Source organism: Streptomyces sp. NPDC021080 (assembly GCF_044333225.1).
Taxonomy (GTDB): domain Bacteria; phylum Actinomycetota; class Actinomycetes; order Streptomycetales; family Streptomycetaceae; genus Streptomyces.
This window is the reverse complement of the sequence record NZ_JBIRQM010000010.1, coordinates 233446-348788: the sequence shown is the minus strand read 5'-3', so window position 1 is coordinate 348788 and position 115343 is coordinate 233446. Positions and strand designations below refer to the sequence as shown.

Below are 115343 nucleotides of genomic sequence, written 5' to 3'. Positions count from 1 at the left end.
CGTGGTGAGCGCGATGTCGGGGACGACGGGCAGACTGCAGCAGACCCTGGACGCCCTGGCCGCCGACCCGCCCGCACGGGCCGCCGCGATGCTCCTGACCGCGGGCGAGACGGTGAGCGTCGCCCTGCTCGCGGCCGCGCTCGACGCCGAGGGCGTGCCCGGGTGCCCGGTGCCGGCGGCGGCCACCGGGCTCCTCGCCGCGGGGCCGGGCGACCGGGCGGAGCTGATCTCGGCCAGTCCCGAGGCCCTGTCCAGGGCTCTGGCCGACTGTCCGATCGCGGTCGTCCCCGGCGGGCAGGCCGTCGACGCGGCCGGGCGGACCGTCATGCTGGGCCGCAACAGCTCGGACCTGTCCGCGGTGGCGACGGCCGCGACGCTGGGCGCGGACACCTGCGAGCTGTTCTCCGACGTGCCCGGGGTGTGCACCGCCGATCCCTACCTCGTGCCCCAGGCGCGCACGCTGTCCCGGATCAGCTACGAGGGGGTGCGCCGGATGTCCCGTCACGGCGCCAAGGTCGTCCACGAGGGCGCCGTGGACTGGGCGGAGCGCGAGAAGGTGCGGCTGCTGTGCCGTCCCTTTCCCTGGAGCGAGGCTCCTCAGTCCGGGACGGCCGTGGGGACGGGTCCGGCGGCGGCCGCGGTCGTCGTGCGGGGGGACAGCGACGTGTGGTGCTTCCGCTCCGGCCCGGAACGCCGGTCGGCGGGCGGACGGCTGCGGGCCGAGGGCCTGACGGTCACCGAGTTCGACACCGCGGGCGAGGTGTGTCTGGCGGTGCCGGCCGGAGCGCGGGGTGCGGCCCGGCACGTACGGAACGCGCGCCTGCTGGGCGGCCTGTGCCTGGTCACCACCCTGCGGGCGGACGGCCGGGCGGAACACACCGTGGTGCCGCGGGCGGAGGCCGCGGCCGAGGCTCGCAGACACCACGCCCTGCTGTACCCGGACGCCGGGGCCGCTCCGGGGCCGGCCGTCACCGCGCCGGTCAAGGCCCGCTCCGCGCACAGCGACGTCCTGGCCGGCCCGGGCCCGGCGCCCGCCGCCGGGGCGGAACGGCCGGACTGACCGGCCCGGGGCCGGCACGGTCCGCACGGGGATCGGGTCCCCCGGCGGTGCCGGCCGTGCCGGCGGGGGACCGGTGCGCGGACCTGAAGAAGGTCGTCGCCGCGGAGCGGTGACCGCGGGGTCCGCCGGGGCCCCGGTGCCGATCGGTCCGGCGGGCCTCGCCGGTGGTGGCGCTCGCCTGTTCCCGGTCCCTGCCGCTCGGGGCGGCCCGAGCGGCGGAGGGCCCGCTCCTCAGCACTCGATGATGTTGACCGCCAGCCCGCCCCGGGCCGTCTCCTTGTACTTGACGCTCATGTCGGCGCCGGTCTCCTTCATGGTCTTGATGACCTTGTCGAGGGAGACCATGTGCGAGCCGTCGCCGCGCATGGCCATCCTGGCGGCCGTCACGGCCTTCACGGCGGCCATGCCGTTGCGCTCGATGCAGGGGATCTGGACCAGTCCGCCGACCGGGTCGCAGGTCAGGCCGAGGTTGTGCTCCATGCCGATCTCGGCGGCGTTCTCGACCTGCTCGGGGCTGCCGCCCAGCACCTCCGCGAGCGCGCCGGCCGCCATGGAGCAGGCCGAGCCGACCTCGCCCTGGCAGCCGACCTCGGCGCCCGAGATGGAGGCGTTCTCCTTGAAGAGCATGCCGATGGCCCCGGCCGCGAGCAGGAACCGTACGACCCCGTCCTCGTCGGCGCCCGGCACGAAGTTGATGTAGTAGTGCAGCACCGCCGGGATGATGCCCGCCGCGCCGTTGGTGGGGGCGGTGACCACCCGGCCGCCCGCCGCGTTCTCCTCGTTGACCGCCATCGCGTAGAGGGTGATCCACTCCATCGCGTGCGCCAGCGGGTCGCCCTCGGCGCGCAGCTGGCGGGCCGAGAGGGCGGCACGGCGGCGGACCCTGAGGCCGCCCGGCAGGATGCCCTCGCGGGTGATGCCGCGCGAGACGCAGGCCTGCATCACGCGCCAGATCCCGAGGAGCCCCTCGCGGATCTCCTCCTCGGTGCGCCAGGCCCGCTCGTTCTCCAGCATCAGGGCGGAGATCGACAGACCGGTCTCCTTGGCGAGCCGCAGCAGCTCGTCACCCGTGCGGAACGGGTACTTCAGGACCGTGTCGTCGAGCTTGATGCGGTCCTCGCCGACCGCGTCCTCGTCGACCACGAAGCCGCCGCCCACCGAGTAGTACGTCTTCTCCAGGAGGAGCCCGCCCGACGCGTCGTACGCGAAGATCGTCATGCCGTTGGCGTGGTACGGCAGGGCCTTGCGGCGGTGCAGGACCAGGTCCTCGTCGAAGTCGAAGCCGATCTCGTGCTCGCCGAGCAGCCGGAGCCGGCCCGAGGCCTTGATCTGCTCGACCCGCTCGTCGGCGCCCTCCACGTCCACCGTCCGGGGCGAGGCGCCCTCCAGGCCGAGCAGCACCGCCTTCGGGGTGCCGTGGCCGTGGCCGGTCGCGCCCAGGGAGCCGTACAGCTCGGCGCGTATCGACGCGACCGGGGCCAGCAGCTCCTCGTTGCGCAGCCGCAGGGCGAACAGGCGCGCGGCGCGCATCGGACCCACCGTGTGGGAGCTGGACGGGCCGATGCCGATCGAGAACAGGTCGAAGACCGAGATGGCCACGGGAACTCCTTGCTGGTTTCGCCGGACGCCGTTGTCCGGCCGAGGTGGTGCGGGACTGCATGGAACGGGGCACCGCGCTCTGCTTCCAGTGTGCGCGGTGCCCCGGATGTCCGTACGAATACAGACCGTACGGGTGAAAAGGAAATGAAGGAAATCCTACGAAGCTACTTCAGGCCGGGGTACAACGGGTGCTTGTCGGCCAGAGCGGACACACGGGCCTTCAGGGCCTGGGTGTCGTAGGACGGCTTCAGCGTCTCGGCGATGATGTCCGCGACCTCGGTGAAGTCCTCGGCCGTGAAGCCGCGGGTGGCGAGGGCGGGCGTGCCGATGCGCAGGCCGGAGGTGACCATCGGCGGGCGCGGGTCGTTCGGGATGGCGTTGCGGTTGACCGTGATGCCGACCTCGTGGAGGCGGTCCTCGGCCTGCTGCCCGTCCAGCTCGGAGTTGCGCAGGTCGACCAGGACCAGGTGCACGTCCGTGCCCCCGGACAGGACGTCCACGCCGACGGACTTCACGTCGCCCTGGACCAGACGCTCGGCCAGGATGCGCGCGCCGTCCAGCGTGCGCTGCTGGCGCTCCTTGAAGTCGTCCGAGGCGGCGACCTTGAAGGAGACGGCCTTGGCCGCGATCACGTGCTCCAGGGGGCCGCCCTGGAAACCGGGGAAGACCGAGGAGTTCAGCTTCTTGGCGAAGCTCTGCTTCGCCAGGATGATCCCGCCGCGGGGGCCGCCGAGGGTCTTGTGGGTGGTGGAGGTGACCACGTCCGCGAACGGGACCGGGTTCGGGTGCAGACCCGCCGCGACCAGACCCGCGAAGTGGGCCATGTCGACCCACAGGAACGCCTCGACCTCGTCCGCGATCCGGCGGAACTCGGCGAAGTCCAGCTGACGCGGGTACGCCGACCAGCCCGCGATGATCACCTTCGGGCGGTGCTCCTTGGCGAGCCGCTCGACCTCGGCCATGTCGACCAGGCCGCGCTCGTCCACGTGGTACGCGACCACGTCGAACTGCTTGCCCGAGAAGTTCAGGCGCATGCCGTGGGTCAGGTGGCCGCCGTGGGCCAGGTCCAGGCCGAGGATGGTGTCGCCGGGCTGGGCCAGCGCGAACAGCGCGGCCTGGTTGGCGGAGGCGCCCGAGTGGGGCTGCACGTTGGCGTACTCGGCGCCGAACAGGTCCTTGACCCGGTCGATGGCGATCTGCTCGGCCACGTCGACGTGCTCGCAGCCGCCGTAGTAGCGGCGGCCCGGGTAGCCCTCGGCGTACTTGTTGGTCAGGACCGAGCCCTGGGCCTCCATGACCGCGACCGGAGCGAAGTTCTCCGAGGCGATCATCTCCAGGGTCGACTGCTGGCGGTGCAGCTCGGCGTCGACGGCGGCCGCGACGTCCGGGTCGAGCTCGTGGAGGGGGGTGTTCATGAGCGACATACGGGTGACTCCTCAGCCGGCCGTGAAGGCGGTGTACTCGTCGGCGGACATCAGGTCCTCGGGCTCGTCCGTGACGCGCACCTTGAACAGCCAACCGCCCTCGAAGGGGGCGGAGTTGACCAGGGCCGGGTCGTCCACGACGTCCTGGTTGGCCTCGACGACCTCACCGTTCACCGGGGAGTAGAGGTCGCTGACCGACTTGGTCGACTCCAGTTCGCCGCAGGACTCGCCCGCGGTCACCGTGTCACCGACGGCCGGGAGCTGGGCGTAGACCACATCGCCGAGCGCGCTGGCCGCGAACTCGGTGATGCCGACCGTCGCGACGCCGTCCTCGGCGACGGACAGCCACTCGTGCTCCTTGCTGTAACGCAGCTGCTGGGGGTTGCTCATGAGCTGAATTCTCCTGTACGCGGTGGAGTGCTGATGGAGGGAAGCGTGGGTGACCGGGCGGATGTGCCCAGGTTCACGTCCGGGGCCCGGCGAGGGGCGCCCGTCCGTACCGGCGCCCGAAGGGCATCCGTGTCATGTCCGGCTCGTGCGGACCGGTGTCACTTCCGGCGCTTGTAGAACGGCAGCGCCACGACCTCGTACGGCTCGTGGCTGCCCCGGATGTCCACGCCCACACCGGCCGTGCCCGGCGCGGCGTGCGCGGCGTCGACGTACGCCATGGCGATCGGCTTGCCCAGCGTGGGGGAGGGGGCGCCGGAGGTGATCTCGCCGACGACCTCGCCGCCGGCGACGACCGCGTAGCCGGCGCGCGGCACCCGGCGGCCCTCGGCGATCAGGCCGACGAGGACCCGCGGCGGGTTCTGCTCGGCACGGGCGGCGGCCTCCTCGAGCGCCGCGCGCCCCACGAAGTCACCGTCCTTCTCGAACTTCACGACCCGGCCGAGGCCGGCGTCGAAGGGGGTCAGCGAGGTGGTCAGCTCGTGCCCGTACAGCGGCATGCCGGCCTCCAGGCGCAGCGTGTCGCGGCAGGACAGGCCGCAGGGGACGAGACCGGCCGGGGTGCCCGCGTCGGTGAGCGCCTGCCAGACCTTCTCGGCGTCGGCGGGGGCGACGAACAGCTCGAAGCCGTCCTCACCGGTGTAGCCCGTGCGGGCGATCAGGGCCGGGACGCCGGCCACCGTGCCCGGCAGGCCCGCGTAGTACTTCAGGCCGTCGAGGTCCGCGTCGGTGACCGCCTTGAGGATGCCGGGGGACTCGGGGCCCTGCACGGCGATCAGCGCGTACGCGTCACGGTCGTCGCGCACCTCGGCGTCGAAACCGGCGGCGCGAGCGGTCAGCGCGTCCAGCACCACCTGGGCGTTGGAGGCGTTGGCGACGACCATGTATTCGTGGTCGGCCAGGCGGTAGACGATCAGGTCGTCCAGGATGCCGCCGTCCTCCTGGCAGATCATGGTGTAGCGGGCGCGGCCGACGCCGACGGTGGCGATGTTGCCGACCAGCGCGTGGTTCAGGAGGGCCGCGGCCTCGGGGCCGGTGACGGTGATCTCGCCCATGTGGGAGAGGTCGAAGAGGCCGGCCTTCGTGCGGACGGCGATGTGCTCGTCGCGCTCCGAGCCGTAGCGCAGGGGCATGTCCCAGCCCGCGAAGTCGGTCATGGTCGCGCCGAGCGAACGATGCAGGGCATCGAGCGCGGTGTGACGGGGTGCGTTGCTGCTCATCGGTCTGGCTCCCAAGGCATGACGGCGAGGTCGTTCCTCCCCATCTGTCATCGGAACCTGAGAGGTTCATCACGACCACACGAAACGGTGGTCCTGACTTGCACCTTGGGTGGAGCCACCGGTGAGCGGCCCGCTTTTCAGATGTGCCTCGCCCGCGCGGTAACGGTGCCTGAGAGATTCAAGGGAGGGACTTGCTCCTTCGGCGCCCGGATACACGTACCCAGGACTCTCCCGCGCGGATTCAAGCGGCCGGTATGCAGTTGGCGCGGCCATCATCGCACGCGTTCCCGGATCACGGCAGCCCGGCGTCTGTGACACGGCTGTGGCAGTCCGTGCACGGAAAAGGGAAGCGCCGGGCATTACCTTCTCTTTACACTCGACGGGGATGGGACTCCACGTCCAAGGGGAGGACGGTCACGGTGAACAGGACCACGGCGTACGCGACGACCTCGGGTCTCGCACTGTCCGAGCAGCCCGGCGCACCGGCCCGCAAGGCCCGCGGACCGCGTCCGGAGGCCGTCGTGCGGGATCTGCGCCGGCGGGTCGGGCACAGCCCGCACGGGCTCCGTTTCGGGGCGAGCGACCTCGTCGTGGTCACCGGACTGCCCGGCAGCGGAAAGTCGACGCTGATGCGCAGGGCGGTGCGGGGCGCGCGCATCGACTCGCAGGACACCCGGGAGCGCTGGGACGGCCGGATGGCCCGGCTGCTGCCCTACGCGGCCTACCGCCCCCTGGTCCGCCTCGCCCACTACGCCGGCCTGCGCCGCGCCCTGCGCGAGGGCGGCGGACTCGTCGTGCACGACTGCGGCACGCAGGCCTGGGTGCGCCGCTGGCTCGCCCGCGAGGCCCGGCGCCGCGGCGGTGTGCTGCATCTGCTGCTGCTCGACGTCACGCCCGGCACCGCGCTGGACGGCCAGTGCCGGCGCGGCCGGGGCGTCTCGCGCTACGCCTTCGCCCGCCATCGCGGCGCGGTCGCCCGGCTGCTGCGCTCCGCCGAGAGGGGAGACCTGCCCGAGGGCTGCGGCTCGGCGGTCCTCATCGACCGGGACGCGGCGGACGTGCTGACCAGGATCGACTTCGGCCACTGACCCGGCGGCGGTGGCCCACTAACCTTTCCAGCCGGAACAGTGGTTCGAAGCGGGCGGTAGACAGATGGACTTTCCGGCACAGGCGCATCCCCATCCGCACGGCGGTTGGCCCGGCAACGAGCTGGAGGAGGTGTTGTCCTCCTCCCTCGGCGTGCCCGGGCCCTCGGTGGCCGCTCGCATCGTCGAGGTGCTCGGCCGCAGCTTCCTGTGGGTGCCGCTGCCCAACGGCGGCGGCCCGCAGAGCGGTCCGCTCGATCTGCCCACGATGGACATCGGGGGCGTGGTGTACGTCCCCGTGTTCAGCTCCGAGGAGCAGTTCCGCCAGGTCGTCGGCAGCCACATGTCGTTCACGATCGCGCCCGCCGTGGAGTTCGCCCGCGGGCTTCCGCCGCAGGCCGGCATCGTGGTGAACCCGGACGGTGTGGTCGGCGTACCGCTGCCGCCGCCGGCCGTCGCCGAGCTGTGCCGGGCCGGGCGGAGCGAGCTGGACGGGGCGGCCAGCGGGGGCCGGGTGCGGCTCTTCGAGCCCGACTGGCAGGACGATCCGATGGACTTCCTCGCCGCGGCCTCGGCGGAGTTCGCCGCGGCCGGTGTCGTCCTGAGCGCCCGCCGCTGTCTGGCCAGCATCGAGGGCGACGAGCCGGTGATGTTCATCGGCGTCGAGCTCTCGGTGTGGGAGGGCGACGCCCGGGCGCTGCCCCTGGACGCCCTGGGCCGCGCCCTCGGCCGTGTCCCGGTGAACATCCCGGTGAACCTGGTTCTCCTCGACGTGGCGCAGGACCCGGTCGGCGACTGGATGCGGGACCGGGTGCGCCCGTTCTACCAGCACGGTCACTGAACGGCGCCCGTCCCGGGAGGGCCCCCGCGGGGCCGTACGTCCGCCGCGCGGGGCCCTCGGCCGCCCCGCGCGGCGCATCCCGGCTCTCGACTGCTTCCCCCGGCGGAGCGCGAACGCCGCATAAGCTGGTTTCATGGCCTGGTCGAGGTGTTGACGTATGTCGGTGACCGGTGCCTCGGGCGTAAGGGATGAGTTCGTCGTGAATTGTTCGCGAAGGGGCGGTTGAGGGTGAGCGCGTCGGGCACGGCCGCGGCCGGGCAGGTCGAGCACATGCTGCGCCAGGTGGCTCCCGGGCGTTACGACGCCTACGAGGCGCTCCTTCGCGCGCTCGCGACCCCGTCGTCCGGCCAGGTGTGGATGCTGCTGTGGCACGGCCAGGCCGGCTCCCCGGACGCCCAGTACGGGAACATGCAGGTGGACGGCCACGGGTACGCGCCCTGCGTCACGTCGGCCCAGGAGCTCTCGGCCAGCGGCTGGAACCGCAGTTACGAGGTCGTGGACGCCCTCGACGTCGCCCGGACCCTGTATCCCGACCAGTTCGGACTCTGGCTGAATCCGCACGCCCCCGGCGGCGGCCTCGGCATTCCCTGGCTGGATCTGCGCCGTATCGCCACGGGCCTGGAGCGCCAGCCCGCGGGCCCGCTCCGGCTGTCCGAGCCCGCCATCGAGATCCCGCAGTTCTACGCCCTGATCACGCAGAACGCCCATCTCACCCCGGCCGTACGCTCGTTGCGCCGCGCCTGGGTGCAACCCACCCTCGGGGCACCGTATTTGGCCATCGGCCTCGATGTGTACGACACCTCGCCGCCCGCCGTCGACTCGGTCCGGGCGATGATGCAGCAGTCGATCGCCGCCGTCCCGGACGGACTGCCCGTCTCCACCGTCGCGATGTCGGACGAGTTCGACCCGGTGGCGATGTGGCTGCGTGCCAACGCACGCCCGTTCTACGACCGTGAGGCGCACGCGGCCCCCGCGCAGGCGCCGACGGCGGGCGGTTACGGCTATCCGCCGGCCCGCGGCGGCTACTGAGAGCGTCCCGAATCCCGGACCTGTCGCATGCCCGTGCGAGAACGGCTGGCATCATGAGTCTGCACACGGCCTTCACGTGGCGTGCGCTCCATGCTGCTGACCTGCGGGGAAGCGGATGCATGTGCCGATTGTCCCGTTTTGGCGGTACTTCCGACCAAAAAGACCCTCATGAGTCCTTCACGGTCAATTGGCATTCGTCCGACTCCCGTTACCCGCTGTTCGGATAACGGAATCCCTCAACAAGCATCACGGTTGCGCATACTTTCTCCATGAGGCCTGGCACCTGATCGTGGCAGCACTGAAGACTCCCCCAACAAGCACGGGTCTTCGATCCTGTGAACGAGTGCAAGTCGAACCATCAGCCGGACCATCGGGCCGCACCATCTGCGGTCAACTTCCCCGGCAGGCAAGTGAACCAAGCCGCACACAGCGGCAGTCGTAGGCCGGTCACCACCGGCGAGAGGGGTCGGGTCACTGTGACCGCACCGATCGAGACCACCGCGGCGGCATCGGACGCGCAGCCAGAGGCTGTGCTCGCCGGAGCCGGCAAGGGGCAGATCGAGGGCCGTTCCCTGGGACAGATCGCCTGGACGCGCTTCAAGCGTGACAAGGTGGCGGTCGCCGGCGGTGTCATCGTCGTACTGCTCATCCTGATGGCGATCCTCGCCCGGCCCCTCCAGTCGCTGCTGGGGCTGGACCCGAACGCCTTCCACCAGGACCTGATCGACCCGAACACCTCGCTGCCCAAGGGCGGCATGGGTGGCATGAGCGGAGACCACCCGCTCGGCGTGGACCCGAAGTTCGGGCGTGACCTCGCCACCCGCGTCCTGGAGGGCTCCTGGGTGTCGCTGGTGGTCGCCTTCGGCGCCACCATCCTGTCGAACGTGATCGGCGCCATCCTCGGTGTCGTCGCCGGTTTCTACGGCGGACGCGTCGACTCGATCATCAGCCGCCTGATGGACACCTTCCTCGCCTTCCCTCTCCTGCTCTTCGCGATCGCCATCTCGGCGACGCTGCAGGGCGGCGCGTTCGGCCTGGAAGGACTTCCGCTCCACCTGAGCGTGCTGATCTTCGTCATCGGCTTCTTCAACTGGCCCTACCTGGGCCGTATCGTCCGGGGCCAGACGCTCGCCCTGCGTGAGCGGGAATTCGTGGACGCCTCCCGGGGCATGGGCGCCAAGGGCCCGTACATCGTGTTCCGGGAGCTGCTCCCCAACCTGGTCGGCCCGATCATCGTCTACTCGACGCTGCTCATCCCGACCAACATCCTCTTCGAGGCGTCCCTCAGCTTCCTCGGGGTCGGCATCCAGCCCCCGCAGGCATCCTGGGGCGGCATGCTCCGTGAAGCGGTCACCTACTACCAGGTCGACCCGCAGTTCATGATCGTGCCCGGCCTTGCCATCTTCGTGACCGTCCTCGCCTTCAATCTGCTCGGCGACGGTCTCCGCGACGCTCTCGACCCGCGCAGCCGCTGATGCCTGACGCACACCGAGAGACCATCAAGTTTCCGACAATGGAGGGGAACCCGCCCATCATGCGTAGGTCAACGCTGGCCGCCATTGCGGCCATCGGCTCCGCGAGTCTGCTCGTTGCAGGCTGCAGCAAGGCCGATGACAACAAGAACACCGACACCACGAAGTCAGCTGGGGCCAACGCAGCGACCACGGACGTCGTCAACGCCTCCACGAAGAAGGGGGGCACGGTCACGTACGAGTACTCGGACGTGCCGGACTCCTTCGACCCGGGCAACACGTACTACGCGTTCATGTACAACCTCTCCCGGCTGTACGCCCGTCCGCTGATGACGTTCCAGCCCGGCGCCGGCGAGAAGGGCAACACCCTTGTCCCGGACCTCGCGGCCGGCAAGGGCGTCCCGAGCGACGGCGGCAAGACCTGGACGTACAAGCTGCGTACGGGTGTGAAGTACCAGGACGGCACCGCGATCACGGCGAAGGACGTCAAGTACGCGGTCGAGCGCTCCAACTTCGCGCGTGACGTGCTCTCCCTCGGCCCGAACTACTTCCAGCAGTTCCTCGTGGGCGGCGACAAGTACAAGGGTCCCTACAAGGACAAGAGCGGCAAGGGTCTCTCCTCCATCGAGACCCCGGACGACTCGACGGTCGTCTTCCACCTGAAGACGGCTTTCCAGGAGTTCGACTACCTCGTCGCCTCGCCGCAGACCGCTCCGGTCCCGCAGGCCAAGGACAACGGCGTCGACTACGTCAAGAACATCGTGTCCTCGGGCTCGTACAAGTTCCAGAGCTACTCCGACGGCAAGCAGGCCGTCCTCGTGCGCAACGAGAACTGGGACGCGAAGACCGACCCGCTGCGCAAGCAGTACCCGGACAAGATCGTCGTCAACCTGAAGGTCAACGCCGAGACGATCGACAAGGACGTCCTCGCGGGCGACGCGATCGACCTCGGTGGTGGCGGTGTCCAGGCCGCGACCCAGGCGCAGCTGCTCACCTCCGCCGACAAGAAGGCGAACACGGACAACACCTACGGTGGCCGTCTCGTCTACATGGCGATCAACACCAAGGTGAAGCCGTTCGACAACGTGGCGTGCCGCAAGGCCGTCCAGTTCGCGATCGACAAGGTCTCGGTGCAGACCGCCGAGGGCGGCCCGATCCGCGGCGACATCGCCTCCACGGTTCTCCCGCCGGACATCCCGGGCTACGCCAAGTCGGACGTCTACGCGTCCGCCGGCAACAAGGGTGACGCGGCCAAGGCCAAGGACCAGCTCAAGGCCTGCGGCAAGTCGACCATCAGCACCAACATCTCCGCGCGCAGCGACCGCCCGCAGGAGATCGACGCCGCCACGGCGATCATCAACTCGCTGAAGGCTGCCGGCATCAACGCCACCCTGAAGCAGTACCCGTCGGGCAAGTACTTCACCGACTACGCGGGTGTCCCGAAGTTCACCGAGAAGCAGAACATCGGCCTGATCATGATGCAGTGGGGTGCCGACTGGCCCTCCGGCTACGGCTTCCTGCAGCAGATCCTGAACGGCTCCGCGATCGGCGCCTCGGGTAACACCAACCTGTCGCAGTACAACAACAAGGACGTCAACTCCCTCCTGGAGAAGGCGATCGGTACGCAGGACGACGCCGCGCGCAACGCCCTGTACACCGAGATCGACAAGAAGACCATGGACGACGCCGTCCTCGTGCCGCTGACCTACTTCAAGGTTCTGCTGGCCCGCCCGCAGTACGCGACCAACCTGGTCTCCACGGCGGCCTTCAGCGGTCAGTACGACTACCTCAACATCGGCACCACGAAGAAGTAGCCCCGGAAGGCAGGTGAAGGCATTGGTGCCCGCGGGCTCAGCCCGCGGGCACCAGCGCCGATCCCCGTGATCTCGTACATCCTCCGTCGGACGGCAGCGGCAGCGATCCTGCTCCTGGTCGTCTCCGCGGTCACCTTCGCCATCTTCTTCCTGCTGCCCAGACTGGCCGGCCAGACCGCCGACCAGCTCGCGCAGCAGTACATCGGGAAGAGCCCGACGAAGGCCGACATCATCGCGGTCAAGCACAATCTCGGTCTGGACCAGCCCGTCTACGTCCAGTACTGGCACTTCATCAAGGGGATCGTCAGCGGCGCCACCTATGACCTGGGTCCCACCACGGCGCACTGTGACGCACCGTGCTTCGGGTACTCCTTCAAGACCCACCAGGCCGTCTGGCCGCAGCTCACCTCGCGCCTGCCGATCACCCTGTCGCTCGCCGCGGGTGCCGCGGTGCTGTGGCTGGTCTCCGGCGTGGCCATCGGCGTTATCTCCGCCCTCAAGCCGCGTTCGGTCTTCGACCGCACCTTCATGGGCGTCGCGCTCGCCGGTGTCTCGCTGCCCATGTTCTTCACGGGCAACCTGGCTCTGCTGCTCTTCACCTACAAGTGGCCGATCTTCGGCCGCACCTACGTCCCGTTCATGGAGAACCCCGCGCAGTGGGCCAACACGCTCTTCCCGGCGTGGTGTTCGCTCGCGCTCCTGTACTCCGCCATCTACGCGCGGCTCACCCGCTCGGGCATGCTGGAGACGATGAACGAGGACTTCATCCGCACGGCCCGCGCCAAGGGCCTGCGTGAGCGGAAGGTCGTGGTCCGTCACGGACTGCGTGCCGCTCTCACCCCGATCATCACCGTCTTCGGCATGGACCTCGGTCTGCTGCTCGGTGGCGCCGTGATCACGGAGAGCGTGTTCTCTCTGCACGGTGTCGGTGAGTACGCGGTGGACGGCATCACGGACAACGACCTGCCGCAGATCCTCGGCGTGACCCTTCTCGCCGCCTTCTTCGTTGTCATCGCAAATCTTCTGGTGGACATGCTCTACGCGGCCGCCGACCCGCGGGTGAGGCTCTCATGACCGAACTGTCCAAGACCGGCGCCGCGGTCGGCGAGCCCGTCTCCTCGCCCTCGAACACCCCGAACGCCTTCCTCGAAGTGCGTGACCTCAAGGTGCACTTCCCGACCGACGACGGTCTGGTCAAGTCCGTCGACGGGCTCACCTTCTCGGTGGAGAAGGGCAAGACCCTCTGCGTCGTGGGCGAGTCGGGTTCCGGCAAGTCCGTCACCTCGCTGGCGATCATGGGCCTGCACCGCCTCGGCGCGCGCGGCAAGAACGTCCAGATGTCGGGCGAGATCTGGCTCGGCGGCAAGGAACTGGTCAACGCAGACCCGGACGAGGTGCGCAAGCTCCGCGGCCGCGAGATGGCGATGATCTTCCAGGACCCGCTGTCGGCGATGCACCCGTACTACACGATCGGCAACCAGATCGTGGAGGCGTACCGCAACCACCACAAGGTCAGCAAGAAGGTCGCCCGCACCCGGGCGATCGAGATGCTCGACCGCGTGGGCATCCCGGAGCCGGGCAAGCGCGTCGACAGCTACCCGCACGAGTTCTCGGGCGGTATGCGCCAGCGCGCGATGATCGCGATGGCGCTCGTCAACAACCCCGAGCTGCTCATCGCGGACGAGCCGACGACCGCCCTCGACGTCACCGTCCAGGCGCAGATCCTCGACCTCATCCGCGACCTGCAGAAGGAGTTCGGCTCCGCGGTCGTCCTCATCACCCACGACCTGGGTGTGGTGGCCGAGATCGCCGACGACGTCCTCGTGATGTACGGCGGCCGGTGCGTGGAGCGCGGCTCCGTCGAGCGGGTCTTCGAGCAGCCGCAGCACCCCTACACCTGGGGTCTGCTCGGTTCGATGCCCCGGATCGACCGTGAGACGTCCGAGCGGCTCATCCCCGTCAAGGGCCAGCCGCCGAGCCTCATCAACGTCCCCTCGGGCTGCGCCTTCCACCCGCGCTGCCCGTACGCGGACCTGCCCAAGGGCAATGTCACCCGCACCGTGCGCCCCGAACTGCAGCTCGTTGGCAGCGATCACTACACCGCCTGCCACCTCTCGCAGGAGGACCGCACGCGGATCTGGACCGAAGAGATTGCGCCGAAGCTGTGAGTGAGAACAACAAGACGGACGGCGCCGGCGCGGTGATCCCGCAGCAGGCCGCGGCTCCCGCGCACCGCGCGAAGTCCTCGGAGGGCCGCGAGGTCCTCCTGAGGGTCCAGGGGCTGCAGAAGCACTTCCCCATCCGGAAGGGCGTTCTCCAGCGTCAGGTCGGCGCGGTCAAGGCGGTCGACGGCATCGACTTCGAGGTCCGCAAGGGCGAGACGCTCGGCGTCGTCGGCGAGTCAGGCTGCGGAAAGTCGACCATGGGCCGGGTCATCACCCGTCTCCAGGACCCGACCGGCGGCAGCATCGAGTTCGAGGGCCGGGACATCACCACCCTCAGCGCCTCGAAGATGCGTCCGCTGCGCCGTGACATCCAGATGATCTTCCAGGACCCGTACGGGTCGCTGAACCCCCGTCACACCATCGGCTCGATCGTCTCGGCGCCGTTCCGGCTCCAGAACGTCGAGCCCGAGGGCGGTGTGAAGCGGGAGGTCCAGCGGCTCCTGGAGCTGGTGGGTCTGAGCCCCGAGCACTACAACCGCTACCCGCACGAGTTCTCCGGCGGTCAGCGCCAGCGCATCGGCATCGCCCGCGCGCTCGCCCTGAAGCCGAAGCTGGTCGTGGCGGACGAGCCGGTCTCGGCGCTCGACGTGTCGATCCAGGCGCAGGTCGTGAACCTGATGGACGACCTGCAGTCCGAGCTCGGCCTGACGTACGTGATCATCGCCCACGACCTCTCCGTCGTGCGCCACGTCTCGGACCGCATCGCGGTGATGTACCTCGGCAAGATCGTCGAGCTCGCGGACCGCTCCTCGCTGTACGAGGCGCCGATGCACCCGTACACCAAGGCCCTGATGTCGGCCGTGCCGGTGCCGGACCCCAAGCGCCGGGGCGCCAAGAGCGAGCGGATCCTGCTGCGCGGCGACGTTCCCTCGCCGATCGCGCCGCCGAGCGGCTGCCGGTTCCACACCCGGTGCTGGAAGGCCACGCAGGTCTGCAAGACGACCGAGCCGCCGCTCATCGAGCTGAGGCCCGGTCAGCGCGTCGCCTGTCACCACCCGGAGAACGCCCCGGACCAGGCTCCGCAGGACGTCGTCCTGCTCTCGGCCGCCCGGGAAGCGGTCGAGCTGGTGTCCGGCGTGGAATCCGCCGAGGTCTCGGGCAAGGCTCCGGCCGAGCTCGCCGCCACGGAGGAGGCTGTCACCACGGAGGCTGCCGCTACTGAGGAGGCCACCACGGAGGAGGCCACCACGGAGGCTGTCGCCACGGAGGAGGCCGGCTCCGCGTCGGACTCCGAGGCCGCGGAAGCCGATCGTCAGGAGTCAACCGACAAGTAGGCCATGACGACTTGGCAAAGTCATGAACATGCCCGAGCGGGAGAGTGCAGAGTCCTGCGTGTCCGTCTGATCGGAAACGATCGGCACACGTACGAAAGGGACGCGAAATGGCACTCTCCCGTTCGGCACGTTTAGGCGCGCTCGCCACAGCGGCGGCCTCCTTCTTCCTCGTCGCCGCCTCCTCCGCCCCCACCCCCGGCGCGGACGGCATCGGTGACACGTACTTCCCCCAGCTCGGCAACGGCGGCTTCGACGCCCGCCACTACGCCCTGGACGTGGCGTACAACCCCGACACCGACCGTCTCGACGGCGTCACCACCCTCACCGCCCGCGCCACCCAGAACCTCTCCTCCTTCGACCTGGACCTCCAGAAGCTGGATGTCACGAAGATCGAGGTGAACGGCAGAGCGGCCCGCTTCACGCGGGAGGGCGACGAGATCCACATCACCCCGCGCGGCCCGCTGGCCAAGGGCAAGGACTTCACGGTGACCGTCACCTACGGCGGCGTCCCCGAGGCACTCAACGGCCCGATCGTGTTCGGCTCCGACTACGGGTGGATGAAGACGACGGACGGCGTGTTCGTCGCCTGCGAGCCCAACGCCGCCTCCACCTGGTTCCCCTCCAGCGACCACCCCTCCGACAAGGCGACCTACGACATCCGCATCACGGCCCCCAAGGGCCTGACGGGGGTTTCCAACGGACGCCTGGTATCGACCCGCGACCGTGGCGCCGTCACCGTCACGCACTGGCGCGAGAGCCGGCCCATGGCCACCTATCTCGCGACGGCGACCATCGGGAAGTTCGACGTGAAGACCGGCACGACCCCGGCCGGGACGCCGATCTACGTCGCCGTCGACCCGGTGCTCGCCAACAGCAACAGCGTCGACGTGTACGCCGTCACCGCCGAGGCGACCGACTACTGGTCGCAGGTGTTCGGGCCGTACCCGTTCGAGGAGACCGGCGCCATCGTCGACGACATGCCCGAGGCGGGCTTCTCGCTGGAGGTCCAGTCGAAGCCCGCGTACTCGGCGGTGCGGTCGGAGTCGACCATCGTGCACGAGCTGGCCCACCAGTGGTTCGGCGACTCCGTCTCGGTCGCGCACTGGAAGGACATCTGGCTGAACGAGGGCTTCGCGACCTACGCCCAGTGGCTGTGGGCCGAGCACAAGGGCACCCGCTCGGCGCACGACTCGTTCCTCGCCGGGTACAACCAGCGGCCCGCGGACTCCGCCTTCTGGCAGACCGAGGTCGCCGACCCGCAGCGGGACACCATGTTCGCCTCGGCGGTCTACCAGCGGGGCGCGATGACGCTCCAGATGCTGCGCGAGCGCATCGGCGACACCGCCTTCTTCAAACTGCTGCCCGCATGGACGAAGCTGCACCGGTACGGCAACGCGAGCACCGCCCAGTTCATCGCCCTGGCCGAGAAGATCTCCGGGCAGCAGCTCGACGATCTCTTCCAGACCTGGCTGCTCACCACAGGCAAGCCTGCCCTCTAGACCTTCCTTCGTAAGGTGCACACCCCGCGACAGGTGAGAATGTGGGGGTGCTCCAGCAATTGTTCAGCCCCTCCGTCCAGCACACGCTCGACCTGATCGGCATCTTCGTCTTCGCGATCTCCGGCGCCCTGCTGGCCGTCCGCAAGAACTTCGACGTCTTCGGCATCGCCGTTCTCGCGGAGATCACCGCGCTGGGCGGAGGGCTGCTGCGCGACATCGTCATCGGTGCCGTACCCCCGGCGGCCTTCACCGACCTGGGGTACTTCACCACCCCGCTCGTCGCCGCCCTGCTCGTGTTCTTCCTGCACCCGCAGGTGGAACGCATCCAGGTCGGCGTGAACGTCTTCGACGCGGCCGGGCTCGGACTGTTCTGTGTCACCGGCACCGTCAAGGCGTACGACTACGGGCTCGGCCTCACCGCCTCCGCCGCCCTCGGCCTCGCGACCGCCGTGGGCGGCGGTGTGCTGCGGGACATGCTCGCCAACGAGGTCCCCTCCCTGCTGCGCTGGGACCGTGACCTCTACGCGGTCCCGGCGATCGTCGGCGCCACGATGGTCGTGCTCTGCATCCGCTACGACGCGCTCACCCCGTTCACCAGCGGCCTCGCCATCGTCACGGCCTTCGTGCTGCGCCTGTTCGCGATGCGCTACCACTGGCGAGCTCCGCGCGCGTGGAACCGCCGCTCGACGGTGCGTGAGGAAGAGAGTTCCTGATCCGGTCGGTGCCGGCCGCTCCGGCCGTACCCCCGGGGCCGCCGTCCGCGCCGCCGGTCCGGGCCCTGCCCGCCCCGCCTACGGTGCCTCCCGAGCCCGCCGTGCCCCTCCTTCCGGAGTCGAACTGCACGGTCAGCCAGCGGAACACCTCCGGCAGCTGCGGCCGCCACAGCCCCATGTCGTGGCCGCCCGCGCTGCGCGGCAGCAGCACCACGTCCACGCGCGTCGGCGGCTTCGCGACCGCCTGGATCGCCGCGCCCGCCTGGTAGCCGTCCCCGGACTCGCCGGAGAAGTAGAGGGAGATCCGGGGCGGGACGCGGTCGGCGCGCAGCAGCAGGTAGGGATTGTTGCGCCGGCGCAGTTCGAGGGTCCGCGCGGCGAGGGAACCGCGTTCGCCCCGGGGGTCGTTGTAGCCGGACATGCTCACCGCGGCCCGGTAGCGGTCGGGGTGGGCGACGGCCAGCTTGGTGGCGCAGTGCGCCCCGGCCGAGTATCCGGCCGTGGCCCAGCCGTCCGGGGCGGACTCGGCCCGGAAGTTGTCCATGACCATCCGCGGCACGTCGATGCTGAGCCAGCTCTCCGCGTTCACCGTTCCCGGGATGTTCGCGCAGCCGGTGTCCGCGCGGGCCAGCAGGTTGGTGCGGGGCGCGACCAGGATGAACGGCGCGACCCGTCCGTCGAGCATCATCGGCCGCAGCTGCTCGTGCACCCGGAGGGACCCGAACCAGGCCTTGGCGGAGCCGGGATAGCCCGGCAGCAGTTCCACGACGGGGAATCTCCGGTGCCGGTAGGCGGGTTCGTCGTACTGCGGCGGCAGCCAGACGTAGACCTCGGCGTTCACCCCCGACACCCGTCCCTTCAGGTCGGTGACGCGCACCCCTCCCGCCGACCCCATGCGCGGCCCCTGGGCCGGTGTGAACGTCTGCCGCACCCTGGGCAGGGTCTTCAGCGAGATCCCCCCGGTGCCGTCCACGCCGAGGTCGGCGGCCTGCTGGACATGGTTCCCGGTGCCGAGGAGGTCGGCCCAGTTGTCGTACAGGTTGTTGGCGTTGTTCACGAGGACGAACACCAGGCTGATCGCCGTGCCCTGGGCGAACAGCAGCATCAGGAGCCGGCTCGCCGCGCGCACCGGCGCCGGTCCGGGCACCCGGGACCACAGGACCAGGGGCAGCAGAAGGGCGAAGGCGCACAGCACGAAGCAGGTCAGGAGGAACGTTGTCCCGGTGAGGCTCATGTCCCATCAGAGGAGAACCACGGCCGATTGGTCACGGATGATTGCGGACACTTAACAAGAAATTGCCGAATCCTCACCTGGATGGTCGGAAGCGGCGGGTGTCCCCGCATCCGGGACAATGAAAGCTACCGCTTAGTAATTTCCTGTTGTACGGTTCACGCATGTCAGAAGCAGCTTCGGTACAGGCCGTACGGGCCACGATCGGCGACAGCGAGTTCGACCGGGACACAGCCGTCACCCCGCGCGGGGCCGGCGTCTACGACGTCGACCTCTCCGCCGGGTGGACGATCATCAACGCCGTCAACGGCGGCTATCTGCTGGCCGTCCTCGGCCGCGCGCTCGCCGACGCCCTCCCGCACTCCGACCCGTTCACGGTCTCCGCGCACTATCTGACCGCGTCCCAGCCGGGCCCCGCGGTCATCCGCACGGACGTCGTACGCACTGGCCGGACACTGTCGACCGGACAGGCATCCCTCTTCCAGTACGACGACGAGGGCCGCGAGGTCGAGCGCATCCGCGTGCTCGCCTCGTACGGCGACCTCGACGCCCTGCCCGACGACGTCCGCACGACCGCGCTGCCGCCCGCGATCCCGCCCATGGACCAGTGCTTCGGTCCGCAGGACGCCCCCGCCCCCATCCCCGGCAGCTCGGCCATCACCGACCGGCTGTTCCTCAAGCTCGACCCCGCGACCCTCGGCTGGGCGCTCGGCGCGCCGTCCGGCAAGGGCGAGATGCGGTCGTGGTTCGGGCTCGCCGACGGCCGGGACGCGGACCCGCTCTCGCTGCTCCTCGCGGTCGACGCGCTGCCGCCGACGGCCTTCGAGATCGGCCTCTCCGGCTGGGTGCCGACCGTCGAGCTGACCGTGCACGTGCGGTCCCGTCCGGCGCCCGGCCCGCTGCGGGTCTCGATCACCACCCGCAACCTCGCCGGGGGCTTCCTGGAGGAGGACGCGGAGGTCTGGGACAGTGCCGACCGCCTGGTCGCCCAGTCCCGCCAACTGGCCCGGGCCCGCCTGAGCTGACCCGTCGACGCCCTCCCCGCCCGCCCACCGGGCTCGCCTCGGCCGGCCTGCCCCGGGTCCCGCCGTTTGCCCGCCGTGCCCGCCGCGGACCACCCGCGAGGGGAATCCTCGGCCGGCCCGCCCCGGGGCCTGTCGGGCCCGCTCGTACGGCCCGGGTTCCGGACCTGACCCGGAACCCGGGCCGCACGAGCGGCACAGGTCCGCCTGTGCCGCTCCCGTGGGTCGGGGGGCACCCTCTTGCGTCGGCACCCCCGTCCCGTCCGCGGATGCCGCGCCCTGTGCCGTCAGGCGGTCACCAGCGGGCGGCGGCCCGTCCAGGCCGCCAGTCGCTCGTAGGCGTCGGCGCCCTCGGACACCGGCTCCACCGCGCCGAAGGGCAGCCCGGGGTCCTCGCGGCCCTCGTCGGGCAGTACGCGGGCGGCGATCGTGAGCGCGAACTCGGCCAGTTCCGGGTCGAGTTCGAGAGGCCGGCCCAGCGCCTCCGAGAGGTCCCAGGTGTGGGTCACCGCCTCCATGACGTACCCGGCCAGCGCGACGCGGCCGAGAGCCTCGCCCCAGGGCACCCGCACCGGCGCGTCCAGCCGGGCGTCGTCCGCCCATCCCGCGCGGACCTGTTCCCTGACCTCGTCGTACGCGGCGTCCCAGCCGTCGTCCGGCACGCCGTCGGCGAACGGCCGCACCGCGAGCCCGTCGCCGCCCGCCCCGATCACGGCGATCCGCCGGGTGCCGCCGACCATGTGCGACAGCAGCAGGCGCACGTCGAACTCGGTGCACGGAGTGGGGCCCTCCAGCTGCTCCGGCCGCACGGTCGCGATCAGCGACGCGATCTGGGCGGCGGCGCGGGCGTACAGGGGGCGGGGGTCCATGGCGTTCATGACTACCTCTTCCGTGGCTCGGTGTGCCCTCACTCTCGACGCATAACCTGACAGTTTCCGTCAACATTTGCGGACGGCTCCGGGCGGGCGCGATCCTGGGCGCGTGAAGTCCGACCGCCTGCTCTCGATCCTGCTGCTGCTCCAGACCCGAGGCCGTGTCCCGGCGCACGAACTGGCCGACCGGCTGGAGGTGTCGGTGCGCACGATCTACCGGGACATCGAGGCCCTGTCCGCCTCCGGCGTCCCCGTCTACGCCGAGCGTGGGCGGCACGGCGGCATCGAACTGCTCGCCGGGTTCCGTACGGACGTCACGGGACTGACCGCGGACGAGTCCCGCTCGCTGTTCATCCTGGCGGCGCAGGGCGCGCACGCCGCCCTCGGCCTGGACGCGGCGCTCGGCTCGGCGCTGCGCAAGGTGATGGCAGCGCTGCCCGCGCCCTTCCGGCCGGCCGCCGAGGTCACCAGCCGGCGGGTCCTCGTCGACGCCACCCGCTGGAAGGGCGGCCCGCAGCGGGCCGCGGATCTCGACGTGCTGCAGGACGCCGTCTTCTCCGACCGCCGGCTGCAGTTGCGCTACCGGCACGGCGGGGACGCCGAACCGCGCACCTACACCGTCGACCCGTACGGCCTCGTCTCCAAGGCCGGTGTCTGGTACCTGGTCGCCGACCGGCGCGGTGCGCCACGGCTGTTCCGCGCCGACCGGGTCCGCTCGGCCGCCCTTCTGCCGGACCCGGTGCGGCGCCGCCCGGGCGTCGAACTCGCCGATGTCTGGGAGGTGTTGCGCCGCCAGGTCGAGGAGCGGCCGGGCGGCGTCGATGTCACGGTCCGGGTGCGGCGCGACCGGCTCGACATGTTCCTGCGCCTCCACGCGGCCTCCCTCGCGGAGCTGCCCGAGGACGACGGCGCCGACGAGTGGGTGACCGCGCGCCTGTGTCTCGGCTCGGTGCGCGAGACCCGCACGCTGCTGGCCTTCGGGGACGCGCTCGAGGTCCTCGCGCCGGCCGAGGCGCGCGCCGAGCTGGCGGCGACGGCGGCGGCCATCACGGCGGTGTACGAGGGGGGTTGAGCCCCGGCTCCGGACCCGTGCCGCACAGGAACGCACAGTCCCGGCACAGCGTGGCCCTACCTGGACCTGATCCTCTGTCTTCCGCTCGTCCGGCCATCGCCGACCGGCCCACGTGAATTGACTGGGAGTTGCCCCATGAACCGTCGTGCACGCCTCGTTCCGTTCGTCGCCCTTCTCGCGTTCTCGCCCCTCCTGGCGGCCTGCGGCTCCGGTGACGCGTCGTCCTCGGACGGCAAGACCTCCGGGGGGCAGAACTGCACGCGGCCGTCCGGGATGCCGGGCGGCGGCTCCGGACGCCCCGGCGGCGCGCCCTCGGGCCGGCCCTCGCGGTCGGGCGCTCCCTCGGGGATGCCCAGCGGCTTCCCCTCCGGGACGCCGAGCGGCTTCCCCTCGGGCATGCCGAGCGGCGCTCCCGGCGGCGGCGCGGGCGGCGGCCAGGGCGGCTGCGGCGGCCAGATGGGGCAGGGGCAGGGGCAGCCGGGTGCGGGCGCGCAGGGCTGACGCGGGGGAGGGCCCGCCGCCGTACGGGGTGGCGGGCGGTCAGCCGAGCCAGTGGCGGCGGCCGATGCTGATCAGCCGCATCTGACGGCTCGCCGTCCCGGCCACCCGTTCGCGTTCCGCCTCTGGGCCGTCCAGCGCCTCCAGGAACGCCGAGGCCGCCATCAGCATGTGGTCGACGTACAAGCCGGCCAGCATCAGCAGATCGCCGTCGCCCCACCCCGCCGACTCGGGGTGCTCGGCCAGCGCGTCCCTGACCTCCTCGGCGAACCGGGCCAGTTGCTCCCGGATCGCGTCCCGCACCGGCTGGACACCGCCGTGCCGCTCACGCGCGATGAAGCGGACGTGCGCCGGGTGCGTCCCGACGTGGTGGGCGATCAGTTCCACGGCACGGGCGATGCGTTCGTCGCCGTCGCCGGCCGTGGACACGATGTCCTCGATCATCGGGTGGAGGCTGCCGAGCGCCTCCTCGACCAGCGCCACGCCGAGATCCGCCGTCGAGCGGAAGTGCCGGTAGAAGGCCGTCGGGGCGACTCCGACGGCGCGGGTGACCTCGCGCAGCCCCAGGCTGCTCAGGCTCTGGTCCTCCAGAAGCCTGAGCGCCGCGTCCAGCAGCGCCTGCCGGGTCTTCTGCTTCTGCGCCTGGCGGATGCCGAGAGTGTGACTCATGCCATGCAGTTAACAACTGTTCTCTGGAATTTTAAAGCCATGGAGCGCGCTAGACTCAAGAGTCAGTGAACAACTGTTACTACAACCGTTCACTGGACCGTCAAGTCGCGGAAACACCGGGGGCTCACTGTTGAGGTCCCGGGACCCTCCGGGACCGGACTTCGAGACTTCTTCGAGAGGCATCCCATGCTGTTCCTCGTCGCCGCACTCCTGCTGCTCGGCGTCGTGATGGGCTCCGTGGCGCACGCGCCGCTGACCGTGAGCCTCGTCGCCGCGTCCGTCATCGGCGTCTGGCTGGTCGTCTTCGCGCTGCGCGAGCGCGGGGCCCGCCGGCGCCACCCCTCCGTCAACTGACCGTTGGTCCCGCACCTTTGCCGACCGGCCGCTGGTCCGACCCCTTCACCAACTGACCGTTGGGAGCTGACTCACGTCATGGAACTCACCGCGCGCACCACCGGCACGACCCGCACCACCGGCACGACCCGCACCACCGCCACGACCCGCACGACGGACATCGACCGCACCGCCGAAGCCGCCGCTTCCGCCACGCGCCGCACCGGCGTCAAGGACGCGGACGGCATGGCCGTGGCCTCCTTCGTCCTCGGCCTGCTCGGCCTTCTCGTGCTGAACGTCTTCCTCGGCCCCGTCGCCATCGTCCTGGCCTCCGTCGCCCTCTGGCGCGGCACGGCCCGCCGGGGCCGCGCCTTCCTCGGTCTCGGCCTGGGCATCGCCGACCTGGTCGTCCTGGTCGCCTTCATGCAGGTCGACAACACGGTGTCCTGGAGCTTCTGAGGCGCGCCGCGACGGACGGCCGGGGCTCCGGCCGCGAGCCGGGGCGGGCGGCATGCCGCGGGGGCCCTGGCACGGGGCAACGGGCCCGTAGAATCGAGCCCACCATGGCTTACCTCGACCACGCCGCGACCACGCCCATGCTTCCCGAGGCAGTAGAGGCCCTGACCGCCCGGCTGAGCGTCACGGGCAACGCCTCCTCCCTCCACGCCGCCGGCCGCACCGCGCGGCGGGCCGTCGAGGAGGCCCGCGAAACCCTCGCGGACGCCCTCGGCGCCCGTCCCAGCGAGGTGGTCCTCACCTCCGGCGGCACCGAGGCCGACAACCTCGCGGTGAAGGGCCTGTACTGGTCCCGCAGAGACGCCGATCCGGCCCGCACCCGCGTTCTGGCGAGCCCCGTCGAGCACCACGCCGTCCTCGACGCGGTCCACTGGCTCGGCGAGCACGAGGGCGCCACCGTCGAGTACCTGCCCGTCGACGCGTACGGCCGCGTCCACCCCGACGCCCTGCGCGAGGCCGTCGCCCGCAACCCCGCGGACGTCGCCCTCGCCACGGTCATGTGGGCCAACAACGAGATCGGCACCATCATGCCGGTCCGCGAACTGGCCGACGTCGCGGCCGAGTTCGACATCCCGCTGCACGCCGACGCGGTCCAGGCCTTCGGTCAGGTCCCCGTCGACTTCGCGGCCTCGGGCCTCGCCGCGATGACGGTGTCCGGCCACAAGGTCGGCGGTCCCTACGGGATCGGCGCGCTGCTCCTGGGCCGCGAGTACAGCCCCGTGCCCGTGCTGCACGGAGGCGGCCAGGAGCGCCACGTCCGCTCCGGCACCCTCGACGTGCCCGCCATCGTGTCCTTCGCGGTCGCCGGGCGGCTGGCCGCCGAACGGCGGGAGTGGTTCGCCACCGAGATCGGCGCCCTGCGCGACGACCTGGCCGACGCCGTCGTCAAGGCCGTGCCCGACGCGATCCTCGGCGGCGACCCGGCCCCCGGCGGCCGGCTGCCCGCCAACGCGCACTTCACGTTCCCGGGCTGCGAGGGCGACTCGCTGCTCCTGCTGCTCGACGCGCAGGGCATCGAGTGCTCCACCGGCTCGGCCTGCACGGCGGGGGTGGCCCAGCCCAGCCACGTCCTCCTCGCCACCGGCACCGACCCGGACCTCGCCCGGGGCACCCTGCGCTTCTCCCTCGGCCACACCTCCACACCGGCGGACGTCGCCGCGGTGGCACGCGCGATCGGCCCGGCGGTGGAGCGGGCGCGCAGGGCGGGCCTTACCTGACCCCGGCGCGGCGCGGCGCGGCGGGACCGGACCGGGGACCTGGGGCCCTCGTCAGGCCGCCGCCGACCGGGCCCGCCGTACGAGCCGTATGTACCGGTCCCAGTCCCAGTACCGGCCGGGATCCGTGTGGTCCGTGCCCGGGACCTCGACGTGCCCGATGATGTGCTCGCGGTCCACGGGTATGCCGTACCGCCCGCAGATCCCGGCCGTCAGCCGCGCGGACGCCTCGTACATCGCGTCGGTGAACGACGAGGGGCGGTCGACGAAGCCCTCGTGCTCGATGCCGACGCTGCGTTCGTTGTACGAGCGGTTGCCCGCGTGGAACGCCACGTCCAGTTCGCGGATCATCTGCGTGATCCGGCCGTCCCTGCGGACCACGTAGTGGGCGGCCGCTCCGTGCCGGGGGTCCTGGAAGACCTTCACCGCGCTCGCGAAGCTGCCCTGGGTGACATGGACGACCACGCGGTCTATCGCGTAGTCGTCGGGACGGTCGGCCCGCCGCCAGTTCGCCGCCGAGGCGGCCACCCACCGCGCGCCCCGGAAGTCCACCGCCCCCGCGACGCGTGCCTTCTCCACACCCGGCAGCCGCCACCACAGGTGCGACAGCTCCTCGCGGGCGAGCCCGGCCACGCTCGCGGCGGCCGCCAGGCCGCCGACGATCAGCGCCCGCCGCCCGACCGGCCGGTCCGCGTCCTTGCCGCCCGCCCCGGCCGCACGGCTCGGTGCCCTGCCCGGCTTCCCCTTTTTCGCCCCCATGCGATCTTCAACGGATACTCGCGGGCTCCGGTTCCCGCGGCCCCGTACCCTGGAGGGGTTATGACTGACACCTCGCAGCGCCCCCTCCGCGTCCTCGCCGCCATGTCGGGCGGAGTGGACTCCGCCGTAGCCGCCGCCCGTGCCGCCGAGGCCGGGCACGACGTGACGGGCGTCCACCTCGCCCTCTCGGCGAACCCGCAGTCGTTCCGGACCGGCGCGCGCGGCTGCTGCACCATCGAGGACTCGCGCGACGCCCGCCGGGCCGCCGACGTCATCGGCATCCCGTTCTACGTCTGGGACCTCGCCGAGCGCTTCCGCGAGGACGTCGTCGAGGACTTCATCGCCGAGTACGAGGCCGGCCGCACCCCGAACCCGTGCCTGCGCTGCAACGAGAAGATCAAGTTCGCCGCCCTGCTGGACAAGGCGCTCGCGCTCGGCTTCGACGCGGTCTGCACCGGCCACTACGCGCAGGTGATCGTCCGCGAGGACGGCACCCGCGAGCTGCACCGCGCCTCCGACATGGCCAAGGACCAGTCGTACGTCCTCGGGGTCCTGGACGACCGCCAGCTCGCCCACGCGCTGTTCCCGCTCGGCGACACGGTCACCACCAAGGACGAGATCCGCGCCGAGGCCGAGCGCCGGGGCCTGGCCGTCGCCAAGAAGCCGGACTCGCACGACATCTGCTTCATCGCCGACGGCGACACCCAGGGCTTCCTCGCGAGCCGGCTCGGCAAGGCCGAGGGCGACATCGTCGACGAGGCCGGCGCCAGGATCGGCACCCACGAGGGCGCGTACGGCTTCACGATCGGCCAGCGCAAGGGACTGCGCATCGGCACCCCGGCCGCCGACGGCAAGCCCCGCTACGTCCTCGACATCTCGCCGGTGAACAACACGGTCACGGTCGGCCCGGCCGCCTCCCTGGACGTGTCCGCGCTGACCGCGATCAAGCCCCGCTGGTGCGGCGCGGCCCCGACGGGCCCCGGCACCTACACCGCCCAGCTGCGTGCCCACGGGGGCGAGACCGAGGTGAACGCCCACCTGGCCGACGGCGAGCTGCGGGTCGCCTTCACCGAGCCGGTCCGCGGCGTCGCCCCCGGCCAGGCGATCGTGCTGTACGACGGCACCCGCGTGGTGGGCTCGGCGACGATCGCGACGACCACGCGCGCGACGGCGGACGTCTGAACCACGCCGGGCCGGTCGGCCTAGGCGTCCGTGCCGAAGAACTCCGCGAGCACCGGTGCCAGCGCCCCGGGATCCACCATGTGGGTCTGTCCCTCCAGCGTGCGGTACGAGCCGTTCGGCGCCGCCTCCGCGATGCTCCGCGCCGCCTCGCGCATCCACGCGGGGCTCGCGTCACCGGCGACCGACAGCAGGGGAACGGAGAGCGCGGCCAGCCGTTCACGGGGCACCCGGCTCTCGCCCGTCCCCAGCGCGGCGTCGTCGTACGCCAGGGTCGGCGCGATGGCCTCCATGCCGGGCCAGGCGTGGGACATGCGCACCCCGGCGATCATCTCCGGGGGCGTGCCCACGAGGGCCAGGAACAGTTCGACGGCGTCGCCGTGCCGGCCCTGGCCGAGCAGCTCGGTCAGCCGCTCGGTGTACTCCGCCCGCTGCTTGCCCGCCACCTCGTCGACGGCGAACGGCGTCTCGTAGACGGCGACCTCGCGGACGGGCAGTCCGCTCATGACCGCCTCCAGGGCCAGCGCGCCGCCCGACGAGATGCCGTAGAGCGCCGCGCTGCCCCCGAAGGTCTCGATCAGCGCCGCGATGTCCTCGACCTCCCGGGCCACTGCGAAGGGTGCCGTGTCACCGCTGTCACCGCGGCCCCGCCGGTCGTAGGTGACGGCGCCGAAGCGGTCCGAGAGGGCCTCGGCGAGAGGTGCCAGCGTGGCGCCCGTGCACATGGCGCCGCCGACCAGGACGACCGTCGGGCCGTCACCGTGGCGTTCGTACGCGATGGGGGTCCCGTCGCGCGAGATCGTCTTCTTGTCCATGCCTGTAGAGACTGCCGGTTCGGCGGGGACTCATCGCTCCACCACGCCCGCGTCCGCCCGGATCTCAGGACACGTCGACCTCGTAGAAGCACAGATGGTCCTTGATCCCGGCGACGTCGGGCTTGGGATCGGGGTAGGCCCACACCAGATCGGCCGCGCCGGGGCGCGACCAGTAGGACGCGGTGCCCTTGAACGGGCAGTACGTGTGGGTGTCGGAGGGCGTCAGCAGGTCCAGCCGGACGTCCTCGGGCGGGAGGTAGTAGCGCACCGGACAGCCCGTCTCGCGCAGCACCAGGGGGCGGTCGCTCTCCGCCAGGACCTGGCCGCCGTGCACGACGCGGACGTGGCGCGTGCCCTGCTCGATGGTGATCGTGTGTCCTTCAGCCATGTACGGAAAGCGCTCGCGGGCCCCGATTCGTTCCCGCGTACGGTGAAGTCATGAACATCTGCGTCTTCCTCTCCGCCGCCGACCTCGACGACCGCTACACACGCCCCGCGCGGGAGTTCGCCGAACTCCTCGGCAAGGGCGGCCACACGCTCGTGTGGGGCGGCTCCGACGTCGGACTGATGAAGGTCGTCGCCGACGGGGTGCAGGAGGCGGGAGGGCGGCTGGTGGGCGTCTCCGTGGACTTCCTGGCCGACAGGGCCCGTCCGGGCGCCGACGAGATGGTCGTCGCCCGCGACCTGGCCGAGCGCAAGGCCCTGCTCCTGGCGAAGGCCGACGCGGTGGTCGTCATGGTCGGCGGCACCGGCACCCTCGACGAGGCGACCGAGATCCTGGAGCTGAAGAAGCACGGGAAGACCGAGAAGCCGGTGGTCCTGCTCAACACGGCCGGCTTCTACGACGGCCTCAAGGAGCAGTTCCGGCGGATGGACGCCGAGGGCTTCCTGCCGCGCCCCCTCACCGAGCTGGTGTTCTTCGCCGAGGAGCCGGTGGGCGCGCTGGCCTACCTGGAGGAGAGCACCGGCACCCGCTGAGGCGCCGGCACCACGTCCCGGGCCGGGCCCGTCCCACCGGGGCGTCCGCGGTTCGAGACCGGTCCCCGGTGATGCGAGCATGGCGTCCATGCCTACACATGTGATCACCGGGGCCGGTTCCGGCATCGGCGCGGCCGTCGCCCGCCGCCTGCACGCGCGCGGGGACGAACTCGTGCTCCACGCGCGCGACGCCGGCCGCGCGAAGGAACTGGCCGCCGCGTTCCCCGGGGCGAAGACCCTGGTCGGCGACCTGGCGGACCCCGACAAGCTCTCCTGGGCGTTCTCGCACCAGTCGCTCCCCGGCCGCGTCGACTCCCTGCTGCACATCGCGGGCGTGGTCGACCTCGGCCCGGTCGGCGAGCTGACCCCGAAGTCCTGGCGCCATCAGCTCAACGTCAACCTCGTCGCCCCCGCCGAGCTGACCCGCCACTTCCTGCCCCAGCTGCGCGTCTCCCAGGGACACGTGGTCTTCGTGAACTCCGGCGCCGGCCTGAACGCCCACGCCGACTGGTCCGCCTACGCCGCCTCCAAGCACGGCCTGAAGGCCCTCGCCGACTCCCTGCGCCACGAGGAGCACGCGGCTGGGGTCCGGGTGACCTCCGTCTATCCCGGCCGCACGGCGAGCCCCATGCAGGCCAAGGTCCACCAGCAGGAGGGCAAGCAGTACGACGCCTCGAGGTGGATCGACCCCGAGTCGGTGGCGACGACGATCCTGATGGCGCTCGACCTGCCCCGTGACGCCGAGGTCAACGACCTGACGGTGCGCCCGGGAGGCTGACCCGCCCGCGGGATTCCGTAGGCTTCCGGGGTGAGCGAAAACAGCGAGTTCAGGTTCGGCTCCGCCACCGGGGTCGGGTCCATGCCGGGCGGTGACGCGCGGGAGGCCGCCAAGACCGTGACCGGCTCCTTCGAGGATTTCCCCTTCCTCGCCGAACTGCCCGCGCGCGGGCCCGGCGCGGACATGATCGGCCGGACCGCGGGGATGCTCGTCGAGCTGTACGCGCGCGTGGAGCCCAGCGGCTGGCGCTTCGGGGACCGGCCGGGCCGCGACACCAAGCGGGCGAGGTCGTGGCTGGGGGAGGACCTCGACGCCCTGGAGGAGTTCACCCAGGGGTACGAGGGACCTCTCAAGGTGCAGGCCGTCGGTCCCTGGACCCTGGCCGCCGCCCTGGAGCTGAGGAACGGCGAGTCCGCCCTCTCCGACCCCGGCGCCTGCCGCGACCTCGCCGGCTCGCTCGCCGAGGGCCTGCGCCTCCACCTCGACGAGGTACGCCGACGGATCCCCGGGGCCCGGATCGTCCTTCAACTCGACGAGCCCTCCCTGGTCGCCGTGCTCCGCGGCCAGGTACCCACCGCCAGCGGCTACCGCACCAACCGCGCGGTGGACCGCCAGATCGCCGAGGCCACCCTCCGGGACGTCGTCGGGGCGAACGGGGGCGGTCCCGTCGTGGTCCACACCTGCGCCCCGGACGTCCCCTTCGCCCTGCTGCGCCGGGCGGGCGCGGCGGCGATCTCGTTCGACTTCTCCCTCCTCACCGAGCGTGACGACGACGCGATCGGGGAAGCGGTCGAAGGCGGTACCCGGCTGTTCGCCGGTGTCGTCCCCGGCACGGACGTCCCGTTGTCGGACCCTGCCGGTAGCGTCATGGGTGTCAGGACGCTGTGGCGCAGGCTGGGGCTGCGGCCGGGTCTTCTCGCGGAGGCGGTCACGCTCACTCCGTCGTGCGGACTCGCGGGGGCCTCCCCCGACTTCGCGCGCAGGGCGCTGGCCCACTGCGTCCGGGCGGCGAGATCCCTCGCGGACAACCCAGAGTAACGGGAGGACACAACGGTGGCCGGCGAAGACCACGCAGAGCCCACATCGGTACCCGCCGAGGCACGAGAGCGGCACGCGCGGCTCGCCGAGGAGGTCGAGGAGCACCGCTTCCGGTACTACGTGAACGACGCCCCGGTCGTCAGCGACGCGGAGTTCGACACGCTGCTGCGTTCCCTGGAGGCGCTGGAGGAGGAGTACTCCGAGCTGCGGACACCCGACTCGCCGACCCAGAAGGTCGCGGGTTCGTACGCCACGGAGTTCACCTCCGTGCGGCACCACCAGCGCATGCTGTCGCTGGACAACGCCTTCACCGACCTGGAACTGGCCGCCTGGGCCGAGCGCGTGGCCAAGGACGTGGGCACCTCCGACCACCACTTCCTGTGCGAGCTGAAGGTCGACGGGCTCGCCGTCAACCTCACGTACGAGCACGGTCGTCTCACCCGCGCGGCCACCCGCGGCGACGGCCGCACCGGCGACGACATCACGCCCAACGTCCGTACGATCGCGGAGATCCCGGACCGGCTGACCGGCGATCACGTGCCCGACCTCGTGGAGATCCGCGGCGAGGTCTACTTCCCGATGGAGAAGTTCGACGAGCTCAACCGCCGGCTGGTGGCCGCGGGCGACAAGCCCTTCGCCAACCCCCGCAACGCGGCGGCCGGTTCGCTGCGGCAGAAGGACCCCCGCGTCACCGCGACCCGGCCGCTCCACATGGTCGTCCACGGCATCGGCGCCCTGGAGGGGTTCGAGGGCCTCGGCCGGCTCTCCGAGGCCTACGGGCTGCTGCACTCCTGGGGACTGCCGACCACGCGGTACGCCAGGGTGGTCGACGACCTCGACGGCGTAAGGGAGTTCATCGCGTACTACGGAGAGAACCGCCACTCCGTGGAGCACGAGATCGACGGCGTGGTCGTCAAGCTCGACGAGATCCCCCTCCAGGGGCGGCTCGGCTCCACCGCGCGCGCACCCCGCTGGGCGATCGCCTGGAAGTACGCGCCCGAGGAGGTCAACACCAAGCTCGTCAACATCCGTGTCGGTGTGGGCCGCACGGGCCGGGTCACGCCGTACGCGCAGGTCGAGCCGGTCACGGTCGCGGGCTCCGAGGTCGAGTTCGCCACCCTGCACAACCAGGAGGTGGTGAAGGCCAAGGGCGTCCTCATCGGGGACACGGTGGTGCTGCGCAAGGCCGGTGACGTCATCCCCGAGATCCTCGGACCGGTCGTCGACCTGCGCGACGGCAGCGAGCGGGAGTTCGTGATGCCGGCCGAGTGCCCCGAGTGCGGGACGCCGCTGCGCGCCATGAAGGAAGGCGACATCGACCTGCGCTGCCCCAACGGCCGTTCCTGTCCGGCGCAGTTGAGGGAGCGTGTCTCCTACCTCGCGGGCCGGGAGTGCCTCGACATCGACCACTTCGGGGACGTGGCCGCGGCGGCGCTGACCCGGCCGCTGGCACCCGTGGCCCCGCCGCTCGTCGACGAGGGCGACCTCTTCGACCTCACCGTCGAGCAGTTGCTCCCGATCAAGGCGTACGTCCTCGACCAGGACAGCGGCCTGCCCAAGCGGGACCCGAAGACCGGTGAGGAGAAGGTCGTCACGGTCTTCGCCAACCAGAAGGGCGAGCCGAAGAAGAACACGCTTGCCCTGCTGGAGAAGATCGCCGAGGCGAGGACCCGTCCGCTCGCCCGGTTCCTCAACGGACTCTCCATCCGGCACGTGGGCCCGGTGGCCGCCGAGGCGCTGGCCCGCGCGTTCCGTTCCATCGACCGCATCGAACAGGCCACCGAGGCGGAACTCGCCGCGGTCGACGGGGTCGGGGGGATCATCGCGACCTCGGTCAAGGAGTGGTTCGCCGAGGACTGGCACCGCGAGATCATCCGCAAGTGGAAGGCGGCCGGCGTCCGGATGGAGGACGAGGGCGCGGGCGAGGAGGAGGGGCCCCGTCCGCTCGAAGGCCTCACCGTCGTGGTCACGGGCACGCTCGAGCACCACACACGGGACGGGGCGAAGGAGGAACTGCAGAGCCGTGGAGCAAAGGTGACCGGTTCTGTTTCGAAGAAGACATCTTTCGTTGTGGTGGGCGACAATCCCGGCTCGAAGTATGACAAGGCGATGCAGTTGAAGGTTCCGGTCCTGAACGAGGAGGGCTTCGCCGTGCTGTTGGCGCAGGGGCCGGACGCGGCGGCGGAAGTCGCGCTTTCCATCGAGGAATAGCGGCTGAAGACCACCCGTTCGGCGCATATCGGATGTATGTGGGTGACCAGGTCGCATTCGGGCAACCGTCGACGACCGCTGCCCGTGGAAGCCTTCCGCGGCCTACTGTTGACGTGTGCGCCCACCGTGCCCGGCTGCGGTCGGCGCATTCCCCAGCTCCGCACGAGCCGGGGAAAGGGTTTTCCGACGCGGCACCGTTGGCAGTCGTCGCCGGCAACGGATCGTGTGGCGTGGGCACCGCCGGCAGTGAGAGGGACGGGAATGGAACCGACCGAGAGCGCCGCTCCCGACTCACGGCTGCGCCTGCGCCGGACGACCGGCGCGTGGCTGACGGGCCTGCGGGTGGGACGGGCTTCGGAGCGGTCCGCCCGGGGCGGACCCGGTGCCGCGCCGCTCGCCGTCCCCGGCGCTCTCACCGCCGAGCGCGGCACCGGCCTGCCGGGCCAGGATCCCGAACGACATCTGTCCTGGCCCGCACTGCCGTCGGCGGTCGTGGGCACCGCCGCGTTCGTCCTGGGCGCGGGCTTCTACCGCGCGTTCAGCGGCCATCACGCGCTCTTCCCGTGCCGCGCCGTCGGCTGGGCACTGGCGTTGCTCACCGGCATCATCGTCGGCCACCTGGTCGCGCTCGGCCGCGCCCGCTGGTGGGGCGGCACCGGTTCCGGCGCCGCCCTCACCCTCGCGGTCCTGCTGCTGTACGGCTGGGTCCCGGCCGGCATGGTCAGCCTCACCGTCGTCGTCCTGGTGGGCACGGCCCGCCGCAACCGCTGGCGCCAGGGCGTCCTGCACGGTGCCGCCGACATCCTCGGCATCGGCGCCGGAGCCCTGGTCCTCGCGTCGTTCGGACGGTTCCCGAGCGTCGAGACGCCCTGGGCCCCCGACACCTGGACGTTCTACGCCGTTCCCCAGGTGATCCTGGTCGCCGGCGCCTATCTCGTCGTCACCCGGACCCTGCTCTGGTACCTGAACACGCCGGGCGGCGGTCTGCCCACCGTCGCCCGCACGGCCCTGGTCAGACAAGGGCTCGTCGCCGTGGCGCTGCTCGGCATCGCGCCGCTGATCTGCGTCGTCGCGGTGGCCCAGCCGGCGCTGCTGCCGCTGTTCTCGATCCCGCTGATCGCCCTCGACTCCACCCTGTGGATAGCCCGCGCGCGGGCCGAGGAGCAGCTGCGCGACCCGCTGACCGGGCTGCCGAACCGGCAGTGGCTGCTGGAGCGCACCTGGACGGCGCTGGACGACGCCGAGCGCATCGGCGCCCGCTCCGCCCTGATGCTCATCGACCTGGACCGCTTCCGTTCGGTGAACGACACGCTGGGACACCTCGCCGGTGACCGGCTGCTCCTCCAGATAGCCGAGCGGCTGCGGCTGGCACTGCCGCGCGGGGCGGAGGCCGCGCGGCTCGGCGGTGACGAGTTCGCCGTGTTACTGCCGGTCGTGGACTCCACCACGTCGGCCACCCGGGTCGCCCGCAACCTGGTCGCCACCCTCGGCTCGCCGCTCGACCTGGACGGACTCACCCTCGTCCTGGAGGCCAGCGCCGGGCTTGCTGTTTTCCCCGACCACGCGCTCGACGCCGAGGGGCTGCTGCGCCTGGCCGACATCGCGATGTACCAGGCGAAGCGGGACCGCACGGGCGTGGAGGTGTACGAGTCCAAGCGGGACTCCAACACCCCCGACCGGCTGGGCCTGCTCGGCGATCTGCGCCGGGCCCTGGACACCGGTGACGTCGAACTGCACTACCAGCCCAAGGTCCGCTTCGACGGGCAGGTGGCCGGCCTCGAGGCCCTGGTGCGCTGGGTGCACCCCGAGCGCGGCAAGGTGCCGCCGGACGAGTTCATCGCCATCGCCGAGTCCTCCGGGCTGATGCCCCACCTCACCGAGTACGTCCTGGAGACGGCCCTCGGACAGGTCGCGCGCTGGCGGGCCCAGGGGCTGTACGTGCCGGTCGCGGTCAACGTGTCGCCGCGCGACGTCCACACGCCGGGGTTCGCCGGCGCCGTCGCCGCCCGTCTCGCGCGGCACGGAGTCCCCGCGGGAGCGCTCCAACTGGAGATAACGGAGCACGTGCTCCTGGAGGACCCGCAGCGTGCCGCGGACACCCTCGCGGCGCTCACCGGGCACGGCGTGAAGATGTCGCTGGACGACTTCGGCACCGGTTACTCCTCCCTGGTCCATCTGCGCCGGCTCCCGGTCAGCGAGCTGAAGATCGACCGCTCCTTCGTGGCACGGCTCGCCGTGGACGCCGAGGACGCCGAGATCGTGCGCTGCACCCTCGACCTCGCGCATTCACTGGGTCTGCTCGTCGTGGCGGAGGGCGTCGAGGACGACGAGACGTGGGAGCGGCTGCGGGACCTGGGCTGCGACGCCGTCCAGGGGTGGCTGGTCGCCGCGGCGATGCCGCCGGAGGAGGCCACGGCCTGGCTGCTGGCCCGGGGGGCCCGGGGGTGGCAGCGGCCGCGGGCTGCCCTGCCGGCGGCGGAGTAGTTCCGGCCTTCGGCCGGTTCGTCTCCCGCCCACGCACCACCCGTGCCCCTCTCCCGACAACCTCGGCCCCCTCGTGGTCCCTTCCCGCCGCAGGCGGCGTGATGGCCGCCGACGGCGGGACGGCCGAACGGGAGAGCTCGGCTTGTCGGCGGACGGTGAACGGGTGGTGCGTGGGCGGGAGACGTCCGGCCGGAGGCCGGGGAGTCGGCGTGCCCCGGCAAACCCGGGCGCGGGCATCGGCCCGAGCCCCATAGGATTGGGCGAAAACACACCGCACTCACCCCAGAGGATCGCTGCATGCCTGGCATCACGCGCGAGGAGGTCGCCCACCTCGCACGGCTGGCGCGTCTGGAGCTGAAGGGCGAAGAGCTCGACCACTTCGCAGGCCAGCTGGACGACATCATCGGCGCGGTCGCCCGCGTCAGCGAGGTCGCCGACCAAGACGTACCGCCGACCTCTCATCCGCTGCCGCTGACGAACGTCATGCGCGTGGACGAGGTCCGTCCGTCGCTCACCCCCGAGCAGGCGCTCTCCGGCGCCCCGGCCCAGGAGCAGCAGCGTTTCAAGGTGCCGCAGATCCTGGGGGAGGACTAATCACCATGACGGACACCAACGTCAACATCATCAAGCTCACCGCCGCCGAGATCGCCGGGAAGATCGCGGCGGGTGAACTGACCGCCGTCGAGGTCACCGAGGCCCACCTCGCCCGCATCGAGGCCGTCGACGAGAAGGTGCACGCCTTCCTGCACGTCGACCGCGAGGGCGCCCTCGCCCAGGCGCGTGCCGTGGACGCCAAGCGGGAGGCCGGCGAGAAGCTCGGCCCGCTCGCCGGTGTTCCGCTCGCGCTGAAGGACATCTTCACCACCGAGGGCATCCCGACCACCGTCGGCTCGAAGATCCTCGAAGGCTGGATCCCGCCGTACGACGCGACGCTCACCAAGCGGCTCAAGGCCGCCGACGTCGTCATCCTCGGCAAGACCAACATGGACGAGTTCGCCATGGGGTCCTCCACCGAGAACAGCGCGTACGGGCCGACCGGAAACCCCTGGGACCTCACCCGGATCCCCGGCGGCTCGGGCGGCGGCTCCTCCGCGGCCCTCGCCTCCTACCAGGCGCCGCTCGCCATCGGCACCGACACCGGCGGTTCCATCCGCCAGCCGGCCGCCGTCACCGGCACGGTCGGCGTCAAGCCGACGTACGGCGCGGTCTCCCGCTACGGCATGGTGGCGTTCTCCAGCTCCCTCGACCAGGGCGGCCCCTGCGCCCGTACGGTCCTGGACGCGGCCCTGCTCCACGAGGTCATCGCCGGGCACGACCCGCTCGACTCGACCTCCATCGACGCCCCGGTCCCGCCGGTCGTCGAAGCCGCCCGCAACGGCAGCGTGAGCGGCATGCGCGTCGGTGTCGTCAAGCAGTTCCGCGGCGAGGGCTACCAGGCCGGTGTCGTGCAGCGCTTCGACGAGGCCGTCGCGATGCTCAAGGAGCTCGGTGCCGAGATCGTCGAGCTGGACTGCCCGTCCTTCGACCTGGCGCTCTCCGCGTACTACCTGATCGCCCCGTCGGAGTGTTCGAGCAACCTCGCCCGCTTCGACGGCCTGCGCTACGGCCTGCGCACGGGCGACGACGGCACCCGCTCCGCCGAGGACGTCACCGCCCTCACCCGTGAGGCCGGCTTCGGCCCCGAGGTCAAGCGCCGCGTCATGCTCGGCACGTACGCGCTCAGCTCCGGCTACTACGACGCGTACTACGGCAGCGCCCAGAAGGTCCGTACGCTCATCACGCGCGACTTCGAGAAGGCGTTCGAGCAGGTCGACGTGATCGTCTCGCCGACCACGCCCACCACCGCCTTCCCGATCGGCGAGCGCGCCGACGACCCGATGGCGATGTACCTCGCGGACCTGTGCACCATCCCGACCAACCTGGCCGGCAACTCCGCCATGTCGCTGCCCTGCGGTCTCGCCCCGGAGGACAACCTCCCGGTCGGCCTGCAGATCATCGCCCCGGCGCTCAAGGACGACCGCCTGTACAAGGTGGGTGCCGCGGTCGAGGCCGCCTTCGTGGAAAAGTGGGGGCACCCGCTGCTTGAGGAGGCTCCGTCGCTGTGAGCAAGGCAATGTCCAAGGCCAAGGGCTTCAAGAAGTCGAAGTCGGGCACGTATCTGTCCATCGCCGGCACGGCGTTCGGTGCCTTCGGTGTCGCGAAGCAGGTCAAGAAGGCCCGCCAAGAACACGACACGCTGCGCCTCATCGACGCGGCCGTGTCCGCCGCTGCCATCGTCACAGGCCTCGCCATCCTCTACCGGGAGCTCAAGCGCCTGGGCGACGACGACGTCCTGCTGGGCTGAGAGGGAAGTTTTCACCGTGACCACCACGACCGACCTGGTGTCGTACGAGGACGCGCTCGCGTCGTACGACCCCGTCATGGGCCTCGAGGTCCATGTCGAACTCGGCACCAAGACGAAGATGTTCTGCGGCTGTTCGACCGAGCTGGGCGCCGAGCCCAACTCGCAGACCTGCCCGACCTGCCTCGGCATGCCCGGCGCTCTCCCGGTCGTCAACGCGACCGGTGTCGAGTCCGCCATCAAGATCGGTCTCGCGCTGCACTGCGAGATCGCCGAGTGGTGCCGCTTCGCCCGGAAGAACTACTTCTATCCGGACATGCCGAAGAACTTCCAGACCTCGCAGTACGACGAGCCGATCGCCTTCAACGGCTATCTGGACGTCCAGCTGGAGGACGGCGAGGTCTTCCGCGTGGAGATCGAGCGCGCCCACATGGAGGAGGACACCGGCAAGTCGCTGCACGTCGGCGGTGCCACCGGCCGCATCCACGGCGCCTCGCACTCGCTGCTCGACTACAACCGCGCGGGCATCCCGCTCATTGAGATCGTCACCAAGCCGATCGAGGGCGCGGGCGAGCGGGCCCCCGAGGTCGCCAAGGCGTACGTCGCCGAGCTGCGCGAGCTCATCAAGGCACTCGGTGTCTCCGAGGCCCGTATGGAGCAGGGCCAGATGCGCTGCGACGTGAACCTCTCGCTGCGCCCGCACGGGCGGGAGAAGTTCGGTACGCGCTCCGAGACGAAGAACGTGAACTCCCTGCGTTCCGTCGAGCGCGCCGCCCGCTTCGAGATCCAGCGCCACGCCGCGGTGCTGAACTCCGGCGGCACGATCATCCAGGAGACCCGCCACTTCCACGAGGACACGGGGTCCACCACCTCGGGCCGCGTGAAGGAGGAGGCCGAGGACTACCGGTACTTCCCGGAGCCCGACCTCGTTCCCGTCGCCCCGTCCCGTGAGTGGGTCGAGGAGCTGCGCGCCGGGCTGCCCGAGCAGCCGCTGGCCCGCCGCAACCGGCTGCGCGAGGAGTGGGACGTCAACGCCCACGACATGCAGTCGATGCTCAACGCCGGCGCGATCGACTCGATCGTCGCGACGATCGAGGCCGGTGCCGACTCCGCCTCCGCCCGCAAGTGGTGGATGGGCGAGCTGGCCCGCAGCGCCAACGAGTCGGGCAAGGCCCTGGAGGACCTGCCGATCACCCCGGCGCAGGTCGCCCGGGTGTCCGAGCTGGTCTCCGCCGGTGATCTGAACGACAAGCTGGCCCGTCAGGTCATCGAGGGCGTCCTCGCCGGCGAGGGCACCCCGGACGAGGTCGTCGACAAGCGCGGCCTGAAGGTCGTCTCGGACGAGGGCGCGCTGACCGCCGCCGTCGACGAGGCCATCGCCGGGAACGCGGGCATCGCCGACAAGATCCGCGGCGGCAAGGTCCAGGCCGTCGGCGCGCTCGTCGGCGCGGTCATGAAGGCCACCCGTGGCCAGGCCGACGCCGCCCGCGTCAAGGAGCTCATCCTGGAGAAGCTGGGCGTCTCCGAGGGCTGAGGTCCGGGTTTTCCCACATCCCAGGGGGTGCGTCGCGACCGGCGTACCCCCTGGGGTCTGTGTCGGCGTGCTCAGGTCAACGCGATACGCTCGCGCGCCATGAGTGGAAGCACCGACTCCGAGACGCACGACCGTACGACGCACGACCGTACGACGCAGGACCGCGAGACCCGCGACGGCAAGGTCCGGCACCTGGCGGAGCCCGACACCGAGAACCCGACACCGGCGGAGCCGGCCGCCGAGGCCCCGGGCCCGGCCGGGCCCGATGCCGAGGACCCGGCCCCGGCCGGATCGGACGTCGAGGAGCCGAGCCCGGCGGAGTCCGACGCCGAGGCCCCGAGCCCGGCGGAGCCGGACGTCGAGGAGCCGGTTCGGCCGGAGCAGGGTGCCGAGGAGCCGGCCCCGGCGGAGTCCGGCGTCGAAGACCCGAGCCCGGTCGATGCGGGTGACGAGGAACCGGGTGACGAGGATCGGGACCCGGAGGTGCGCCGGGCGCGCTGGACCGCGGTCGGGACGGGCGTCCTGCTGACCGTCGCCGGGCTCGCCGCGTCGGCGATGCGGACCACCGGCTCCGGGACCGCGCTCATACCCCTCTCCTACGCCGCGGGGGCCGTCCTGTGCGCCGGCGCGTCGGTGCTCGGGGCCAAGGGCCGCACCCGGCGGGCGCTGTGGCTGATGATCGTCGGAGTGATGGTCATGGCGGTGGGCGACCAGCTGGACTGAGAGGGGCCGACGGGGTGACACGGGCCACGGAAAGGCCCTGTGACCTCGGTCGCAGTCCTGTGAGTAAGCCCACGAACGGGACAAAGGATCATTTCGGGCTGAAAGAGTGATGACGCTTTAGTCATGTGTTCTTTGCGGGCAGTTCCCGATAAAGATCCACAAATCCCCCAGGGAGCTCGCTCGTGGCAGCCCTTGCACGGTGGTGCGTCCAGCATCGCCTCGTCGCCGTTCTGCTCTGGCTTCTGGCCTTCGGCGGTGTGACCGCCGCCGCCACCGTGACGGGCTCCGCGTACTCCAACGACTACGAGGTCCCCGGCACCGAGTCGGGCCACGCGACGCAGCTCCTGAACAAGGGCTTCCCCGGCCTCGGCGGTGACAGCGACACGATCGTCTGGCACACCGACCCGGGCACCGTGCGCTCGGCCGACGTCGAGCAGACCATGACCCAGGCCCTCGACAAGATCGAGAAGCTCCCCGGAGTGGCCTCCGTCGACAGCCCGTACACGCACCAGGGACCGGGCCGGGCCGACTCGGCCGGCCGGATCAGCCAGGACGGCCGGACGGCGTACGCGACCATCACCTTCGCCGACCGGGCCGAGGACCTCGACAAGGGTGAGGTCCAGGCCGTCGTCAGCACGGCGAAGGCCGCCGAGGCCAAGGGGCTCGACGTCGAGCTGGGCGGCACCGCCGTCGCCCTCACCAAGCCGTCCGGCGGGCACATGGCCGAGATCGTCGGCGTGGCCGTCGCCGCCGTGGTCCTCTTCCTCGCCTTCGGCTCCCTCGCCGCCTCCATGCTGCCCATCGCCACCGCCCTGGTCGGCGTCGGCACGGCGTACTTCGGCATCGTGCTCCTCGGGCACGCCATGACCGTCGCCGACTTCGCCCCCATGCTCGGCATGCTGGTGGGCCTCGGCGTCGGCATCGACTACGCGCTGTTCATCGTGACCAGGCACCGGCGCGGCCTCAAACGCGGACTGCCGGTGGCCGAGGCGGCGCAGAACGCCGTCGCCACCACCGGACGCGCGGTCGTCTTCGCCGGCGCCACCGTCTGCATCGCCCTGCTGGGCATGCTCATCCTCAGGCTCAGCTTCCTCAACGGCGTGGCGATCGCCGCCTCCCTGACCGTCGTCCTGACCGTCGCGGCCTCCGTGACCCTGCTGCCCGCGCTGCTCTCCTTCATCGGGCCGCGCGCGCTCAGCCGCCGCGAGCGCCGACGTCTGGAGGAGCACGGGCCCGAGCCGGAGATGGCCACCGGGTTCGCCGCCCGCTGGTCCGCCTTCGTCGAGCGCCACCCCAAGCTGCTCGGCGTCGTGGCCGTCGTCGTGATGGCCGTGCTCGCGCTCCCCACGCTCTCCCTCCACCTGGGCACGTCCGATCAGGGCAACGACCCGAGGACGACGACCACCCGGCAGGCGTACGACCGGATCTCCGAGGGCTTCGGTCCCGGGATGAACGGACCCCTGACCCTCGTCACCAAGGTCGGCGGCGCCGAGGACAGGCTCGCCCTGGACAACCTGGACGCCACGCTGCGCGCCACCGAGGGTGTCGCCTCGGCGACCCCGGTGACGTACAACAGCGCCGGTGACACCGCCTTCCTCACCGTCGTCCCGGCCTCCGCGCCGCAGTCCCAGAAGACCAGCGACCTCGTCGACCGGCTGCGCACCGACGTCCTGCCGCGCGCCGAGTCGGGCACCTCCCTCGACGTACAGGTCGGCGGTGTGACGGCGAGCTACGACGACTTCGCGGGCGTCATCATCGGCAAGCTCCCGCTCTTCGTCGGAGTCGTGATCAGCCTCGGCTGTGTCCTGCTGCTGCTCGCGTTCCGCTCGATCGGCATCCCCCTCAAGGCCGCGGCCATGAACATCGCCGCCGTCGCCGCCGCCTTCGGTGTCGTCGTCGCGATCTTCCAGTGGGGCTGGGGGAGCGAACTGCTCGGTCTCGGCCGCGCGGGCCCGATCGAGCCGTTCCTGCCCGTGATCATGGTCTCGGTGCTCTTCGGGCTCTCCATGGACTACCAGGTCTTCCTGGTCAGCCGGATGTACGAGGAGTGGCTGGAGACCGGTGACAACCGGCGTGCCGTCCGCGTCGGCCTCGCCGAGACCAGCCGGGTGATCAACTCCGCCGCCGTCATCATGATCTCGGTCTTCCTCGCCTTCGTGCTCAGCGGAGACCGCGTCATCGCGATGTTCGGCATCGCGCTGGCCTCCGCCGTCGCCCTGGACGCCTTCGTCCTGCGCACGCTCCTCGTCCCCGCCCTCATGCACCTGCTCGGCGACGCCAACTGGTGGCTGCCCCGCGCCCTCGACAAGAGGCTGCCGCGCATCAGCATCGAGCCGCCCGAGTGCCGTGCCGCGCACGAGAGGCTGGCCGAGGCCACGGACGCCGAGGCGGCGGACGTACTGGGCCGCGCCGCGAAGGACGCCGCCGTGCTGCCGAACCCCCGGCCGACGGGCGCCGAGACGCTGCCGGACGCCGGACCGGCGGACACCGGGCTCACGGACACCGGGCCGACGGACGTGGCGACGAAGGAGCGCTGACGGGGCCCGGCACGACCCAGAGGTGGGGTCCGTGCCCGCCCCCGAGTGGCGTGCCGCACGCGCGGGCACCGGCCACAAGGATCATTAAGGAACCTCTCAGAGAGCATCCGTACCGTGCCGCACATGGGAACCAAGACAGTTGACGAGGCCGGGGCCGAGACCGGCACCGAGGCGCAGCGCGACGAGCGGACCGTGGACGTCACCAAGGCCGGCGAGGCCGGGGCCACCACGGACGAGGAGACCGGGACGGCCGCCGTCGCCGAGGAACCGGACGAGGACGGCACGGACCTCGACGAGCACGACGAGGCGGACGAGAACCTCATGGGCGACGACACCGGCGCCGCGGGACAGAACGCCGGTGTCGGGCAGGGCGCCGCGGCCGTCGTCTCCGCCGGACTCGGCGTGGTGTCGCTGACCGGCAGCTGGGTCGCCACCGTGGCCGCCGCCCGCGAGACCCTGGTCGGCCAGCTCGAGACCTCGTCGACCGCGACCGTGGCCAAGCAGGTCAAGGAGGTCTACGGCGACGCCTGGGCGGCCACCGCGCTCGTCGGCGGCCTGTTCGCGCTGGCCGCGCTGATCGTCGGCGTGTTCGTGCTGGTGCGGCCCGCGTTCGGCGCCCCCGGCAAGCCGCAGGCCGCCTGGATCAAGTCCGTCGCCTGGGCGGGCGTGTCGCTCGGCGTCATCGGCCTGGTGCTCGCGGTCGCCAAGTACTCCGACATCATCCTCGGACTGCCGTCCACCAGCTGAACCCGGACAACCGGGACACCTCTGAGGGGCCTTAGGGCCGGCGCGGGAAACCGGCCGCCGCCCTAAGGCCCTTCGCGTTCCCAAGATGCGGAACTCTCCCGATGTGGCCCACCCCCCTGGGAGACGAAGGTTGAGGCATCGCGAACGAGCGATACCGAAACCGGCTCTTCACAAGGGGTACGAGATGTTCGAGTACGAGCTCCACCGCATCCGGTCCGCGGAACTGATCCGCGAGGCCCAGGCCCACCGGCTCGCCCGGGAGGCCGCGAGCATCCGCCGGGCCGCCCGCCGCTCCGCCGGCACCCGGTCCGCACACGGTGACTCCGACGAGCGGGCCCATAGCGACCGCCCCCGACGGCACCGGTTCGCCCGCGCCGTATGAGCACCGGGGCACCCGTGGACGGCAGGGCGCCGTCCGGCCGTCCACAGGGTGTGCGTGACGGCGGCCGTCCCGCGGTCGGCCGTCTCCCGCCGGGCGGCGGCCGGACGGCGGGCGGGGCGCTGCCCGCCGTCCCGACGACCGTTGCCGCCGTCCCGACAGTCCCTGCCGCCGTCCCGATAACCGCTGCCGCCCCGCCGGACCCCTGTGCCATGCTCGGGCCCGTGGAGACCAGGTCCGTCAGCCCGGTGTTCGTCGGACGCGCCGACGAACTGAGGACGTTGAACGACGCGCTCGCCCGCGCCGCCGCCGGGGGCGCCTCCCAGGCATCCGGCGCCGGGGGAGAGCCGCAGGCCTTCCTGCTCGGCGGCGAGGCCGGCGTCGGCAAGACCCGCTTCCTGGAGGAGTTCTCGGCCGCCGCCACCCGCGAGGGCGCCGTCGTCGCCTGCGGCGGCTGCGTCGAGATCGGCGCCGACGGCCTCCCCTTCGCGCCGTTCTCCACCGCCCTGCGTGCCCTGCGCCGCGCCCTGCCCGACGAGCTCGCCGCCGCGGCCGCCGGGCAGGAGGAGGAACTCGCCCGGCTGCTCCCCGAGCTCGCGCAGACGCCCACGGGACGGCCGTACGAGGAGGACGGCATGGCCCGCCTCTTCGAACTCACCGCCCGCCTCCTGGAACGGGTCGCCGCGGACCGTACGGTCGTCGTCGTCCTCGAGGACCTGCACTGGGCCGACGCCTCCACCCGCCATCTGCTGGCCTACCTCTTCCGCACCCTGCGCAGCGGCCGCCTCGTCGTGATCGCCACCTACCGCGCCGACGACATCCACCGCCGCCATCCGCTGCGCCCCCTGCTCGCCGAACTCGACCGCCTGCGCACGGTCCGCCGCATCGAGCTGGGCCGTTTCAACCGGACCGAGGTCGGCCGCCAGATCGCCGGAATCCTCGCCCGGGAACCCGACGCCGCCCAGGCCGACGAGATCTTCGCCCGCTCCGACGGCAACGCGTTCTTCGTCGAGGAACTCGCCGTGGCGGCCCGCGAGGGCTGCCGCACCGGACTCACGGACACCCTGCGCGACCTGCTCCTCGTCCGCGTCGAAGGCCTGCCCGAGAGCGCCCAGCGGGTCGCCCGGATCGTCGCCGAGGGCGGCAGCACCGTCGAGTACCCCCTGCTCGCCGCCGTGGCGGGACTCGCCGAGGACGACCTCATCGAGGCCCTGCGCGCCTGTGTCGGCGCCAACATCCTGATCGCCTCGCCCGGCGGTGACGGCTACCGCTTCCGCCACTCCCTGGTCCGCGAGGCCGTCAGCGACGACCTGCTGCCCGGAGAGCGCTCCCGCTTCAGCCGCCGCTACGCCGAGGCCCTGGAAGCCGACCCGGCGCTCGTGCCGGCCGACGAACGCGTCACCCGCCTGGCCAGTTACTGGTACCACGCCCATGACGCCGCCAAGGCCCTGCCCGCGGTCCTCGACGCCTCGGTCGAGGCCCGCCGCCGGCACGCCCACGCCGAGCAACTGCGGCTCCTGGAACGGGCGATGGAGCTGTGGGAGGCGGTCCCCGACACCGTACGGGCCGAACTGCGCCCCATCGGCTACGTGGAGGCCTATCCTCCCGTGCCGCCGGAAGGATCCGAGGAGGCCTTTGCCGGCCGTGACCTGGCGACCGCACCCTTGCGCTACCTCGACCTGATGGCCGAGGCCGCGGTCGCCGGCCGGCTGTGCGGGGAGCGCGAGCGCGCCCTGAAGACGACCAAGCGGGCGCTGCACCTGCTGGAGGACGAGGGCGACCCGTTGCGCGCCGCCTGGTTCTGGCTCCAGCGCTCCCGGCTCGTGCAGGCACTGGTCCGCGGCGACGGCTGGAAGGAACTCGCCACCGCCCAGGACCTGGTGCGCGGTCTGCCGCCCTCCCCGGTGCACGCCGAGGTCCTGTCCATGGTCGCCGCCTGGTGCATGGTGCACCAGCCGGGCCACGGCGCCCTCTCCGCGGCCGAACGCGCCGTGGAGTACGCGCACATGGTGGGCGCCCGGGACACCGAGCTGAACGCCCGGCTCACCCTCGGCGGCCTGATGGTCGACGCGGGGGACGTCGAGGCCGGGCTCGCGGAGATCTACCGGGTCAGGGAGCGGGTGAACCTCCAGGACACCGCCTATGTCGTGGGCCGGCTGCACATCAACCTGCCCTCCCATCTGGAGTCGGTCGGCCGTTCCCGCGAGGCCGTCGCCATCCTGCGCGAGGGCGTCGAACTCGCCTGCCGGAACGGTCTGCTGGACACCCAGGCCTGGGTCTGGGGCAATCTCTCCGAATCGCTGTACGCGCTCGGCCGCTGGGACGAGGCCACCGAGGCCGCGCACAACGCCCTGGCCGTCGGACTCGGCGGCAAGGCCTCCGGGGTGGGCGCGTCCCGACTGGTGCCCGTGGCCCTGGCCCGTGGCGACCTCGCCGAAGCGGGACGCCAACTGGCCGCCGCCCGCGGCCACTTCGGTACCCACGATCCGATGCCCCAGTACTCGCTGCCGCTGCTGTGCGCCACCGTCGGCCTCGCCGCGGGCGAGGGCCGCTACCTCGACGCCCGTACGGCCCTGGAGGAAGCCCTGGCCACGGGCTTCCCGCCCGGAACCCAGCGCTACGCCTGGCCGTTGCTGCTGGCCGCCGTCGCCGCGGAGGCCGACGCCCGCGGTCTGCCCGTCGCCGCCCCGGGCCGCGCCCCGGCCCTGGAGCGCATCCGCACGGCCGCGCGGAGCCTCGCCACCGGAGCGCCGGTCTGGCTCGCCCACGCCGCGTGGCTGCGCGCCGAACTCCTGCGGGCCGACGGCGTGAGCGTCCCGGACGAGTGGTCCGCGGTGGTCGCGGCCCTCGAACCCCTGGAGCGCCCCTACGACCTCGCCCGGGTCCGCCTCCGCCTCGCCGAGTCCCTGCTGCTCGCGGGCGCGGACGACGAGGGGCGCGACCGCGCCGCGGAACTCCTCCGGCTGGCCGGCGCCGTCGCGGAGCACCTGGGCGCCCGCCCGCTCGCCGACGCCGTCGCCCTGCTCGCCCAGCGCGCCCGCCTCACCCTGGACCACGCCCCCGAACGGCCCCGGACCGCTCCCGCCGACCCCGCGGCCGCGCTCGGCCTCACCAGCCGCGAGCGCGACGTCCTGCGCCTGGTCGCCGCCGGCCGCAGCAACCGCCAGATCGCCGAGGAACTCTTCATCTCCCCGAAGACGGCCAGCGTCCATGTCTCGAACATCCTGGCCAAGCTGGACGTCTCCGGGCGGGGGGAGGCGGCGGCACTGGCCCACCGCCTGCGGCTCTTCCCGCCGGACGCCCCCGACGCGCCGGGCACCCCGGCCGCCCGGGCGGCCGGGTAGGGCTGTGCCGAGGGGGTGCCCCGCCGGGTCCGGCGGGGTCCGGTCCCCGGGCCGCCGTCCCTACGACACCTCCAGCTCCAGGATCCGGTCGTCGCCCTTCACCGGGGTGCCGCGGCCGTCGGTCTCGCTCGTGGTCAGCCAGAGCCGGTCGCCGCCCGCGGAGACGACCGTGCGCAGACGGCCGTACCTGTCCTTCAGGAAGGCCTCGGGCGGCGCGGACGCCTTGGTGCCGTTCAACGGGATGCGCCACAGGCGCTGCCCCCTGAGAGCCGCCATCCAGACGGACCCCCCGGCGTAGGCGATCCCGCTCGGGGAGGCCTCGTCGGTGTGCCACTGGACGATCGGATCGTGGTACTTCGGGTTGTGGCCGATGCCCTCCACCACCGGCCAGCCGTAGTCGTCGCCCGGCTTGATCTGGTTCAGCTCGTCCCAGGTGTCCTGGCCGAACTCCGAGGCCCACAGCCGCTGCTTGTCGTCCCAGGCGAGACCCTGGACGTTGCGGTGCCCGTACGAGTACACGACCGAGCCGGGGAACGGATTGCCCGGCGCGGGCTCGCCCTCCGGCGTCATGCGCAGGATCTTGCCGCCGAGCGACTTCTTGTCCTGCGCCAGCCCCCGGTCACCCGTCTCGCCCGTGCCCGCGTACAGCATGCGGTCCGGGCCGAAGGCGATCCGGCCGCCGTTGTGGATCATGCCTTTGGGAATGCCCTTGAAGATCGTGTCCGGCGCGCCCAGCTGGTCTCCGGGCGGCCTCCGCCCGTCGTACAGCATGCGGACGATGCGGTTGTCGGAGGCCGTCGTCAGATAGGCGTAGACCATGTGGTCGGAGGCGTAGTCCGGTGACAGCGCGATGCCCAGGAGGCCGCCCTCGCCGGCCGGGGCCACTCCGGGCACCTCGCCCAGCAGCGTCTTCGCGCCGGTCTTCTCGTCGATCCGGGTGATCGTCCCCTTGTCCCGCGAGGACACCAGCAGACCGCCGCCGGGCAGTGGCGCGAGGCCCCAGGGCGTGTCGAGGTTCTCGGTGACCGTGCGCAGGACCTTCACCGAGCCCTTCGCGGGCGGCGTCCGTCCGCCGGTGGCGCTCGGGGTGGCCGACGCCCGCGGCGTGCTGCTGCCGACACTCGCGGACCCGCCGGGGCCCGCCGGCCCCGGACCGCCGCCGGAGGAACAGCCGGCCGTCACCAGGAGCGCGGTCGCGGCCAACACGACTGTCACTGCTCGAACTTGCACCATCAGTGTCCCTTCGACGCGGTGGTCCTCCTGTTCATACACCGCTCGCGTTCCACCGGTTCCCGGTTCAGGACGGGCGGTCCGCGCCGGGCCGCCACCACGCCGGCCGGGCCCGGCGGCCGGCGCCTCAGTCCCAGGATCCCAGCGCCCCCGGCAGCCCCGCCACCTCGGCGAGATCCTCGGCCGTCAGCCGCAGTCCGGCCGCCCCCGCGTTCTCGGCGACCCAGCGCTCCCGCTTGGCCCCCGGCACCGGGACGACGTGCGGACCCTGCGCCAGGACCCACGCCAGCGCCACCTGCGCGGGCGTGACGGGCAGCGCGCCGCTCCCGTGCCGCCGCGCGACGCGCCGCAGACCGACGACGATGGGCTGGTTCGCGGCCATCATCTCGGCGGTGAAGCGGGGATGGCGGGCCCGCGGGTCGTCGGGCTCGAAGCCCTCGCCGGGGGTCAGCGTGCCGGTCAGGAAGCCGTTGCCGAGCGGCATCGCGGCGAGGAACCCGACACCGCGCGCCGCGCACCACGGCAGCAGCGCGTCCAGTGCCTCCGTCGACCACACCGACAGTTCGGCCTGCACGGTGCTCACCGGGAAGACCTGCTGCACCCGCTCCAGCAGCCGGATCGTTCCGTCGTGCAACCGCGCCCCCGACCGGCGGCCGGACCCGGCACCCACCGCGCACAGCCCGAGCGAGCGGACCTTTCCGGCCGCGACGAGCTCGGCCATCGCGCCCCAGGTCTCCTCGACCGGCACTTCCGGGTCCGCGCGGTGCAGCTGGTAGAGATCGATCACGTCCGTCTGGAGCCGGCGCAGCGACGCGTCGCAGGCCCGTTTCACATAGCCGGGACGGCCGTTGGCCACGAGGTGCTGATCACCCACCAGCAGGCCGACCTTGGTCGACACGAAGGCCTCGGAGCGCCGCTCCTTCAGGACGCGCCCGATGAGCAGCTCATTGGTGAAGGGCCCGTACATGTCGGCCGTGTCGAGCAGCGTCGACCCCCGGTCCAGTGCCGCGTTCACCGCGCGCAGCGACTCCTCGCCACGCTGTTGTGACCCGGTGTAAGCCCAGCTCATCGGCATGCATCCGAGTCCGACCGCCCCCACATCGAGCGCCGCGGCCCCGATCGTTCTGCGCTCCACCTGGCCGTGATCCTCCTTCTGCCGGCCCCCAACCTAACCTCTGCGCGCATGGGCTCCTGGCATAACCTCGTGACCATGACTTCCGATGTCTGGCTCCCCTTTCGCGCGGACGAGATCGACGGACTCCCCGAAGGGCTCGACTACCGCTTCTGGGACGGCGGCCAGGAGTTCCCCGCGGATCCCGCCGACTGCGCGTTCTACGTCGTGCCGTACATGAAGCCGTCCGAGGTCTCGCAGCGGCCGCTGGCCGAAATGACGTCCGTCCACGTCCTGCAGACGCTCTCCGCCGGCGTCGACCACGTCCTGCCGAGCCTCGAACACCTTCCCCCCGGCGTGGTGTTGTGCAACGCCCGCGGGGTGCACGAGGCGAGCACCGCGGAACTCACCCTCGCCCTGGTCCTCGCCTCGCTGCGCGGTGTCCCCGACTTCGTGCGGGCCCAGGACAAGCAGGAGTGGCGCTCGGGCTTCCACCCCTCGCTGGCCGACAAGTCCGTCCTCATCGTGGGGTACGGGTCGATCGGGTCCGCCATCGAGGACCGGCTCGTGCCGTTCGAGCTCGCGCGGGTCGTGCGCGTCGCACGCTCCTCCCGTGCCACGGCGCGCGGTCCCGTGCGCCCCCTGGCCGAACTGCCGTCCCTGCTGCCCGAGTTCGATGTCGTCATCCTGTCCGTGCCGCTCACGGACGGTACCCGCGGCCTGGTGGACGCCGGCTTCCTGTCCCGGATGAAGGACGGCGCGCTCCTGGTGAACGTGGCCCGCGGCCCCGTCGTCGACACGGACGCGCTGCTCGGCGAGCTGAAGAGCGGGCGCATCACCGCCGCCCTCGACGTCACCGACCCCGAACCGCTGCCCCCGGGGCACCCGCTGTGGCACGCGCCCGGCGTGCTCATCAGCCCCCATGTCGGCGGCCCGACCTCGGCGTTCTGGCCGCGCGCCAAACGGCTGCTGGCGGATCAGCTGACCCGCTTCGTGAACCGGGAGCCGCTGCGCAACGTGGTCCTTACCACCGGCACCTGAGCAAGGCCCTGTTCGCTCGCCGCCCGCCTCGGGCACGCTCCGCAGTTCCCCGGATGCGGGCAGTGTCGGCATAGTCCCTGGTCGTCACGGAGAGTAGAGGAACTATGTCCCTGAGTGACGAGACTGGTGTATCGTCCCGACAGGGGCTGCGCCGCGCACCGTTCGGCGCCGGGGACGGATTTCAGAGACTGCGAGGGGGGCGACGGGCGATGCACGGCCTATGGACCAACGATCCGACGCGGCGGGGCCGCCGCCGACGACCCTGGCGCGCGACCACGCACAGCTGCGGTCACGGCAGCCGTCACCACCGCAGGCACCAGGCCCGCCGGAGGCCCGGACACCCGGCGCACCGGGACCGGCGCGACCCCGGGGCGCGGACAGGGTGGGCCCGGTGAGCTCCCCGGGAGCGCTGCTGACCCGTCGGACGGTGTTCGACGGCGGGACGGGCCTGTTCTCGCAACTCGTGCTGGCCCTGGTGTGCGCGGCCTACGCCGTCGGTTCCGCGCTCGGCTGGGGCTCCACGAGTCTCGCGCTGGTCATGGGCGACTTCGGGCTGAGCATCGCCGCGGGCACCGCGGCGGTGTCCTGCTTCCTCTACGCCCGTAGCCGCCGCAGCCGCTTTCGGCCCGCGTGGCTGCTGTTCGCGCTCTCCTCCGCGATGGCCTCGCTCGGAAACCTGGTCTGGGGGTGGTACGAGGTCGTCCTCGACCGTCCCGTGCCCACCCCGAGCTACGCCGATCTCTTCTTCCTCTGCTTCGCGCCGCCCGCCATCGTCGGACTGCTGGTGCTCGCCAAACGGCCCGTCACCAAGGCGGGCTGGGTGTGCCTCGCGCTGGACGCCTGGCTGATCGGCGGCTCCCTGCTCACCCTGTCCTGGAGTCTGGCGCTCGCCCAGGCCGCGAAGTTCGACGGACCGAGCGTCGCGCACACCGCGCTGTCGCTCGCGTACCCGCTGCTGGACATCGCGCTGGTCAGCATGGTGCTCGCGCTGCACTTCAGGCGCTCGTCGGTGAACCGGTCGGCGGTGAACACGGCGATCGGGGCGCTCGCCCTGACCGTGATGTGCGACGCGCTGTTCACCTCGCCCCTCCTGCACAACAGTTACCACTCGGGCCAGCTCCTCGACGCGGGCTGGTTCGCCGGCTCCCTGCTCCTCGCGTACGCACCCTGGGTCGCCACCCGGCACGGGAACGAGCCCGGGGAGGACGGCATCGGCGAGCACGGCACGGAGGAGCGCGACATCGACACCCACGGCCCGGACCTGCGCGTACCGGACGAGCAGGGCTCGGAGGAGCACGCGCGCGTGGTGCACGAGGGCATCCCGGGACAGCGCAGGGAAGGGCAGCACGGGCCACCGGGGAGTCACGTGTCCCGCGGCCCCCAGGAGGCCCGTCCGCCGTACGGACCGGGAGCCCCGGCGGAGGGTCCCGGGTCCCACGAGGACCAGGGGCGGCACCACGAGCCCGAGCATCCCCACGGGCGGCGGCACGACGGACCCGCGCCCGCCGACCCCCAGGTCTCCGGACCGGGCCGCTACGCGGCGACCCGCCCGATCACCGGCTCGCTGGCCGCGCTGACGCCCTATCTGGCCGCCGCCGTCTGCACGCTGGGGATCCTCTACAACATCCTGAACGGACGCAGGGTGGACCGCGTGGTGCTCGTCACCGCCGGTCTCGTCGTGCTCGCCCTCGTGGTGCGCCAGGGCATCATGCTGCTCGACAACATCACCCTCACCCAGGAGCTGGCCCAGAAGGAGAACCACTTCCGCTCCCTGGTGCAGGGCTCCAGCGACGTCATCATGATCGCCGCGCCGAACGGCATCCTGAGATACGTCAGCCCGGCCGCCGCCGGGGTCTACGGCCGCGACGCCGAGGAACTCGTCGGCTCCGAGCTCGCCTCGCTCATCCACCCCGAGGACCTCGGCTGCGTGGTCCACGAGGTGCGGCGCTTCCTCGCGACGAGCCACGCCGAGGAACCCACCACCCGGATCGAGTGCAGGTTCCACTCCGGCGACGGCGGCTGGCTCAACGTGGAGTCCACCGTCAACCGCCACCACGGCGGCCTCATCTTCAACAGCCGTGACGTCACCGAGCGCGTGCGGCTGCAGGCGCAGCTGCAGCACAACGCCGAGCACGACCCGCTCACCGACCTGCCCAACCGCGCGCTGTTCACCCGGCGCGTCCAGCAGGCCCTGTCCGGGCGCCGCTCCACCGACCGGGGCACCGCGGTCCTCTTCATCGACCTCGACGGCTTCAAGGCCGTCAACGACACCATCGGGCACCAGGCCGGGGACGAGCTGCTCGTCCAGGCCGCCCGCCGGCTCCAGGACTCCGTCCGGCACGGCGACACCGCCGCCCGGCTGGGCGGGGACGAGTTCGCGGCCCTCATCGTCGGCGACGGAGGCCGCGACCGCACCGCTCGTGAGCAGCAGGTACGGGAACTCGCCGACCGTCTGCGGATCAGGCTCTCCCAGCCGTACTGCATCGACGGCAACGATGTCCGGGTCGCCGCGTCCATCGGCGTCGGCTTCGCCGAACCGGGCCTCGGCGCCGGCGAGCTGCTGCGCAACGCCGACCTCGCCATGTACCGCGCCAAGGCCGCGGGCAAGGGCCGCGTCGAGCTGTACGCGCCCCAGATGCAGCAGGACGTGGTCCGCAAGGCGGAACTGGCGACCCGGCTGCGCTCCGCGCTGCAGGACGGCGAGTTCACCCTGCTGCACCAGCCCGTGGTGTCGCTGGAGAACGGCCGGATCGCGTCGGTCACCGCACAGGCGCGCTGGCGTTCCTCCCAAGGGGTGCTCTTCACGCCCGCCGAGTTCCTGCGGGTCGCCGAGGACGGTGAGCGGACCGCCGAACTCGGCCGCTGGATGCTCGCCGAGGCCGTCGAGCAGGCCGCCGAGCGCACCGCCGCGGGCGTCGCCGTGCCGGTCACGGTCCGGACGACCGCCCGGCGCCTGGTGGACCGCTCGATGCCGCTGGGCTCCGTGGAGTCCCTGCTCACCCGGCACGGGCTCGCCTCGGGCGGCCTGATCATCGAACTGTCCGACACCGATCCGAGAGTCCCCCTGGACGAGCTGGAGCGCCGTCTGAACGCGCTCAGGCGTCTCGGTGTGCGGATCGCCCTGGACGGCTTCGGCAGCGGCTACGCGGCGATCACGGCGCTGAGGCGGCTCCCCGTCGACGTACTGCGTCTCGACCGGAGCCTGGTCGAGGGAGTCGTCGAGTCCGCCCGGCTGCACAAGATCACCAGCGGGCTGCTGCGGATCGCCGGCGATCTGGGCCTGCAGTCCGTGGCCGACGGGGTGGATCTCCCGGAGCAGGTCGTCGCCCTGCGCGCGATGGGCTGCACCCATGGGCAGGGCATGGCGTTCTCCGGGCCCCTGGACGAGTACCGGCTGCGCAGAGCGCTGTCTTCCGGCCACTATCCGGTGCCCGACGGCCCCGCCGAGCCGGTGTTCGCGGGCGGGGGCGGCGCCGGGGTGTATACGAGTGGTGTGCCCATCGTCCTGGGGGGCGGAACGGCCCTCCGCTCACATAATGAGACTCCCGTCCCACCCACTTGACAGTCGGTGCGTGCCGGGGGGAGGGTCAATGCCATGCGCACCCGAATTCTCGTACTTGGAAAGCGCGTCGGCTGAAGCCAGGTGGACACCGGAACGATCCGGAACACCCGGCGACCGCACCCGGCGCGCTCCCCTCGCTTGCCTCACGGCACGAGGGGTTTTTTGTTGCACAGGCATCAGTCGTACACCGCACAAAAGTCGCAAAAACCCTCAGCATCGAGAAGAGAATGCCGATGACCGAGCAGGCCACCGGGGCCCACCATCCGCAGCCGCGGCCCCGTTCCGGAGGACAGCAGTCCGCCCCCGAGCACGTCACGGGTGCGCAGTCCCTCATCCGCTCGCTCGAGGAGGTCGGGGCCGAGACCGTATTCGGCATTCCCGGCGGTGCGATCCTTCCGGCGTACGACCCGCTGATGGACTCCCGCAGGGTGCGGCACGTGCTCGTGCGCCACGAGCAGGGCGCCGGCCACGCGGCCACCGGCTACGCGCAGGCCACCGGCAAGGTCGGGGTCTGCATGGCGACCAGCGGCCCCGGCGCGACCAACCTGGTCACCCCGATCGCCGACGCCCACATGGACTCGGTGCCGCTCGTGGCGATCACCGGGCAGGTCGCGTCCAAGGCGATCGGCACGGACGCCTTCCAGGAGGCGGACATCGTCGGCATCACCATGCCGATCACCAAGCACAACTTCCTGGTCACCAAGGCCGAGGACATCCCGCGGACGATCGCGGAGGCCTTCCACATCGCCTCCACCGGCCGCCCGGGCCCGGTCCTCGTCGACATCGCCAAGGACGCCCTCCAGGCCAAGACCACCTTCCAGTGGCCGCCCACCCAGGACCTGCCCGGCTACCGCCCGGTGACCAAGCCGCACGCCAAGCAGATCCGCGAGGCCGCCAAGCTGCTGTCCCAGGCGAAGCGGCCCGTGCTGTACGTCGGCGGAGGTGTCCTCAAGGCACACGCCACCGCCGAGCTGAAGGTCCTCGCGGAACTCACCGGAGCACCCGTCACCACCACCCTGATGGCGCTGGGCTCGTTCCCCGACAGCCACCCGCTGCACGTGGGAATGCCGGGCATGCACGGTTCGGTCACCGCCGTCACCGCGCTGCAGAAGGCCGACCTGATCGTCGCCCTCGGAGCCCGCTTCGACGACCGCGTCACCGGCAAGCTGGACAGCTTCGCCCCCTTCGCCAAGATCGTCCACGCCGACATCGACCCGGCCGAGATCGGCAAGAACCGCGCCGCCGACGTGCCGATCGTCGGAGACGCCCGCGAGGTCATCGCCGATCTGGTCCAGGCGGTCCAGAAGGAGCACAGCGAGGGCAACGCCGGCGACTACACCGCCTGGTGGAGCGACCTCAACCGCTGGCGCGAGACCTACCCGCTCGGCTACGAGCAGCCCGACAACGGCCAGCTGTCCCCGCAGCAGGTCATCGAGCGCATCGGACAGCTCGCCCCCAAGGGCACGATCTTCGCGGCCGGCGTCGGCCAGCACCAGATGTGGGCCGCCCACTACATCCAGTACGAGCAGCCCTCGACCTGGCTGAACTCCGGCGGCGCCGGAACGATGGGCTACGCGGTCCCGGCCGCGATGGGCGCCAAGGCCGGACAGCCGGACCGCACGGTCTGGGCGGTCGACGGCGACGGCTGCTTCCAGATGACCAACCAGGAACTCACCACCTGCGCCCTGAACAACATCCCGATCAAGGTCGCCATCATCAACAACGGCGCCCTCGGGATGGTCCGCCAGTGGCAGACCCTCTTCTACAACCAGCGCTACTCCAACACCGTGCTGCACAGCGGCCCGGACGCGGACGGCAAGCAGCCGAGCGCCGGCACCCGCGTCCCCGACTTCGTCAAGCTGTCGGAGGCGATGGGCTGCCACGCCATCCGCTGCGAGTCCCCGGACGACCTCGACAAGGTGATCGAGGAGGCGAACTCGATCAACGACCGCCCGGTCGTGGTCGACTTCATCGTCCACGAGGACGCGATGGTGTGGCCGATGGTCGCCGCCGGAACCTCCAACGACGAGGTCATGTTCGCCCGGGACGTCCGCCCCGACTTCGGCGACAACGAAGACGACTGAGAGAGAGCCGAGTCAGACCCATGAGCAAGCACACCCTCTCCGTCCTCGTCGAGAACAAGCCCGGTGTCCTCGCCCGGATCACCGCCCTGTTCTCCCGGCGCGGCTTCAACATCGACTCCCTCGCCGTCGGTGTCACCGAGCACCCCGAGATCTCCCGCATCACCATCGTGGTGAACGTGATCGAGGAACTCCCGCTCGAGCAGGTCACCAAGCAGCTCAACAAGCTCGTCAACGTCCTGAAGATCGTCGAGCTGGAACCCGGTTCGGCCGTTCAGCGGGAACTCGTTCTGGTGAAGGTGCGCGCCGACAACGAGACGCGCTCGCAGATCGTCGAGATCGTTCAGTTGTTCCGGGCCAAGACCGTCGACGTCTCCCCGGAGGCCGTCACCATCGAGGCCACCGGCGGCGCCGACAAGCTGGAGGCCATGCTCAAGATGCTGGAGCCCTTCGGCATCAAGGAACTGGTCCAGTCCGGCACGATCGCGATCGGACGCGGGGCGCGTTCGATCACCGACCGGTCGCTGCGGGCACTGGACCGGTCGGCCTAAGCCGGAAGACACCGGTGTACGGGCGGGCCGCCCACCCCGCCCCGCCCGTATGCCGAGACCCGAGAACTTCACTTCCCCCGCCCGCCGTACGGTGGGACGCAACACCGGAAATACCGGAAAACAAGGAGAACCCCAGTGGCCGAGCTGTTCTACGACGACGACGCAGACCTGTCCATCATCCAGGGCCGCAAGGTCGCGGTCATCGGCTACGGCAGCCAGGGCCACGCCCACGCGCTGTCCCTGCGTGACTCGGGTGTCGACGTCCGCGTGGGTCTCCACGAAGGCTCCAAGTCCAAGGCGAAGGCCGAGGAGCAGGGCCTGCGCGTGGTGACCCCGTCGGAGGCCGCGGCCGAGGCCGACGTCATCATGATCCTGGTGCCGGACCCGATCCAGGCCCAGGTCTACGAGGAGTCCATCAAGGACAACCTGAACGACGGCGACGCGCTGTTCTTCGGCCACGGCCTGAACATCCGCTTCGGCTTCATCAAGCCCCCGGCCGGCATCGACGTCTGCATGGTCGCCCCCAAGGGCCCGGGTCACCTCGTGCGCCGCCAGTACGAGGAGGGCCGCGGCGTCCCCTGCATCGCGGCCGTCGAGCAGGACGCGACGGGCAACGCCTTCGCGCTCGCCCTCTCGTACGCCAAGGGCATCGGCGGCACCCGCGCCGGCGTCATCAAGACGACCTTCACCGAGGAGACCGAGACCGACCTGTTCGGTGAGCAGGCGGTCCTCTGCGGCGGCACCGCCGCCCTGGTCAAGGCCGGCTTCGAGACGCTGACCGAGGCCGGCTACCAGCCGGAGATCGCGTACTTCGAGTGCCTCCACGAGCTGAAGCTCATCGTCGACCTCATGTACGAGGGCGGCCTGGAGAAGATGCGCTGGTCCGTCTCCGAGACCGCCGAGTGGGGCGACTACATCACCGGCCCGCGCATCATCACGGACGCCACCAAGGCCGAGATGAAGAAGGTCCTCGCCGAGATCCAGGACGGCACGTTCGCCCGTAACTGGATGGACGAGTACCACTCGGGCCTGAAGAAGTACAACGAGTACAAGACCCAGGACGAGAACCACCTCCTGGAGACCACCGGCAAGGAGCTGCGCAAGCTCATGTCGTGGGTCAACGACGACGAGGCGTAAGCCCTGCGACGGGGGCCGGGGCGGCATGCTCCGGCCCTTCGTCGAACCCCGGGTAACACCCGTGGGCGCGGTGTTGGACATCCCGTCCAGCCACGGGAGGGTGATCCTTCCGCAGAGGCGCAGGACGACCTCTCCGGCGCCACTACACTGCTCCACATCACCAACGCGTCAGGCCCACAGCGTCGTGCGTCTTCCACGCGGCTCGAGCGACCCCACCAAGAAGTGCAGGTACATTCCGGGGCCGCTAAAACCCTCCACCGCCTGCGGCCGTCGGGACGGCCGTCCGCATTGGACTTGTGAGGACTCACGTGAGCTCGAAACCTGTCGTACTCATCGCTGAAGAGCTGTCGCCCGCGACCGTAGACGCCCTGGGCCCGGACTTCGAGATCCGGCACTGCAACGGCGCGGACCGCGCCGAGCTGCTGCCCGCCATCGCCGACGTCGACGCCATCCTCATCCGCTCGGCCACCAAGGTCGACGCCGAGGCCGTAGCCGCCGCCAAGAAGCTGAAGGTCGTCGCACGAGCCGGCGTCGGCCTGGACAACGTCGACGTCTCCGCCTCCACCAAGGCCGGCGTGATGGTCGTCAACGCCCCCACCTCCAACATCGTGACCGCGGCCGAGCTGGCCTGCGGTCTGCTCCTCGCCACCGCGCGCCACATCCCGCAGGCCAACACGGCGCTGAAGAACGGCGAGTGGAAGCGCAGCAAGTACACCGGTGTCGAGCTCGCCGAGAAGACCCTCGGTGTCGTCGGCCTCGGCCGCATCGGCGCGCTCGTCGCGCAGCGCATGTCGGCGTTCGGCATGAAGGTCGTCGCCTACGACCCCTACATCCAGCCCGCGCGGGCCGCGCAGATGGGCGTGAAGGTCCTCACCCTCGACGAGCTGCTCGAGGTCTCGGACTTCATCACCGTGCACCTGCCGAAGACCCCCGAGACCCTCGGTCTCATCGGTGACGAGGCCCTGCACAAGGTCAAGCCGACGGTGCGGATCGTCAACGCCGCGCGCGGCGGGATCGTCGACGAGGCGGCGCTGTACTCGGCGCTCAAGGAGGGCCGCGTCGCCGGCGCCGGCCTCGACGTGTACGCGAAGGAGCCCTGCACGGACTCCCCGCTGTTCGAGCTCGACGAGGTCGTCTGCACCCCGCACCTCGGCGCCTCCACGGACGAGGCCCAGGAGAAGGCCGGCATCTCCGTCGCCCGCTCGGTGCGCCTCGCCCTCGCCGGTGAGCTCGTCCCGGACGCGGTCAACGTCCAGGGCGGCGTGATCGCCGAGGACGTGAAGCCGGGGCTGCCGCTCGCCGAGAAGCTCGGCCGCATCTTCACCGCCCTCGCGGGCGAGGTCGCGGTCCGCCTCGACGTCGAGGTGTACGGCGAGATCACCCAGCACGACGTCAAGGTGCTCGAACTCTCCGCGCTCAAGGGCGTGTTCGAGGACGTCGTCGACGAGACCGTGAGTTACGTCAACGCCCCCCTGTTCGCGCAGGAGCGCGGTGTCGAGGTCCGGCTGACCACGAGCTCGGAGTCCCCCGACCACCGCAACGTGGTCACCGTGCGCGGCACGCTGAGCGACGGCCAGGAGGTCGCGGTCTCCGGCACGCTGGCCGGCCCGAAGCACCTGCAGAAGATCGTCGCCGTCGGCGAGTACGACGTGGACCTGGCGCTCGCCGACCACATGGTCGTGCTGAGCTACGAGGACCGTCCCGGTGTCGTCGGCACCGTCGGCCGCATCCTCGGCGAGTCCGGCATCAACATCGCCGGCATGCAGGTCGCCCGCGCGGCCGTCGGCGGCGAGGCCCTCGCGGTCCTCACGGTCGACGACACGGTGCCGCAGAGCGTCCTCACCGAGCTGTCCGAGGAGATCGGCGCGACCTCGGCGCGGTCGGTCAACCTGGTCTGAGGCCGCGCCGCGACGGCTTCCCGTACGACGGCCGAGGGCCGGGACACCCGCTGGTGTCCCGGCCCTCGGCCGTCTCGCGGATCACGGGGACGGTGTCGTCTCCGGGGCGATCAGACCCTCGCGGTAGGCGATGGCCACGGCCTCGGTACGGCTCGCGGCCCCCAGCTTGGCGAGGATGTTGGAGACGTGGACGCTCGCCGTCTTGCCGCTGATGAACAGCTCCTCGCCGATCTGGCGGTTGGTGCGCCCGTGGCCGAGCAGCCGCAGCACGTCGCTCTCCCGGGCGGTCAGCGCGGCGATGCGCTCCCCGGCCGCCGGGGACTCGGTGAGCCGGCCGCGCCGCAGAAGTGTTTCCAGGGCCTCGCGCAGCGGTACGGCACCGAGGCGCACGGCGCTCTCATGGGCCGCGCGGGCCTGCTCGGCGGCCTCCTCGCGGAGTCCCGCCGCGAGCAGGGCTTCCGCGAACCGCCGTCTGCTGCGGGCCAGTTCGTACGGATCGCCGTAGCCGAACGCCGTCACGGCCCGCTCCCAGGCCGCGACGTCCGGGCCGGTGCGGGCCCGCAGCCCTTCCGCCTCGGCACGGGCGAGCCAGGCCAGGCCCTCGGGGCCCTGCTCGTCGTCCTTCCCGCCGTGCGCCGCCGTGGTCCTGGCCAGCTCCACCAGCTCCGTCGCGGTGTCCGCCCAGCGCGCGCCGCCGGCCGGGTCGCCGCCGCGGCGCGCCTCCTCGGCCGCGTCCGCGACCGCCGACAGGGCGAGCGCGGCGAGTCGCACCACGACGGGCGGCGGGCCGGTGCCGGAGGCGTCCGTGAGGGCCTCGGTCGCGGCGCGCAGCCGCCGCACGGCCTCCTCGGCGTCGCCGGAGTGGGCCGCCGCGTCGGTCAGCACGATGCTCGCGACGAGCGTCGACATCCAGTCGAACGGCCGGTCGAGCAGGGCGCGGGCTCCGGCGACGGCCGCCTCGTGCTCGCCGCGGGCCAGGGCGACGTACAGGGCGGGGCCCGTCGCGAACCCGGCCGCCGCCGGCAGCAGTTCGGCGTCGTCGGCGGCCGCTCGCGCGCACGCGTCCCAGCGGCCCAGCGTGTAGAACACCAGTGACTGGAGATAGCGCAGTTCGAGGGCGTACGGCGAGGAGAGGAGGCCGGCGCGACGGGCGCGGTCCACTCCGTCGCCGAGCCAGGTCAGGCACTCCTCCAGATCACCGGATTCGTAAGCCCCGATGGCGAGGCTGAACAGCGCCCGCATCTCCACCGGGAAGTTCCCCGCGCCGTGGGCCAGTTCACGGGCCCGGCGCAGGCGTTCGCGGCCCTTCGGGGTGCGCCGGTTGTCGGGGTCCAGGCCGACCAGGGAGATCATCAGGTCGGCCTGGGCGTCGGCCAGCCCGAGCTGTTCGGCGGTGGCGAGCGCCTGCCGCGCCACCCGCTCGGCGTCCCCCGCCCGCCCCACGTGGCGGGCCGCCATGACATGGGTCGCCGCCGCCCACACCCAGGTGTTCGAGGGCGGATCGGCGGGGATCAGGGCGAGCGCCTCGCTGCTGTACGTGAAGGCGTCCTTCAGGCTGTCGATCCGCATCAGGTTGCCCGCGAGGGTGTACCGGACCCGGGCGGCGAGCTCGGAGTCGGTGTCCGAGCCCGCCCTGGCGAGCGCGTCGCGGGTGAGGTGGACCGCGCGGTGCATCTCGCCGGCGCTGGCGGCGGCGGAGGAGGCGCGCAGGGTGAGGGTGACCGTGCCGCCGTCGGGGCGGGCGCCGGCGTCCACCGCGGGCCACAGTTCGAGGGCGGTCTCCAGATGGCGCAGCTCCTCGGCGGGCGCGCCGACGCGCTGGGCGTGATCGGCGGCTTCGAGGGAGGCGGTGAGCGCGTCGGTCAGGTCGTGGCTCTCGCGCGAGTGGTGGGCGCGCTCCGCCGCGTTCTTCGCCGAACGGGCCTGCCCGGCGAGGAGCCGGGCGAACTGGCTGTGCAGCCGCACCCGTTCACCGGGCAGCAGGTCCGCGTACACGGCCTCGCGGGTGAGCGCGTGACGGAACGAGTACGTCGCATCGTCCCCGGGCACCAGGAGTTGGTGTCCGACGGCCTCGCGCAGCGCCGACTCCAGTTCGTCGTCCGGGAGTTGTACGGCACTGCGCAGCAGGTCGTGTTCGACGCGGCGCCCCGCGACGGCAGCCGTGCGCAGCACCTGCTGGGCGGTGTCGGAGAGTTGCTCGATGCGGATGAGCAGGACGTCGGCCAGCCCGCTGGGCATGGCGGGGGAGACGGGGGCGTCGTCACCGGGCAGCGCGGCGAGCAGCTCCTCGGCGTAGAAGGCGTTGCCCTCGGCGCGCTCGACGATGCGGTGGACCGTGGTGTCGGAGACCGGGCCGGTGCGCAGCGCGCGCACGAGCCGGGCCACGTCGGCGTCGGCCATCGGCCGCAGCTCCAGCCGGTCGACGGCCGGCAGCCTGATCAGCTCGGCGAGCAGGGGGCGCAGCGGGTGGCGGCGGTGCAGGTCGTCCGCGCGGTACGAGGCGAAGACCGCGAGGCGTCGGGCGGGGTCGCCGGGGGAGGGCCGCTGGAGCACGCCCCGGCTGAGCAGGAAGCGGAGCAGGTCGCGGGAGGACTGGTCCGCCCAGTGGAGGTCCTCGAGGATCAGCAGGAGCGGGGTGACGTCGGCCAGGTCGGCGAGGAGACCCGCGACGGCCTCGAAGAGCCGCAGCCGGCCGCCGGGGTCGGGTGCGCCGCCGGCGCCCGGACCGGAGCCGGTCAGCCGGTCCACCTCCGGATGGGCCGCGAACGCCGGGGCGAAGCGGTCGTCGGCCGCCGCCGCGCCCAGGATCTCCGTGAACGGGAGGTAGGGCAGGCCCACGTCGCCGAGGTCCACGCAGTGCCCGGTCAGGACCGTCGTCCCGGCGGCGGCCGCGTGCGCCGCGGCCTCCGTGAGGGTGCGGGTCTTGCCGACGCCGGCGTCCCCGGCCACCAGGACCGCGCGCGGCTCGCCGCTCCGGGCGCGCTCCAGCACGCCGGTGAGCCGGGCGAGTTCGTCACCCCGGCCGATGAACGGCGTACCGAATGTCTGTGTCACAGGCCCATCCTGGCACGCCCCGCCGACAACTCCCCGGCGTCGCCGACCTGATCGGGGACCGGCCCGGGAGCCGGTTCGAGGGCCGTCACCGCGCGCGGTGGTCCCTCCGGGCACATGCCGGTGCCGGGCGGGCCGGAATGCTCCGGCCCGCCCGGCGGGCGGGGGTTCGGGGCGTCGTGCGCCCGGTGGGTGGTGTCAGGCGGTCGTCAGGCCGTTTCCCTGCCCGGACGCCGCCGTGGGGAGCGGCTCGCCCGCACCGGCGTCGGGGCCGTCGCCGCCCTCGCGCACCGTCACCTTGCGCAGGCTCACCGTGGTGAGGGCGGCGGCGCCCAGCAGCAGGACCGCGCCGGCGACGGCCGCCGCCTGCATGCCGTGGGTGAACGCCTCCCGCGCGGCGGCGGCCAGTGCCTGTCCGGCGTCGCCCGGCAGCCCGTCGGCCACGGCCAGCGCGCCGCCCAGCGTCTCGTGGGCCGCGGCGGGGACGCCGGCCGGGACGTCGTGGCGGTAGACCGCCGTGCCGATGGAGCCGAGGACCGCCATGCCGAGGGCGCCGCCGAACTCGGCGCCGGTCTCCAGCAGGGAGGCGGCGGCGCCCGCGTTGCCGAGGGGCACGGTGCCGAGGGCCAGGTCCATCATCTGCGACATCACGGTGACGATGCCGGAGGCCAGGACGCCCGCGCCGGCCAGCACGAGCCACAGGGAGTCGGTGCCGGCGAGGGCCAGCAGGCCGTAGCCGCAGGCGGCGACGACGAATCCGCCGGAGACGACGTGGGCGCGGTGGACGCCCTTCTGCACGAGCTGCGCGGCGACCGGCGCGGCCACACCGACCAGGACGGTGGGGAGCAGGGACCACAGGGCGGCCGCCATGGAACTCTTCCCGAGCACCGACTGGAGGTACTGGGTGGTGAAGAACGCCGAGCCCAGCATGCCGAAGGACGAGATCAGGTTGAGGACGACCGCGGGTGCGAAGCCGCGGCCGCGGAACACGGCGGGGGAGATCAGCGGGGACTTCGCGGTGCGCTGGCGGCGGACGAACAGGGCGGCGAAGACCAGGCCGACGAGGACCGAGACGACGTACTCGGTCCTCCAGCCCTCGGACGGGATCTCCTTGATGCCGTAGATCACCGGCAGGACGGCGGCCATCGACAGCGGAACGCTGAGCAGGTCGAAGCGGCCCGGCTCGGGGTTCTTGGACTCGGGCAGCAGGAACGGGCCGAGGACCAGCAGCAGCGCCATCGCGGGCAGGTTGACCAGGAAGACCGAGCCCCACCAGAAGTACTGGACGAGGACTCCGCTCATCACCGAACCGAGGGCGATGCCGCCGGTCATGACGCCGGACCACAGGCCGATCGCCTTCGTGCGCTGTCCGGGGTCGGTGAACATCGTCCGGATGATCGCCATCGTCGACGGCATCAGGGTCGCGCCGCCCACGCCGAGGACCGCGCGGGCCGCGATCAGCATCTCGGCGCTGTCCGCGTAGGCGGCGAGCACCGAGGCGGTGCCGAACGCGGCGGCGCCGAACAGGAGCAGCTTGCGGCGCCCGATGCGGTCGCCGAGGGAGCCCATGGTCATCAGCAGGCCGGCGAGCACGAACGCGTAGATGTCGAAGATCCACAGCTGCTGGGTGCCGCTCGGCTCCAGGTCCGCGCTGATCGAGGGGATCGCGAAGTAGAGGACGGAGACGTCCATCGAGACCAGGAGCAGCGGAAGCATCAGGACGCCGAGGGCGGTCCATTCGCGGCGGCCGGCCAGGGCGCCGGGGGCGCCGGAGGCGGGAGTCGTGCTCGTCGGGTTCGTCATGGCAGGGACTGTACGCACGTCTTAAACGCTTGTCTAGTACGTGCGTTTAAGACGAGCGTTTCACACGCTCGTCCTTGACGTACGTATGGGACGGTTGTCTGAATCGGGGGTAGGCTGGCCGGCATGGGACACCGTGAGGATCTGCTCGAAGGCGCCAAGCGCTGCCTGCTGGAGAAGGGCTTCGTGCGCACCACGGCGCGCGACATCGTCAAGGAGTCGGGGACGAACCTGGCGTCCATCGGCTACCACTACGGATCGAAGGACGCGCTGCTTGCCGCGGCGTACGTGGATCTCATCTCCAACGTGGGTGACACGTTCGGTGCGTTCGCGATGACCGACACGGCGAGCGCGCCCGGCTCCCTGGAACGCTTCCAGGAGGCCTGGGAGAGCATCACCCGCTCCTTCGTCGAGGACCGGCCCATCTGGATGCTCACCTTCGAGGTGATCACCAACTCGGACCGGCTGCCCACGGTCCGCGAACACCTGGCGAAGGCCTCGGACGAGGGCCGCCGCGGGCTCGTCCCGATGCTGGCCGGAGGATCGGAGGCCGACGTCGACGACGCCACGATGCGCTCGCTCGGCGGCTTCTACCAGGTCCTGCTCAACGGTCTCAGCGTGCAGTGGCTCTTCGACCCGGACTCGGCCACCGACGCGAAGGACCTGACCGAGGGGCTGCGGCGGGTGATGGCGGGGGTGCGCGCGACGGAGTGACCGCTCGCGTTCATCCCCGGGGAACCGGGGCGCGCAGGTCCCGGAGGGCCGGGATCAGGGCCACCGGCATCAGGGCGCCGGTGACGGCGAAGGCCGCCGCGTACCCCACCGGTGCCGCCAGGACGCCGAAGCCGACGGCGCCGACGCCCATGCCGCCGTCGTAGGCGAGGTTCCACAGCGCGCTCACCGTGCCGTAGCCGGAGGCGGGGACCCGTGCGTACATCAGGCTCAGCGTCGCGTTCTGGGCGATGCCGAAGCCGACTCCGAGGACGGCCACCCCGGCCAGAACGGCGACCGCGCTCCCGGTGAACGCGGTGATCAGCATCCCGGCGGCCGACAGGAGCAGGCCCGGCAGCACGAGCCCCGCGGGTCCGTGCCGGTCGCCGTACCGGCCCGCCGCCCACCGGGCCGAGGTCGACGCGGCGGGCTGCACGAGGAGGGCCACGGCGACGACCGCGGAGGCGGCGCCGCGGACCGCCAGCGGCAGGAAGGTGACGATGATCCCGGTCGCCAGAGCCGTCGTCGCGAAGACGGCCGCCGGCCGGGCCAGGCCGCCCGTGCGCAGCGCCGCCGCCATCCCGACGGGCTTCTCCGACGGCCGCTCCCGGCCGGGCAGGGCCGGCACCGACGCGACGGCGGCGAGCGCGGCCGCGCCCGCGACGAGGGCGACCGGGGTGAAGCCCACGCGCCCGGCCAGCCACACGCCCAGCGGCAGGGCGATCAGGGACGGCACGCCCGAGACCACGCCCACCAGCGCCAGCCCCTCACCCCGCCGCTCGGCCGGGATCAGCGAGGCGGTCAGCGCCCCGCCGGCCACCAGCGTCAGAGCGAAGCCGAGGCCGCGGACCAGGCAGACCGGCACGATCCACGCGAGCGAGTGCGAGAGGGTCAGCACGAGCGCCGGAGCCCCGAGCAGCGCGAGGCCGGCGGCCAGCGCGGCCCGGTAGCCGTAGCGCGCGACCAGGCGGGGAGCGCCCAGTTCGCCGAGCACGGTGGCCAGCATCAGCGCGCCGGTGGCCGGGCCCGCCCCCGACGCCGTGGCGTAGACGGGGACGGCCGACAGCAGCAGGAAGAAGCTCACCGACGCCCCGATCATGCTCACGAAACGAAGCATCAGGGGCCGGGTGAGCAGCGGTGGCCGGCGGGCGGACCCGTCGTCCGGAGCCGTCACGGCCGCCGGAGCGGCGGAAGGGTCCGCCGTGAGCGCGGGGTCCTCCGGTGTCGTGGCGGGCGCGTGCACCGGGGGCGGGGCGGGGTGGGGCGCCGGGGAAACGGCCGAGGACGGCGCGGGTGCCGGGACCGGCGTCCGCGCGGCCGGCCGGGAGGGCCGTCGTGGCGAGGAAGGCGTCATGGGAACGACGCTAGGTTCCGGCCGGACCGCCGGTAAGCTCCAATTCCATGCCGTTGCAGTGGGCCGGTTCGTCCCCCGAGCTGCTGCTGTCCGTCGACCGTGACAGCGGCGAGCACCTGCGTGCCCAGCTCGAGCGGCAGGTGCGCGACGCGATCCGCACGGGCCGCCTCGGCGCCGGGGAACGGCTTCCCTCCTCCCGCGGACTCGCCCGCGAACTCGGTCTGTCGCGCGGCCTCGTCCAGGACTGCTACGCCCAACTCCAGGCGGAGGGCTACCTGGTGACCCGCGTCGGCTCCGCCACCCGGGTCGCCGCGGGGGCGCACGTGCCGCCCGCGCCCGCTTCCCGGGGCCGGACCGCCCCGCGCCTGATCGCCGATTTCCGGCACGGCGTACCGGACCTGGGAAGCTTTCCGCTCGCCGACTGGCTCTGGGCGACCCGCGAGGCGGCCCGCGCGATGCCGACCTCGGATCTCGACTACGGCGATCCGCGCGGGAGTTCGGCGCTGCGCGAGGTCGTGGCCGGATATCTGCGCCGGGTGCGGGCGGCCGCGGCCGATCCCGAGCGGATCGTCGTCTGCTCCGGCTACGCGCAGGGGCTCGGGCTGACGCTGCGCGCCTTGGCGCTCGCCGGGGTGCGGGGGGTGGCGTACGAGGATCCGGGCGGTCCCGCCACCGCGTCGGCCGCCGCCGCTGCAGCGGGTCTTCAGGCCGTGCCCGTGCCGGTCGACGAGGGCGGCGTCGACGTCCGCGCGCTCGACGCGACCGGGGCCCGCGCCGTCGTCGTCACCCCGGCCCACCAGTGGCCCACCGGCGTCGTCCTCGCCCCCGACCGGCGGATCGCCCTGATCGAGTGGGCCATGCGGCGGGACGCGTACGTCATCGAGGACGACTACGACGCCGAGTTCCGCTACGACCGGGAGCCGGTGGGTGCCCTCCAGGGGCTGGCGGCGGACCGGGTCGTGTCGATCGGCACCGTCAGCAAGTCGCTCGCCCCGGCGCTGCGCATCGGCTGGATCCTGTGTCCGCCGGCGCTCGCCGCCCCGCTGGCGGAGGCCAAGCGCCTCGCCGACCGCGGCTCCCCGACCCTCGACCAGCTCGCCCTGGCCAAGCTGATCGAGTCCGGTCGCCACGACCGCCATCTGCGCCGGATGCGCACGGTCTACGCGGACCGGCGCACCGCCCTGGTCGACGCGCTGGCCGCGCACGCTCCCGGGGTCCGGCTCACCGGGCTGGCCGCCGGGTTCCACGCGGTCCTGCACCTGGGACCGGCCGTCGACGAACGCTCGCTCGTCGCCGCGGCCCGGGAACGCTCCGTCGGCCTGTACGGCATGAGCCCGTGCCGCGCCGACGGGGCGACGACACCGCCCCGGCTCGTGCTCGGCTTCGGTGACGTGGGGGAGCGGGCGATCGCCGAGGGCGTGGCGGCCGTCGCCGACCTGCTGACCGGCGAGACCGGCGAGACCGGCGAGACCGCCTAGAGCCGTGCCCCCTTCAGTGCCATGTGCAGCAGCAGCCTGTCCTCGCCGTCGTCCAGGTCGAGGCCGGTGAGCTGCTCCACGCGGGACAGGCGGTAGTAGAGCGTCTGGCGGTGGATGCCCAACTCGGCCGCCGTTCGCCCGGCCTGGCCCGCCCGGTCGAGGAACACCTCGGCCGTGCGCGCGAGTTCACGGTGGGCGTTGCCCAACAGGGTGCTCACGGCGGGGTCGTGGGCCGCGTCCGGCGGCAGCGCGGTGAGGAGCCGGAAGGGGCCGATCGCGCCCCACTCGGCGACGGGACCGAGCCGGGGCTCGGCCAGCACCGCGCGCGCGGCCGCGGCCGCCTCGCGCCAGGCGGCCCCCAGCTCCCCGAGCCCCTCCCGGGCCCCGGCGACCCCGGCGGCCACCGTCCCGTCGGGGGAGGCCCCCGCGGGACCGCCACCGGGGGAGGAGGGCCCTGGACCGCCGCCGGGGGCGGCGCCCCCGGTACGGACGCCCGCGGCCTCCCGTACGAACCGGCCGGCCGCCGTCAGTGCCGGGGTCAGGACGTCCGGCGAGCGCAGCCGGACCAGCAGGGCCAGGCTCTGGGCGGTGGTGCCCCACGGGATGGTGCACAGCGCGGTCGCCCCCGGCACCGAACGGGCGGAAGGCGCGTCGTCCGGGTCGGCCGAGGGCCACGGTGCCACGCACACCACCGTGTGCAGACCCTCGCCGCGCGGGCCGAGCGCCGTGCGCAGCTCGGCCACCGCCATGTCCAGCTGCCAGCCGCGCTCGGCGGTCAGGACGGCTCGCAGCTCGCGGGTGAGATCCGCACCGGCCTGGGCCTCGTCCGCGAGCAGCGCGCCGATGCGGGAGGCCACCTGCATGGCCCCGGCCAGCTGGGCGTCGGTGGGGCCCGGGTCGTCCTCCAGCAGCCAGACGTAGCCGAGGACGACGCCCCGATGGCGTACCGGCAGACAGATCCGCCCGCGGTAGACCCCGGCCTCGGGGGTCGGCGGGATGCGGACGGGTCCGGTCGCGCGGGTGATGCCGAAGCCCTCGAACCAGGTGCGGACCGCGGCGGTGGACCGCCGGGTGAGGATCGAGCGGGTGCGCACGGGGTCCAGGGCGGACGGGTCGAGGTCGCCCTCGCTGTCGTACGCGCCGAAGGCGATCAGCTCGAAATCGCGGTTCTCCAGTGTCGCCGGGACGCCGAGGAGCGCCGAGATCTCGTCGACCAGCTCTTGGTAGTCGCCTCTGTGTTCACCGCTCACCCCGGCATTCTCGCGCATTTCCGCGAGCCCTTCATACATATGTCTGAGATCCGGGGCAGGGATGCGTGACAGCTGTCGATGGCCCAGGATCGGAGATATCCCTAGGTTTCACGGTGGTTCTCCGTGCCGTACCCGAATCGTCGGGATTCGGCCTCCTGCTGACTTCGTTGTGGAGGTGCCCCGTGCTGGGTCCCGTGATTCTCGCCGCCTCGCGCAGCGACAAGATGCGCCGTCTGATCTCGGCCGCCCCGGTGACCAAGCCGGTCGTCGACCGCTTCATCCCGGGTGAGACCGTCGACCAGGTCGTCCCGATCATCAAGGACCTCACGGGCAAGGGCCTGGAGGTCACGATGGACGTCGTCGGCGAGGACATCACGACCCCCGAGCAGTCGTACGCCGCCCGTGACGCGTACCTGGAGCTGATCGGCCGACTCAAGGAGCTCGGCCTCGGCACCAAGGCCGAGATGTCGGTCAAGCTGTCGATGTTCGGACAGGCCCTGGAGGGCGGCCACGAGCTGGCCCTGGCCAACGTCCGCCCGGTCGTCGAGGCCGCCGCCGCCATCGGCACCACCGTCACGCTGGACGCCGAGGACCACACCACCCTCGACTCGATGTTCGCCATCCACGAGGAGCTGCGGAAGGACTTCCCGCAGACCGGCTGTGTGATCCAGGCCTACCTGTTCCGCACCGAGGCCGACGCCCGCCGCCTCGCCGAGAGCGGCAGCCGCGTCCGTCTGGTGAAGGGCGCCTACAAGGAGCCCGCCGAGGTCGCGTACCAGCAGAAGTCCGAGACCGACAAGGCGTACGTCCGCATCCTGAAGATCCTGATGGAGGGCGAGGGCTACCCGATGATCGGGTCCCACGACCCGCGCCTCATCTCCATCGCGCAGGAGCTGGCGCGGACGGCCGGGCGCAAACTGGACGAGTACGAGTTCCAGATGCTGTACGGCATCCGCAGCGACGAGCACGTGCGGCTCGCCGCCGAGGGCCACCGCATGCGCGTGTACACCGCGTACGGCACCGACTGGTACGGCTACTTCATGCGGCGCCTGGCGGAGAAGCCGGCCAACCTGCTCTTCTTCGCGCGCTCGATCCTCACCAAGGGCTGAGACCGAACCACCCGCTCGACTCAAGGAGTTACGGAAAAAATGGACGCTGTGACCCAGGTCCCCACCCCCGTCAACGAGCCGGTGCACGGCTACGCCCCCGGCTCGCCCGAGCGTGCCCGCCTGGAGGCCAGGCTCAAGGAGCTGGCCGAGAACCCGATCGACCTGCCGATGACCATCGGCGGCGAGAAGCGGATGGGCGGCGGCGAGCGTTTCGACGTCGTGCAGCCGCACAACCACAAGGCGCGCATCGGTACGTACGCCAACGCCACGCAGGCGGACGCCCAGGACGCCGTGGACGCGGCCCTCGCCGCCGCCCCCGCCTGGCGCGCGATGTCCTTCGACGACCGCGCCGCGATCATCCTGCGCGCCGCCGAGCTGCTGGCCGGGCCCTGGCGCGAGACGCTGGCCGCCTCCACCATGCTCGGCCAGTCGAAGACCGCCCAGCAGGCCGAGATCGACACCCCCTGCGAGCTCGTCGACTTCTGGCGCTTCAACGTCCACTACGCCCGCCAGATCCTCGCCGAGCAGCCGCCGGCGAACTCCCCGGGCGTGTGGAACCGCATGGACCACCGTCCGCTGGAGGGCTTCGTCTACGCGATCACGCCCTTCAACTTCACCGCGATCGCGGGCAACCTGCCCACCGCTCCGGCGCTCATGGGCAACGTCGTCGTGTGGAAGCCGTCCCCGACGCAGACCCACGCCGCCGTGCTGCTGATGCAGCTCCTGGAGGAGGCGGGCCTGCCCAAGGGCGTCATCAACCTCGTCACCGGTGACGGCATCGAGGTCTCCAAGGTCGCCCTGGAGCACCGCGACCTCGCCGGCATCCACTTCACCGGCTCGACCAAGACCTTCCAGTACCTGTGGAAGACGGTCGGCAACAACATCGAGAAGTACCGCTCCTACCCGCGTCTGGTCGGCGAGACCGGCGGCAAGGACTTCGTCGTCGCCCACCCGTCGGCCGACCGCGCGGTCCTCAAGACCGCCCTGACCCGCGGTTCCTTCGAGTACCAGGGCCAGAAGTGCTCGGCGAGCTCCCGCGCCTACGTCCCGGCCTCCATCTGGAACTCCGGTTTCAAGGAGGAGTTCGCGGCCGAGGTGGACTACCTGACCATGGGTGACGTCACCGACCTGTCGAACTTCATCGGCGCGGTCATCGACGAGCGCTCGTTCGCCAAGAACAAGGCGGCCATCGACCGCGCGAAGGCCGACCCGACCTGCACGATCGTCGCGGGCGGCACGTACGACGACTCCGTCGGCTACTTCGTGCGCCCGACCGTCGTCGAGTGCACGGACCCGGAGAACGAGGTCTTCACGACCGAGTACTTCGGCCCCTTCCTCGCCGTGCACGTCTACGAGGACGACAAGTACGACGAGATGCTGACCCAGATGGAGTCGGCGTCCGACTACGCGCTCACCGGCGCGGTCATCTCCGGCGACCGCGCGGCGGCCGCGTACACGATGGACAAGCTCCGCTACGCGGCGGGCAACTTCTACATCAACGACAAGTCGACCGGCGCCGTCGTCGGCCAGCAGCCCTTCGGCGGCGGCCGTGCCTCCGGCACCAACGACAAGGCGGGCGCCCCGCAGAACCTGATGCGCTGGACGCTGACCCGCGCCATCAAGGAGACGCTGGTCCCGCCGACCGACTACGGCTACCCGCACATGGGCTGACAGCCGAACGCGGCCGCCGGCCCCCGGGCCGGCCGCCCGTCACCCACTCCGCCCCCGCCCCACGGTCTCCCCCGTCCGTGGAGCGGGGGCGGTTCCAGTTCCGCGGGCGCGCCCGTGTCCCCGCCCCGCGCCTCGGCGCTAACCGGGGAACTCCGTCCGCTCCCACCACTCGTACACGGGCAGCCTGCCCTCCGGCGAGTCCGCGTGGCGCGTGGTCGCCCTGAAGTGTTCGTATCCACCGCGCAGCTCGATCTTCACGTCCGATCCGGGGTCCGGGGCGGGGACGATCCGTTCGGGCAGGTCGTCCGGGCCGCCCTCGAGCAGTGCCTTGCTGGTCGTGTCGCTCATGACGTCACCGTTCCCTGTGCCGGAGCCCGATGTGGCACGCCGCGCGGAGTATCAGTCGTGCGGGTGATCCGCTTCCCCGTCCGCGGCCGTCAGATCCGGCCGAGGAAGTCCCGGATCAGGGCCGCTATCGGGGCCGCGTGCGTCTCCAGGGCGAAGTGTCCGGTGGGGAGCAGATGGATCTCGGCGCCCGGGAGGTCGCGGCGGAAGGCGAGGGCGCCCTCGGGGACGAAGATCTCGTCGCCCGCGCCCCAGACCGCCAGGAGCGGGACCCGGCTGGTGCGGAAGTACTCCTGGAACGCCGGGTAGAGCGCGAAGTTGGAGCCGTAGTCGGAGATCAGGTCGAGCTGGATCTCCGCCTGGCCGGGGCGGGCCATCAGGGCCGCGTCGTGTTCGTAGGCGTCCGGGCTGACCAGGGTCGGGTCCGCCACGCCGGTCAGGTACTGCCACCGGATCCCGTCCGGGCTGCTGATCGCCCGGACCGGCGCCTCCGTCCCGGGTGTGCGCTCCGCGATCAGCGCGAGCACCGGCGCCCAGGCGTCCGCGCCCAGCCCCTCCTCGTAGGCGTTGCCGTTCTGCGTGATGATCGCGGTCACCCGTTCGGGGTGCGCGAGCGCCAGGCGCAGACCGATCGGGGCGCCGTAGTCCTGGATGTAGAGCGCGTACTCCTTGAGGCCGAGCCGCTCGGTGAACTCCCCGGTGATCTCGGCCAGCCGGTCGAAGGAGTACGGGAAGCCGGCGGCCGCCGGGGCGTCCGAGCGGCCGAAGCCGAGGTGGTCCGGGGCGATCAGGCGATAGCGGTCGGCGAGCAGCGGCAGCAGGTCCCGGAACATGTGCGAGCTGCTCGGGAAGCCGTGCAGCAGGAGCAGGACGGGGGCGTCGGCGGGGCCCGCCTCGCGGTAGGCGATCACGTGGCCGTCGACGGTGGTGGTGCGGTGGTGGACCGGGTGACTGCTCATGATCGGATCCCCTAACCCCTGAAAGTCTCTTTGGCGGTGAGAACAGTTCAGCACGCGCACACCTAACCGGTCAATAGAGTTTTGAAGGTTAGATGATCCACGGGGGTGCCGGGGATCCGTGCGCGGCGGCGGTTTCTTCCGGGCCGGAGAGGCCGGAGGGGGCTGGGAATCGCGGTCCGCGTGTGAATACTGGCCGCATGGCCACCCGACTGCGGATCGCCCATACGGCGGATCTCGAGCCCGCCGAACTCCGCGCCGCCCGGACCCTGTTGGAGGACGCCTTCGACGGGGACCTCCGGGACGAGGACTGGGACCACGCGCTCGGGGGCCTGCACGTCCTGGTCCACGACGGCCGGGGCCTCGCGGCGCACGGCTCGGTGATCCAGCGGCGCGTCCTGCACCGGGGCCGCTCGCTGCGGATCGGCTACGTGGAGGCGGTCGCCGTGCGCGCCGACGTCCGCCGCGCGGGGCTCGGCGGACGGGTGATGGCCGAGCTGGAACGGGTCATCGCGGACGCGTACGGGCTCGGCGCGCTCTCCGCCAGCGAGGACGGCGCCGCCCTCTACGCGGCGCGGGGCTGGAAGCTCTGGCCGGGCCATGTCTGTGCGCTCACCCCGGACGGAACCGTCCGTCTCCCCGAGGAGGAGGGCACCACCTTCGTCCGCCCCGCCGCCGCCCGGGACCCCCTCGACCCGGCGTACGCGCTGGTCTTCGACTGGCGCGAGGGCGACGTGCTCTGACCGAATCCCCAGGTCGCAGCGGTGTGACGTAATCCGCCGTCTCAGATAGTAGGAAGTCCGAGTAATTGTGGAGACAGACGCGCGGTCCTCACCTAGCTTGGTAGGAGCCGAACGTCTCGCTCGACCAAGCGAATGGCGGTCGTGAGCCGGAGCCCTTGGCAGGCAACCCCTGCGGCACCGCTCCCCGCCCCTTCCGGCGTCTCGTAAATCCCTCATCGCACTTCCGGCCGCCCATGTCGGCGCCGCCGGAGGCAAGGAGTCGATTCATCATGGCCGAGACGACCGTCCGCCGAGTCCGTCACCTCGCTCGCACGAGCAGCGAGTCCGACCGCAAGAACGCCGCCGCCGCGCTCCAGCGCGCCCTCGACCGCAGGGACAACGGCGGAGCGACGGGCCACTGAGGCCCGCCGCCCTCTGTACCGGGAGCCGCACCCGCGGGGGCGCGGCGTGGGGCGGTGCCCCGCGCCGCACCTCGGCCCGACGGCTCCCGCCGCCGCGCGCCGACGCGGTGTTCAGGTTCCGCGCCGCACCTCGAAGTGGTCGATGCGCTCGCCGCTCTGGGCCAGCGCCGACACCTTGAGCCGGGGCGAGGGGCCCGCCTGCGCCTCCACCGACAAGAAGGAGAAGCCGGTGTACCGCACCCTGGACCACTCCACGGTGTCCGGCTTCTGCTGCTTCGACCTCGTCCAGTGGAACGTCTCGACGGCCTCGTGCCGCGTGACCTTGCCCTCGTGGCTGTCCTTGACCCCGATGGGGAAGCGGTAGAGGCTCTTGCCCGCGCCGCCCGCCGTGACGTAGACGATCCCGTCCCGGGTCGGATCGGTCGAGGCGCCCACCGGCACCTGCCTGCCCACCGTGCCGCCCTTGACGGCGTCGGTGCGCTCGTACACGTGGTTGTGTCCGTTGATCACCAGGTCCACCTGGTGCCTGTCGAACAGCGGCACCCAGGCGTCGCGCACCCCTCCGTCGGAGGCGTGCGTCGACGTCGAGTAGGCGCAGTGGTGGAAGAAGACGACCACGAAGTCCACCTGGCGGCGCAGCTCCCCGAGCCGCTTGTCGAGCCAGGCCGTCTGCCTGCCCTGCGAGTAGCCCTTGTTGGCGGGGATCTCGTACGACACGTCGTTGGCGTCCAGCGCGACGACGCCGACGTTGCCGTACACGAACGAGTAGGCGCCCGGCGCGCCCAGGGGATCGAAGCCGTTGCCGGGGAGCGTCCAGCGTGCCGACTGGCCGCCGTAGCCGTTCGGCGAGTACCAGGCCTCCATGTCGTGGTTGCCGGTCGTCACCATCCACGGCACGGTCTTCGCCACCGTCTCCGTCTGCCTGAGGAACAGGTCCCAGGCGGCCGGGTCGTAGACGTCCGACTCCTGGCCGAGCCCGATCCCGTCCGCGTAGCAGATGTCGCCCGCGTGCAGGTGGAAGGCGGGGCCGCGGCCGAGGAGCACCTTGTCGTTCGCGAGCGCGTCGGGGGTGACGCCCTGGTCGCCGAAGGCGGTGAACACGAACGTCCCGGGGTGCGCCGGTGCCGTGCGGAAGTGGCCGATCGTGGAGTGCCGCTCCCTGCTCGCCGGGTCGAAGCCCTCGTGGCCGACCCCGTAGTAGTACGTCGTGCCCGGGCGCAGTCCGTCGAGCGCCGCGTGGAGGTAGTACTGGTCGAGGGCCGCCCGCTGTCCGGCGAGCCCCGGGGTGTGCAGATGGCGGACCTCGGCCTCGATCCTGCGGCTCAGGGCCCACGGTGTGGGGCCCACCCGGATGTACGGCTTCCTGACCGCGAACGGGACCTGCCAGGAGATCCGCATCTGGGTCTTCGGGTCGGCGCCGAAGGCGAGGTGGCGGCCGAACGGGGTGACGGCGGAGCCGGGCACCCTGCTGGTGGCCGGGTTCGGCGAGGAGCCGGACGTCACCCGGGAGGGTGCCTCGGCGCCCCGGGCGCAGCCGGCCAGCAGCCCGCCGCCCGCGAAGGCGCTCGCGGCCACGAGCGCCCGGCGCCGGGTGAGCCGCGTCCTCAGGTACTCGTACTGCTCCGCCATGCTCATGGTGCGTGCGAGCTCGTACGGGATGCCGACATCGGGGACGGGGAGTTCGGGGGAGGTCCCCGCGGAGGGAGCGGTCATGTCTGGAAAGTTCCCAGCCCGGGCCAACGGCGTTCATACGTACGGGTGAACGTGTGTCGAAGGGTAGGCGTGCCGCGACACCGCCCCGTCCGTATGGCGGACATCGTGTGTCATTCCATGGGACACGGAGTACGGTGCCGTCATGTCTCGCAGCATCGATCTCGCAGTGATCCCCGGTGACGGCATCGGCCAGGAAGTCGTGGCCCAGGGGCTCAAAGTCCTCTCCGCCGTCCTCCCGCAGGACGTGAAGCTGGAGACCAGGGAGTTCGACTTCGGCGCCCGGCGCTACCACGCCACCGGTGAGACCCTCACCGACGCCGACCTCGACGCCCTGAAGGGGCACGACGCCATCCTGCTCGGCGCGATCGGCGACCCCTCGGTCCCGTCCGGCGTCCTGGAGCGCGGCTTCCTGCTCAAGCTCCGCTTCGCCTTCGACCACCACGTGAACCTGCGTCCCTCGAAGCTCCTGCCCGGTGTCGCGACCCCGCTGGCCGGTCAGCCCGAGATCGACTTCGTCGTGGTCCGCGAGGGCACCGAGGGCCCGTACACCGGCAACGGCGGCACCATCCGCAAGGGCACCGAGCACGAGGTCGCCACCGAGGTCTCCGTCAACACGGCCTTCGGTGTCGAGCGGGTCGTCCGTGACGCCTTCGCCCGTGCGCAGGCCCGCCCGCGCAAGAAGCTGACGCTGGTCCACAAGAACAACGTGCTGACCTTCGCGGGCCACCTGTGGACGAACATCTTCAACAAGGTGGCGGTGGAGTTCCCCGAGGTCACCACCGACTACATCCACGTGGACGCGGCGACGATCTTCCTCGTCACGCAGCCCGAGCGCTTCGACGTGATCGTCACCGACAACCTCTTCGGTGACATCATCACCGACCTGGCCGCGGCCGTCTCCGGCGGCATCGGCGTCGCAGCCTCCGGCAACATCAACCCCAGCGGCGAGTTCCCCTCGATGTTCGAGCCCGTGCACGGCTCGGCGCCCGACATCGCGGGCCAGGGCAAGGCCGACCCCAGCGCCACCGTGCTGTCCGTCGCCCTGCTGCTGCGCCACCTCGGCTACGAGGCCGAGGCCGCCCGGATCGAGGAGGCCGTCTCCGCCGACCTCGCCGAGCGGGTCGGCAAGCCCGCCCGCAGCACCGAGGAGATCGGCGACGCGCTCGCCCTGCGCGTAGCCGGCTGACCCGGCGCACCACCCACGTTCCGTGAACGCCGCCGGGTCGCATCCGCACCCGGCGGCTTTCGCCGTTCCGCCACCGGGTGCCACCATCGATCCCTGGGGCATCCCGGGTCACCCAGTCACCTGGGTCTCCCTGGGCCCCCCGGGCCGTATTCACACCGTTTCGTCCACGGCCCTCCGCGCGCGATAATCGAGGCGGAGCCGCGGATCGAGGGAATGCTCGGACGTCCTAGCACTGGCCACGGACGGTCCGGGTGTGAGCGCGGCCCGTCACATACAACCGGTGAAGGACAAAACCACTCATGACGCAGCCCACGATCGAGCTCAAGCCCTCCGCCAGTCCTCTCGCCGCCGCCGAGCGCGAGGCGATCCTGGCCAACCCGGGGTTCGGCCGCCACTTCACCGATCACATGGTGACCATCAAGTGGACCGAGGGCCGCGGCTGGCACGACGGCCAGCTCGTTCCGTACGGACCGCTCTCCCTCGACCCGGCGAACATGACCCTGCACTACGCGCAGGAGATCTTCGAGGGACTCAAGGCCTACCGCCGGCCCGACGGCTCCGTCGCGACCTTCCGTCCCGACAAGAACGCCAAGCGCTTCCAGGCCTCCGCCCGCCGGCTCGGCATGCCCGAGCTGCCCGTGGAGACCTTCGTCGAGGCCTGTGACGCGCTGGTCCGCCAGGACCGCGACTGGGTGCCCGCCCACGGCGGCGAGGAGTCCCTCTACCTGCGCCCCTTCATGATCGCGACCGAGGTCGGTCTCGGCGTGAAGCCCGCCAACGAGTACCTCTTCCTCGTCATCGCCTCGCCCGCCGGCGCCTACTTCGCGGGCGGCGTGAAGCCCGTGTCGATCTGGCTCTCCGAGGACCGCGTCCGCGCCGTTCCCGGCGGCATGGGCGACGCGAAGACGGGCGGCAACTACGCGGCCTCGCTCCTCGCGCAGAAGGAGGCCGCCGCCAAGGGCTGCGACCAGGTCTGCTACCTCGACGCGGTCGAGCACAAGTGGATCGAGGAACTCGGCGGCATGAACCTGTACTTCGTGTACGGCGACAAGATCGTCACCCCGTCCCTCACCGGCTCCATCCTGGAGGGCGTCACCCGCGACTCCCTGCTGACCGTCGCCCGCGACCTCGGCTACACCGCCGAGGAGGGCCGCGTCTCCATCGACCAGTGGCAGACCGACGCCGAGAACGGCACCCTCACCGAGGTGTTCGCCTGCGGCACCGCCGCCGTCATCACCCCCGTCGGCACGGTCAAGCGAGCCGGCACCGAGTGGCTCCAGTCCGGCGGTGAGCCCGGCAAGGTCACCCTCCGCCTGCGCGAGGCCCTGCTCGACATCCAGCGCGGCATCACGGAGGACAAGCACGGCTGGATGCACCCGCTGGGCTGAAAGTCCGAACCTCACGAAGGTGGCCCGTGATTCGGAGGTCCCTTCGGACGCCGCCGATCCCTGTCCTCCATGAGTTCGCTGGGATCGGCGGCGCGTTCGCGTTCTGACGGACATCTTCGCCTGATTCGTCCGGCCCGACGTATCTGCGTCCAGTTGGTCCACGGTGTACGCGCTACTCATCTGGCGGATCGTCAAAGTCCGGCCCCTGGCGGTAGTTTGGTGCATTCATCTATGCCGGGGGTGAGGCGTGACCGTACCTGCCGTGGAGAAGATCGAGATCTTACGGGCGACCCAGGAACACGTTCCGAGGATCCTCGAACTGGCGCAGTCCAGAAGCCTGGAAGCCGTTGATGCGGCTGCCGCGGGCCGGGACGGGTTCTTGGTGTCGGGGTACACCGAGAGCGTGTACCAGGAGCGGTTGGTGAACGCCGAGCACTTCTACGTGGCGGTGAAGGGTGACGATGTTCTGGGATTTCTGCTGGCGTACAGCGACGAGCGGATTGAACCCGATGAGTGGCTGAACCACCGGATCAAGACCACCCTCGGCAGCTTCCTCGTGATCAAGCAGGTGTGCGTCGCCCGCGATGCGGCACGGCAGGGAATCGCATCGCAGCTGTACCACCATGTGATGGAGCAGTGGACTTCCCACCCCGTGATCGCGGCGGTGGTGAACGCGCCACCGAACGAGGCGTCGGCACGGTTTCACCGAAAGCTGGGGTTCGAGGAGCTGACACGGCTCAGACCGCCGGACGGGCGGTTGCGGGTGGTGTGGGTGTGGCGGAAACCGCGTGAATCGATGCTGCAGACGCAGTACGGGATCGCTGTGGATCTGTACAAACACGAGGATGTCATCAACTGGAACAAGCTCAACAACTTCCTCTACATCACGGCCGGCCTCGCAGCCACGTTGGCATTCACGTTGGGCAAGGAGGGCGCGAGGTCGGAGGGAGTCGCCCGAGCCGTAGCGGTGATCATCACGTTGATCGGGTTCGTTTCGGCAGTGGCGTTCGCCGTGATGTTGTGGTTCGGGCGGAAGTATTTACAGGCTCGCAAGAGCGCGGTCGTGGATCTGGAAGAACACATGGCTTGGCACGGCGGCCACCGAATTGTGGGGCGACAGGCGGCAGAACCTGGGGCGACCTGGCTGCATTCATCTCCGACGGGGCTTGTGATGGTGTTGCTTCCGTCGCTCGTCTCAGTGGGGTGGCTGGCCATGTTGGCGGTGCTGATCGCCGACTAGGCGACTTCTGCGTCGTGACGGGCTGAGGCATGGCGAAGAGCCCCGGCCTGTGTGGCCGAGTCTCCTCGCCAAGTCGTCGCTCATCCGGGGTGAACGCCCTGAGCGCTGCTTTCGGCGCGAGTAGGTTCCTGCCGGGGCTCGACGGCGGGTGACGGCTTGCCGGCCGTGAGCGCCAGGTAGGCGAGGCCGCCGATCAGGCCGGACAGGATGAAGCTGCAGTCCACGCCGCCGGTCAGGGTCAGCAGCGGGCCCTCGTACGACGGCAGGGACACGGCGAGGAGGCCGACGAAGGCGCCCAGCACCCAGGCCGTCGTGGCCTGGACGTTCCAGCCGGCCCGGTACCAGTAGACGCCGCCGCGGGAGCGGCGGTTGAAGACCTGGAGGGCGTCGGCGTCGTAGATCCCGCGGCAGCGGACGAAGCCGATCAGGGTGATGACCGCCCACGGGGTGCCGATCGCGGTCAGCAGCAGGACGAAGGACGTCATCGCGGACTGGGCGTTCCAGGCGTAGTGGCCGACGAACACGCAGAGCATGGCGACGACGGCGACCGCGCAGGTGGCGCGGGCGCGCGAGGCGCGGGGCAGGATCGCGTCGAGGTCGAGGCCCATCGAGTAGAGCATCAGACCGGCGTTGCCCACCGAGCCCGCGGAGGCGGCCAGCAGCAGCGGGATCAGGTACCAGGTGGGGGACGCCGAGACCAGCGGTCCCGCGTAGTCGAGGGCCGCGCGGGCCCCGTACGCGGTGAAGGTGCCGAAGAGCTGGGGGACCAGCAGACCGGCGATCAGGCCGAGCCAGGTGCCGTGCAGGACCGTGCGGGAGGAGTGGCGCTCGGGCGAGATGTAGCGGGTGTAGTCGCCGAGCAGCGTGATGAAGGCGATCGGGCCCGACAGACCGGCGGCGACGGCGGCGAGCAGCCAGGTGGGCCAGAACGAGCCGAGCAGATAGCCGCCGGCCTCCGGGAGCGCCGCGGTGGTGAAGTGCGGGGCGTACGCGATCACGCCGACCACCAGCAGGGCCGACATGCCGATCGCGAGGGCGCGGGACATGGCGAGCAGCACGCGGTAGCCGTAGACGGCGCCCGCGACGGTGGCGGCGGCGAGCACCGCGTACACCACGGCGTACGAGACCCCGTTCGCCGGGAGACCGAAGAGGCGGCCGAGCACGCCGATCATCACGTCGCCGCCGATCCACACGGTCAGCGCGGTGTAGCCGAGGGCGAGGAGCAGGCCGACGATCGAGCCGACCAGCCGTCCGCGGACGCCGAACTGCGCGCCCGAGGAGGTGGAGAGGTTCGTGCCGGTCCGCAGGGAGACCAGCGCCAGCGGCGCGGTGAGCGCCGTCCCGACGACCGTGCCTGCCACGATCGAGCTGACCGAGGACCACCAGTCGAGCCCGAAGGAGGGCGGCAGCCAGCCGAAGATGATCACCCCGAGGCAGAGGTTGGAACCGAGCAGGATCGACACGAGGTCGCGCGGCCCGCTGGTGCGTTCCTCGTCGGGGATCGTGTCGACTCCGCGCTGTTCGATCGGCATGGCTGGTCTCCTTTGACGGCCACCTGGCGTGGTGCGGGAAACATCACGAGTTTGAGCGACGCTCAATGTGGCGCCTCCGATGGTCATCCGTCAATGTTTCCCTTCCATGAATCCGACGTTTAGAGTGATGCTCTAAACGGAGGAAGGCGAGGAGGTGTCGTGGCGTGCGACTGACCCCCACGGAACGTGACCGACTGCTGCTGTTCTCGGCCGCCGAGCTGGCCCGTGCCCGCCGGGCGCGAGGCCTCAGGCTCAACGTGCCGGAGGCCACCGCGCTGATCGCGGACACCGTCTGCGAGGTGGCCCGCGACGGCGGACGGCTGGCCGAGGCCGTCGAGGCGGCCCGGTCCGTCCTCGGCCCCGGCGACGTCCTGCCCGGCGTCGCGGACATCGTCACCGAGGTGCACGTGGAGGCCGTCTTCGACGACGGCTCGCGCCTCGCGGTGGTGAGCGACCCCATCGGCGGCGGCCTCGGCGAGCGGGCCCCCGGCGCCCTGCTGCCGGGTCCGGAGCACGCCGAGCCCGAGGCCGTCGTCCGCCTGTCCGTGACGAACACGGCCTCCGTCCCCGTCTCCGTCACCTCCCACTTCCACTTCTTCGAGGCCAACCCGCGGCTCGACTTCGACCGCCCGGCCGCCTACGGCATGCGGCTGGCCGTGCCCGCCGGCTCCTCCGTCCGCTTCGGCCCGGGGGAGAGTGCCGAGGTGGGCCTGCTGCCCATCGGCGGAGCGCGCGTCGCCATCGGCTTCGCCGGCCTCGTCGACGGGCCGCTGGACGCCCCCGGAGCCAGAGAAGAAGCCCTGCGCCGGGCCGCCGCCTGCGGATACCTCGGCGTACCCGAGACCCGTGACCAGGAGGCCGAACGATGAGCCGCCCCGGAGGCCACCCCGCCGAGGCGCGCCGCCTCACCCCCTACGAGTACGCCGCCACCCACGGCCCCCGCGCCGGCGACCGCATCCGGCTCGGCGACTCGGGGCTGACCGTCCGCGTCGAGTCCGACGCCCAGCTCCCCGGCGACGAGTTCCTCGCCGGATTCGGCAAGACCGCCCGCGACGGACTGCACCTCAAGGCCGCCGCCGTCCGGGAGACCTGCGACGTCGTCGTCAGCAACGTCGTGGTGATCGACGCCGTCCAGGGCATCCGCAAGGTGTCCATCGGCATCCGCGAGGGCCGCATCTGCTCGATCGGCCGGGCCGGCAACCCCGACACCCTCGACGGCGTCGACGTCGTCGTCGGCACCGGCACGTCCATCGTCTCCGGCGAGGGGCTCATCGCCACCGCCGGAGCCGTCGACACCCACGTCCACCTGCTGTCGCCGCGCATCATGGAGGCCTCGCTCGCCTCCGGCGTCACCACGGTCATCGGCCAGGAGTTCGGGCCGGTGTGGGGCGTCGGCGTCAACTCGCCCTGGGCGCTGCGCCACGCGTTCTCCGCCTTCGACGCCTGGCCCGTCAACATCGGCTTCCTGGGCCGGGGTTCGTCCTCCCACGACGCGCCGCTGATCGAGGCGCTCGCCGAGGGCGGCGCGAGCGGCTTCAAGGTCCACGAGGACATGGGCGCCCACACCCGCGCCCTCGACACCGCGCTGCGCGTCGCCGAGGACCACGACGTCCAAGTGGCCCTGCACAGCGACGGGTTGAACGAGTGCCTGTCGGTCGAGGACACCCTCAGGGTGCTCGAAGGGCGCACCATCCACGCCTTCCACATCGAGGGCTGCGGCGGCGGACACGTCCCGAACGTGCTGAAGATGGCGGGAGTCCCGAACGTCATCGGGTCCTCCACCAACCCGACCCTGCCCTTCGGCCGGGACGCGGTCGCCGAGCACTACGGCATGATCGTCTCCGTCCACGACCTGAAGACCGACCTGCCCGGCGACGCCGCCATGGCCCGCGACCGCATCCGCGCCGGGACCATGGGCGCCGAGGACGTGCTGCACGACCTGGGCGCCATCGGCATCACCTCCTCGGACGCCCAGGGCATGGGCCGCGCCGGCGAGACCGTGCGCCGCACCTTCGCCATGGCCGGGAAGATGAAGGCCCAGTTCGGCGCCCCCGAGGACCACGACAACGAACGCGTCCTGCGCTACATGGCCAAACTGACCATCAACCCGGCCATCGCGCACGGCCTCGCCCATGAGGTCGGCTCCATCGAGACCGGCAAGCTCGCCGACATCGTGCTGTGGCGCCCCGAGTACTTCGGCGCCAAACCGCAGCTCGTCCTGAAGTCGGGCTTCCCCGCCTACGGTGTCGTCGGCGACCCGAACGCCGCCACCGACACCTGCGAACCCCTCGTCCTCGGACCGCAGTTCGGGGCGCACGGCGCGACCCCCGCCGAGATCTCGGTGGCCTTCGTCGCCCAGGCCGCGCTCGACCAGGGCAACGACACCATGCCCACCCGCCGCCGCCGCGTGGCGGTCCGCGGCACCCGCGGCATCGGCCCCGCCGACCTGCGCCTCAACTCCCGTACCGGAGCGGTCGACGTGGACGGGCGCACCGGCCTCGTCACCCTCGACGGCGAACCGCTGCGCTCCGAGCCCGCCGACTCGGTCTCCCTCAACCGCCTGTACTTCCTCTGATGGACACAGCCTGTAAGGAACACCCCATGTCTGCTGCCGCCGACGGCTTCCGCATGCCCGCCGAGTGGACCCCGCACGAGCGCACCTGGATGGCGTGGCCGGGCCCCAACCCCACCTTCGACAGCCCCGAGGACCTCGCCGCCTCCCGCGCGGCCTGGGCGACGGTGGCCCGCGCGGTCCGCCGCTTCGAGCCGGTCACGGTGGTGTGCGGCCCGGGCCAGTCCGCCGCGGCCGCCGAACTCCTCGGCCCCGGCATCGACCTCGTCGAGCGGGAACTCGACGACGCCTGGATGCGGGACATCGGCCCCACCTTCCTCACCAACGGCCAGGGCGAACTCGCCGCCGTGGACTGGACGTTCAACGGCTGGGGCGCCCAGGGCTGGGCCCGCTGGGAGCACGACTCCAAGATCGGCGCCGAGGTCGCGGGCCTGGCCGGGGCGAAGACGTACGCCTCCCGGCTGGTCAACGAGGGCGGTGCGATCCACGTCGACGGCGAGGGCACCGTGCTGCTCACCGAGACCGTGCAGCTCGGCCCCGAGCGCAACCCCGGCTGGAGCCGCGAGGAGGTCGAGGCGGAGATCCACGCCCAGCTCGGCACCGAGAAGGCGATCTGGCTGCCGCGCGGCCTGACCGGCGACTACCCCCCGTACGGCTTCGGCACCCTCGGCCACGTCGACATCGTCGCCGCCTTCGCCCGGCCCGGCGTGATCGTCGCCCACTCCCAGCAGGACCCCGCGCACCCCGACCACGAAGTCAGCCGCGAGGTCATCGGACTGCTGAAGGCCCAGACCGACGCGCGCGGGCGCGCCATCGAGGTCGTCGAGGTCCCCGCCCCGACCGTCCTGGAGGCCGACGGCCACTGGGCCGACTACTCCTACATCAACCACTACCTCTGCAACGACGGCGTCGTCCTGTGCGGCTTCGACGACCCGCGCGACGAGACCGCGGCGGACATCTTCCACCGGCTCTTCCCCGAGCGGACCGTGACGCTGGTGGACGCACGTACGATCTTCGCGGGCGGCGGTGGCATCCACTGCATCACCCAGCAGCAGCCGAAGGTCTGACAACGGGAGTCACGGATGGCCGGTGCGCGGAAGAACGCGCCACCGCGCGAGGAGGTCCTCGCCGCCGCCATGGAGATGATCGCCGAGCGCGGTCTGGAGAAGCTCACCATGGCGGCGCTCGGCCGTGAGGTCGGCATGAGCAGCGGCCACCTCCTGTACTACTTCCGCACCAAGGACGAACTGCTGCTGCGCACCCTGGAGTGGAGCGAGGGCCGCCTCGGCACCGAACGCGGCCGGCTGCTCGCCGCCCGCGGAACCGCCCGCGAGCGCCTGGACGCCTACGTCGACCTGTACGTCCCCGACGGCCACCGGGACCCGCACTGGACCCTGTGGCTGGAGGTCTGGAGCCACTCCCAGAACGCGGACGACGACGCCCGCGAACGGCAGGCCGCCATCGAGGGCGCCTGGCACCGGGACCTCGTCGCCCTGCTCGCCGAGGGCGTCTCGCGCGGCGAGTTCCGCCCCCTCGACGCGGACCGCTTCGGCGCCCGGCTGCGCGCCCTGCTGGACGGCTTCTCCATCCATGTGGCCATCGGCCTGCGCGGCACCAGCCGCGAACAGGTCCTGTCCCACGTACGGGAGTTCCTCGACGCGTCGCTGGCCTGAACGGCCGCCGTCCGCCGATCACGTAGCCCAGTGCTCGCATCCTGAGACACCGTGTGATCGCGGGGACGGAATGTGCCAGACTGCCCCCGTGCTCTCGTTCGCCATGATTATTGGCAGCAGGCGCGCCGGTCCGCAGTGACCGCCACGTACGACCAGGTACGGGCGGACACCGTCGTCCTCGACCCGCGCGCAGACCTCTCGCACCCGCGAGGGGTTTTTCGCATTTCTGGCCCACCTTCAGCCGGGAGCGCAGCGCGAGGGATCATTGGGGGACGGTGGAGCCGGTCATTCCGGTAGACCGAGTTTCAACACAGGAGCCTTGAGACCATGACGGAAACCAGCGAAGTCGACGATTCCTTCCACGTCTTCGACACGACGCTGCGCGACGGCGCGCAGCGCGAGGGCATCAACCTCACCGTCGCGGACAAGCTGGCCATCGCGCGGCACCTGGACGACTTCGGGGTGGGCTTCATCGAGGGCGGCTGGCCCGGCGCCAACCCCCGCGACACCGAGTTCTTCGCCCGCGCCGCCCAGGAGATCGACTTCCGGCACGCGAAGCTCGTGGCCTTCGGCGCGACCCGCCGGGCCGGCGGCAAGGCCTCGGAGGACCCCCAGGTCAAGGCACTCCTGGACTCGGGTGCCCCGGTGATCACGCTGGTCGCCAAGTCCCACGACCGGCACGTGGAACTGGCGCTGCGCACCACCCTGGACGAGAACCTGGAGATGGTCCGCGACACCGTCTCCCACCTCGTGGCGCAGGGCCGGCGGGTGTTCGTGGACTGCGAGCACTTCTTCGACGGCTACCGGGCGAACCCCGCCTACGCCAAGTCCGTCGTCCGGGCCGCGCACGAGGCCGGCGCCGACGTGGTGGTGCTGTGCGACACCAACGGCGGAATGCTCCCGGCGCAGGTCCAGGCCGTCGTCTCCACCGTCCTCGCGGACACCGGAGCCCGCCTCGGCATCCACGCCCAGGACGACACCGGCTGCGCGGTCGCCAACACCCTGGCCGCCGTCGACGCCGGCGCCACCCATGTCCAGTGCACCGCCAACGGCTACGGCGAACGCGTCGGCAACTCCAACCTCTTCCCCGTCGTCGCCGCGCTGGAGCTGAAGTACGGCAAGAAGGTGCTCCCCGAGGGCGCGCTGCGGGAGATGACGCGGATCTCGCACGCCATCGCCGAGGTCGTCAACCTGACCCCCTCCACCCATCAGCCCTACGTGGGCGTGTCCGCGTTCGCGCACAAGGCGGGCCTGCACGCCTCCGCGATCAAGGTCGACCCGGACCTCTACCAGCACATCGACCCCGAACAGGTCGGCAACACCATGCGGATGCTGGTCTCCGACATGGCCGGCCGCGCCTCCATCGAGCTCAAGGGCAAGGAGCTCGGCGTCGACCTCGGCGACGACCGCGAACTGGTCGGCCGGGTCGTGGAACGCGTCAAGGAGCGCGAGCTCAAGGGCTACACGTACGAGGCCGCCGACGCGTCCTTCGAACTCCTGCTCCGCGAGGAGGCCGAGGGCCGGAAGCGCACGTACTTCGAGGTCGAGTCCTGGCGGGCCATCGTCGAGGACCGCCCCGACGGTTCCCACGCCAACGAGGCCACGGTCAAGCTCTTCGCCAAGGGCGAGCGCATCGTCGCCACCGCCGAGGGCAACGGCCCGGTCAACGCCCTCGACCGCGCCCTGCGCGTCGCCCTGGAGACGCTCTACCCGCAGCTCGCCAAGCTGGAGCTGGTCGACTACAAGGTCCGCATCCTGGAGGGCAAGCACGGCACGCAGTCCACGACCCGGGTCCTGATCTCCACGTCCGACGGCGCGGGGGAGTGGTCCACGGTCGGCGTGGCGGAGAACGTCATCGCCGCGTCCTGGCAGGCCCTGGAGGACGCGTACACCTACGGCCTGCTGCGCGCGGGCGTCGAGCCGGCCGCGTAGGTCCGCCTCAACAGGAGTCCTCGGCGAGCCTCTCGAACTCGCCGAGGCTCATCGCCCGGTCGTCGGCCCACACCTGGCCGGGCTTCAGCGTGGCGAGATCCGCCGCACGGAAGGTGACGTTGCCGGTGTACTCGTAGTTGAACTCGGCTTTCCCGAAGCCGAGTTCGTACGTGTAGTCCGGCACCAGCCGCTGCTGTCCCGTGGCACGGGCCCGCCAGGCGGACGGTGGCGAGAAGAGCGGGAACTCGGTGTCGGTGACGTGCCGGTCGCCCGGCACCTTCCAGCCGGAGCGGTTCCGCCCGGAGTCCGTCCCGGCCGGAGTCCCGACGAGCGAGAGCCCCCCGATCAGGTCGTCACCGCACGGCCGCAGGACCGCCCGCGGTACCCCTTCCGTATCCAGGCGTACCGCGGCCAGCGGCAGTAGTTCCGCCTCGCATCCGCTGAGCAGCAGACACGCGGTCACCACACCCACGATCGCCATCACGTCACGTCTCATGTCCCGCCCCTTGTCGAGGGCGGGACGCGACCCGCCCTATTGCAAGTGCCACTTCTGGTTGGCGGCCCCCGTGCACGACCAGATCTGTGCCCGTGCGCCGTTGGCCGACGAATTGCCGGTCACATCGAGGCATTTGTTCGCTGCCGTGTTGACGATGTCACCGGCCGATGGGTTGTACGACCACCGTTGCGCACCGGTCCCGTTGCAGTCGTACAACTGCACCTTCGCCCCGTCGGAGGTCGAGGCCGAGGTCACGTCCAGGCACTTTCCGAGCGCCTGGACCGAACCGTCGGCCGCCACGGTCCACTGCTGCGCCGTGGTCCCGTTGCAGTCGTAGAGCTGCACCGCCGTGCCGTTGGCGCTCGAACCGCCCGCCACGTCCAGGCACTTGCCGGCCAGCCCGACGAACGCACCCGTCTGACCGCCCCCGTTCGACTGCGTCCCGGACCAGGTGAAGGTCGCGGACGTCTTGCCGGGCAGTGAGTAGGTCGCGTGCCGGCCACCCCAGTCGATGGTGACCGTCTTGGCCGCCGAGGCGTCGTTGTAGGCGATCAGCGCCTTGCTTCCGTCCGGGTTGCGCCAGGCGACGTTCGGGACGGCCGACGACGCCGTGGAGGCGATCCGCTGCGCCCCGGGCCGGACGAACTTCGTCAGGTGCCCCATCGTGTAGTACTCGACCGTGTAGTCGACGGTCCCGCTCGCGCCGTCCCCGTCGTGCACGGTGACCAGCCCGGTGCAGGTGCCGCAACCGCCGTTGTGCGGGCCCTTGTTCTGGTCCACCGCCAGCGACCACTTGGTCACCGACTTCGCCCAGTTGCGGGTGTAGTCGACGATGTTGAGCATGTCCTCGCGCTGCTGGTTGGCGATCCAGGTGCCGCCCGAGTGCTCGGTCCCGAAGGCGTCCAGGCCCAGGTACTGGTTGTGCACGGACGTCTGCTTGGTGATGTCACCGCCGTACCCGTGCCAGGCGATCCCGCCGAAGTTCGGGTGCGAGCGGACCGCCGCGTCGTCGACGGTCTGGGCGGCGTAGGAGTCGTACACGTCCCAGTTCCAGTCGTGGGCGAGCACCTTGGTGGAGAGCCCGGCCGCCTGGAGCTTCGGCAGCAGCTCGCTCTTGGTGAAGTAGGCGAGCCCCGAGGCGTTCCAGCTCATCGAGGGATAGCCGGAGCAGCAGGTCGGCTCGTTCTGGGCGGTGACGTACGAGACGGGGACGCCCTGGTCCCGGTAGGCCTGGAGGTACTTCACGAAGTACGAGGCGTACGCGCCGTAGTCCTCCGCCTTCAGCCAGCCGCCGTTCAGCGACCCGCTGTCCTTCATCCAGGCCGGGGCCGTCCACGGCGAGGCCATCACCGTCAGGGAGGGGTTGAGCTGGAGCGCCTGCTTCGTGAGCGGCACCACGTCGGCCAGGTCGTGCGCGATGGAGAACTGCGCCAGGTTCGCATCGCTCTGCCCGGCCGGCACGTCGTCGTAGGTGTAGCCGTAGCGGGCGAGGTCCGAGGCGCCCATGGGGTTGCGCAGGAAGGACAGCCCGATCCCGTCCGTCGGCGAGAACAGTTTGCGCATCGTCGCGTCGCGGGTGCCCTGCGACAGGGCGCCGCTGCTGTTCATCAGCCAGGCGGCGGTGTCCGTGAAGGACGCGCCGCCGCCGGTGAAGGTCTGGTACCGGGTGTTCTCGTCGACGGTGATGTTCTCCCCGCTGCCGCCGCTGCCCGACTGGAAGGCGAACGGAGCCTGGGCCTGGAGCCCGCGCACGACGTGGCGTCCGCCGTCGTCGTCCGTCGTCGTGAGATAGGCGGTGACCTGTTCGCCCGCCGCGTGGGCGGGTGCGGCCGCCGTGAATCCCGCGGTGGCGAGCAGCCCGGCGACGATCAGCCGGACCGCCCGAGTGGATCTCCTGGTGGATCTCGTCATGGAGCGCCGCCCTTCTGGAGGTGGGGGTGGGAGGCGTGCGAGGCGTGAGTAAATGACGGCCGCGAACCCGCGTCAAGGGGTTGCGCGTTCATTGTCTGAAGGAACAACTGCTCTGATCCGGCCGGGACTTGAGTCTGTACCGGTTCTGACGTGAAGTCTTGACGGGTTGCCGGGACGCCAGTTAACTCACGCCGTGATCTAAGTCGTAAGAAGAGCGAGAGAACAGAACAGGCACGTCATCGTCGGGAAGCACGTCGTCAGAACAACGTGAGAGTCGAGGGGAACCCCATTGACCGGGCTCGATCGGATTTCCGTACGAAGAACCGCTCTGCTGGCCGGTGCCGCGCTGATCGCCGGACTGCTTCCGCTCGCCTCGGCGGGAGCGGCGGCGGCCGATGACCCCGCGCCCGTCCCGGTCGACCGCTTCGAGGGCGAGGTGCCCTTCGCGACCCAGCCCGACGAGGGCATCTTCACCTGGGGCGGCGACAGCGACGACCCGCCGAAGCTCGCCCTGACCGCGCGGTCCGACGCGCCCGAGGGCGCCAAGGTCCTCACCGGCGACTACGACATCAGCGGCTACGGCGGCTTCACCCATGACTTCGCCGCCGGCCGGCCGGCCCACGACTGGTCCGCGCACAAGGGCGTCCGCTTCTGGTGGGACGGCCGGAACACCGCCAAGAAGATCTCCTTCGAGATCAAGGACGGCGGAGCGAACGGCGAGGCCTCCGAGCTGTGGACGACCTCCTTCACCGACGACTTCACCGGCTGGAAACAGATCGAGATCCCCTTCGCCGACTTCGTCTACCGCACGGACTACCAGCCCGTCGGCGGGATCGACCACGTCCTCGGCCTGACGCAGATGTGGGGCTACGCCCTCACGCTCCCGGCCGGTGTCCAGGGGCAGTTCGCCATGGACGACGTCGAGCTGTACGGCAGGGCCGACCAGTCCCTGCGGGCCTCCGTCACCACCGACGCCGCGGTCTATCCGGTACGGGAGGGCGCCACGGCCTCCGTGAAGGTCACCGTCGCCACCACCGGCTCCGCCCCGATCGACGAGCCGGTGACCGTCGCGTACGAGAGCGCGGGCGGCAGCGCCACCCCCGGCAGGGACTACGCCCCGGTCCACGGCGAGGTCACCTTCCCGGCGGGCACCGTGTCCGGCACCAGCCGTGTCGTCAAGGTCCCGACCCTGCGCGACAAGTCCGCCGAAGCGGCCGAGACGATCCCCCTCGAGCTCACGGTCACCGGCGCCAAGGCCCCCGCCGAGATCCCGCAGGTCGTCATCGACGCCCACGGACTGCCGTACCTGGACCCGAAGCTGCCCGTGAAGAAGCGGGTCGCCGACCTCGTCTCCCGGATGTCCCTGGAGGAGAAGACCGGGCAGATGACCCAGGCCGAGCGCGGCGCGATCGGCACGGGCGGCGACATCGCCTCCTACGACCTCGGGTCGCTGCTCTCCGGCGGCGGCTCCACGCCGACCCCCAACACCGCCGGGGCCTGGGCGCAGATGATCGACGGCTACCAGCTGCGGGCGCAGGCCACCCGGTTCCAGATCCCGCTGATCTACGGCGTGGACGCCGTGCACGGCCACAACAACCTCGCCGGCGCGACGATCATGCCCCACAACATCGGCATCGGCGCCACCCGTGACCCCGCCCTGGCGGAGAAGACGGGCGCGGTGACCGCCTCCGAGGTCCGCGCCACCGGCATCCCCTGGGACTTCGCCCCCTGCCTGTGCGTCTCGCGCGACGAACGCTGGGGCCGCTCCTACGAGTCCTTCGGCGAGGACCCGGCGCTCGTGAAGTCCATGGAGACGATCATCCAGGGTCTCCAGGGTGCCCGCAGCGGCAAGGACCTGAAGGACGACGACAAGGTCCTCGCCACCGCCAAGCACTTCGTCGGCGACGGCGGCACCGGGTACGGCACGTCCACGACGGGCTCGTACACCCTCGACCAGGGCGTCACCAAGGTCACCCGGCAGGAGCTGGAGGCCGTGCACCTGGCGCCGTTCCAGACAGCCGTCGACCGGGGTGTCGGCTCGGTCATGCCGTCGTACTCCTCGCTCGACATCGTCGGTGACGGCAAGGGCCCGGTGAAGATGCACGCCCGCGCCGACATGATCAACGGCGTGCTCAAGGGCCGGATGGGCTTCGACGGCTTCGTCATCAGCGACTGGAACGCCATCGACCAGCTCCCCGGTGACTACGCCTCGCACGTCCGCACCTCGGTCAACGCGGGCGTGGACATGATGATGGTGCCGTACTCGTACAAGGACTTCCGTACGGCGCTCATGGCCGAGGTGACCGCAGGCCGCGTCGGCGAGCGGCGGATCGACGACGCCGTGTCGCGCATCCTCACCCAGAAGTTCGAGCTGGGCCTCTTCGAGAAGCCGTACGCGGACACGAGCGGTGCCTCGCGGATCGGCTCGGCCGCGCATCGGGCCGTGGCGCGGCAGGCCGCCGCCGAGTCCCAGGTCCTGCTGAAGAACGCGGGTGGCGTACTGCCGCTGAAGAAGTCCCAGAAGGTGTACGTCGCCGGTTCGAACGCCGACGACCTCGGCAACCAGACCGGTGGCTGGACCCTCACCTGGCAGGGCTCGTCCGGCCCGATCACCAAGGGCACGACGATCCTCCAGGGCATGCGGAACGCCGGCGGTGACGTCACCTACTCCAAGGACGCCTCGGCACCGACCGCCGGCTACGACGTCGGCGTGGTCGTCGTCGGCGAGACCCCGTACGCGGAGGGGGTCGGCGATGTCGGCAACGGCAACGACCTGGAGCTGACCGCGGCCGACAAGGCGGCCGTGGACAAGGTGTGCGCGGCCATGAAGTGCGCGGTGCTGGTCGTCTCGGGCCGCCCGCAGCTCATCGGCGACCGGCTCGGTGCCATCGACGCCCTGGTGGCCTCCTGGCTGCCGGGCACCGAGGGCGACGGGGTCGCGGACGTCCTCTACGGGAAGCGCGCCTTCACCGGGCAGCTCCCGGTGACCTGGCCGAAGTCGCAGTCCCAGCTGCCGATCAACGTCGGTGACGCCTCCTACGACCCGCAGTTCCCGTACGGATGGGGTCTCACCACGCTGGCGAAGGCGCCGAGGGGCGGCGCCGCCACGCTGAGCGAACTGGCCCGGGTGGCCGCGGCGGCGGAGCGGTCCGGGGACGACCGGGTCGCCCGCAGGGTCGTGACGAAGGCCCGCCTGCTCGTCCAGCAGAAGATCGGCCCGTCGGTCACCGCGGCGAACGCGGGGCACTTCGCGGACGCGGACCATCTCCTGCTGACCGGCCACTACGCGAAGGCGGTGGCCGAGCTGACGAAGGCGTACCGCGCGGGGTGAGGAAGCGGGCAGAGGGACGGCCGGGGCCGAGTGCCGGCCCCGGCCGGCCCGCGTTCCGGTCCGCGGCGTCTACGGTGCCGTCGGCGTCGCCGACGGCACCGCGGCGCTCTTGAGCTCCTTGACCGCCTTGCGGGCCCGCAGGGCCGTGATCACCGTGTACACACGGATCACGGTGAACACGAGCACCGCGACGCCGAGGAACGCGCCGAAGGCCGACCCGTCCCGGGCCGCGGCGTAGAAGAGGAAGCCGCTGAAGGGGAAGCCGACAACGATGAGCAGCGGTTCGCGCACCCAGAACGGGAGGACGCGAAGGATGAGTCCGACCATCCGATCACTTCATCAGGTCCATGCCAATTCCTGCTGTGGTGGAGGCCACACTTCCGGAAGGTGGAACCGAATCGTTCCCTGACGCCGGGCCGATGTCGCGCGGCGCCACGGACGGGCGGGGGTGTCGAGGTGCAGGGTCGAGGCGCCGGGTCCGTGCCCCGGCCCGGCGGGGGTGTCGCTCGCCCCGGCCCCGGCCGCGCGGGGCGCCGCTCGCCCAGTGTCCTGTTTCGCCCCGGTTCGGGTAGCTTCAAGGCATGAGGGCCGCACACACCCGAGGACTTCCGGGCCTGTTGGTCGCGATGGCACTCGCGGCCCTGGCGATGGTGTGGCTCCCCGCGCCCCGGGCGCACGCCGCCACCGACGTCTCCACCGTCGCGGCGGCCCTGCGCAAGGGTCCCGTCTATGTGGACCCGGCCGCCTCCGGCCAGCTCTCCACGCCGGAGGCCGACGCCCTCGCGTCCAAGATCGAGAAGGCCGACAAGCCGGTCTTCGTCGCAGTGCTTCCCGCGAACTACCCCACCCAGGACCTCTTCCGGAATCTGCGCACCGCCACCGGAATCACCGGCCTCTACGCGATCCGGCTCGGCGACCGCTTCGACGCCCGCGCCGACTCCGCGGTGATGTCCCGCTCGGCCGTGCAGAACCTCGTCACCAGCGTCCAGGGCATCTCGGACGCGAACACCCAGCTGAACGAGTTCACCGACCGCGCGCTCGCCGCCATCCACGGCTCGGCCCCCGCGAGCTGGGGCGGGGGCATGGACAGCGGAGCCGTTCCCACGGGAGCGCTGATCGCGGTCGGCGCGGTGGCCGTCGTCGGCGGCGCGGGCGCCTACGCGGTCGTGCGCCGCAACCGGCGCCGCAAGGAGGAGGAACAGCGGGCGGCGCTGGACCGGCTCCGCGTGGTCGTGGACGAGGACATCACCGCCTTCGGCGAGGAACTGGACCGGCTCGACTTCCACCCCGCGGAAGCCGGCGCCGACGACTCGATGCGCGCGGACTACGAACGCGCGCTGGACGCCTACGAACAGGCGAAGTCCCTCATGGCCGGGGCACGGCGCCCCGAGGACGTGCGCGCCGTCACCCAGTCCCTGGAAGGGGGCCGCTTCTCCCTCGCCGTCCTCGCCGCGCGCCGCGAGGGCCGTCCGGTCCCCGAGCGCCGCGCGCCCTGCTTCTTCGACCCCCGGCACGGTCCGTCCGTCGCCGACACGGCCTGGACGCCCGCCGGGGGCGCGCCCCGCGAGGTCCCGGTCTGCAAGGCGGACTGGATGCGTCTCGTCGGCGGTGAGGAACCGGCGGTCCGCGAGGTGGAGACCCGGTACGGCCGCCGCCCGTACTGGGACGCCGGCCCGGCGTACGGGCCCTGGGCGGGCGGCTACTTCGGCGGCGGAGTGCTGCCGGGACTGCTCGTCGGGACCGTGCTCGGCAGCATGATGGCGAGTCCCGGGTACGGGGCCGCGTACGGCACGGGCTACGGCGACTTCGGCGGCGGTTACGACGGAGGCGATGTCTCCGGCGCCGACTTCGACCCCGGTGACTTCGGCGGCGGCTTCGGTGACGGCGGGGGAGGGGACTTCGGCGGCGGCTTCTGAAGGGCGCCGCGCACGGGTCCGGCAGGGGTCCGCGCATACGGCGGCGCCGAGCGCCCCTGTACGGGGAGCTCGGCGCCGGGGGAAAGCGTGCGGCGGCGCGGGCCTCGCGGCCCGGGGCTCAGCCGGCGTTCCGGATCGCCGAGATGTCGAAGTTCAGCTTGATCTTGTCGGAGACGAGGACGCCACCGGTCTCCAGGGCCGCGTTCCAGGTGAGGCCCCACTCGGAGCGCAGGATCTCGGCCTTGCCCTCGAAGCCCACGCGCTCGTTGCCGAACGGGTCCTTGGCCGCGCCGTTGAACTCCAGGTCGATGCTGATCTGCTTGGTGGTGCCGAGGATCTCCAGGTCGCCGGTGATCCGGTAGTCGTCACCGCCCAGGGCCTCCGCCTTGACGGAGCGGAAGGTCATCGCCGGGAACTCGTCGGTCTTGAAGAAGTCGGCGCTCTTGAGGTGACCGTCGCGGTCGGCGGACCCGGTGTCGATGCTGTCCATCCTGATGTCCAGGGAGGCCGTCGACCTGGACGGGTCGGTGCCGTCGAGGTGCAGCGTGCCCTCGAAGTCGTTGAACGTGCCCTTGACGTTGGTCACCATCGCGTGCCGGGCGACGAAGCCGATCGCCGAGTGGGACGGGTCGATGGTGTAGTCGCCGGTCAGCGCGGCCAGGTCCGGGCTGACGGCGCCGGTCGTCGCCGTGGCCGTCGCGACGGCGGAGGTCTCGGCGGTGTCGGTGGTCCTGCGGCCGAAGATGCCCATCAGATGCTCCTTGGGAGAGGGGCCGCGGTTCCGGTGAGAGCCACGGCGTCATTCTGTTGAATGTTCAACGAGGTCAACACGGGCAACCGTAGACCTATTCCGTTCAAGTTTCAACAGTATCCGGAGCGTGTCGGGGTGCCTGCGTGACGTCACGGCGAGTCGCCCGCGCCCGGCCCCGGTGGGTGGGCCCGGAACTCGGACGCCGCCTCCGCGCACCCTCGTGCGGCCGTTCCGGCGGGCGGGGCGGACGTGCCGCCGGACCGGCGCCCGGGAGGGCGCGGGCCGCCGAACGGGGGGTTCGCGTCACCCCGGTGACGGCATGTGCCCCGCGGGAATGCCGGGTGGCACTCGGCGGAACGGTTTGTGAGACCCCCACAAGCCCGAACCCCTCCGGGCAGTCGGATCGCCTGCATGTGATGGTGGTTCTGTTCAGGGGCACCAGGAAAACGGTCCGGAGACTGTGCAGAGTCGACGGGCCTGTTTCCTCGGCGGACTTCGTATGGTCGCTACATGACCGTTTTGGACGAGGCCGACACCGCGAGCACCATGATCCCCACAGGCGAACCGACCGACGCGCGTGGCCGCGTGGCGGAGCTGCACGCCATCCGTGCGGAGGCGCTGCGGGGTCCCAGCGAGAAGGCGACCGAGGCGCAGCATGCCAAGGGCAAGCTGACCGCCCGGGAGCGCATCGAGCTGCTGCTGGACGCGGGCTCGTTCCAGGAGGTCGAGCAGCTGCGCCGGCACCGGGCCACCGGCTTCGGCCTGGAGGCCAAGAAGCCGTACACCGACGGTGTCATCACCGGCTGGGGCACGGTCGAGGGCCGCACGGTCTTCGTCTACGCCCACGACTTCCGCATCTTCGGCGGCGCCCTGGGCGAGGCCCACGCCACGAAGATCCACAAGATCATGGACATGGCCATCGCGGCCGGCGCGCCGCTGGTCTCCCTCAATGACGGCGCCGGCGCCCGTATCCAGGAGGGCGTCTCCGCGCTCGCCGGCTACGGCGGCATCTTCCAGCGCAACACCAAGGCCTCGGGTGTCATCCCGCAGATCAGCGTGATGCTCGGCCCGTGCGCGGGCGGCGCGGCCTACAGCCCCGCCCTGACCGACTTCGTGTTCATGGTCCGCGAGACCTCGCAGATGTTCATCACCGGCCCGGACGTCGTCAAGGCGGTCACCGGCGAGGAGATCACCCAGAACGGCCTGGGCGGCGCCGACGTCCACGCCGAGACCTCGGGCGTGTGCCACTTCGCGTACGACGACGAGGAGACCTGCATCGCCGAGGTGCGCTACCTCCTGTCGATGCTCCCGCAGAACAACCGCGAGAACCCGCCGCGCGCGGAGTCCGCCGACCCGGCCGACCGCCGCAGCGAGGTGCTGCTGGACCTGGTCCCGGCCGACGGCAACCGCCCGTACGACATGACCAAGGTCATCGAGGAGCTCGTCGACGACGGCGACTACCTCGAGGTCCACGAGCGCTGGGCCCGCAACATCATCTGCGCGCTGGCCCGCCTCGACGGCCAGGTCGTCGGCATCGTCGCCAACCAGCCGCAGAGCCTGGCGGGTGTGCTCGACATCGAGGCATCCGAAAAAGCTGCACGCTTTGTCCAGATGTGTGACGCTTTCAATATCCCGATCATCACGCTGCTGGACGTGCCCGGGTTCCTCCCGGGTGTCGACCAGGAGCACGGCGGGATCATCCGGCACGGCGCGAAGCTGCTCTACGCGTACTGCAACGCGACGGTGCCGCGGATCTCCCTCATCCTGCGCAAGGCGTACGGAGGTGCCTACATCGTCATGGACAGCCAGTCCATCGGGGCCGACCTCACCTACGCCTGGCCGACGAACGAGATCGCCGTGATGGGCGCCGAAGGTGCCGCCAACGTCATCTTCCGCCGTCAGATCGCCGATGCCGCCGATCCCGAGGCGATGCGCGTCCGCATGGTCAAGGAGTACAAGGCCGAGCTGATGCACCCGTACTACGCCGCCGAGCGCGGTCTGGTCGACGACGTCATCGACCCCGCCGAGACCCGCGAGGTCCTGATCAAGTCGCTCGCGATGCTGCACACCAAGCACGCGGACCTGCCCTCCCGCAAGCACGGCAACCCCCCGCAGTAACCCGGCGGATCCTCCGCGGTACCCCCGCGGAAACCTCTCTCATGGAGACTGAAACCTATGAGCAACGCTGACATCCGCGTCGAGAAGGGCCACGCCGAGCCCGAGGAGGTCGCCGCCATCACGGCGATCCTCCTGGCCCGTGCCGCCTCCGCTCCCACTGATGCCGCCTCCTCCCACCGTCCCCACCGCAAGGCGGGCTGGCGCCGACTGGAGCGGGAGCCCGGCTTCCGGGCGCCGCACAGCTGGCACTGAGGGTCTGACGCCGACAGCCCCGTCCTCCCGATGGAGGGCGGGGCTGTGGTGTGTCCTGAAGCCCGCGGGCGCCCTCCAGGGCCAACGGGGGGCTCTTCGGCGGGTGTTCGGTCGGTCCCCGTCGTCCCGTCGCCCGACGGGGCCGTACGGGGCGGCAGTTCGGCGGGACGCTCCCGTCCGCGCGTGCCGGGCGGGTACGGACGGGCCGCGGAGGTGTTCGGACCGGGGCGGCCGGCCACGCGCGACGGCCCCTGCTTCTCCGGGCGGAGAAGCAGGGGCCGTCGTCGTGCGAGCGGGAGACGCTAGCGCAGGCGCGCCATGAGGGCGTGCTCGACCAGCGTGATCAGCGCCGACTTGGCGTCCGCGCGGTGACGGGCGTCGGTCGTGATGATCGGGGCGTCCGGGCCGATCTGAAGGGCCTCGCGGACTTCCTCGGGCTGGTACGGCTGGTTGCCGTCGAAGCCGTTGAGGGCGATGACGAACGGCAGGCCGCTGTTCTCGAAGTAGTCGACCGCGGGGAAGCAGTCGGCCAGACGCCGGGTGTCCACCAGGACGATCGCGCCGATGGCGCCGCGGACCAGGTCGTCCCACATGAACCAGAAGCGGTCCTGGCCCGGCGTACCGAAGAGGTACAGGATCAGGTCCTGGTCGAGGGTGATACGGCCGAAGTCCATGGCGACGGTCGTCGTCTTCTTGTCGCCGGTGTGCGTGAGGTCGTCGATGCCCGCCGAGGCGGACGTCATGACGGCCTCGGTACGCAGCGGGTTGATCTCCGAGACGGCGCCGACGAACGTGGTCTTGCCCACGCCGAAGCCGCCCGCCACCACGATCTTCGCGGACGTGGTGGAGCGGGAAGGCCCTCCGCTAGAGCTTGCGAAGTCCACTGAGCACCCTTTCGAGCAAAGTCACGTCTGGCTGGCCGCCGGCGTTTTCGTCGCCGCCGGGCTGATGGATGGCGACCAGGCCTGCCTCCGCCAAGTCGGCGACGAGGATCCTGGCAACACCGAGAGGGATGGTCAGCAGGGCCGAGATCTCGGCCACCGACTTGATCTCACGGCAGAGGTTGCAGATCCGCTGATGCTCGGGCAACTGGCCCTGCATCTGGTGCGGCTGCGCGGTGGTGTGCACCAGCGCCTCGATGGCGAGCTGGTAACGGGGCCTGGTGCGGCCACCCGTCATGGCGTACGGACGCACCAGAGGGTTGTTGGACCCTCCGGCGGGCGACGCCTCGGGAGAGCGCCGCTGCGGCTGCACGGGCTGGATGCGCGGTGCCGACGGCTGGTCGTACGGAGACGGCCCGGGGCCCTGGGGGCCCTGGGGCGCGTACGGCTGCTGTCGCTGGCTGGGTGCGGAGGGAAAGTTGTACCGGTTCGGGTCGCCTGAACCGCCGCCCTGCCCCTGGCCGGGGCCGTACGACCAATTGCCCGAAGACGAACCGCCTGGGGGTGTTACCACTTTCTCTCCTCCTCCGACTGTGCCGGGCACCCAACGCTGGGACCGCGTCCCGAAACCTTACGGCCCCGGGACGACAATTCGCACCGTCTGTCTATTAGTTGAGAAGGCTGCCCTGGAGCTCCGCACGAAGGTCCGGAGTGAGAACCGTGCCCGCACGGTCCACCAGAAGCGCCATCTCGTACCCAATGAGACCGATGTCCGCCTCAGGGTGTGCGAGTACTGCGAGTGAAGAACCGTCTGAAATGGACATGAGGAACAGGAATCCTCGCTCCATCTCCACAACGGTCTGGTTCACGTGGCCGCCCTCGAAGATACGGGACGCGCCCGCGGTCAAAGAGGTCAGACCGGACGCGACGGCTGCCAGCTGGTCGGCGCGGTCACGGGGAAAGCCTTCGGACATAGCCAGAAGGAGTCCATCGGCGGAGACCACCACTGTGTGCGACACACCGGGGGTGTTGTCCACGAAGTTGGTGATCAACCAGTTCAGGTTCTGTGCCGCCTGGCTCATCGGGCTCACACTAACGCTCCTGGTTGTAGGTGCTGTCAGAACCGAAGCCCTGACCGTTCGTCTCACTACCTGCACTGCGTCCCCGCTCGACACCGCGACGCAGGTTGCTCAGCCTGCCCCGGACGTCTTCGGGAGCACGGGAGACCTGGGGGCCTCCCTGGGGGGTCGATTCCGCGGTTCCCTCGACCAGGTTGGCCTTGGGCACCCGCCGCGGCAGACCGGACGAGGTGACCCCGCCAGCCTTGGGCTTCTTCAGCTGCTCGGCGCGCTGCCACCGATCATCGTTGGACGACCGCCAATCGTCGCCCGTGTTCCCGGAGGACATGGGCGCCGCCTGCTCCCTCGGCGGTTCCGCGGGGCGCCGGGCGTTGCCGGCGGGGGCGGGTCCGCGGCGGGGGAGTCCCGCGTCGGTCATCGTGCGGGGGGCCGAAGTGGCCGGTCCCGGACGACCAAAGCCTACGCTGTCCTGCTCACTCGCGTCAGCGACCTGCGGGGATTCCGCTTCCGGAGCGTAGCCGGGCCGGTACCCGCCCTGGTACGCGTCCTGCTGCCGCGGCTGCTGCTGCGGCCAGTCGTCCTGGTAGGACGGCTCACCGAAGCCCGACAGAGTCTCCGGGGCGGAGCCGCCCATTCCGGCGTGCTCCTGCTGGACCGGCTCCGTGTAGGAGGGCTCAGGGTAGCCGCCGTTGGACGGGAAGTACGCCTCGTCGTACGCAGCCTGCTGAGGCTCCTCGTACGACGTCTGCTGGTCGTACGTGGTCTGCTGCTCCTCGTGCACACCCTGGGCGCCGTCGTACGCCGGGGCACCGTCGAAGGACGGCTGCCCGTTGTCGTACGCGGGCTGCTGGGCCTCGAAGCCGTCCGCGTAGCCCTGGGGGGCCTCGGTGCCCTCCGGACCGTGCGTCTGGGCCTCCAGGGCGGCACGGCGCCCCTCGCGCATCAGAGAGCGGCCCACGGGGTCCAGATCGCGGATGTCGTCCGGGACCTCGTAGCGGCTGTCGTCGAAACCGAGGTCCGCGGCGGTCAGCACGGGCTGCTGCTGGGCGCCGAAGTTCTCGCCCGGGAACGCCTGCTGCTGTTGCTGCTGCTCGGGAATGATCTGGGACACGGTGAACTCGTCGCGCATCGGCTGCTCGCCACCGCCACCGTGGGTGATGGCGTCGGGGAGCATGACCAGCGAGGTGGTGCCGGCCTGCTCGCCCGAGGGGCGCAGCTGGACGCGGATGCTGTGGCGGTCGGACAGCCGGCCGACCACGAACAGACCCATGCGCTGCGAGATCGCGGCGTCCACGGTCGGCGGGTTGGCCAGCTTGTGGTTGATGTCCGCGAAGTCCTCGGCGGTCAGGCCGATGCCCTTGTCGTGGATCTCGACCATGATGCGGCCGTCGGGGAGACGGGTCGCGGTGACGCGGACCTTGGTCTGCGGGGAGGAGAACGTGGTCGCGTTCTCCAGCAGCTCGGCGAGCAGGTGCACGAGGTCGGTCACGGCGCGGCCGTGGATCTCGGCCTCCGGGACACCGGAGAGCTCGATGCGCTCGTACTGCTCCACCTCGGAGGAGGCGGCGCGCAGCACGTCGACCAGCGGGACCGGCTGGTCCCAGCGGCGTCCGGGCTCCTCGCCGGCGAGGACCAGGAGGTTCTCGCCGTTGCGGCGCATACGGGTCGCGAGGTGGTCCAGGCGGAAGAGGTTCTCCAGCTGGTCCGGGTCGGCCTCGTTGTTCTCCAGGTCGGTGATCAGGGTCAGCTGGCCCTCGATCAGCGACTGGTTGCGGCGCGAGAGGTTCGTGAAGATCGCGTTGATGTTGCCCCGCAGGAGGGCCTGCTCGGCGGCCAGTCGTACGGCCTCGCGGTGGACCTGGTCGAAGGCGCGGGCGACTTCGCCGATCTCGTCCGTCGTGGTGATCGGGATCGGCTGCACGCGGGTGTCGACCCGGCCGGGGTCGGTGCGCGAGAGCTGGTCGACCAGCATCGGCAGACGCTGCTCGGCGACATTGAAGGCGGCGCTGCGCAGCTGGCGCATCGCGCGGCTCATCTGGCGGGCCACCATGCCGGCCAGGATGAACGCGGCGAGCAGGGCGACGACGACGATGGCGCCGGTGATGAAGGCGTCGGTCTTGGCGTTGTCGGAGATGTCACCGGCCTCGGCCACGGCCTTGTCGGCGAGGTCCGACTCGATCTTGCGGTACGCGTTGTACTTGGCGGTGTTGACCGCCATCCAGTTCTGCGCGGTGATGCCGTTCGCGGCGAGTTTCGCGCGGTCGCTCTCCAGCGTGGACGGGAGACCGGCGAGCTCCTTGACCATCTCGGTCGTGTTCGCGGGCGGCGGTATGTAGTTCGGGTCCTTGGCCGCGGCTTCCTGCGCCGCCTGCGTCAGCTCGCTCTTGACGTCCGCCGTCGCGGCCGTGAGCTTCGCGGTGTCGTCCTCGGTGCCACCGCCCTTGTACTCCTCGATGGCGATGCCCTCGAGGTAGGCGTAGGAGGAGAGGGCGACGCGCTGGCTGGCGAGGGAGCTGAGGCCGGAGCCCGGCTTGATCAGCATGTGCATGCCGATGGACCGCTCCAGCGACAGCGCGGCCTTGGACAGCGAGATCGCGTAGACCGTACGGCCGTAGCTGGTGATGTTTCCGGTGCCCAGACCGAGCTCGTTGGCGAACTCCATCAGCGGGTGCTGGATCTGGAGGTAGCCCTCTTCGGTGGCCACACCGGTGAGCTTGTTGGTGTACGCCACGGCCCGCAGCTTGTCGAGACCGGGCTCGACATCGTGGAAGACCTGGAGACGGCGCTCCAGGCCCGGCGTATGGGGCATGTTCTGGGCGGCCTCGTCGAAGGCGTCGGCGGCCAGGTCGGTGTCCCGGCGGACCTTCACGACGGTCGCGTCCTTGGCGCCCTTGCCGGAGAGCAGCGGGGCGGCGCTGAGGTCGCGCTCGACGAACAGCTTGTCGCCGTAGTTCAGCGCCGCCTGCACGAGGCGGGCCGTCTTCTCGGCGTCCTGGGCTTCCTGCCAGGTGTCGATCGAGCTCTTCACCTGGAAGCCGCCCATGACGAGGCCGACCACCACGGGAATGAGCAGGATCGCGTTCAGCCTGGTCGGCACGCGCCAGTTGCGCGGGGAGAACCGGCTCCCGCTCGGCGCGGGTGCCGGCGTGGGCTCCGGGCCGGCCACTTGTGCGGGAGCCGCTCCGCGCGCCGGCGGGGTGAAGTTGCCCCGTGCCGACGGCTCGGGACCGTTCATGCTTCGCCTCACTCGACCAACAACCTCTCGGCGTCGGCACCTGCTGTGTGCCGCCGTATCTACCAGCGCCCTTGACTACTGGGCAGTTCAGCGCATTCCAGCACGTCAAGCAGCGCCATTCCAAACACTCGGAACGGATGATTCCGAGTGGTGCTGGCCACAGATAAATCGGTCATAAAGAGCGAGCCCCGCCAAAAGGCGGGGCTTTCATGAACGCAGCGGCACCGGTCGACCGCTATGCGTGTCAGGGCCAGCGAAATTCTCTGTCGAAACGTTATGAACACCGAGGCCGGCCGTGTCAAATGACACAGCCGGCTCCGATGTGACTACGACAACTTCCATACAGGACTGTCTACTTGACTGCTACCGCAGCCGGGCCATGAGGGCGTGCTCGACCAGGGTGATCAGAGCGCTCTTCGCATCTGCACGGTGTCGCGCGTCCGTCGTGATGATCGGAGCGTCCGGGCCGATCTGAAGGGCCTCGCGCACTTCCTCCGGGTTGTACGGCTGGTGACCGTCGAAGCCGTTGAGGGCGATGACGAACGGCAGGCCGCTGTTCTCGAAGTAGTCGACCGCGGGGAAGCAGTCGGCGAGACGCCGGGTGTCCACCAGGACCACGGCGCCGATGGCGCCGCGGACCAGGTCGTCCCACATGAACCAGAAGCGGTCCTGGCCCGGCGTACCGAAGAGGTACAGGATCAGGTCCTGGTCGAGGGTGATACGGCCGAAGTCCATGGCCACCGTGGTGGTGGTCTTGTCCCCGGTGTGGGTGAGGTCGTCGATGCCCGCCGAGGCGGAGGTCATGACGGCCTCGGTACGCAGGGGGTTGATCTCGGAGACGGCACCCACGAACGTGGTCTTGCCGACACCGAAACCACCCGCTACGACGATCTTGGCGGAGGTGGTCGCCCGGCCTCCGTCAGAGCTTGCGAAGTCCACTGAGCACCCTTTCGAGCAGTGTCACGTCCGGCGCGCCGCCGTTGTTCTCATCGCCGCCAGGCTGGTGAATGGCGACAAGTCCGGCCTCGGCGAGGTCCGCGACAAGGATCCTGGCCACGCCGAGCGGCATGCCGAGGAGGGCCGATACCTCGGCCACCGACTTCACTTCCCGGCACAGATGGCAGATGCGCTGGTGTTCGGGGAGCAGACCCATCAGCTGGGCCGGATCGGCCGTGGTGCTGATCAGAGCCTCTATGGCCAGTTGGTACCGCGGCCTGGTCCGGCCGCCGGTCATCGCGTACGGACGTACCAGCGGCTGGTCGCCTTCATCCCCGTACGACTCGGCGTACGGATCATGAGAGGCGGGGGGCGGGGTCATGAATCCTCCGGGCGGGACAGCAAGTCGGTCAGTCGTGCCGTCTGTTGGGGCCGGTGGGGGGATTGTGGCGGCCGGACGGTGATTTCGTGCGGTGTCTGGATCCGGCGGCGGTCAGTGAAGCAGACTGCCTTGTAGTTCGGCACGCAGGTCCGGCGTGAGGACGGCGCCCGCACGGTCGACGAGCAGTGCCATCTCGTAGCCGACAAGGCCGATGTCGCACTCCGGGTGGGAGAGGACCGCGAGGGACGATCCGTCCGAAACCGACATCAGGAAGAGGAAACCGCGCTCCATCTCCACGACCGTCTGGGCCACCGAGCCGCCTTCGAAGATCCGGGAGGCCCCGGCAGTCAGCGAAGTGAGTCCGGAGGCTACGGCCGCCAGTTGGTCCGCGCGGTCGCGGGGGAAGCCTTCGGACATTGCCAGAAGGAGTCCGTCGGCGGACACGACGACGGTGTGGGACACCCCGGGGGTGTTGTCCACGAAGTTGGTGATCAACCAGTTGAGGTTCTGTGCCGCCTGGCTCATCGGGCTCAACTAACGCTCCTGCTGGTGAGTGGGGCTGGGGAAGCTGCCGGTCTGGCCGTTGGGAGCGGCCTGTCGACCTTGCTGAATGCCCCGACGGAGATTGGTCAGCCGGCCGCGTACGTCATCGGGCGCACGCGAGACCTGCGGACCGCTTTGGTGCTGTTGCTGCTGTGCCGTGCCCGCGACGAGGTTGGCTCGCGGGACGCGGCGCGGCAGGCCTGAGGTGGTGACCCCGCCTGCCGACGGCTTGCGGGAACGCTCTGCCTGCTTGACGAGATCGTCGTTCGGAGAGCTGCGCCACGTGGTGGCGGCCGGTGCGGCGGCCGGTCGCTGCGGTGCCGGGGGAGTCTGCGGCTGCTGCTGGGGGGCGGCCTGCGCGTATCCCTGGGAGCCGTTGTTCTGGGCGGCGCCGTTCGTGGGCATGCCGTTCGCGGACATGCCGTTCACGGGCGTTCCGTTCGCGGGCGTGCCGTTCGAGCCGTCCGCCTGACCGTGGAACCAGTTGGTCTCCAGCGTGTCGTACAGCGGCGTGCGGCCGTCACCGGGGTTCGAGGCCGGCGGAAGCGCCTCGGGGGTCTGCTGACGGGCGGGCGGCTGTGGGGTGGCCGGCCGCTCGTACTGTCCGGTGGACGACGAGCCCTGCCCGTTGCCGTACCCGGGTGCCGCGTACTGCCCGGTGGACGCGGGGTCCTGGGAAGGCGCGTAGCCCGGCTGGGCGAACTGGCCGGTGGACGACGGAGACGCGGCACCGTAGCCCTGGGTGGGGAACTGTCCCGTGGAGGCCGGGTTCTGGCCGGCCGAGGACTGGTTGCCCGAGTAGCCGTACTGGCCGTTGTGCTGGCCGTTGTTCTGCGGCGCGCTCGCGCCGGGGCGCGGGGCGTCGAAGTCGGGACGGGCGAACTCCGCGGTGGAGGCGGGTCCCCGGTCGTCGATCCGCGGCATGCGCGAGGTGGCGTCGACGTCCTCGTGACCACGGGGGGTGTCGGGGGACGTACGCGGAACCGGGGGCTGCGCGTTGTCGTCGCTCCAGCTCGGCGTGCGGGAGCCGGCGTTGCCGCCGGGCAGCTCGGCGCGCGCGCCACCGCGTCCCGGCAGCTGCGGCCGACGACGGCCGCCCTTGCCCTTGGACGGTGCCTGCGCGGGAGCGGCGGGGGCGGCGGGAGCGGCGTTGCTGTCGCCGAAGGCGTTCTGGCCCGCGCCGTTCCCGTTGCCGAACGAGTTCTTCCGGCCGCCGGAGGTGTCACCGAAGGCGTTCTGGGAACCCTGGCCGTCGCCGTAGCCCTGCTGCTGCGAGCCGTTCTGGGCGCCGTAGCCCTGCTGCGGGCTCTGCCCGAAGGCGTTCGCACCGGCGGGAGCCTGCCTGCCCTGACCGCCGCCCTGGCCCTGCGAGCCGCGCGCTCCGCCGGAGCCACCCGGGCGACCGCCCTGGTTGCTGCCCGGCAGCGCCGCCCGCGGACCCTGGCCCGTGCCGACCTGTCCGCGCTGCGGCGAGGCACCGAGGGGACCGCCGGGAGCGGAGGGGGAACCGGCACCGAGCGAGGGACCGCCCGAGCGACGGGCCGCGGACACACCGGCCGAGGCCTGCGCCGCGGCGGGGCCGCCGCCGGAGGCACCCTGGCCCGGCTTGTTCGGCATGGGCTTCTTGCCGCCCTGGGCGACGTCCACCGGCAGCATGACCAGCGCGGTCGTACCGCCGGAGTCCGACGGACGCAGCTGGATGCGGATGCCGTGACGCTGCGACAGACGACCGACCACGAACAGACCCATGCGTCGGGAGACGGAGACGTCCACCGTGGGCGGAGCGGCGAGCCGCTCGTTGATCGCGGCCAGGTCCTCGGGGGACAGACCGATACCGGTGTCGTGGATCTCGATCAGCACCCGGCCGTCGGGCAGGGCGTGACCGGTGACCTTGACCTTCGTCTGCGGGGAGGAGAACGAGGTGGCGTTCTCCAGCAGCTCTGCGAGCAGGTGGACGAGGTCGTTGACGACCCGGCCGGCGACCTCGGTGCCGGGCACCGAGGCGAGTTCGATGCGCTCGTACTGCTCCACCTCGGAGGCGGCGGCGCGGAGGACGTCGACCAGCGGGACCGGGCGGGTCCAGCGGCGACCGGGCTCTTCACCGGCGAGAACGAGAAGGTTTTCGCCGTTACGGCGCATGCGGGTCGCGAGGTGGTCGAGCTTGAACAGCGAGGAGAGCTGGTCGGGGTCGGCCTCGCGGGACTCCAGCTCGGATATGAGCGAGAGCTGACGCTGGATAAGACCCTGGGAACGGCGCGAGAGGTTGGTGAACATCGCGTTGACGTTGCCTCGCAGAAGGGCCTGCTCGGCGGCGAGGCGGACAGCCTCGCGGTGCACGTGGTCGAAGGCCGCGGCCACCTGGCCGATCTCGTCCCGGGAGTGCACACCGACCGACTCCACGGAGGTGTCGACGTCCTGCGGGTCCGACTCCGAGAGCTGCTTGACGAGCTCGGGCAGACGGTCCTGGGCGACCCGGGTGGCGGTGTCCTGCAGGCGGCGCAGCGAGCGGATCATGGACCGGGCCACGACGAAGGCGCCGACGAGCGAGACACCGAGGACGAGCAGGATCAGTACACCGGAGATGATCGCTTCACTCTGGGACTGGTTGCGCAGCTCACGGGCCTTCTGCTCCATCTCGCTGAGCAGCGTCTTCTCGATCTTCGACATCTGGTCGATCTTGGCCGAGTCGTCGTCGATCCAGTCCTTGAAGGACCGCTTGTTCTGCGTCTTCAGGCCTTCGGGGTTGCTCAGCACGCGCTTGGCGTAGTTGTCGGCCGACTTGATCGTCGGGTTGTCACCCTCGACCGCCAGGAGCAGGTCCGAGCTGCCTGCGCCGTAGATGTTCTTGAACGCCTCGTTCTCGGATTCCTGGCTCTCGAACGCGGACAGCGCGTACTGCTGGTCGTTCTTGGAGAGGGTTCCGAAGACCGTCGGCTGCTTGGGGAGCGCGGCGGCGATGACGGCCCGCTGGACGGAGGCGTACTCCTTGGCGGAGGAGAAGGAGGCCAGCGCGCGGGTGCGCTGGATCATCTCCGGGTTGCTGGTCGCCTCGGCCATGTCCTGCGAGAGCGCGAGGAGTTCGGTGACCAGGCGGTGGTACGCGTCCACCGTCTGGGTCGAGTTCTGCGGGTCGTTGTAGGCGTCGCTGCGGATCTGGTTGAGCTTGTACAGCTCGGCCACGACACCGACGAGGCTGTCGTGCACGCCGGACAGCTGGCCCTTGGCCGTGGCGTCGTCGACCTGCTGCGTGCCCTCGAGGAAGTGCTTCTTCGCCACGTCCGTGGCGTCGCGAACCGACTTGACCTCGTAGGCGTTGGACAGAGCGCCGTGTGCCAGCGGACCGGCCGTCTCGTCGCGCTCCTTCTGGAGCGCGGCGGCGAGCTCGGTGGCCTGCTTGGTCATCTCGGTCAGCAGCCGCATGTTGTCGAGCTGCTGGATGTTGTCCAGCGACTCGTTGATGCGGAGCGCTCCCAGCGAGGTCGCTGCGACCACGGGGAGTGCGAGCAGCGACACCAGTCGCGTCGAGATGCGCCAGTTCCGCAGGGCTACGCGCGAGCCGTGGCTCGGCGCGGCCGCCTGCGCGGCGTCGGTCGTGGTGGCGGGAGCCTTGGGCTTCGCGCCGGCGCGAGCGGAGTGTTCACCGCTGCCTCCGACCTCTGCCGGTCCCGGGTTCTGGGCGTGCTGGGGCGAGGAACCGCGGTCGGTCCCGCCGCGCGGCTCCGGCTCCGCCGAAGCGCTGCCATCCCTCTTGAAACGTCCCTGCACTAGCGTCGCAACCTCTGGACCAGGCGCCCCTCCGCTGGAACGGCGGGGCGGTGTCGGCGTTTTACACAGGCGCAGATGCACTCTGTGTATGTGGTCTGAGTGACCGGCGCAGGTTCCCCCTTCCCGCCGCCACTCGGCGCTGAGTAGCGCCCCTGCGCGCCGGATCGTGAATCCGCGGCGGTCCGAGGAATTCCAGCACAGTGCAGGATCTCCAACAAGGCCCGTGTACCAGGCTGTGACCTCCGTGACAGCATGTGAGTGTCTTGTGACCGGGCGTGTAAAGGGTTCTCGTACATACCGGGCATAGGCCTACGAGCCAAGGGCTTCCCTCCCCTGTCCCAGTCGCGATGATCAGGAGCGGAATGATTGGTTCAGTGGAGTAATGTCCGTTTGGTCGGCCCGGATCGGGGGTCGTGATTGACCGGTTTGGCCCTTGGTAAGTGAGGAAACTCACACGGCGATCATGGCGTCTTCACGGCATCGCCAGGGAATTGAATGTTTAGCCTGGCGCTTTACAGGGATGGCGAATCCGACAACCCGCGCCCATGTGGGGCTCTTTGGCCCCGACCGGCGCCCAGGACGACAAGGTCGAGCAAAACGGTGAAGACGACGATGATGTTCCGCAACATTGCCAACCCGCAGCGCACGACGCTGGCGCACCTCGAGGACGCCGACGCCCTGCGTACGCCGGAGCGGCCGGAGCACGCGGTCACCCTTCCCCTCCAGACGGCCAACCCCCGCCGCACCGTCCTGATGGACACGCCGGTCACGGTCTCCGCCGCGGAGTGAACGCGGCGACCGGTGAAGGGCCGCGCCCCGGACGCGGCCCCGCCGGTCACGGGCGGGCCCGAGGGCACCGTCACCCGTCGTCCGTACGGACGCTCCGCCGCGCACCGGCCCGGCGGATATACGCGAAGCCCGCAGCCCCTGCCGCGTTAGCCTGGAGCGTCAGACTCCAGCCAGCTCAGTGAGGGGCGCAAGGATCCCGTGCGCATCGCCAGATTCTCCATCGACGGCAACGTCGCTTTCGGCGCGGTCGAGGGCGACAGGCCGGACGAGCTCGTCCTCGACATCATCAAGGGCATCCCGTTCGCGGACTTCGAGCTCTCCGGCACGAAGGTCCCGCTGAACAAGGTCCGGCTGCTGCCGCCGGTGCTCCCGAACAAGGTCGTGGCCTTCGGCCGCAACTACGCGGAGCACGCCAGGGAACTCGGCAACGAGGTGCCCGACGCCCCGTTCGCCTTCTTCAAGCCCTCGACCTCGGTGATCGGCCCCGGCGACCCGATCCAGTACCCCTCCTTCTCCAGCGAGCTCCACCACGAGGCCGAGCTCGCCGTCGTCATCGGCCGCATGTGCCGCGAGGTCCCGCGCGAGCGCGTCAAGGACGTCATCCTCGGCTACACCTGCGCCAACGACGTCACCGCCCGCGATGTGCAGAAGCGCGAGAAGCAGTGGGCCCGCGCCAAGGGCTTCGACAGTTCCTGCCCGCTCGGCCCCTGGGTGGAGACGGACCTCGACCCCGCCGACCTGACCATCCAGTGCACGGTCAACGGGCAGCAGCGGCAGCTCGGCCGTACGAGCGAGATGATCCACTCCATCGAGGACCTGATCGTCAACATCACCGAGGCCATGACGCTGCTCCCCGGCGACGTGATCCTCACCGGCACCCCGGCTGGGGTCGGCCCCCTGAACGTCGGCGACGAGGTCGCCGTCACCATCGAAGGCATCGGCACTCTCACCAACAAGGTGATCAAGCGTGGCTAACGTCCGTGTACGTTTCTGTCCCTCCCCGACCGGCAACCCCCACGTCGGGCTGGTCCGCACCGCCCTGTTCAACTGGGCGTTCGCCCGGCACAACGAGGGCACCCTGGTCTTCCGCATCGAGGACACCGACGCGGCCCGCGACTCCGAGGAGTCGTACGAGCAGCTGCTCGACTCGATGCGCTGGCTGGGCTTCGACTGGGACGAGGGCCCCGAGATCGGCGGCCCGCACGCGCCGTACCGCCAGTCGCAGCGCATGGACATCTACGCGGACGTCGCCGCCAAGCTGCTGGACGCCGGCCACGCGTACCGCTGCTACTGCTCGACCGAGGAGCTGGACACCCGCCGCGACGCCGCCCGCGCCGCCGGCAAGCCCTCCGGCTACGACGGCCACTGCCGCGACCTGAGCGCCGAGCAGAAGGCCGCCTACGAGGCCGAGGGCCGCAAGCCCATCGTCCGCTTCCGGATGCCCGACGAGGCGATCACCTTCGAGGACCTGGTCCGCGGCGAGATCACCTACCTCCCGGAGAACGTCCCGGACTACGGCATCGTCCGGGCCAACGGCGCGCCGCTGTACACGCTCGTCAACCCCGTCGACGACGCCCTGATGGAGATCACCCACGTCCTGCGCGGCGAGGACCTGCTCTCCTCCACTCCCCGGCAGATCGCCCTGTACAAGGCGCTGACCGAGCTGGGCATCGCCAAGGAGACCCCGGCCTTCGGCCACCTCCCGTACGTGATGGGCGAGGGCAACAAGAAGCTCTCCAAGCGCGACCCGGAGTCCTCGCTCAACCTCTACCGCGAGCGCGGCTTCCTCCCCGAGGGCCTGCTGAACTACCTCTCGCTGCTCGGCTGGTCGCTCGCCGCCGACCGCGACATCTTCTCCGTCGACGAGATGGTCGCCGCGTTCGACGTCACGGACGTGAACCCGAACCCGGCCCGCTTCGACCTGAAGAAGTGCGAGGCGATCAACGCCGACCACATCCGCATGCTCGACGTGAAGGACTTCACCGAGCGCTGCGCCCCCTGGCTGCGCGCCCCCTTCGCGCCCTGGGCGCCGGAGGACTTCGACGAGGCGAAGTGGCAGGCGATCGCCCCGCACGCCCAGTCGCGGATGAAGGTCCTCTCCGAGATCACGGACAACGTCGACTTCCTGTTCCTGCCGGAGCCGGCCGTCGACGAGGCGTCCTGGACGAAGGCCATGAAGGAGGGCAGCGACGCCCTGCTCCGCACGGCCCGCGAGAAGCTGGAGGCGGCCGACTGGTCCTCCGCGGAGTCCCTCAAGGAGGCCGTCCTGACCGCCGGTGAGGAGCACGGCCTCAAGCTCGGCAAGGCCCAGGCCCCGGTCCGCGTCGCCGTCACCGGCCGCACGGTCGGCCTGCCGCTCTTCGAGTCCCTGGAGATCCTGGGCAAGGAGACGACGCTGGCGCGCGTCGACGCCGCGCTGGAGCGGCTCGCCGCGTAGCGGGCACAGGTACGTACGAGGGGCGGTGTCCGGTTCGGGCACCGCCCCCTCGCGCGTACCCGGCGCCGGTCACCCGGAGTCCACCGTCCCCGCCGACTCCGGCCCGGGGCACGGCACTTGCCCCCTGCGGCCCCCTGTGGCACCACGTACACCCCCGTGCGCGCTCCGCGCTCGCGCCGCCCCGCCCGCCCCGGCGGCGCCACGCCGCGAGGCCCCTGCCTCCGGCAGGAGACCACCGGAGCCGTGTGACGGCGGGGGACCGTGCCCCCGGCGGCCGGCCCGGCCGGCACCGGACAGGGGACAGCCGCCCGTGTCCGGGGTTACGGTCGCCGCATGAGCATCGACGCCGTGGTCTGGGACATCGACGACACGCTCTTCGACTACACGGCCGCGGACCGGGCGGGCATGCGCGGCCATCTCGCGGCCGAGGGCCTGCTCGACGGCGATACGTCCGTCGAGCAGGCCCTCACGCGCTGGCGGGAGATCACCGACGCCCAGTGGGCGCGGTACGCGGCCGGCGAGACCGACTGGCAGGGCCAGCGCCGGGACCGCGTCCGGGTGTTCCTCGGGGAGCCGCTGAGCGACACCGAGGCCGACGCCTGGTTCGACCGGTACGTCACGCACTACGAGGGCGCCTGGGCGCTCTTCCCGGACGTCCTGCCCGTCCTGGACGCGCTCGCCGTCGGCCACCGGCACGCGGTGCTGTCCAACTCCAGCCTCCTCGTGCAGGACCGCAAGCTGCGCGTCCTCGGTGTGCACGACCGCTTCGAGGCGATCCTGTGCGCCGCCGAGCTCGGCGTCTCCAAACCCGCCGCGGCGGCCTTCCACGCGGCCTGCGACGCCCTCGGGCTGCCGCCGCACCGTGTCGCCTACGTCGGGGACCACCCGGAGATCGACGGACGGGGCGCCGCCGAGGCGGGTCTGCTGTCGGTCTGGATCGACCGTGAGGGCGCCCCCGCCCCGGTCCCCGCCGCAGTCGCCGGCGCCGTCGGACGGAGCGGTCCGCACCGCATCGGATCGCTCGCCGAGTTGCCCGGGATCCTTGGCGCGGATACCCGTTTTGGAGCGGGGTCCACCTTCGGGTAATGTTCCTTCTGCGCCGCCGGGAGCGGGCCGAAAGGCCGGAGCCCGGAGACGTCAGCCGAAACAAGATCTTCGTACGGGATTGCGTTTCTGTGGCCTATGGTGTAATTGGCAACACTACGGTTTCTGGTACCGTCATTCTAGGTTCGAGTCCTGGTAGGCCAGCTCGCAGAGCTCATCTGCACCGCGGAGATCCAGATCCGCAAAGCCCCCGTTGTGTAGCGGCCTAGCACGCTGCCCTCTCACGGCAGTAGCGCCGGTTCGAATCCGGTCGGGGGTACAGATCCTTCCCAGGAAGGCAGTCCGGGTCGCACCCGCTGCCCTTCATGCAGGATCGCTAGGGCCCCCGTTGTGTAGCGGCCTAGCACGCTGCCCTCTCACGGCAGTAGCGCCGGTTCGAATCCGGTCGGGGGTACTGACCAACTGGTCTAAACCACCATGGGCTATGGTGTAATTGGCAACACTACGGTTTCTGGTACCGTCATTCTAGGTTCGAGTCCTGGTAGCCCAGCTCCGAATCTGCGGAAACGCATGATTCAGGCCCCCGTTGTGTAGCGGCCTAGCACGCCGCCCTCTCAAGGCGGTAGCGCCGGTTCGAATCCGGTCGGGGGTACAAGGTCCGGAAGGGTCTCCACTTCGGTGGGGGCCCTTCCGGCGTTCCCGGACCCGTTCCCCGGGCGCTGAGCCCGGGCCGCCGGGCAGCGGCTTCCCGGGGCCGGCCCCCGGATCAACCCGTCGCGCGCCGCCATGAGTTGGATCACGACGGAAACAGGGCGCGGGGTGCACCGGGAGCGGCGCACCCCGCGTACGGGACGGTGTGCTCCGGAAAGGACCTGCCGCGGCGTTGAGGCCGGCCCTTTCCGGGGCGCGGGAGCGAGAAGGTCAGCCCGTGCGGCGCAGGGCCTCGGAAAGACGGCCGGCGGCGTCGATGACGGCCTGGGCGTGCATGCGGCCCGGGTGACGGGTCAGGCGCTCGATCGGCCCGGAGACCGAGACGGCGGCCACGACCCGGTTCGAGGGCCCGCGGACGGGCGCGGAGACGGACGCCACGCCCGGCTCGCGCTCGCCGATCGACTGGGCCCAGCCGCGGCGCCGTACCCCCGACAGCGCGGTGGCGGTGAAGCGGGCGCCCTGCAGACCGCGGTGCAGCCGCTCCGGCTCCTCCCAGGCCATCAGGATCTGGGCGGAGGAACCGGCCTTCATGGTGAGGGTGGAGCCCACCGGGACCGTGTCCCGCAGACCGGACAGCCGCTCGGCCGCGGCGACGCAGATGCGCATGTCGCCCTGGCGGCGGTAGAGCTGCGCGCTCTCGCCGGTGATGTCCCGGAGGTGCGTGAGCACCGGGCCCGCCGTCGCGAGGAGGCGGTCCTCACCGGCGGCCGCGGCCAGTTCGGCGAGCCGGGGGCCGAGGATGAAACGGCCCTGCATGTCGCGCGCCACCATGCGGTGGTGTTCAAGTGCCACGGCGAGGCGATGTGCCGTGGGTCGTGCCAGTCCGGTCGCCGCGACCAAGCCTGCGAGGGTGGCCGGACCGGACTCCAGGGCGCTCAGGACAAGGGCTGCCTTGTCCAGAACGCCGACGCCGCTACTGTTGTCCATGAAACGATACTCGCGTCTCACTCTGTGAAACGCAAGTTCAATTTCCGGTGGAACGCGCCACCCTTGTAGACACAGCGGCCCGCGGACCAACGGGTCCGGCGGACGACGTCCCGCACTAGGGGTGCGGACGTCCACCGCCCCGGAAAT

93 protein-coding genes, 5 tRNA genes and 1 riboswitch (1 of these 99 running past the window's edge) are annotated in these 115343 nt (G+C 71.2%); of the genes, 65 read left to right on the top strand and 33 right to left on the bottom strand.

From position 1 onward, the window contains the following. On the top strand, positions 1 to 1060 hold the 3' portion of the coding sequence (locus tag ACH4S8_RS25950; protein WP_398397943.1) for a hypothetical protein. The gene continues 140 nt to the left of window position 1, outside the view; 1060 of the gene's 1200 nt are visible here — the last part of the coding sequence; the start codon falls outside the window, past its left edge; its stop codon occupies positions 1058 to 1060. A gap of 231 nt (positions 1061 to 1291) precedes the next feature. Here ACH4S8_RS25950 and ACH4S8_RS25945 read toward each other — a convergent pair whose 3' ends face one another. From ACH4S8_RS25945 to gcvT, 4 genes are all read right to left on the bottom strand, one after another. Next, positions 1292 to 2659 carry an L-serine ammonia-lyase gene (locus tag ACH4S8_RS25945; protein ID WP_398397941.1) on the bottom strand — a complete coding sequence of 456 codons (1368 nt, stop codon included), beginning with the start codon at positions 2657 to 2659 and terminating at the stop codon, positions 1292 to 1294. Between the two features lie 164 nt (positions 2660 to 2823). After that, positions 2824 to 4083, bottom strand: a complete 1260-nt coding sequence (gene glyA, locus ACH4S8_RS25940; protein ID WP_398397939.1) for a serine hydroxymethyltransferase — start codon at positions 4081 to 4083, stop codon at positions 2824 to 2826. Between the two features lie 12 nt (positions 4084 to 4095). Then, the gene (gene gcvH / locus ACH4S8_RS25935; protein ID WP_398397937.1) at positions 4096 to 4473 is read right to left on the bottom strand and encodes a glycine cleavage system protein GcvH; all 378 of its coding nucleotides are present in this window, start codon (positions 4471 to 4473) and stop codon (positions 4096 to 4098) included. A gap of 158 nt (positions 4474 to 4631) precedes the next feature. Next, positions 4632 to 5750 (bottom strand): glycine cleavage system aminomethyltransferase GcvT, encoded by a 1119-nt coding sequence (gene gcvT, locus ACH4S8_RS25930; protein WP_398397935.1) that lies wholly within the window; start codon positions 5748 to 5750, stop codon positions 4632 to 4634. Positions 5751 to 5897: 147 nt separating this feature from the next. Continuing rightward, positions 5898 to 5994, bottom strand: a riboswitch (glycine riboswitch). Between the two features lie 175 nt (positions 5995 to 6169). Here gcvT and ACH4S8_RS25925 point away from each other — a divergent pair. The 10 genes from ACH4S8_RS25925 (at position 6170) to ACH4S8_RS25880 (ending at position 17702) form a co-directional block, all read left to right on the top strand. Then, positions 6170 to 6838, top strand: a complete 669-nt coding sequence (locus ACH4S8_RS25925) for an AAA family ATPase (RefSeq protein WP_398397933.1) — start codon at positions 6170 to 6172, stop codon at positions 6836 to 6838. Between the two features lie 64 nt (positions 6839 to 6902). Next, positions 6903 to 7676, top strand: coding sequence for an enhanced serine sensitivity protein SseB (locus ACH4S8_RS25920; protein ID WP_398397931.1), 774 nt, complete (start codon positions 6903 to 6905; stop codon positions 7674 to 7676). A 228-nt stretch (positions 7677 to 7904) separates the two neighbouring features. Next, a complete protein-coding gene (locus ACH4S8_RS25915; RefSeq protein ID WP_398397929.1) occupies positions 7905 to 8705 on the top strand; it encodes an enhanced serine sensitivity protein SseB C-terminal domain-containing protein in 801 nt (266 codons plus the stop codon). A gap of 476 nt (positions 8706 to 9181) precedes the next feature. Next, complete coding sequence (locus ACH4S8_RS25910) at positions 9182 to 10180, top strand: ABC transporter permease (RefSeq protein ID WP_398397927.1); 999 nt, start codon at positions 9182 to 9184, stop codon at positions 10178 to 10180. Positions 10181 to 10218: 38 nt separating this feature from the next. Continuing rightward, the gene (locus ACH4S8_RS25905; RefSeq protein WP_398397925.1) at positions 10219 to 11991 is read left to right on the top strand and encodes an ABC transporter substrate-binding protein; all 1773 of its coding nucleotides are present in this window, start codon (positions 10219 to 10221) and stop codon (positions 11989 to 11991) included. A 66-nt stretch (positions 11992 to 12057) separates the two neighbouring features. After that, the gene (locus ACH4S8_RS25900; RefSeq protein ID WP_398397923.1) at positions 12058 to 13065 is read left to right on the top strand and encodes an ABC transporter permease; all 1008 of its coding nucleotides are present in this window, start codon (positions 12058 to 12060) and stop codon (positions 13063 to 13065) included. Further along, a complete protein-coding gene (locus ACH4S8_RS25895; protein ID WP_398397921.1) occupies positions 13062 to 14159 on the top strand; it encodes an ABC transporter ATP-binding protein in 1098 nt (365 codons plus the stop codon). The genes ACH4S8_RS25900 and ACH4S8_RS25895 overlap by 4 nt, the downstream gene beginning before the upstream one ends. Next, a complete protein-coding gene (locus ACH4S8_RS25890; RefSeq protein WP_398397919.1) occupies positions 14156 to 15490 on the top strand; it encodes an ABC transporter ATP-binding protein in 1335 nt (444 codons plus the stop codon). The genes ACH4S8_RS25895 and ACH4S8_RS25890 overlap by 4 nt, the downstream gene beginning before the upstream one ends. 107 nt (positions 15491 to 15597) lie before the next feature. Next, a complete protein-coding gene (locus ACH4S8_RS25885) occupies positions 15598 to 16989 on the top strand; it encodes a M1 family metallopeptidase (protein ID WP_398397916.1) in 1392 nt (463 codons plus the stop codon). 47 nt (positions 16990 to 17036) lie between these two features. Further along, positions 17037 to 17702: a trimeric intracellular cation channel family protein gene (locus tag ACH4S8_RS25880; RefSeq protein WP_398397914.1), complete on the top strand. Its 666-nt coding sequence runs from the start codon at positions 17037 to 17039 to the stop codon at positions 17700 to 17702. Here ACH4S8_RS25880 and ACH4S8_RS25875 read toward each other — a convergent pair. Beyond that, positions 17602 to 18936: an alpha/beta hydrolase gene (locus ACH4S8_RS25875; protein ID WP_398397912.1), complete on the bottom strand. Its 1335-nt coding sequence runs from the start codon at positions 18934 to 18936 to the stop codon at positions 17602 to 17604. The two genes, ACH4S8_RS25880 and ACH4S8_RS25875, sit on opposite strands and share 101 nt — an antisense overlap. 161 nt (positions 18937 to 19097) lie before the next feature. Here ACH4S8_RS25875 and ACH4S8_RS25870 point away from each other — a divergent pair, with 161 nt between their 5' ends. Beyond that, positions 19098 to 19958, top strand: coding sequence for a thioesterase family protein (locus ACH4S8_RS25870; protein WP_398397910.1), 861 nt, complete (start codon positions 19098 to 19100; stop codon positions 19956 to 19958). Between the two features lie 284 nt (positions 19959 to 20242). On the opposite strand, the gene ACH4S8_RS25865 is transcribed toward ACH4S8_RS25870, so the two are convergent. Beyond that, positions 20243 to 20833, bottom strand: coding sequence for a TIGR03086 family metal-binding protein (locus tag ACH4S8_RS25865; RefSeq protein WP_398397908.1), 591 nt, complete (start codon positions 20831 to 20833; stop codon positions 20243 to 20245). Between the two features lie 103 nt (positions 20834 to 20936). On the opposite strand from ACH4S8_RS25865, the gene ACH4S8_RS25860 reads away from it, so the two are divergent. Further along, the gene (locus tag ACH4S8_RS25860) at positions 20937 to 21899 is read left to right on the top strand and encodes a helix-turn-helix transcriptional regulator (protein WP_398397906.1); all 963 of its coding nucleotides are present in this window, start codon (positions 20937 to 20939) and stop codon (positions 21897 to 21899) included. A gap of 135 nt (positions 21900 to 22034) precedes the next feature. After that, on the top strand, positions 22035 to 22400 hold the full coding sequence (locus tag ACH4S8_RS25855; RefSeq protein WP_398397904.1) for a hypothetical protein: 366 nt from the start codon (positions 22035 to 22037) through the stop codon (positions 22398 to 22400). Positions 22401 to 22439: 39 nt separating this feature from the next. On the opposite strand, the gene ACH4S8_RS25850 is transcribed toward ACH4S8_RS25855, so the two are convergent. Further along, entirely contained in the window at positions 22440 to 23066 is a 627-nt protein-coding gene (locus ACH4S8_RS25850) for a TetR family transcriptional regulator (RefSeq protein ID WP_398397902.1), read from the bottom strand. Positions 23067 to 23252: 186 nt separating this feature from the next. On the opposite strand from ACH4S8_RS25850, the gene ACH4S8_RS25845 reads away from it, so the two are divergent. The 3 genes from ACH4S8_RS25845 (at position 23253) to ACH4S8_RS25835 (ending at position 25132) form a co-directional block, all read left to right on the top strand. Next, positions 23253 to 23420 (top strand): hypothetical protein, encoded by a 168-nt coding sequence (locus tag ACH4S8_RS25845; RefSeq protein ID WP_398397900.1) that lies wholly within the window; start codon positions 23253 to 23255, stop codon positions 23418 to 23420. 225 nt (positions 23421 to 23645) lie between these two features. Next, on the top strand, positions 23646 to 23858 hold the full coding sequence (locus tag ACH4S8_RS25840; protein ID WP_328458090.1) for a DUF4190 domain-containing protein: 213 nt from the start codon (positions 23646 to 23648) through the stop codon (positions 23856 to 23858). 104 nt (positions 23859 to 23962) lie between these two features. Next, positions 23963 to 25132 carry a cysteine desulfurase family protein gene (locus ACH4S8_RS25835; protein ID WP_398397898.1) on the top strand — a complete coding sequence of 390 codons (1170 nt, stop codon included), beginning with the start codon at positions 23963 to 23965 and terminating at the stop codon, positions 25130 to 25132. A 51-nt stretch (positions 25133 to 25183) separates the two neighbouring features. Here ACH4S8_RS25835 and ACH4S8_RS25830 read toward each other — a convergent pair whose 3' ends face one another. Continuing rightward, on the bottom strand, positions 25184 to 25888 hold the full coding sequence (locus ACH4S8_RS25830; protein WP_398397896.1) for an N-acetylmuramoyl-L-alanine amidase: 705 nt from the start codon (positions 25886 to 25888) through the stop codon (positions 25184 to 25186). Between the two features lie 60 nt (positions 25889 to 25948). Here ACH4S8_RS25830 and mnmA point away from each other — a divergent pair, with 60 nt between their 5' ends. Beyond that, positions 25949 to 27070 carry a tRNA 2-thiouridine(34) synthase MnmA gene (gene mnmA, locus ACH4S8_RS25825; RefSeq protein ID WP_398397894.1) on the top strand — a complete coding sequence of 374 codons (1122 nt, stop codon included), beginning with the start codon at positions 25949 to 25951 and terminating at the stop codon, positions 27068 to 27070. Positions 27071 to 27090: 20 nt separating this feature from the next. On the opposite strand, the gene ACH4S8_RS25820 is transcribed toward mnmA, so the two are convergent. Both ACH4S8_RS25820 and ACH4S8_RS25815 read right to left on the bottom strand, forming a co-directional pair. Continuing rightward, positions 27091 to 27882 carry an alpha/beta fold hydrolase gene (locus ACH4S8_RS25820; protein WP_398397892.1) on the bottom strand — a complete coding sequence of 264 codons (792 nt, stop codon included), beginning with the start codon at positions 27880 to 27882 and terminating at the stop codon, positions 27091 to 27093. Positions 27883 to 27946: 64 nt separating this feature from the next. Continuing rightward, the gene (locus ACH4S8_RS25815) at positions 27947 to 28270 is read right to left on the bottom strand and encodes a DUF427 domain-containing protein (protein ID WP_398397890.1); all 324 of its coding nucleotides are present in this window, start codon (positions 28268 to 28270) and stop codon (positions 27947 to 27949) included. Positions 28271 to 28320: 50 nt separating this feature from the next. Here ACH4S8_RS25815 and ACH4S8_RS25810 point away from each other — a divergent pair, with 50 nt between their 5' ends. The 14 genes from ACH4S8_RS25810 (at position 28321) to ACH4S8_RS25745 (ending at position 46976) form a co-directional block, all read left to right on the top strand. Beyond that, entirely contained in the window at positions 28321 to 28860 is a 540-nt protein-coding gene (locus ACH4S8_RS25810; RefSeq protein ID WP_398397888.1) for a TIGR00730 family Rossman fold protein, read from the top strand. A 79-nt stretch (positions 28861 to 28939) separates the two neighbouring features. Beyond that, positions 28940 to 29638, top strand: coding sequence for an SDR family oxidoreductase (locus ACH4S8_RS25805; RefSeq protein WP_398397886.1), 699 nt, complete (start codon positions 28940 to 28942; stop codon positions 29636 to 29638). A gap of 30 nt (positions 29639 to 29668) precedes the next feature. After that, positions 29669 to 30676, top strand: a complete 1008-nt coding sequence (locus tag ACH4S8_RS25800) for a methionine synthase (protein ID WP_398397884.1) — start codon at positions 29669 to 29671, stop codon at positions 30674 to 30676. A gap of 15 nt (positions 30677 to 30691) precedes the next feature. Then, positions 30692 to 32887, top strand: coding sequence for an NAD-dependent DNA ligase LigA (gene ligA, locus ACH4S8_RS25795; RefSeq protein ID WP_398397882.1), 2196 nt, complete (start codon positions 30692 to 30694; stop codon positions 32885 to 32887). 261 nt (positions 32888 to 33148) lie between these two features. Next, positions 33149 to 35371 (top strand): putative bifunctional diguanylate cyclase/phosphodiesterase, encoded by a 2223-nt coding sequence (locus ACH4S8_RS25790; RefSeq protein WP_398397880.1) that lies wholly within the window; start codon positions 33149 to 33151, stop codon positions 35369 to 35371. A 297-nt stretch (positions 35372 to 35668) separates the two neighbouring features. Further along, complete coding sequence (gatC, locus tag ACH4S8_RS25785; RefSeq protein ID WP_037622623.1) at positions 35669 to 35965, top strand: Asp-tRNA(Asn)/Glu-tRNA(Gln) amidotransferase subunit GatC; 297 nt, start codon at positions 35669 to 35671, stop codon at positions 35963 to 35965. A 5-nt stretch (positions 35966 to 35970) separates the two neighbouring features. Beyond that, positions 35971 to 37476, top strand: a complete 1506-nt coding sequence (gatA, locus tag ACH4S8_RS25780) for an Asp-tRNA(Asn)/Glu-tRNA(Gln) amidotransferase subunit GatA (RefSeq protein WP_398397877.1) — start codon at positions 35971 to 35973, stop codon at positions 37474 to 37476. Between the two features lie 8 nt (positions 37477 to 37484). After that, a complete protein-coding gene (locus ACH4S8_RS25775) occupies positions 37485 to 37715 on the top strand; it encodes a hypothetical protein (protein ID WP_389086236.1) in 231 nt (76 codons plus the stop codon). Positions 37716 to 37731: 16 nt separating this feature from the next. Then, the gene (gatB, locus tag ACH4S8_RS25770) at positions 37732 to 39246 is read left to right on the top strand and encodes an Asp-tRNA(Asn)/Glu-tRNA(Gln) amidotransferase subunit GatB (RefSeq protein WP_398397875.1); all 1515 of its coding nucleotides are present in this window, start codon (positions 37732 to 37734) and stop codon (positions 39244 to 39246) included. 99 nt (positions 39247 to 39345) lie between these two features. Continuing rightward, the gene (locus tag ACH4S8_RS25765; RefSeq protein WP_398397873.1) at positions 39346 to 39969 is read left to right on the top strand and encodes a hypothetical protein; all 624 of its coding nucleotides are present in this window, start codon (positions 39346 to 39348) and stop codon (positions 39967 to 39969) included. A 182-nt stretch (positions 39970 to 40151) separates the two neighbouring features. After that, positions 40152 to 42506 (top strand): MMPL family transporter, encoded by a 2355-nt coding sequence (locus ACH4S8_RS25760; RefSeq protein ID WP_398397871.1) that lies wholly within the window; start codon positions 40152 to 40154, stop codon positions 42504 to 42506. A 123-nt stretch (positions 42507 to 42629) separates the two neighbouring features. Beyond that, entirely contained in the window at positions 42630 to 43253 is a 624-nt protein-coding gene (locus tag ACH4S8_RS25755; protein WP_398397869.1) for a hypothetical protein, read from the top strand. 184 nt (positions 43254 to 43437) lie between these two features. Continuing rightward, complete coding sequence (locus ACH4S8_RS25750) at positions 43438 to 43635, top strand: hypothetical protein (protein ID WP_398397867.1); 198 nt, start codon at positions 43438 to 43440, stop codon at positions 43633 to 43635. Between the two features lie 209 nt (positions 43636 to 43844). Continuing rightward, entirely contained in the window at positions 43845 to 46976 is a 3132-nt protein-coding gene (locus ACH4S8_RS25745) for an AAA family ATPase (RefSeq protein ID WP_398397865.1), read from the top strand. Between the two features lie 60 nt (positions 46977 to 47036). Here ACH4S8_RS25745 and ACH4S8_RS25740 read toward each other — a convergent pair whose 3' ends face one another. Both ACH4S8_RS25740 and ACH4S8_RS25735 read right to left on the bottom strand, forming a co-directional pair. After that, positions 47037 to 48209: a PQQ-dependent sugar dehydrogenase gene (locus ACH4S8_RS25740; RefSeq protein ID WP_398397863.1), complete on the bottom strand. Its 1173-nt coding sequence runs from the start codon at positions 48207 to 48209 to the stop codon at positions 47037 to 47039. Positions 48210 to 48333: 124 nt separating this feature from the next. Next, entirely contained in the window at positions 48334 to 49341 is a 1008-nt protein-coding gene (locus ACH4S8_RS25735; RefSeq protein ID WP_398397861.1) for an aldo/keto reductase, read from the bottom strand. 75 nt (positions 49342 to 49416) lie between these two features. On the opposite strand from ACH4S8_RS25735, the gene ACH4S8_RS25730 reads away from it, so the two are divergent. The 6 genes from ACH4S8_RS25730 (at position 49417) to serA (ending at position 59587) form a co-directional block, all read left to right on the top strand. Then, on the top strand, positions 49417 to 50358 hold the full coding sequence (locus tag ACH4S8_RS25730; RefSeq protein ID WP_398397859.1) for a 2-hydroxyacid dehydrogenase: 942 nt from the start codon (positions 49417 to 49419) through the stop codon (positions 50356 to 50358). A gap of 220 nt (positions 50359 to 50578) precedes the next feature. Next, positions 50579 to 53920: an EAL domain-containing protein gene (locus ACH4S8_RS25725; RefSeq protein ID WP_398397857.1), complete on the top strand. Its 3342-nt coding sequence runs from the start codon at positions 50579 to 50581 to the stop codon at positions 53918 to 53920. A gap of 227 nt (positions 53921 to 54147) precedes the next feature. After that, entirely contained in the window at positions 54148 to 56004 is a 1857-nt protein-coding gene (locus ACH4S8_RS25720) for an acetolactate synthase large subunit (RefSeq protein WP_398397855.1), read from the top strand. A gap of 20 nt (positions 56005 to 56024) precedes the next feature. Then, complete coding sequence (ilvN, locus tag ACH4S8_RS25715) at positions 56025 to 56552, top strand: acetolactate synthase small subunit (protein WP_037622651.1); 528 nt, start codon at positions 56025 to 56027, stop codon at positions 56550 to 56552. A gap of 135 nt (positions 56553 to 56687) precedes the next feature. After that, entirely contained in the window at positions 56688 to 57689 is a 1002-nt protein-coding gene (gene ilvC, locus ACH4S8_RS25710) for a ketol-acid reductoisomerase (RefSeq protein WP_398397852.1), read from the top strand. 308 nt (positions 57690 to 57997) lie between these two features. Next, positions 57998 to 59587 carry a phosphoglycerate dehydrogenase gene (gene serA, locus ACH4S8_RS25705; RefSeq protein WP_398397850.1) on the top strand — a complete coding sequence of 530 codons (1590 nt, stop codon included), beginning with the start codon at positions 57998 to 58000 and terminating at the stop codon, positions 59585 to 59587. Between the two features lie 81 nt (positions 59588 to 59668). Here the strand turns inward: serA and ACH4S8_RS25700 are convergent, their stop codons facing one another. Then, positions 59669 to 62641 carry an AAA family ATPase gene (locus ACH4S8_RS25700; protein ID WP_398397848.1) on the bottom strand — a complete coding sequence of 991 codons (2973 nt, stop codon included), beginning with the start codon at positions 62639 to 62641 and terminating at the stop codon, positions 59669 to 59671. A 195-nt stretch (positions 62642 to 62836) separates the two neighbouring features. Next, positions 62837 to 64441 carry an MFS transporter gene (locus ACH4S8_RS25695; protein ID WP_398397846.1) on the bottom strand — a complete coding sequence of 535 codons (1605 nt, stop codon included), beginning with the start codon at positions 64439 to 64441 and terminating at the stop codon, positions 62837 to 62839. Positions 64442 to 64564: 123 nt separating this feature from the next. On the opposite strand from ACH4S8_RS25695, the gene ACH4S8_RS25690 reads away from it, so the two are divergent. Further along, positions 64565 to 65152 (top strand): TetR/AcrR family transcriptional regulator, encoded by a 588-nt coding sequence (locus ACH4S8_RS25690; protein WP_398397844.1) that lies wholly within the window; start codon positions 64565 to 64567, stop codon positions 65150 to 65152. A gap of 10 nt (positions 65153 to 65162) precedes the next feature. Here the strand turns inward: ACH4S8_RS25690 and ACH4S8_RS25685 are convergent, their stop codons facing one another. Continuing rightward, the gene (locus tag ACH4S8_RS25685) at positions 65163 to 66248 is read right to left on the bottom strand and encodes an MFS transporter (protein ID WP_398398064.1); all 1086 of its coding nucleotides are present in this window, start codon (positions 66246 to 66248) and stop codon (positions 65163 to 65165) included. Between the two features lie 302 nt (positions 66249 to 66550). Between ACH4S8_RS25685 and ACH4S8_RS25680 the strand changes: the two genes are divergently transcribed. Next, a complete protein-coding gene (locus ACH4S8_RS25680; RefSeq protein ID WP_398397842.1) occupies positions 66551 to 67981 on the top strand; it encodes a PLP-dependent aminotransferase family protein in 1431 nt (476 codons plus the stop codon). Here the strand turns inward: ACH4S8_RS25680 and ACH4S8_RS25675 are convergent. Beyond that, positions 67978 to 69249: a PucR family transcriptional regulator gene (locus ACH4S8_RS25675; protein WP_398397840.1), complete on the bottom strand. Its 1272-nt coding sequence runs from the start codon at positions 69247 to 69249 to the stop codon at positions 67978 to 67980. The two genes, ACH4S8_RS25680 and ACH4S8_RS25675, sit on opposite strands and share 4 nt — an antisense overlap. Positions 69250 to 69413: 164 nt before the next feature. Between ACH4S8_RS25675 and ACH4S8_RS25670 the strand changes: the two genes are divergently transcribed. Both ACH4S8_RS25670 and pruA read left to right on the top strand, forming a co-directional pair. Further along, positions 69414 to 70340 (top strand): proline dehydrogenase family protein, encoded by a 927-nt coding sequence (locus tag ACH4S8_RS25670; protein ID WP_398397838.1) that lies wholly within the window; start codon positions 69414 to 69416, stop codon positions 70338 to 70340. Positions 70341 to 70379: 39 nt separating this feature from the next. After that, entirely contained in the window at positions 70380 to 72011 is a 1632-nt protein-coding gene (pruA, locus tag ACH4S8_RS25665; protein ID WP_398397836.1) for an L-glutamate gamma-semialdehyde dehydrogenase, read from the top strand. 138 nt (positions 72012 to 72149) lie between these two features. Here the strand turns inward: pruA and ACH4S8_RS25660 are convergent, their stop codons facing one another. After that, positions 72150 to 72359, bottom strand: coding sequence for a DUF5988 family protein (locus ACH4S8_RS25660; RefSeq protein ID WP_398397834.1), 210 nt, complete (start codon positions 72357 to 72359; stop codon positions 72150 to 72152). An 89-nt stretch (positions 72360 to 72448) separates the two neighbouring features. Next, on the bottom strand, positions 72449 to 73315 hold the full coding sequence (locus ACH4S8_RS25655) for an alpha/beta fold hydrolase (RefSeq protein WP_398397832.1): 867 nt from the start codon (positions 73313 to 73315) through the stop codon (positions 72449 to 72451). Between the two features lie 197 nt (positions 73316 to 73512). Here ACH4S8_RS25655 and ACH4S8_RS25650 point away from each other — a divergent pair, with 197 nt between their 5' ends. Next, the gene (locus tag ACH4S8_RS25650) at positions 73513 to 74055 is read left to right on the top strand and encodes a GNAT family N-acetyltransferase (protein ID WP_398397830.1); all 543 of its coding nucleotides are present in this window, start codon (positions 73513 to 73515) and stop codon (positions 74053 to 74055) included. 269 nt (positions 74056 to 74324) lie between these two features. Next, a complete protein-coding gene (locus tag ACH4S8_RS25645) occupies positions 74325 to 74456 on the top strand; it encodes a hypothetical protein (RefSeq protein WP_398397828.1) in 132 nt (43 codons plus the stop codon). Positions 74457 to 74567: 111 nt separating this feature from the next. On the opposite strand, the gene ACH4S8_RS25640 is transcribed toward ACH4S8_RS25645, so the two are convergent. Next, on the bottom strand, positions 74568 to 76169 hold the full coding sequence (locus tag ACH4S8_RS25640; protein ID WP_398397826.1) for a purple acid phosphatase family protein: 1602 nt from the start codon (positions 76167 to 76169) through the stop codon (positions 74568 to 74570). 142 nt (positions 76170 to 76311) lie between these two features. Here ACH4S8_RS25640 and ACH4S8_RS25635 point away from each other — a divergent pair, with 142 nt between their 5' ends. The 3 genes from ACH4S8_RS25635 to ACH4S8_RS25625 all read left to right on the top strand — a co-directional run bounded on the left by ACH4S8_RS25635 (position 76312) and on the right by ACH4S8_RS25625 (position 79983). Further along, positions 76312 to 77355 carry a 3-isopropylmalate dehydrogenase gene (locus ACH4S8_RS25635; RefSeq protein WP_398397824.1) on the top strand — a complete coding sequence of 348 codons (1044 nt, stop codon included), beginning with the start codon at positions 76312 to 76314 and terminating at the stop codon, positions 77353 to 77355. A gap of 299 nt (positions 77356 to 77654) precedes the next feature. Next, entirely contained in the window at positions 77655 to 78743 is a 1089-nt protein-coding gene (locus tag ACH4S8_RS25630; protein WP_398397821.1) for a branched-chain amino acid aminotransferase, read from the top strand. Between the two features lie 262 nt (positions 78744 to 79005). Then, positions 79006 to 79983 (top strand): GNAT family N-acetyltransferase, encoded by a 978-nt coding sequence (locus ACH4S8_RS25625; protein ID WP_398397819.1) that lies wholly within the window; start codon positions 79006 to 79008, stop codon positions 79981 to 79983. An 80-nt stretch (positions 79984 to 80063) separates the two neighbouring features. Here the strand turns inward: ACH4S8_RS25625 and ACH4S8_RS25620 are convergent, their stop codons facing one another. Beyond that, entirely contained in the window at positions 80064 to 81515 is a 1452-nt protein-coding gene (locus ACH4S8_RS25620; protein ID WP_398397817.1) for a cytosine permease, read from the bottom strand. 164 nt (positions 81516 to 81679) lie between these two features. Here ACH4S8_RS25620 and ureA point away from each other — a divergent pair, with 164 nt between their 5' ends. From ureA to cimA, 5 genes are all read left to right on the top strand, one after another. Continuing rightward, the gene (gene ureA, locus ACH4S8_RS25615; protein WP_398397815.1) at positions 81680 to 82384 is read left to right on the top strand and encodes an urease subunit gamma; all 705 of its coding nucleotides are present in this window, start codon (positions 81680 to 81682) and stop codon (positions 82382 to 82384) included. Next, on the top strand, positions 82381 to 84090 hold the full coding sequence (locus tag ACH4S8_RS25610) for an urease subunit alpha (RefSeq protein ID WP_398397813.1): 1710 nt from the start codon (positions 82381 to 82383) through the stop codon (positions 84088 to 84090). The genes ureA and ACH4S8_RS25610 overlap by 4 nt, the downstream gene beginning before the upstream one ends. A gap of 26 nt (positions 84091 to 84116) precedes the next feature. After that, positions 84117 to 85154, top strand: a complete 1038-nt coding sequence (locus tag ACH4S8_RS25605) for an agmatine/peptidylarginine deiminase (RefSeq protein WP_398397811.1) — start codon at positions 84117 to 84119, stop codon at positions 85152 to 85154. 15 nt (positions 85155 to 85169) lie between these two features. After that, complete coding sequence (locus ACH4S8_RS25600; RefSeq protein WP_398397809.1) at positions 85170 to 85760, top strand: TetR/AcrR family transcriptional regulator; 591 nt, start codon at positions 85170 to 85172, stop codon at positions 85758 to 85760. A 327-nt stretch (positions 85761 to 86087) separates the two neighbouring features. Further along, the gene (gene cimA / locus ACH4S8_RS25595; RefSeq protein WP_398397807.1) at positions 86088 to 87692 is read left to right on the top strand and encodes a citramalate synthase; all 1605 of its coding nucleotides are present in this window, start codon (positions 86088 to 86090) and stop codon (positions 87690 to 87692) included. 7 nt (positions 87693 to 87699) lie between these two features. Here cimA and ACH4S8_RS25590 read toward each other — a convergent pair whose 3' ends face one another. Both ACH4S8_RS25590 and ACH4S8_RS25585 read right to left on the bottom strand, forming a co-directional pair. Continuing rightward, entirely contained in the window at positions 87700 to 88188 is a 489-nt protein-coding gene (locus ACH4S8_RS25590) for a hypothetical protein (RefSeq protein ID WP_398397805.1), read from the bottom strand. Between the two features lie 36 nt (positions 88189 to 88224). Next, positions 88225 to 90099 (bottom strand): ricin-type beta-trefoil lectin domain protein, encoded by a 1875-nt coding sequence (locus ACH4S8_RS25585; RefSeq protein WP_398397804.1) that lies wholly within the window; start codon positions 90097 to 90099, stop codon positions 88225 to 88227. 289 nt (positions 90100 to 90388) lie between these two features. Here ACH4S8_RS25585 and ACH4S8_RS25580 point away from each other — a divergent pair, with 289 nt between their 5' ends. Next, positions 90389 to 93430, top strand: a complete 3042-nt coding sequence (locus ACH4S8_RS25580; protein ID WP_398397803.1) for a glycoside hydrolase family 3 protein — start codon at positions 90389 to 90391, stop codon at positions 93428 to 93430. 69 nt (positions 93431 to 93499) lie between these two features. Here ACH4S8_RS25580 and ACH4S8_RS25575 read toward each other — a convergent pair whose 3' ends face one another. Beyond that, a complete protein-coding gene (locus tag ACH4S8_RS25575; protein WP_398397801.1) occupies positions 93500 to 93757 on the bottom strand; it encodes a hypothetical protein in 258 nt (85 codons plus the stop codon). Positions 93758 to 94011: 254 nt separating this feature from the next. On the opposite strand from ACH4S8_RS25575, the gene ACH4S8_RS25570 reads away from it, so the two are divergent. Beyond that, entirely contained in the window at positions 94012 to 95346 is a 1335-nt protein-coding gene (locus ACH4S8_RS25570) for a hypothetical protein (RefSeq protein ID WP_398397799.1), read from the top strand. A gap of 118 nt (positions 95347 to 95464) precedes the next feature. On the opposite strand, the gene ACH4S8_RS25565 is transcribed toward ACH4S8_RS25570, so the two are convergent. Next, on the bottom strand, positions 95465 to 96097 hold the full coding sequence (locus tag ACH4S8_RS25565) for a YceI family protein (RefSeq protein ID WP_398397797.1): 633 nt from the start codon (positions 96095 to 96097) through the stop codon (positions 95465 to 95467). A 510-nt stretch (positions 96098 to 96607) separates the two neighbouring features. On the opposite strand from ACH4S8_RS25565, the gene ACH4S8_RS25560 reads away from it, so the two are divergent. Both ACH4S8_RS25560 and ACH4S8_RS25555 read left to right on the top strand, forming a co-directional pair. After that, positions 96608 to 98215, top strand: coding sequence for an acyl-CoA carboxylase subunit beta (locus ACH4S8_RS25560; protein WP_398397795.1), 1608 nt, complete (start codon positions 96608 to 96610; stop codon positions 98213 to 98215). A 57-nt stretch (positions 98216 to 98272) separates the two neighbouring features. Continuing rightward, positions 98273 to 98467, top strand: coding sequence for an acyl-CoA carboxylase subunit epsilon (locus ACH4S8_RS25555; RefSeq protein ID WP_339131795.1), 195 nt, complete (start codon positions 98273 to 98275; stop codon positions 98465 to 98467). 302 nt (positions 98468 to 98769) lie between these two features. On the opposite strand, the gene ACH4S8_RS25550 is transcribed toward ACH4S8_RS25555, so the two are convergent. The 8 genes from ACH4S8_RS25550 to ACH4S8_RS25515 form a co-directional block, all read right to left on the bottom strand. After that, complete coding sequence (locus ACH4S8_RS25550; RefSeq protein ID WP_151472110.1) at positions 98770 to 99351, bottom strand: ATP/GTP-binding protein; 582 nt, start codon at positions 99349 to 99351, stop codon at positions 98770 to 98772. Then, positions 99332 to 99922 (bottom strand): DUF742 domain-containing protein, encoded by a 591-nt coding sequence (locus tag ACH4S8_RS25545; RefSeq protein WP_398397792.1) that lies wholly within the window; start codon positions 99920 to 99922, stop codon positions 99332 to 99334. The genes ACH4S8_RS25550 and ACH4S8_RS25545 overlap by 20 nt, the downstream gene beginning before the upstream one ends. Before the next feature lie 94 nt (positions 99923 to 100016). After that, positions 100017 to 100430, bottom strand: a complete 414-nt coding sequence (locus tag ACH4S8_RS25540) for a roadblock/LC7 domain-containing protein (RefSeq protein ID WP_037625176.1) — start codon at positions 100428 to 100430, stop codon at positions 100017 to 100019. Between the two features lie 10 nt (positions 100431 to 100440). Then, positions 100441 to 103674 carry a nitrate- and nitrite sensing domain-containing protein gene (locus ACH4S8_RS25535; protein WP_398397790.1) on the bottom strand — a complete coding sequence of 1078 codons (3234 nt, stop codon included), beginning with the start codon at positions 103672 to 103674 and terminating at the stop codon, positions 100441 to 100443. Positions 103675 to 104025: 351 nt separating this feature from the next. Continuing rightward, positions 104026 to 104601 (bottom strand): ATP/GTP-binding protein, encoded by a 576-nt coding sequence (locus tag ACH4S8_RS25530; protein ID WP_028802395.1) that lies wholly within the window; start codon positions 104599 to 104601, stop codon positions 104026 to 104028. After that, positions 104582 to 104980: a DUF742 domain-containing protein gene (locus tag ACH4S8_RS25525; RefSeq protein WP_103548533.1), complete on the bottom strand. Its 399-nt coding sequence runs from the start codon at positions 104978 to 104980 to the stop codon at positions 104582 to 104584. The genes ACH4S8_RS25530 and ACH4S8_RS25525 overlap by 20 nt, the downstream gene beginning before the upstream one ends. A gap of 111 nt (positions 104981 to 105091) precedes the next feature. Beyond that, on the bottom strand, positions 105092 to 105505 hold the full coding sequence (locus ACH4S8_RS25520) for a roadblock/LC7 domain-containing protein (protein ID WP_037624995.1): 414 nt from the start codon (positions 105503 to 105505) through the stop codon (positions 105092 to 105094). Positions 105506 to 105514: 9 nt separating this feature from the next. Then, positions 105515 to 109288 carry a nitrate- and nitrite sensing domain-containing protein gene (locus ACH4S8_RS25515; protein WP_398397786.1) on the bottom strand — a complete coding sequence of 1258 codons (3774 nt, stop codon included), beginning with the start codon at positions 109286 to 109288 and terminating at the stop codon, positions 105515 to 105517. Positions 109289 to 109888: 600 nt separating this feature from the next. Here ACH4S8_RS25515 and ACH4S8_RS25510 point away from each other — a divergent pair. The 9 genes from ACH4S8_RS25510 (at position 109889) to ACH4S8_RS25470 (ending at position 114210) form a co-directional block, all read left to right on the top strand. Further along, complete coding sequence (locus ACH4S8_RS25510; RefSeq protein WP_398397784.1) at positions 109889 to 110077, top strand: hypothetical protein; 189 nt, start codon at positions 109889 to 109891, stop codon at positions 110075 to 110077. Between the two features lie 198 nt (positions 110078 to 110275). Continuing rightward, positions 110276 to 111052 carry a fumarylacetoacetate hydrolase family protein gene (locus tag ACH4S8_RS25505; RefSeq protein WP_398397782.1) on the top strand — a complete coding sequence of 259 codons (777 nt, stop codon included), beginning with the start codon at positions 110276 to 110278 and terminating at the stop codon, positions 111050 to 111052. Further along, positions 111045 to 112514 carry a glutamate--tRNA ligase gene (gene gltX / locus ACH4S8_RS25500; protein WP_398397780.1) on the top strand — a complete coding sequence of 490 codons (1470 nt, stop codon included), beginning with the start codon at positions 111045 to 111047 and terminating at the stop codon, positions 112512 to 112514. The genes ACH4S8_RS25505 and gltX overlap by 8 nt, the downstream gene beginning before the upstream one ends. A gap of 333 nt (positions 112515 to 112847) precedes the next feature. Beyond that, positions 112848 to 113600, top strand: coding sequence for an HAD family hydrolase (locus ACH4S8_RS25495; RefSeq protein WP_398397778.1), 753 nt, complete (start codon positions 112848 to 112850; stop codon positions 113598 to 113600). A 90-nt stretch (positions 113601 to 113690) separates the two neighbouring features. Then, positions 113691 to 113762: transfer RNA gene (locus ACH4S8_RS25490), tRNA-Gln, on the top strand. A 42-nt stretch (positions 113763 to 113804) separates the two neighbouring features. Next, a tRNA-Glu gene (locus ACH4S8_RS25485) sits at positions 113805 to 113877 on the top strand. A 62-nt stretch (positions 113878 to 113939) separates the two neighbouring features. Then, positions 113940 to 114012, top strand: a tRNA-Glu gene (locus tag ACH4S8_RS25480). A gap of 24 nt (positions 114013 to 114036) precedes the next feature. Next, positions 114037 to 114108 (top strand) — tRNA-Gln (locus tag ACH4S8_RS25475). A gap of 29 nt (positions 114109 to 114137) precedes the next feature. After that, positions 114138 to 114210: transfer RNA gene (locus ACH4S8_RS25470), tRNA-Glu, on the top strand. Positions 114211 to 114479: 269 nt separating this feature from the next. Here the strand turns inward: ACH4S8_RS25470 and ndgR are convergent. Next, complete coding sequence (gene ndgR / locus ACH4S8_RS25465; protein ID WP_028806673.1) at positions 114480 to 115196, bottom strand: IclR family transcriptional regulator NdgR; 717 nt, start codon at positions 115194 to 115196, stop codon at positions 114480 to 114482. Between the last annotated feature and the right edge of the window lie 147 nt (positions 115197 to 115343).

Excerpts from the sequence above, each read along its gene's own strand:
- ACH4S8_RS25750 (WP_398397867.1), top strand. The coding sequence starts at position 43,438 with ATGTTCGAGTACGAGCTCCACCGCATCCGGTCCGCGGAACTGATCCGC.
- ACH4S8_RS25810 (WP_398397888.1), top strand. The coding sequence starts at position 28,321 with ATGAACATCTGCGTCTTCCTCTCCGCCGCCGACCTCGACGACCGCTAC.
- ACH4S8_RS25815 (WP_398397890.1), bottom strand. The coding sequence starts at position 28,270 with ATGGCTGAAGGACACACGATCACCATCGAGCAGGGCACGCGCCACGTC.
- ACH4S8_RS25630 (WP_398397821.1), top strand. The coding sequence starts at position 77,655 with ATGACGCAGCCCACGATCGAGCTCAAGCCCTCCGCCAGTCCTCTCGCC.
- mnmA (WP_398397894.1), top strand. The coding sequence starts at position 25,949 with ATGACTGACACCTCGCAGCGCCCCCTCCGCGTCCTCGCCGCCATGTCG.
- ACH4S8_RS25840 (WP_328458090.1), top strand. The coding sequence starts at position 23,646 with ATGGCCGTGGCCTCCTTCGTCCTCGGCCTGCTCGGCCTTCTCGTGCTG.
- gcvH (WP_398397937.1), bottom strand. The coding sequence starts at position 4,473 with ATGAGCAACCCCCAGCAGCTGCGTTACAGCAAGGAGCACGAGTGGCTG.
- ndgR (WP_028806673.1), bottom strand. The coding sequence starts at position 115,196 with ATGGACAACAGTAGCGGCGTCGGCGTTCTGGACAAGGCAGCCCTTGTC.
- ACH4S8_RS25765 (WP_398397873.1), top strand. The coding sequence starts at position 39,346 with ATGAGTGGAAGCACCGACTCCGAGACGCACGACCGTACGACGCACGAC.
- ACH4S8_RS25870 (WP_398397910.1), top strand. The coding sequence starts at position 19,098 with ATGTCAGAAGCAGCTTCGGTACAGGCCGTACGGGCCACGATCGGCGAC.
- ACH4S8_RS25660 (WP_398397834.1), bottom strand. The coding sequence starts at position 72,359 with ATGAGCGACACGACCAGCAAGGCACTGCTCGAGGGCGGCCCGGACGAC.
- ACH4S8_RS25830 (WP_398397896.1), bottom strand. The coding sequence starts at position 25,888 with ATGGGGGCGAAAAAGGGGAAGCCGGGCAGGGCACCGAGCCGTGCGGCC.
- ACH4S8_RS25875 (WP_398397912.1), bottom strand. The coding sequence starts at position 18,936 with ATGAGCCTCACCGGGACAACGTTCCTCCTGACCTGCTTCGTGCTGTGC.
- ACH4S8_RS25640 (WP_398397826.1), bottom strand. The coding sequence starts at position 76,169 with ATGACCGCTCCCTCCGCGGGGACCTCCCCCGAACTCCCCGTCCCCGAT.
- ACH4S8_RS25555 (WP_339131795.1), top strand. The coding sequence starts at position 98,273 with ATGAGCAACGCTGACATCCGCGTCGAGAAGGGCCACGCCGAGCCCGAG.
- glyA (WP_398397939.1), bottom strand. The coding sequence starts at position 4,083 with ATGTCGCTCATGAACACCCCCCTCCACGAGCTCGACCCGGACGTCGCG.
- ACH4S8_RS25685 (WP_398398064.1), bottom strand. The coding sequence starts at position 66,248 with ATGATCGGGGCGTCGGTGAGCTTCTTCCTGCTGCTGTCGGCCGTCCCC.
- ACH4S8_RS25605 (WP_398397811.1), top strand. The coding sequence starts at position 84,117 with ATGTCTGCTGCCGCCGACGGCTTCCGCATGCCCGCCGAGTGGACCCCG.
- ilvN (WP_037622651.1), top strand. The coding sequence starts at position 56,025 with ATGAGCAAGCACACCCTCTCCGTCCTCGTCGAGAACAAGCCCGGTGTC.
- ACH4S8_RS25730 (WP_398397859.1), top strand. The coding sequence starts at position 49,417 with ATGACTTCCGATGTCTGGCTCCCCTTTCGCGCGGACGAGATCGACGGA.
- ACH4S8_RS25805 (WP_398397886.1), top strand. The coding sequence starts at position 28,940 with ATGGCGTCCATGCCTACACATGTGATCACCGGGGCCGGTTCCGGCATC.
- ACH4S8_RS25820 (WP_398397892.1), bottom strand. The coding sequence starts at position 27,882 with ATGGACAAGAAGACGATCTCGCGCGACGGGACCCCCATCGCGTACGAA.
- ACH4S8_RS25575 (WP_398397801.1), bottom strand. The coding sequence starts at position 93,757 with ATGGTCGGACTCATCCTTCGCGTCCTCCCGTTCTGGGTGCGCGAACCG.
- ACH4S8_RS25560 (WP_398397795.1), top strand. The coding sequence starts at position 96,608 with ATGACCGTTTTGGACGAGGCCGACACCGCGAGCACCATGATCCCCACA.
- ACH4S8_RS25655 (WP_398397832.1), bottom strand. The coding sequence starts at position 73,315 with ATGAGCAGTCACCCGGTCCACCACCGCACCACCACCGTCGACGGCCAC.
- ACH4S8_RS25610 (WP_398397813.1), top strand. The coding sequence starts at position 82,381 with ATGAGCCGCCCCGGAGGCCACCCCGCCGAGGCGCGCCGCCTCACCCCC.
- ACH4S8_RS25775 (WP_389086236.1), top strand. The coding sequence starts at position 37,485 with ATGTCCAAGGCCAAGGGCTTCAAGAAGTCGAAGTCGGGCACGTATCTG.
- ACH4S8_RS25635 (WP_398397824.1), top strand. The coding sequence starts at position 76,312 with ATGTCTCGCAGCATCGATCTCGCAGTGATCCCCGGTGACGGCATCGGC.
- ACH4S8_RS25725 (WP_398397857.1), top strand. The coding sequence starts at position 50,579 with ATGGACCAACGATCCGACGCGGCGGGGCCGCCGCCGACGACCCTGGCG.
- ACH4S8_RS25565 (WP_398397797.1), bottom strand. The coding sequence starts at position 96,097 with ATGGGCATCTTCGGCCGCAGGACCACCGACACCGCCGAGACCTCCGCC.
- ACH4S8_RS25585 (WP_398397804.1), bottom strand. The coding sequence starts at position 90,099 with ATGACGAGATCCACCAGGAGATCCACTCGGGCGGTCCGGCTGATCGTC.
- gatA (WP_398397877.1), top strand. The coding sequence starts at position 35,971 with ATGACGGACACCAACGTCAACATCATCAAGCTCACCGCCGCCGAGATC.
- ACH4S8_RS25745 (WP_398397865.1), top strand. The coding sequence starts at position 43,845 with ATGCTCGGGCCCGTGGAGACCAGGTCCGTCAGCCCGGTGTTCGTCGGA.
- ACH4S8_RS25885 (WP_398397916.1), top strand. The coding sequence starts at position 15,598 with ATGGCACTCTCCCGTTCGGCACGTTTAGGCGCGCTCGCCACAGCGGCG.
- ACH4S8_RS25905 (WP_398397925.1), top strand. The coding sequence starts at position 10,219 with ATGGAGGGGAACCCGCCCATCATGCGTAGGTCAACGCTGGCCGCCATT.
- ACH4S8_RS25855 (WP_398397904.1), top strand. The coding sequence starts at position 22,035 with ATGAACCGTCGTGCACGCCTCGTTCCGTTCGTCGCCCTTCTCGCGTTC.
- ACH4S8_RS25695 (WP_398397846.1), bottom strand. The coding sequence starts at position 64,441 with ATGACGAACCCGACGAGCACGACTCCCGCCTCCGGCGCCCCCGGCGCC.
- ACH4S8_RS25600 (WP_398397809.1), top strand. The coding sequence starts at position 85,170 with ATGGCCGGTGCGCGGAAGAACGCGCCACCGCGCGAGGAGGTCCTCGCC.
- ACH4S8_RS25675 (WP_398397840.1), bottom strand. The coding sequence starts at position 69,249 with ATGCGCGAGAATGCCGGGGTGAGCGGTGAACACAGAGGCGACTACCAA.
- ACH4S8_RS25740 (WP_398397863.1), bottom strand. The coding sequence starts at position 48,209 with ATGGTGCAAGTTCGAGCAGTGACAGTCGTGTTGGCCGCGACCGCGCTC.
- ACH4S8_RS25520 (WP_037624995.1), bottom strand. The coding sequence starts at position 105,505 with ATGAGCCAGGCGGCACAGAACCTCAACTGGTTGATCACCAACTTCGTG.
- ACH4S8_RS25590 (WP_398397805.1), bottom strand. The coding sequence starts at position 88,188 with ATGAGACGTGACGTGATGGCGATCGTGGGTGTGGTGACCGCGTGTCTG.
- ACH4S8_RS25850 (WP_398397902.1), bottom strand. The coding sequence starts at position 23,066 with ATGAGTCACACTCTCGGCATCCGCCAGGCGCAGAAGCAGAAGACCCGG.
- ACH4S8_RS25835 (WP_398397898.1), top strand. The coding sequence starts at position 23,963 with ATGGCTTACCTCGACCACGCCGCGACCACGCCCATGCTTCCCGAGGCA.
- ACH4S8_RS25845 (WP_398397900.1), top strand. The coding sequence starts at position 23,253 with ATGCTGTTCCTCGTCGCCGCACTCCTGCTGCTCGGCGTCGTGATGGGC.
- ACH4S8_RS25790 (WP_398397880.1), top strand. The coding sequence starts at position 33,149 with ATGGAACCGACCGAGAGCGCCGCTCCCGACTCACGGCTGCGCCTGCGC.
- ACH4S8_RS25570 (WP_398397799.1), top strand. The coding sequence starts at position 94,012 with ATGAGGGCCGCACACACCCGAGGACTTCCGGGCCTGTTGGTCGCGATG.
- ACH4S8_RS25755 (WP_398397869.1), top strand. The coding sequence starts at position 42,630 with ATGGGAACCAAGACAGTTGACGAGGCCGGGGCCGAGACCGGCACCGAG.
- ACH4S8_RS25650 (WP_398397830.1), top strand. The coding sequence starts at position 73,513 with ATGGCCACCCGACTGCGGATCGCCCATACGGCGGATCTCGAGCCCGCC.
- cimA (WP_398397807.1), top strand. The coding sequence starts at position 86,088 with ATGACGGAAACCAGCGAAGTCGACGATTCCTTCCACGTCTTCGACACG.
- ACH4S8_RS25720 (WP_398397855.1), top strand. The coding sequence starts at position 54,148 with ATGCCGATGACCGAGCAGGCCACCGGGGCCCACCATCCGCAGCCGCGG.
- ACH4S8_RS25540 (WP_037625176.1), bottom strand. The coding sequence starts at position 100,430 with ATGAGCCAGGCGGCACAGAACCTGAACTGGTTGATCACCAACTTCGTG.
- ACH4S8_RS25680 (WP_398397842.1), top strand. The coding sequence starts at position 66,551 with ATGCCGTTGCAGTGGGCCGGTTCGTCCCCCGAGCTGCTGCTGTCCGTC.
- ACH4S8_RS25645 (WP_398397828.1), top strand. The coding sequence starts at position 74,325 with ATGGCCGAGACGACCGTCCGCCGAGTCCGTCACCTCGCTCGCACGAGC.
- ACH4S8_RS25895 (WP_398397921.1), top strand. The coding sequence starts at position 13,062 with ATGACCGAACTGTCCAAGACCGGCGCCGCGGTCGGCGAGCCCGTCTCC.
- ACH4S8_RS25525 (WP_103548533.1), bottom strand. The coding sequence starts at position 104,980 with ATGACCCCGCCCCCCGCCTCTCATGATCCGTACGCCGAGTCGTACGGG.
- ACH4S8_RS25495 (WP_398397778.1), top strand. The coding sequence starts at position 112,848 with ATGAGCATCGACGCCGTGGTCTGGGACATCGACGACACGCTCTTCGAC.
- gatC (WP_037622623.1), top strand. The coding sequence starts at position 35,669 with ATGCCTGGCATCACGCGCGAGGAGGTCGCCCACCTCGCACGGCTGGCG.
- ACH4S8_RS25690 (WP_398397844.1), top strand. The coding sequence starts at position 64,565 with ATGGGACACCGTGAGGATCTGCTCGAAGGCGCCAAGCGCTGCCTGCTG.
- gcvT (WP_398397935.1), bottom strand. The coding sequence starts at position 5,750 with ATGAGCAGCAACGCACCCCGTCACACCGCGCTCGATGCCCTGCATCGT.
- ACH4S8_RS25920 (WP_398397931.1), top strand. The coding sequence starts at position 6,903 with ATGGACTTTCCGGCACAGGCGCATCCCCATCCGCACGGCGGTTGGCCC.
- ACH4S8_RS25865 (WP_398397908.1), bottom strand. The coding sequence starts at position 20,833 with ATGAACGCCATGGACCCCCGCCCCCTGTACGCCCGCGCCGCCGCCCAG.
- pruA (WP_398397836.1), top strand. The coding sequence starts at position 70,380 with ATGGACGCTGTGACCCAGGTCCCCACCCCCGTCAACGAGCCGGTGCAC.
- ACH4S8_RS25620 (WP_398397817.1), bottom strand. The coding sequence starts at position 81,515 with ATGCCGATCGAACAGCGCGGAGTCGACACGATCCCCGACGAGGAACGC.